The organism is Cutibacterium nasicola, from assembly GCF_052654715.2.
Genome location: NZ_CP199745.2, coordinates 631,639 through 746,981 on the forward strand (window position 1 = coordinate 631,639; position 115,343 = coordinate 746,981).

General features: G+C 62.8%; 94 protein-coding genes, 2 tRNA genes and 8 pseudogenes (2 of these 104 only partly in view). 59 read left to right on the plus strand and 45 right to left on the minus strand.

Features of this window, described 5'->3' with window-relative positions; all coding sequences use genetic code 11:
- A protein-coding gene (locus ACUCCZ_RS02905; RefSeq protein WP_435918148.1) for a single-stranded DNA-binding protein crosses the window boundary here: on the plus strand, window positions 1-261 show its 3' portion. Its footprint begins 213 nt before the window's first position; 261 of the gene's 474 nt are visible here — the last part of the coding sequence; its start codon lies beyond the left edge, outside the window; the stop codon is at window positions 259-261.
- Window positions 262-381: 120 nt separating this feature from the next.
- Window positions 382-2,067 (plus strand): energy-dependent translational throttle protein EttA, encoded by a 1,686-nt coding sequence (ettA, locus tag ACUCCZ_RS02910; protein WP_435918147.1) that lies wholly within the window; start codon window positions 382-384, stop codon window positions 2,065-2,067.
- A gap of 476 nt (window positions 2,068-2,543) precedes the next feature.
- Here ettA and ACUCCZ_RS02915 read toward each other — a convergent pair whose 3' ends face one another.
- Together ACUCCZ_RS02915 and ACUCCZ_RS02920 are read right to left on the minus strand one after the other, a co-directional pair.
- On the minus strand, window positions 2,544-5,447 hold the full coding sequence (locus ACUCCZ_RS02915; RefSeq protein ID WP_435918146.1) for an FAD-binding and (Fe-S)-binding domain-containing protein: 2,904 nt from the start codon (window positions 5,445-5,447) through the stop codon (window positions 2,544-2,546).
- A 4-nt stretch (window positions 5,448-5,451) separates the two neighbouring features.
- On the minus strand, window positions 5,452-6,009 hold the full coding sequence (locus ACUCCZ_RS02920) for a MarR family winged helix-turn-helix transcriptional regulator (protein ID WP_435918175.1): 558 nt from the start codon (window positions 6,007-6,009) through the stop codon (window positions 5,452-5,454).
- Window positions 6,010-6,151: 142 nt separating this feature from the next.
- Between ACUCCZ_RS02920 and ACUCCZ_RS02925 the strand changes: the two genes are divergently transcribed.
- Together ACUCCZ_RS02925 and ACUCCZ_RS02930 are read left to right on the plus strand one after the other, a co-directional pair.
- Window positions 6,152-8,059, plus strand: a complete 1,908-nt coding sequence (locus ACUCCZ_RS02925) for an AMP-dependent synthetase/ligase (protein WP_435918174.1) — start codon at window positions 6,152-6,154, stop codon at window positions 8,057-8,059.
- Entirely contained in the window at window positions 8,056-8,901 is an 846-nt protein-coding gene (locus tag ACUCCZ_RS02930; protein WP_435918145.1) for an acyl-CoA thioesterase, read from the plus strand. The genes ACUCCZ_RS02925 and ACUCCZ_RS02930 overlap by 4 nt, the downstream gene beginning before the upstream one ends.
- Window positions 8,902-8,908: 7 nt before the next feature.
- Here the strand turns inward: ACUCCZ_RS02930 and ACUCCZ_RS02935 are convergent, their stop codons facing one another.
- The 3 genes from ACUCCZ_RS02935 to ACUCCZ_RS02945 all read right to left on the minus strand — a co-directional run bounded on the left by ACUCCZ_RS02935 (window position 8,909) and on the right by ACUCCZ_RS02945 (window position 13,306).
- Window positions 8,909-10,582, minus strand: coding sequence for a glycoside hydrolase family 13 protein (locus tag ACUCCZ_RS02935; protein ID WP_435918144.1), 1,674 nt, complete (start codon window positions 10,580-10,582; stop codon window positions 8,909-8,911).
- Between the two features lie 90 nt (window positions 10,583-10,672).
- Window positions 10,673-12,121 carry an NADP-dependent phosphogluconate dehydrogenase gene (gene gndA, locus ACUCCZ_RS02940; protein WP_435918143.1) on the minus strand — a complete coding sequence of 483 codons (1,449 nt, stop codon included), beginning with the start codon at window positions 12,119-12,121 and terminating at the stop codon, window positions 10,673-10,675.
- Window positions 12,122-12,379: 258 nt separating this feature from the next.
- The gene (locus ACUCCZ_RS02945) at window positions 12,380-13,306 is read right to left on the minus strand and encodes a hypothetical protein (protein WP_435918173.1); all 927 of its coding nucleotides are present in this window, start codon (window positions 13,304-13,306) and stop codon (window positions 12,380-12,382) included.
- A gap of 368 nt (window positions 13,307-13,674) precedes the next feature.
- On the opposite strand from ACUCCZ_RS02945, the pseudogene ACUCCZ_RS02950 reads away from it, so the two are divergent.
- Window positions 13,675-13,876: pseudogene (locus ACUCCZ_RS02950) on the plus strand (hypothetical protein).
- A 68-nt stretch (window positions 13,877-13,944) separates the two neighbouring features.
- On the opposite strand, the gene pepN reads toward ACUCCZ_RS02950, so the two are convergent.
- Window positions 13,945-16,539: an aminopeptidase N gene (pepN, locus tag ACUCCZ_RS02955; RefSeq protein WP_435918172.1), complete on the minus strand. Its 2,595-nt coding sequence runs from the start codon at window positions 16,537-16,539 to the stop codon at window positions 13,945-13,947.
- 189 nt (window positions 16,540-16,728) lie between these two features.
- On the opposite strand from pepN, the gene ACUCCZ_RS02960 reads away from it, so the two are divergent.
- From ACUCCZ_RS02960 to ligA, 3 genes are all read left to right on the plus strand, one after another.
- A complete protein-coding gene (locus tag ACUCCZ_RS02960; protein WP_435918142.1) occupies window positions 16,729-17,331 on the plus strand; it encodes a mycothiol-dependent nitroreductase Rv2466c family protein in 603 nt (200 codons plus the stop codon).
- 126 nt (window positions 17,332-17,457) lie between these two features.
- Window positions 17,458-19,032 (plus strand): histidine-type phosphatase, encoded by a 1,575-nt coding sequence (locus ACUCCZ_RS02965; protein ID WP_435918141.1) that lies wholly within the window; start codon window positions 17,458-17,460, stop codon window positions 19,030-19,032.
- A gap of 116 nt (window positions 19,033-19,148) precedes the next feature.
- A complete protein-coding gene (ligA, locus tag ACUCCZ_RS02970; protein WP_435918140.1) occupies window positions 19,149-21,371 on the plus strand; it encodes an NAD-dependent DNA ligase LigA in 2,223 nt (740 codons plus the stop codon).
- Window positions 21,372-21,467: 96 nt separating this feature from the next.
- Here ligA and ACUCCZ_RS02975 read toward each other — a convergent pair whose 3' ends face one another.
- A complete protein-coding gene (locus ACUCCZ_RS02975) occupies window positions 21,468-22,757 on the minus strand; it encodes a GNAT family N-acetyltransferase (RefSeq protein WP_435918139.1) in 1,290 nt (429 codons plus the stop codon).
- A gap of 71 nt (window positions 22,758-22,828) precedes the next feature.
- On the opposite strand from ACUCCZ_RS02975, the gene ACUCCZ_RS02980 reads away from it, so the two are divergent.
- Window positions 22,829-23,302: a ribose-5-phosphate isomerase gene (locus tag ACUCCZ_RS02980; RefSeq protein ID WP_435918138.1), complete on the plus strand. Its 474-nt coding sequence runs from the start codon at window positions 22,829-22,831 to the stop codon at window positions 23,300-23,302.
- Here the strand turns inward: ACUCCZ_RS02980 and ACUCCZ_RS02985 are convergent.
- A complete protein-coding gene (locus tag ACUCCZ_RS02985; protein ID WP_435918137.1) occupies window positions 23,291-23,530 on the minus strand; it encodes a hypothetical protein in 240 nt (79 codons plus the stop codon). The genes ACUCCZ_RS02980 and ACUCCZ_RS02985 overlap by 12 nt on opposite strands.
- A gap of 88 nt (window positions 23,531-23,618) precedes the next feature.
- Between ACUCCZ_RS02985 and ACUCCZ_RS02990 the strand changes: the two genes are divergently transcribed.
- The 6 genes from ACUCCZ_RS02990 (at window position 23,619) to ACUCCZ_RS03015 (ending at window position 32,350) form a co-directional block, all read left to right on the plus strand.
- On the plus strand, window positions 23,619-24,437 hold the full coding sequence (locus ACUCCZ_RS02990) for an Fpg/Nei family DNA glycosylase (protein WP_435918136.1): 819 nt from the start codon (window positions 23,619-23,621) through the stop codon (window positions 24,435-24,437).
- 98 nt (window positions 24,438-24,535) lie between these two features.
- Complete coding sequence (locus tag ACUCCZ_RS02995; protein ID WP_435918171.1) at window positions 24,536-25,813, plus strand: hypothetical protein; 1,278 nt, start codon at window positions 24,536-24,538, stop codon at window positions 25,811-25,813.
- Window positions 25,814-26,074: 261 nt separating this feature from the next.
- The gene (gene lysX, locus ACUCCZ_RS03000) at window positions 26,075-29,320 is read left to right on the plus strand and encodes a bifunctional lysylphosphatidylglycerol synthetase/lysine--tRNA ligase LysX (RefSeq protein ID WP_462981546.1); all 3,246 of its coding nucleotides are present in this window, start codon (window positions 26,075-26,077) and stop codon (window positions 29,318-29,320) included.
- A gap of 36 nt (window positions 29,321-29,356) precedes the next feature.
- Window positions 29,357-30,298 (plus strand): alpha/beta fold hydrolase, encoded by a 942-nt coding sequence (locus tag ACUCCZ_RS03005; RefSeq protein WP_435918134.1) that lies wholly within the window; start codon window positions 29,357-29,359, stop codon window positions 30,296-30,298.
- A gap of 92 nt (window positions 30,299-30,390) precedes the next feature.
- A tRNA-Pro gene (locus ACUCCZ_RS03010) sits at window positions 30,391-30,463 on the plus strand.
- Window positions 30,464-30,916: 453 nt separating this feature from the next.
- The gene (locus ACUCCZ_RS03015; RefSeq protein WP_435918170.1) at window positions 30,917-32,350 is read left to right on the plus strand and encodes an HIRAN domain-containing protein; all 1,434 of its coding nucleotides are present in this window, start codon (window positions 30,917-30,919) and stop codon (window positions 32,348-32,350) included.
- A 159-nt stretch (window positions 32,351-32,509) separates the two neighbouring features.
- Here ACUCCZ_RS03015 and ACUCCZ_RS03020 read toward each other — a convergent pair.
- The 4 genes and pseudogenes from ACUCCZ_RS03020 to ACUCCZ_RS03035 all read right to left on the minus strand — a co-directional run.
- Window positions 32,510-34,654: pseudogene (locus ACUCCZ_RS03020) on the minus strand (UvrD-helicase domain-containing protein); the annotation flags it as partial.
- Window positions 34,647-35,209 (minus strand): annotated as a pseudogene (locus ACUCCZ_RS03025) (DEAD/DEAH box helicase); the annotation flags it as partial. The pseudogenes ACUCCZ_RS03025 and ACUCCZ_RS03020, both read right to left, overlap by 8 nt.
- Window positions 35,210-35,234: 25 nt before the next feature.
- Window positions 35,235-35,435: pseudogene (locus tag ACUCCZ_RS03030) on the minus strand (DEAD/DEAH box helicase); the annotation flags it as partial.
- A 179-nt stretch (window positions 35,436-35,614) separates the two neighbouring features.
- Entirely contained in the window at window positions 35,615-36,064 is a 450-nt protein-coding gene (locus tag ACUCCZ_RS03035) for a DUF2871 domain-containing protein (protein WP_221267629.1), read from the minus strand.
- Between the two features lie 159 nt (window positions 36,065-36,223).
- Here ACUCCZ_RS03035 and ACUCCZ_RS03040 point away from each other — a divergent pair.
- From ACUCCZ_RS03040 to clpX, 7 genes are all read left to right on the plus strand, one after another.
- Window positions 36,224-36,297, plus strand: a tRNA-Gly gene (locus ACUCCZ_RS03040).
- A gap of 89 nt (window positions 36,298-36,386) precedes the next feature.
- Window positions 36,387-36,902, plus strand: coding sequence for a ClbS/DfsB family four-helix bundle protein (locus ACUCCZ_RS03045; protein ID WP_252906169.1), 516 nt, complete (start codon window positions 36,387-36,389; stop codon window positions 36,900-36,902).
- A gap of 251 nt (window positions 36,903-37,153) precedes the next feature.
- Window positions 37,154-38,713, plus strand: a complete 1,560-nt coding sequence (gene tig / locus ACUCCZ_RS03050) for a trigger factor (protein WP_221267627.1) — start codon at window positions 37,154-37,156, stop codon at window positions 38,711-38,713.
- 191 nt (window positions 38,714-38,904) lie between these two features.
- Complete coding sequence (locus tag ACUCCZ_RS03055) at window positions 38,905-40,161, plus strand: AI-2E family transporter (protein WP_435918169.1); 1,257 nt, start codon at window positions 38,905-38,907, stop codon at window positions 40,159-40,161.
- 81 nt (window positions 40,162-40,242) lie between these two features.
- Window positions 40,243-40,848, plus strand: coding sequence for a ClpP family protease (locus ACUCCZ_RS03060; RefSeq protein WP_435918168.1), 606 nt, complete (start codon window positions 40,243-40,245; stop codon window positions 40,846-40,848).
- Window positions 40,811-41,545, plus strand: a complete 735-nt coding sequence (locus ACUCCZ_RS03065) for an ATP-dependent Clp protease proteolytic subunit (protein ID WP_435918167.1) — start codon at window positions 40,811-40,813, stop codon at window positions 41,543-41,545. The genes ACUCCZ_RS03060 and ACUCCZ_RS03065 overlap by 38 nt, the downstream gene beginning before the upstream one ends.
- A gap of 206 nt (window positions 41,546-41,751) precedes the next feature.
- Entirely contained in the window at window positions 41,752-43,044 is a 1,293-nt protein-coding gene (gene clpX, locus ACUCCZ_RS03070; RefSeq protein WP_435918133.1) for an ATP-dependent Clp protease ATP-binding subunit ClpX, read from the plus strand.
- 2 nt (window positions 43,045-43,046) lie between these two features.
- On the opposite strand, the gene ACUCCZ_RS03075 is transcribed toward clpX, so the two are convergent.
- Complete coding sequence (locus tag ACUCCZ_RS03075) at window positions 43,047-43,430, minus strand: hypothetical protein (RefSeq protein WP_435918132.1); 384 nt, start codon at window positions 43,428-43,430, stop codon at window positions 43,047-43,049.
- Window positions 43,431-43,479: 49 nt separating this feature from the next.
- On the opposite strand from ACUCCZ_RS03075, the gene ACUCCZ_RS03080 reads away from it, so the two are divergent.
- Complete coding sequence (locus ACUCCZ_RS03080; RefSeq protein ID WP_435918131.1) at window positions 43,480-46,743, plus strand: S41 family peptidase; 3,264 nt, start codon at window positions 43,480-43,482, stop codon at window positions 46,741-46,743.
- 93 nt (window positions 46,744-46,836) lie between these two features.
- Here the strand turns inward: ACUCCZ_RS03080 and valS are convergent, their stop codons facing one another.
- The 7 genes from valS to zwf all read right to left on the minus strand — a co-directional run bounded on the left by valS (window position 46,837) and on the right by zwf (window position 55,206).
- Window positions 46,837-49,449, minus strand: a complete 2,613-nt coding sequence (gene valS, locus ACUCCZ_RS03085) for a valine--tRNA ligase (RefSeq protein WP_435918130.1) — start codon at window positions 49,447-49,449, stop codon at window positions 46,837-46,839.
- Window positions 49,450-49,560: 111 nt separating this feature from the next.
- On the minus strand, window positions 49,561-50,355 hold the full coding sequence (locus ACUCCZ_RS03090) for a DsbA family protein (protein ID WP_435918166.1): 795 nt from the start codon (window positions 50,353-50,355) through the stop codon (window positions 49,561-49,563).
- A gap of 85 nt (window positions 50,356-50,440) precedes the next feature.
- Window positions 50,441-50,944 carry a DoxX family protein gene (locus ACUCCZ_RS03095; RefSeq protein WP_435918129.1) on the minus strand — a complete coding sequence of 168 codons (504 nt, stop codon included), beginning with the start codon at window positions 50,942-50,944 and terminating at the stop codon, window positions 50,441-50,443.
- A 99-nt stretch (window positions 50,945-51,043) separates the two neighbouring features.
- Entirely contained in the window at window positions 51,044-51,838 is a 795-nt protein-coding gene (locus ACUCCZ_RS03100; protein WP_435918128.1) for a DsbA family protein, read from the minus strand.
- A 122-nt stretch (window positions 51,839-51,960) separates the two neighbouring features.
- Window positions 51,961-52,695 (minus strand): 6-phosphogluconolactonase, encoded by a 735-nt coding sequence (gene pgl, locus ACUCCZ_RS03105; protein ID WP_435918127.1) that lies wholly within the window; start codon window positions 52,693-52,695, stop codon window positions 51,961-51,963.
- Between the two features lie 3 nt (window positions 52,696-52,698).
- Window positions 52,699-53,622: a glucose-6-phosphate dehydrogenase assembly protein OpcA gene (locus tag ACUCCZ_RS03110; protein WP_435918126.1), complete on the minus strand. Its 924-nt coding sequence runs from the start codon at window positions 53,620-53,622 to the stop codon at window positions 52,699-52,701.
- A 9-nt stretch (window positions 53,623-53,631) separates the two neighbouring features.
- Window positions 53,632-55,206 (minus strand): glucose-6-phosphate dehydrogenase, encoded by a 1,575-nt coding sequence (zwf, locus tag ACUCCZ_RS03115; RefSeq protein ID WP_435918125.1) that lies wholly within the window; start codon window positions 55,204-55,206, stop codon window positions 53,632-53,634.
- Between the two features lie 210 nt (window positions 55,207-55,416).
- On the opposite strand from zwf, the gene ACUCCZ_RS03120 reads away from it, so the two are divergent.
- Complete coding sequence (locus tag ACUCCZ_RS03120) at window positions 55,417-55,635, plus strand: hypothetical protein (RefSeq protein ID WP_435918124.1); 219 nt, start codon at window positions 55,417-55,419, stop codon at window positions 55,633-55,635.
- A gap of 175 nt (window positions 55,636-55,810) precedes the next feature.
- Here ACUCCZ_RS03120 and ACUCCZ_RS03125 read toward each other — a convergent pair whose 3' ends face one another.
- The 5 genes and pseudogenes from ACUCCZ_RS03125 to ACUCCZ_RS03145 all read right to left on the minus strand — a co-directional run bounded on the left by ACUCCZ_RS03125 (window position 55,811) and on the right by ACUCCZ_RS03145 (window position 59,960).
- Entirely contained in the window at window positions 55,811-56,689 is an 879-nt protein-coding gene (locus ACUCCZ_RS03125) for a COX15/CtaA family protein (RefSeq protein WP_435918123.1), read from the minus strand.
- Window positions 56,686-56,838: pseudogene (locus tag ACUCCZ_RS03130) on the minus strand (ABC transporter permease); the annotation flags it as partial. The pseudogene ACUCCZ_RS03130 and the gene ACUCCZ_RS03125, both read right to left, overlap by 4 nt.
- Window positions 56,830-57,030 (minus strand): annotated as a pseudogene (locus ACUCCZ_RS03135) (ABC transporter ATP-binding protein); the annotation flags it as partial. The pseudogenes ACUCCZ_RS03135 and ACUCCZ_RS03130, both read right to left, overlap by 9 nt.
- Before the next feature lie 28 nt (window positions 57,031-57,058).
- Window positions 57,059-59,548 carry a sodium-translocating pyrophosphatase gene (locus tag ACUCCZ_RS03140; RefSeq protein WP_435918165.1) on the minus strand — a complete coding sequence of 830 codons (2,490 nt, stop codon included), beginning with the start codon at window positions 59,546-59,548 and terminating at the stop codon, window positions 57,059-57,061.
- A 208-nt stretch (window positions 59,549-59,756) separates the two neighbouring features.
- A complete protein-coding gene (locus tag ACUCCZ_RS03145; protein ID WP_036975362.1) occupies window positions 59,757-59,960 on the minus strand; it encodes a hypothetical protein in 204 nt (67 codons plus the stop codon).
- Window positions 59,961-61,449: 1,489 nt separating this feature from the next.
- On the opposite strand from ACUCCZ_RS03145, the gene ACUCCZ_RS03150 reads away from it, so the two are divergent.
- Window positions 61,450-61,869, plus strand: coding sequence for a hypothetical protein (locus tag ACUCCZ_RS03150; RefSeq protein WP_435918122.1), 420 nt, complete (start codon window positions 61,450-61,452; stop codon window positions 61,867-61,869).
- A 105-nt stretch (window positions 61,870-61,974) separates the two neighbouring features.
- Here the strand turns inward: ACUCCZ_RS03150 and ACUCCZ_RS03155 are convergent, their stop codons facing one another.
- The 4 genes from ACUCCZ_RS03155 to ACUCCZ_RS03170 form a co-directional block, all read right to left on the minus strand.
- A complete protein-coding gene (locus ACUCCZ_RS03155; protein WP_435918121.1) occupies window positions 61,975-62,988 on the minus strand; it encodes a LacI family DNA-binding transcriptional regulator in 1,014 nt (337 codons plus the stop codon).
- Window positions 62,989-63,015: 27 nt separating this feature from the next.
- Window positions 63,016-63,921: a sugar ABC transporter permease gene (locus ACUCCZ_RS03160; protein ID WP_016665788.1), complete on the minus strand. Its 906-nt coding sequence runs from the start codon at window positions 63,919-63,921 to the stop codon at window positions 63,016-63,018.
- Window positions 63,921-65,525 carry an ABC transporter permease subunit gene (locus ACUCCZ_RS03165; RefSeq protein WP_435918120.1) on the minus strand — a complete coding sequence of 535 codons (1,605 nt, stop codon included), beginning with the start codon at window positions 65,523-65,525 and terminating at the stop codon, window positions 63,921-63,923. The genes ACUCCZ_RS03160 and ACUCCZ_RS03165 overlap by 1 nt, the downstream gene beginning before the upstream one ends.
- A gap of 105 nt (window positions 65,526-65,630) precedes the next feature.
- Window positions 65,631-66,737 (minus strand): sugar ABC transporter substrate-binding protein, encoded by a 1,107-nt coding sequence (locus ACUCCZ_RS03170; protein WP_065673448.1) that lies wholly within the window; start codon window positions 66,735-66,737, stop codon window positions 65,631-65,633.
- Here ACUCCZ_RS03170 and ACUCCZ_RS03175 point away from each other — a divergent pair.
- The 3 genes and pseudogenes from ACUCCZ_RS03175 to ACUCCZ_RS03185 all read left to right on the plus strand — a co-directional run.
- On the plus strand, window positions 66,721-67,023 hold the full coding sequence (locus ACUCCZ_RS03175; protein WP_417033807.1) for a hypothetical protein: 303 nt from the start codon (window positions 66,721-66,723) through the stop codon (window positions 67,021-67,023). The genes ACUCCZ_RS03170 and ACUCCZ_RS03175 overlap by 17 nt on opposite strands.
- A 362-nt stretch (window positions 67,024-67,385) precedes the next feature.
- A complete protein-coding gene (locus tag ACUCCZ_RS03180; RefSeq protein ID WP_435918119.1) occupies window positions 67,386-68,669 on the plus strand; it encodes a chymotrypsin family serine protease in 1,284 nt (427 codons plus the stop codon).
- A gap of 430 nt (window positions 68,670-69,099) precedes the next feature.
- Window positions 69,100-69,228: pseudogene (locus ACUCCZ_RS03185) on the plus strand (transcriptional regulator); the annotation flags it as partial.
- Here ACUCCZ_RS03185 and ACUCCZ_RS03190 read toward each other — a convergent pair.
- Entirely contained in the window at window positions 69,174-69,356 is a 183-nt protein-coding gene (locus tag ACUCCZ_RS03190) for a hypothetical protein (protein WP_334353375.1), read from the minus strand. The pseudogene ACUCCZ_RS03185 and the gene ACUCCZ_RS03190 sit on opposite strands and share 55 nt — an antisense overlap.
- 555 nt (window positions 69,357-69,911) lie before the next feature.
- Between ACUCCZ_RS03190 and ACUCCZ_RS03195 the strand changes: the two genes are divergently transcribed.
- The 9 genes from ACUCCZ_RS03195 (at window position 69,912) to ACUCCZ_RS03235 (ending at window position 77,159) form a co-directional block, all read left to right on the plus strand.
- Window positions 69,912-70,328 carry a hypothetical protein gene (locus tag ACUCCZ_RS03195; RefSeq protein WP_435918118.1) on the plus strand — a complete coding sequence of 139 codons (417 nt, stop codon included), beginning with the start codon at window positions 69,912-69,914 and terminating at the stop codon, window positions 70,326-70,328.
- Window positions 70,329-70,494: 166 nt separating this feature from the next.
- On the plus strand, window positions 70,495-71,259 hold the full coding sequence (locus ACUCCZ_RS03200; RefSeq protein ID WP_435918117.1) for a helix-turn-helix transcriptional regulator: 765 nt from the start codon (window positions 70,495-70,497) through the stop codon (window positions 71,257-71,259).
- Window positions 71,256-72,704, plus strand: a complete 1,449-nt coding sequence (gene sufB, locus ACUCCZ_RS03205) for a Fe-S cluster assembly protein SufB (RefSeq protein WP_435918116.1) — start codon at window positions 71,256-71,258, stop codon at window positions 72,702-72,704. Before ACUCCZ_RS03200 ends, sufB begins: the two co-directional genes overlap by 4 nt.
- A 160-nt stretch (window positions 72,705-72,864) precedes the next feature.
- A complete protein-coding gene (gene sufD, locus ACUCCZ_RS03210) occupies window positions 72,865-73,965 on the plus strand; it encodes a Fe-S cluster assembly protein SufD (RefSeq protein WP_435918164.1) in 1,101 nt (366 codons plus the stop codon).
- Window positions 73,965-74,288, plus strand: a complete 324-nt coding sequence (locus ACUCCZ_RS03215; protein ID WP_435918115.1) for a non-heme iron oxygenase ferredoxin subunit — start codon at window positions 73,965-73,967, stop codon at window positions 74,286-74,288. Before sufD ends, ACUCCZ_RS03215 begins: the two co-directional genes overlap by 1 nt.
- A gap of 6 nt (window positions 74,289-74,294) precedes the next feature.
- Window positions 74,295-75,062 carry a Fe-S cluster assembly ATPase SufC gene (gene sufC / locus ACUCCZ_RS03220; protein WP_435918114.1) on the plus strand — a complete coding sequence of 256 codons (768 nt, stop codon included), beginning with the start codon at window positions 74,295-74,297 and terminating at the stop codon, window positions 75,060-75,062.
- A 2-nt stretch (window positions 75,063-75,064) separates the two neighbouring features.
- The gene (locus ACUCCZ_RS03225) at window positions 75,065-76,306 is read left to right on the plus strand and encodes a SufS family cysteine desulfurase (protein WP_435918113.1); all 1,242 of its coding nucleotides are present in this window, start codon (window positions 75,065-75,067) and stop codon (window positions 76,304-76,306) included.
- Window positions 76,303-76,803: a Fe-S cluster assembly sulfur transfer protein SufU gene (gene sufU / locus ACUCCZ_RS03230; protein ID WP_435918112.1), complete on the plus strand. Its 501-nt coding sequence runs from the start codon at window positions 76,303-76,305 to the stop codon at window positions 76,801-76,803. The genes ACUCCZ_RS03225 and sufU overlap by 4 nt, the downstream gene beginning before the upstream one ends.
- The gene (locus ACUCCZ_RS03235) at window positions 76,803-77,159 is read left to right on the plus strand and encodes a metal-sulfur cluster assembly factor (protein ID WP_435918111.1); all 357 of its coding nucleotides are present in this window, start codon (window positions 76,803-76,805) and stop codon (window positions 77,157-77,159) included. The genes sufU and ACUCCZ_RS03235 overlap by 1 nt, the downstream gene beginning before the upstream one ends.
- 347 nt (window positions 77,160-77,506) lie before the next feature.
- Here the strand turns inward: ACUCCZ_RS03235 and ACUCCZ_RS03240 are convergent, their stop codons facing one another.
- Entirely contained in the window at window positions 77,507-77,863 is a 357-nt protein-coding gene (locus tag ACUCCZ_RS03240) for a hypothetical protein (protein WP_435918110.1), read from the minus strand.
- Between the two features lie 98 nt (window positions 77,864-77,961).
- On the opposite strand from ACUCCZ_RS03240, the pseudogene ACUCCZ_RS03245 reads away from it, so the two are divergent.
- The 3 genes and pseudogenes from ACUCCZ_RS03245 to ACUCCZ_RS03255 form a co-directional block, all read left to right on the plus strand.
- Window positions 77,962-78,102: pseudogene (locus ACUCCZ_RS03245) on the plus strand (GNAT family N-acetyltransferase); the annotation flags it as partial.
- Window positions 78,103-78,156: 54 nt separating this feature from the next.
- Complete coding sequence (locus tag ACUCCZ_RS03250) at window positions 78,157-79,755, plus strand: ABC-F family ATP-binding cassette domain-containing protein (protein ID WP_435918109.1); 1,599 nt, start codon at window positions 78,157-78,159, stop codon at window positions 79,753-79,755.
- Window positions 79,756-79,823: 68 nt separating this feature from the next.
- A complete protein-coding gene (locus ACUCCZ_RS03255; protein WP_435918108.1) occupies window positions 79,824-80,414 on the plus strand; it encodes a helix-turn-helix domain-containing protein in 591 nt (196 codons plus the stop codon).
- A 23-nt stretch (window positions 80,415-80,437) separates the two neighbouring features.
- Here the strand turns inward: ACUCCZ_RS03255 and ACUCCZ_RS03260 are convergent, their stop codons facing one another.
- Both ACUCCZ_RS03260 and ACUCCZ_RS03265 read right to left on the minus strand, forming a co-directional pair.
- Window positions 80,438-81,109: a methyltransferase domain-containing protein gene (locus ACUCCZ_RS03260; protein WP_435918163.1), complete on the minus strand. Its 672-nt coding sequence runs from the start codon at window positions 81,107-81,109 to the stop codon at window positions 80,438-80,440.
- Window positions 81,110-81,255: 146 nt separating this feature from the next.
- Window positions 81,256-81,447 carry a hypothetical protein gene (locus ACUCCZ_RS03265; protein WP_435918107.1) on the minus strand — a complete coding sequence of 64 codons (192 nt, stop codon included), beginning with the start codon at window positions 81,445-81,447 and terminating at the stop codon, window positions 81,256-81,258.
- Window positions 81,448-81,526: 79 nt separating this feature from the next.
- On the opposite strand from ACUCCZ_RS03265, the gene fabG reads away from it, so the two are divergent.
- The gene (fabG, locus tag ACUCCZ_RS03270; RefSeq protein ID WP_435918106.1) at window positions 81,527-82,246 is read left to right on the plus strand and encodes a 3-oxoacyl-ACP reductase FabG; all 720 of its coding nucleotides are present in this window, start codon (window positions 81,527-81,529) and stop codon (window positions 82,244-82,246) included.
- Window positions 82,247-82,290: 44 nt separating this feature from the next.
- Window positions 82,291-83,064: an enoyl-ACP reductase FabI gene (gene fabI / locus ACUCCZ_RS03275; RefSeq protein ID WP_435918105.1), complete on the plus strand. Its 774-nt coding sequence runs from the start codon at window positions 82,291-82,293 to the stop codon at window positions 83,062-83,064.
- Here fabI and ACUCCZ_RS03280 read toward each other — a convergent pair whose 3' ends face one another.
- Complete coding sequence (locus ACUCCZ_RS03280) at window positions 83,065-83,805, minus strand: hypothetical protein (protein WP_435918104.1); 741 nt, start codon at window positions 83,803-83,805, stop codon at window positions 83,065-83,067.
- 115 nt (window positions 83,806-83,920) lie between these two features.
- Here ACUCCZ_RS03280 and ACUCCZ_RS03285 point away from each other — a divergent pair, with 115 nt between their 5' ends.
- From ACUCCZ_RS03285 to ACUCCZ_RS03295, 3 genes are all read left to right on the plus strand, one after another.
- The gene (locus tag ACUCCZ_RS03285; RefSeq protein WP_435918103.1) at window positions 83,921-84,706 is read left to right on the plus strand and encodes an ABC transporter ATP-binding protein; all 786 of its coding nucleotides are present in this window, start codon (window positions 83,921-83,923) and stop codon (window positions 84,704-84,706) included.
- Between the two features lie 34 nt (window positions 84,707-84,740).
- Window positions 84,741-85,205 carry an NfeD family protein gene (locus ACUCCZ_RS03290; RefSeq protein ID WP_435918102.1) on the plus strand — a complete coding sequence of 155 codons (465 nt, stop codon included), beginning with the start codon at window positions 84,741-84,743 and terminating at the stop codon, window positions 85,203-85,205.
- Window positions 85,206-85,290: 85 nt separating this feature from the next.
- Window positions 85,291-86,481, plus strand: a complete 1,191-nt coding sequence (locus tag ACUCCZ_RS03295; RefSeq protein ID WP_435918101.1) for an SPFH domain-containing protein — start codon at window positions 85,291-85,293, stop codon at window positions 86,479-86,481.
- Between the two features lie 175 nt (window positions 86,482-86,656).
- Here the strand turns inward: ACUCCZ_RS03295 and ACUCCZ_RS03300 are convergent, their stop codons facing one another.
- The gene (locus tag ACUCCZ_RS03300) at window positions 86,657-87,649 is read right to left on the minus strand and encodes a bile acid:sodium symporter family protein (protein ID WP_435918100.1); all 993 of its coding nucleotides are present in this window, start codon (window positions 87,647-87,649) and stop codon (window positions 86,657-86,659) included.
- 32 nt (window positions 87,650-87,681) lie between these two features.
- Between ACUCCZ_RS03300 and ACUCCZ_RS03305 the strand changes: the two genes are divergently transcribed.
- On the plus strand, window positions 87,682-88,536 hold the full coding sequence (locus tag ACUCCZ_RS03305; protein ID WP_435918099.1) for a TrmH family RNA methyltransferase: 855 nt from the start codon (window positions 87,682-87,684) through the stop codon (window positions 88,534-88,536).
- Here ACUCCZ_RS03305 and def read toward each other — a convergent pair.
- The gene (gene def, locus ACUCCZ_RS03310) at window positions 88,520-89,122 is read right to left on the minus strand and encodes a peptide deformylase (RefSeq protein WP_435918098.1); all 603 of its coding nucleotides are present in this window, start codon (window positions 89,120-89,122) and stop codon (window positions 88,520-88,522) included. The two genes, ACUCCZ_RS03305 and def, sit on opposite strands and share 17 nt — an antisense overlap.
- Window positions 89,123-89,187: 65 nt before the next feature.
- A complete protein-coding gene (locus ACUCCZ_RS03315; protein WP_435918097.1) occupies window positions 89,188-90,270 on the minus strand; it encodes a lactonase family protein in 1,083 nt (360 codons plus the stop codon).
- Between the two features lie 411 nt (window positions 90,271-90,681).
- Between ACUCCZ_RS03315 and ACUCCZ_RS03320 the strand changes: the two genes are divergently transcribed.
- A complete protein-coding gene (locus ACUCCZ_RS03320; RefSeq protein WP_435918096.1) occupies window positions 90,682-91,149 on the plus strand; it encodes a M23 family metallopeptidase in 468 nt (155 codons plus the stop codon).
- On the opposite strand, the gene ACUCCZ_RS03325 is transcribed toward ACUCCZ_RS03320, so the two are convergent.
- Window positions 91,134-92,069: a tyrosine recombinase XerC gene (locus ACUCCZ_RS03325; protein WP_435918095.1), complete on the minus strand. Its 936-nt coding sequence runs from the start codon at window positions 92,067-92,069 to the stop codon at window positions 91,134-91,136. The two genes, ACUCCZ_RS03320 and ACUCCZ_RS03325, sit on opposite strands and share 16 nt — an antisense overlap.
- Before the next feature lie 316 nt (window positions 92,070-92,385).
- Between ACUCCZ_RS03325 and rpsB the strand changes: the two genes are divergently transcribed.
- The 7 genes from rpsB to gdhA all read left to right on the plus strand — a co-directional run bounded on the left by rpsB (window position 92,386) and on the right by gdhA (window position 99,230).
- Complete coding sequence (rpsB, locus tag ACUCCZ_RS03330) at window positions 92,386-93,228, plus strand: 30S ribosomal protein S2 (protein WP_435918162.1); 843 nt, start codon at window positions 92,386-92,388, stop codon at window positions 93,226-93,228.
- 35 nt (window positions 93,229-93,263) lie between these two features.
- Window positions 93,264-94,076, plus strand: coding sequence for a translation elongation factor Ts (tsf, locus tag ACUCCZ_RS03335; RefSeq protein ID WP_435918094.1), 813 nt, complete (start codon window positions 93,264-93,266; stop codon window positions 94,074-94,076).
- Window positions 94,077-94,312: 236 nt separating this feature from the next.
- A complete protein-coding gene (gene pyrH / locus ACUCCZ_RS03340) occupies window positions 94,313-95,029 on the plus strand; it encodes a UMP kinase (RefSeq protein ID WP_435918093.1) in 717 nt (238 codons plus the stop codon).
- Between the two features lie 33 nt (window positions 95,030-95,062).
- Window positions 95,063-95,617, plus strand: a complete 555-nt coding sequence (gene frr, locus ACUCCZ_RS03345; protein WP_435918092.1) for a ribosome recycling factor — start codon at window positions 95,063-95,065, stop codon at window positions 95,615-95,617.
- A gap of 11 nt (window positions 95,618-95,628) precedes the next feature.
- Entirely contained in the window at window positions 95,629-96,492 is an 864-nt protein-coding gene (locus tag ACUCCZ_RS03350) for a phosphatidate cytidylyltransferase (RefSeq protein WP_435918091.1), read from the plus strand.
- Between the two features lie 92 nt (window positions 96,493-96,584).
- Window positions 96,585-97,805 carry a dual-specificity RNA methyltransferase RlmN gene (rlmN, locus tag ACUCCZ_RS03355; protein WP_435918090.1) on the plus strand — a complete coding sequence of 407 codons (1,221 nt, stop codon included), beginning with the start codon at window positions 96,585-96,587 and terminating at the stop codon, window positions 97,803-97,805.
- A gap of 87 nt (window positions 97,806-97,892) precedes the next feature.
- Window positions 97,893-99,230, plus strand: a complete 1,338-nt coding sequence (gdhA, locus tag ACUCCZ_RS03360; protein ID WP_435918089.1) for an NADP-specific glutamate dehydrogenase — start codon at window positions 97,893-97,895, stop codon at window positions 99,228-99,230.
- Here gdhA and ACUCCZ_RS03365 read toward each other — a convergent pair.
- Entirely contained in the window at window positions 99,208-100,305 is a 1,098-nt protein-coding gene (locus ACUCCZ_RS03365) for an LOG family protein (protein WP_435918088.1), read from the minus strand. The genes gdhA and ACUCCZ_RS03365 overlap by 23 nt on opposite strands.
- A complete protein-coding gene (locus tag ACUCCZ_RS03370; RefSeq protein ID WP_435918087.1) occupies window positions 100,302-101,672 on the minus strand; it encodes a serine hydrolase domain-containing protein in 1,371 nt (456 codons plus the stop codon). The genes ACUCCZ_RS03365 and ACUCCZ_RS03370 overlap by 4 nt, the downstream gene beginning before the upstream one ends.
- A 98-nt stretch (window positions 101,673-101,770) precedes the next feature.
- On the opposite strand from ACUCCZ_RS03370, the gene dxr reads away from it, so the two are divergent.
- From dxr to ACUCCZ_RS03395, 5 genes are all read left to right on the plus strand, one after another.
- On the plus strand, window positions 101,771-102,994 hold the full coding sequence (gene dxr / locus ACUCCZ_RS03375) for a 1-deoxy-D-xylulose-5-phosphate reductoisomerase (RefSeq protein WP_435918086.1): 1,224 nt from the start codon (window positions 101,771-101,773) through the stop codon (window positions 102,992-102,994).
- Entirely contained in the window at window positions 102,991-104,271 is a 1,281-nt protein-coding gene (locus tag ACUCCZ_RS03380) for a M50 family metallopeptidase (protein WP_435918085.1), read from the plus strand. Before dxr ends, ACUCCZ_RS03380 begins: the two co-directional genes overlap by 4 nt.
- Window positions 104,272-104,427: 156 nt before the next feature.
- Window positions 104,428-106,971: an ExeM/NucH family extracellular endonuclease gene (locus ACUCCZ_RS03385; RefSeq protein ID WP_445439690.1), complete on the plus strand. Its 2,544-nt coding sequence runs from the start codon at window positions 104,428-104,430 to the stop codon at window positions 106,969-106,971.
- 86 nt (window positions 106,972-107,057) lie between these two features.
- Window positions 107,058-108,239 carry a flavodoxin-dependent (E)-4-hydroxy-3-methylbut-2-enyl-diphosphate synthase gene (gene ispG / locus ACUCCZ_RS03390; RefSeq protein WP_435918083.1) on the plus strand — a complete coding sequence of 394 codons (1,182 nt, stop codon included), beginning with the start codon at window positions 107,058-107,060 and terminating at the stop codon, window positions 108,237-108,239.
- Between the two features lies 1 nt (window position 108,240).
- Window positions 108,241-109,080 (plus strand): GNAT family N-acetyltransferase, encoded by an 840-nt coding sequence (locus tag ACUCCZ_RS03395; RefSeq protein WP_435918082.1) that lies wholly within the window; start codon window positions 108,241-108,243, stop codon window positions 109,078-109,080.
- A gap of 301 nt (window positions 109,081-109,381) precedes the next feature.
- Here ACUCCZ_RS03395 and ACUCCZ_RS03400 read toward each other — a convergent pair whose 3' ends face one another.
- The 5 genes in view from ACUCCZ_RS03400 to ACUCCZ_RS03420 are tightly spaced (at most 19 nt apart) and all read right to left on the minus strand, a layout consistent with a single transcriptional unit that may run on beyond the window.
- Window positions 109,382-110,239, minus strand: a complete 858-nt coding sequence (locus ACUCCZ_RS03400; protein WP_015582435.1) for an anchored repeat-type ABC transporter permease subunit — start codon at window positions 110,237-110,239, stop codon at window positions 109,382-109,384.
- 13 nt (window positions 110,240-110,252) lie between these two features.
- A complete protein-coding gene (locus ACUCCZ_RS03405) occupies window positions 110,253-111,026 on the minus strand; it encodes an anchored repeat-type ABC transporter ATP-binding subunit (RefSeq protein WP_435918081.1) in 774 nt (257 codons plus the stop codon).
- Window positions 111,019-112,098, minus strand: coding sequence for a choice-of-anchor M domain-containing protein (locus ACUCCZ_RS03410; RefSeq protein ID WP_435918080.1), 1,080 nt, complete (start codon window positions 112,096-112,098; stop codon window positions 111,019-111,021). Before ACUCCZ_RS03410 ends, ACUCCZ_RS03405 begins: the two co-directional genes overlap by 8 nt.
- Before the next feature lie 19 nt (window positions 112,099-112,117).
- Window positions 112,118-113,644: an anchored repeat ABC transporter, substrate-binding protein gene (locus ACUCCZ_RS03415; RefSeq protein ID WP_435918079.1), complete on the minus strand. Its 1,527-nt coding sequence runs from the start codon at window positions 113,642-113,644 to the stop codon at window positions 112,118-112,120.
- A protein-coding gene (locus tag ACUCCZ_RS03420) for a TIGR03773 family transporter-associated surface protein (RefSeq protein WP_435918078.1) crosses the window boundary here: on the minus strand, window positions 113,641-115,343 show its 3' end. The gene runs 2,257 nt beyond the window's last position; only the last 1,703 of its 3,960 coding nucleotides appear in the window; the start codon falls outside the window, past its right edge; the stop codon is at window positions 113,641-113,643. Before ACUCCZ_RS03420 ends, ACUCCZ_RS03415 begins: the two co-directional genes overlap by 4 nt.

Here is a 115,343-nt window from a genome sequence, read left to right on the forward strand (position 1 = left end):
GTCATGGTGACCGGACGACTGCGCACCCGTAACTGGATTGACGACGAGGGCTCCCACGAGCAACTCATCGTGGTCGCGAACAATGTCGGGCCGGATCTGTCTCGAGTGTCAGCGCTGTGCCGTCGTCCCGAGAAGCGGGCCGAGGCGCCGCTGGGAGACGATCGCGTGCTGCGCTACCAGGAATTCCACGATGTGGGTGGCGACGGTATTGATGAGGACACTGAGGTGGTTGACGACGACGTCGAATTGGTCGGGTCCTGAAGCTCGACGTGAGTCATCGGGAATGAGTTGGTGACGGGAGTCGTTACAACGGCTGGCATACTGTGCAGCGGTCGGTGAAGTGCCGGCCGCCCCGTTCCCGCAGATTCTGGAGGAGTGCCGATGGCCGAGTTCATCTACACCATGCACAACGTCCGAAAGGCGGTGGGTGACAAGGTCATTCTCGACAATGTCACGTTGTCGTTCTTCCCGGGCGCCAAGATTGGTGTTGTCGGACCGAACGGCGCTGGCAAGTCGACGATGCTCAAGCTGATGGCTGGGCTCGACAAGCCGAACAACGGTGACGCCAGCCTCGCCAAGGGAGCCACGGTCGGAATCCTGCTCCAGGAGCCTCCGCTCACCGAGGACAAGACGGTTCGCGAGAACGTCGAGGAGGCCGTCGGCGACATCAAGGCGAAGCTCGCGCGGTTCGAGGAGGTGTCGGCCGAGATGGCCAACCCCGACGCCGACTTCGACGCCCTCATGGCCGAGATGGGCGAGCTGCAGACCGAGCTCGACAACGCCAACGCCTGGGACATCGACACCCGCCTCGAGCAGGCGATGGACGCCCTGCAGTGTCCGCCTGGTGACACCCCGGTCGATGTGCTCTCCGGCGGGGAGCGTCGGCGCGTCGCCCTGTGCAAGCTCCTCATCGAGCAGCCTGACCTGCTGCTGCTCGATGAGCCCACCAACCACCTGGACGCGGAGTCCGTCAACTGGCTCGAGGGTCACCTCAAGTCCTACCCAGGAGCTGTCCTGGCCGTCACTCACGACCGCTACTTCCTCGACCACGTCGCCGAGTGGATCTGTGAGGTCGACCGCGGTCAGCTGCACCCGTACGAGGGCAACTACTCGACCTACCTGGACACCAAACGCAAACGTCTCCAGATCGAGGGCAAGAAGGACGTCAAGCGCGCCAAGATCCTCGAGAAGGAGCTGGAGTGGGTGCGCTCCTCGCCGAAGGCTCGCCAGGCCAAGAACAAGGCTCGTCTGGCCCGTTACGAGGAGCTGGCCACCGAGGCCGAGCGTAACCGCAAGATCGACACCGCCGAGATCAACATCCCGCCGGGCCCGCGTCTGGGCAATGTCGTGCTGGAGGCCAACCACCTCACCAAGGGATTCGACGATCGCGTCCTGATCAAGGATCTGTCCTTCACCCTGCCGCGGGCCGGCATCGTCGGCGTGATTGGTCCGAACGGTGTCGGCAAGACGACCCTGTTCAAGACCATCGTCGGACTGGAGAAGGCCGATTCCGGCTCCCTCAAGGTCGGCGAGACGGTCAGTTTCTCCTACGTCGACCAGAACCGAACTGGCATCGACCCGGAGAAGAACGTCTGGGAGGTCGTCTCCGACGGGCTGGACTACATCAAGGTCGCCAACTTCGAGGAGCCCTCCCGTGCTTATGTGGCGAGCTTCGGCTTCAAGGGACCGGACCAGCAGAAGAAGTCCGGCGTGCTCTCCGGCGGTGAGCGCAACCGTCTGAACCTGGCCCTGACCCTCAAGCAGGGCGGCAACGTTCTTCTGCTTGACGAGCCGACCAACGACCTGGACGTCGAGACCCTCTCGAGTCTCGAGGATGCGCTGCTGGCGTTTCCGGGATGCGCCGTGGTTGTCTCCCACGACCGTTGGTTCCTCGACCGCATTGCCACTCACATCCTGGCATGGGAGGGTGAAGACGAGGACGGTGTGCCGCGTTGGTTCTGGTTCGAGGGCAACTTCGCCGACTACGAGGCCAACAAGATCGAGCGCCTCGGACCAGAGGCTGCTCGTCCGCATGCCTCGAAGCATCGGCGACTCACTCGTGACTGAGTGGTGACGCACTGAGGAGGGGTCCGGACTCTTCCTGTTGATGCTGCTCACGGCGCCGGCCCATTGCTGTAACGCTGCTATGGGCCGGCGCCGCTTTGCTTCCACCATCGTCAGCCCATGGGAGCAAGGACACGGGATACATCTGTACATGGAAGCTCAAGGGATCGGTTGGTCCGGTGCCGGGGATCAAGATCACCCCGCAAGGAGCAGGGAGTCACCTTCCCCAGCGAGGCCGCCGTCAAGATAGCGACAGAATAACGTGTGTGAGGACTCATCGGCCAAGCCGCGCGGGGGCCTTCGACGGGTGACAGCAGCCAGATAAATCGGGTTTCCGTGAGGTCAGCCCGATTCAGATTCTCGAGCTGACCTCGATCATGAGCGAGATCAACGAATCCCAGCAGCGTCTTCTCGCGGCATGATCGACCAGTCCGCAGACTCGCAACATCCGACGTTGTGCTAAGAGTTGGGCCACACCGTCATTGTTTGCCGCGGGACGACAGGTGTGAGGCGAACAGCTCCGAGAAGGTGAGGGCTCGCTGTCCCGTCAGGTCAGAGGTCTGGCGTCGACAGGAGAACCCATCGGCCAGGATGATGGCCTGCGGTCCGGCCTCGTTGATGGCCGGAAGGAGGTTGTTTTGGGCAACCTTCACCGAGAAGTCGTAATGACCGTTCTCGACGCCGAAGTTCCCGGCGTATCCACAGCAGCCGCTGACCACTTTGACCTTCGCCCCCGCAGCTTCGAGCAGACGCCTGTCCGGGCCGAAACCGAGGATCGAGGCATGGTGACAGTGGGGCTGGGCGACGACGGTGTGGCCGGCCAGAGAAGGCGGGGTCCATTTCGCCGCCTCCAGCATCTCAGCGACGGTGTGCATGTTCCGGGCGACGCGGCCAACCCGTGGATCGTCCGGAAGAAGGCGCATGGCATCGTCCCGCCACACGGTCGTGCACGACGGTTCCAACCCGACGACCGGGACGTTCGCGTCGGCCAGGGGAGCCAGTACCGCCAGCCCTGCCCGCAGCCGACGACGGGCGCCTTCGAGCTGACCAGTGGTGATCCAGGTCAATCCGCAGCAGACGTCATCGGAAAGGACCCTGGGGTGGTAGCCGGCGTCGGCCAGTACCGCAACGACCGCGGAGAGGTCTGACCCCTCCAACATGTCGGAGAAGGAGTCCACCCATATGGCGACGTCACCCTTGTCCCCGCTACGGCGAGTCGGTGAGGTCGATCTCGTTGAGGGATTCTCGGTGGCAGGCGAGGTCGAAGTTCCCTGTTTTGCCACGATGGTCTGGGCTGAGGTTGCGTGCTCGCTGGCCAGCCTGGCCGAGGACTGGAACCGCGGAAGCGGACGGCGCTGGTCGACGCCAGCCGTCCATCGGGCCAAGTGGGCGAAGGCCGAGACCGACAACACCTTGTTGGCCAGGGCTAGCGCTCCCGGGATGCGATTGAGGAGACGTTCCCACAGTGGCAGTAGGCCCATGGTGACGTAGGAGCGGGGGCGAAGTCGGTGGCGGTATTTCTCGTTGAGGACCGTACTGCGGTAACTGGCCATGTCGATCCCGGTAGGACAGTCGCGAGCACACCCCTTGCAGGCCATGCAGAGGTCGAGAGCCCGTTCCACCTCGGGGGAGTCCCAGCCGTCAATGAGAGTGCCGTTGACCATCTCCTTGAGGATGCTGGCTCGGCCGCGGGTGGAGTCCACCTCGAGTCCGGAGGCCTGGTACGAGGGGCACATCACTGCGCTCGGAGCGGTGTGGGCGATGCACTTTCCGACTCCGGTGCAGCGATGGACGTTGGCGGCGAATTCGGGATGGGAAACGGTGATCGCGGAAAGAGCCGATTCGTGGGTTCGGATATTGGTCTCGAGCGGTGCGGGATCGACGAGAATCCCCGGGTTGAACACGTTGTCCGGGTCGAGGATCGCCTTGACCTTGCCGAAGAGGCTCAGGGCATCGGGGGAGTACATCGTGTCCAACAGGGCCGAGCGTGCCCTGCCGTCGCCATGCTCACCGGAGACTGACCCACCATGCCGTGCGACCAGTTGCGCCGCCTCGGTGACGAAGGAGCGGTAGCGCTGGGGTCCGTCGGACTGATCGAGGGGGAAGTCGATGCGACAGTGCAGGCATCCCTCGCCGAAGTGGCCGTAAGGCAGACCATGGAGGCTATGGTCTGCCAACAAGGACTCGAAGTCGCGGAGGTAGGGGCCGAGGTCGACTGCCGGAACGGCCGAATCCTCCCATCCGGCCCAGGCTGGCTTGTCGAGGCTGACTCCGGCCAGCCCTGCGCCGTCAGCCCGGATCCTCCAGAGGGCTGCGGCCTGATCTGGATCGCAGACCACCCAGCCATCGAGGCATTCGCTGGCAGCGACCATGTCTTTGGCGCGCGACGCCACCTCGGCCTCGTCGTCGCCGCGAAGCTCCACGAACATCCAGCCGTCGCCACGCGGGAGGTCGGGAACCGGTCGTCCTGCCCGAGAGACCACGTCGACAATCCGGCGCCCAAATCCTTCGCAAGCGACGGGGGAGAAGGGCAGCAAGGCCGTGACCGCATCGGCGGCCTCGGGCATCGATGGGTAGCCCAGCGCCACCGTCAGCCCACAGGGAGCCTCGCGGACAAGTCGGACCGTCGCCTTCGCGACGATACCCAGGGTGGCTTCCGTGCCCGCGATGAAGGCTGGAAGATTGCGGCCACGCTCGGGCAGCAGCCACTCCATTGAGTACCCGGAGACTTGACGGGAGAAAGTTGCGAATTCGGTCCGGATGGTCGCAAGATTCGCGTCTGCCACATCAGCCAGACGTTGCGCGAAAGGAACCGTGAGGTCACCGGGGCGGAGGGTCGTGACGTGACCATCAGCAGTGAGGAGGTCGAGGTCGACGATGTTGTCGCCGGTACGTCCGTACCCCAAAGCCCGCGGACCGCAGGCGTTGTTTCCGATCATCCCGCCGATGGTGCAGCGAGTCGATGTGGAGGGGTCCGGGCCAAACCGCAATTGATGGGGAGCCCCGGCATGCTGAAGCCAGTCCTGGACCACGCCGGGCTCGACAACGGCGGCAGCCGATTCGGGATCGAGGGAAAGGATGCGGTTGAGGTGCGCTGCGGTGTCGATGATGAGGCCGGTCCCGACGGCATTGCCAGCACAGGTCGTACCGGCGCCACGGGTTGTCACGGGTAGACCAACGTGGCTGGCTGCAGTGACTAGGGCACAGAGCTCATCAGTACTTCGTGGATGGGCAACTGCAGCGGGGACAACTCGGTAAATCGAGGCGTCGGAGGAGTACAAGGCGCGTGCCAGCCGGGAATCGTCCAGGATTTCCACGGCAGAGGCGTCCAGACCCCTCAGGGTTGAGTGAAAGTCCTGAAGAATGTCCGTGGTGGCCGTCATGGACTCAGTCTGACACGGAAAGGACAGCCTTCATGGCCCGTCCCAAGGCCGAGAAATCCTCTGGATTGATCGGGTCAACGAAAATATGCCGGACCGCGCGGACATGGTCGGGGGCGGTCTGCCGCAACAGGTCCATCCCGTCGGGAGTCAGCCTTGCGACCACTCCACGACGATCTCGCACGTCAGGCTCACGCACGACAAGGCCGCGGCCCTCGAGCCGCTCGATGGCGTGAGTGAGTCGTGACCTTGACTGATGTACCTCGCTGGCAAGGACAGACATCCGGACCGCGTGATCGGGAGCCTCCGAAAGACTGACGAGGATCTCGTACTCGCACAGCTCGAGGCCATGGCGCCGTAGATCCTCCGAAAGGTGCGCAGTGATACGAGCTGATCCGAGGAGCCAAGCTCGCCATACTCGTTGCTGTTCAATGCTCAGCCAGGGGGCTGCCGCTGACCGCTCCACCTTCGGCCCGACATCCTCAAAAGGCGTTGTCGATGGCGTATTCGAGGCATCGTCATCATGAATGCTGCGCCTGGAACCGCCCTGTGACATGATGAATATCGTACCCGTGGTGCGAGGAACGTACTCCTGCCCACTCCTGTGGACACCTACCTATGGGTGGCGCTGGGAATTGTGGGGATCGGCCAATGCGCCATGCAATAGCGTGGTGGGAGTCATTTTTGACCGAGAAGAGGGTGAGTTGATGAGGCGTACCAGTGACGAGGAGCCCCTTGCTCTGCAGCGCAAGCTCATTGCGTCCTCCGCCAAGAACTTCGCGACGATGCTCGATCGACAGGCGGATGCCCATCCCAATCGCATCGCCTTTCTTACTCCCTCCGGTGCTGACGATGAGGCCAACACCTGGCTCCCCATGACCTTTGCTGAATTCCGTCGTCAGGCCCACGAGGTGGCTGCTGGATTGATGGACTTGGGGCTTTCTCGGGAGGGACGCGTCGCCCTGCTCTCCGGAACGCGCACCGAGTGGATCATTGCCGACATGGCCATCTCCTGTGCTGGTGGCGCGACGACGACGATTTACCCGAATTCCGGGCCGGAAGAGGCCAGTTTCATCCTGGTGGACTCCGAGTCGTCCGTTCTTTTCGTCGATTCCACGGCCCAGGTCGCGAAGATCCAGGGCAGGCCCGAGGTCGATGCGGTTGTTCGGCACATCATCAGTTTTGCCGACGATTCGGCCGAGACCGGCGTCCGGGATGACCGACTCACCACCATGGCTGACATCATTGCGAATGGACGGCGACGCCTGGCCGCCGAGCCGGACCTCGTGCGGCGCATGATCGATTCCGTCGAACCCGACGACCTGTGTACCCTCATCTATACCTCTGGCACGACGGGCACGCCCAAGGGAGTCGAGCTGACTCACCGGGCATGGACGTACATGGGCCAGGCATGGAAGAGCCTCAACATGTTCCGTGGCGGGGACGTCCACATGTTGTGGTTGCCGTTGTCCCACGCCTTCGGGAAATGCCTCATCGCCATCTGTGTCGAGATTGGCATCACCCAGGCAGTCGAGCCGCGCATCCCACGGTTGGCCCGAAGTCTGGGCGAGGTCAAACCGCGCGTCATGTGCGGTGTGCCGCGTATCTTCGAGAAGATTCGTGCCGGCGTCATGACGGCATACCCCCAAGGACGTCTGGCAAGTCGTGTCTCGCGGTGGGCCTTCGCAACCGGACGCGATGCCCAGAGCTATCGCAACGCCGGCGATCGCGCACCCAGGATGCTTGAGGCCAAGCGGAAGATCGCCGATGCGCTGGTCTTCTCCACCCTGCGTCGCAAACTTGGCGGCATCGAGTTCATGATCTGCGGTGGTGCCAAGTTGTCGGAGCAGGTCCAGCAGTGGTTCTCCTCCGCCGGGATTCCCATCGTCGAGGGGTATGGGGCGACCGAGGTCGGGGCAGTCGCGTTCTTCAGCGGGCCCGATGCCATTCGCCCCGGCACCGTGGGACCGGCTGCCCCTGGCTGCCTCGCACAGATCGCCGAGGATGGCGAGATCCTGGTGTCGGGACCGATCGTTGCTCGTGGTTACCACAACCTCCCGGAGAAGACGGCAAAGGCGTTCACTAACGGCTGGTTCCACACAGGCGACATCGGCGAACTCGATGAGATGAACTATCTGCGCATCACCGACCGCAAACGTGACCTGTTCAAGACCTCTGGCGGAAAGTACGTCGCCCCACAGAAGGTCGAGGCCACCCTGATGGCCAATTGCCCGTACCTGTCCAACGCGGTTGTCCTGGGCGAGGGACACAAGTACGCAGTGGCCCTCCTCACCCTCGAGAAGAGCGCTCTCATGACGTGGGCACGTCGGCATGGGCGTCCTGGCGCCAGCTACGCCGAGCTCACAGCAGACCCGGACGTGCGTCGCAGCATTCAGCGGTATGTCGATCGCGCAAACTCCCGCCTCGAACGCTGGGAGACCGTCAAGAAGTTCGCAATCCTCGACCACGAGCTGACCGAGGACGCTCATTCGGTCACGACCAGCCTCAAGGTGCGTCGGGGGGTCGTGGTTGAGAAGTACTCCGACATCGTTGACGAGATGTTTGCCGACGAGAATGAGCAACTGGGTGCGGCCAAGGGAGGCGACGCACCGTGACGGGTGCCGTTGTCGTCGACATTCCGCTGCGATGGTCCGACATGGATGCGCAGGGACACGTCAACAACGTACGCATCAGCGAGTTGGTTCAGGAGTCTCGAAATCAGGCGTTCTACACCAACGGTGCCCAGGAGATGCTTGAGACGGGGATCGTCGTCGTCACTCAGGATGTCGAGTTCTTCGCCCCCTTCGTCGTGGATGGGAGCCCGCTACGGGTCGAGGTTGGTTGCTCCAAGGTCGGCGCGGCCCGAACCGTCCTGGATTACCGTGCCTGGCACCATGACCTTGAGGTCACTCGGGCACGCGGAATTATTTGCCCCTTCGACTTCGACGCAGGACGACCGCGTCGGCTCACCGACGGCGAGCGAGGCGCCTTTGAGGCCATGAAGATTGAGGAGACACCGTGGAAGCCGATCAAGATCGTTGACGTCTCCGAGGTCGGTGACATCGTCGAGGTCCCTATCCGGTGGTCTGACGTCGACCGGCAGGGCCACGTCAACAACGTCAGCATGGCTGGGTACCTCCAGGAGGCCAGGATCCTCGCGACGACGTCGTGGTCGCCAGGGATGAGACGAGCCGGCGACCACCTGTGGGTCGTTGTGCGTCAGGACATCCGTTATCGACGTCAAGTGCTGCCGTCGCAGCGGTCATGCAAGGTGCACACTGCGCTCACGCGGCTGGGAGCCTCGTCAATGACCCTTGCCGGGTCGATTGGCACGGAGGCGGGATCTGCCCTCGATGCCGCAACTGTGCTCGTCTGCGTCGACCCGGACACCGGAGCCTCGGTCCCGATCGACGACCGGACGAGGGAGGCGTTGGCAGCCCACCTCGTCACGGTCTGATCGACGTTCAGGCTCGCAGCCACACGGCTTGGTCACGGCCGACGGATGCGAGTTCGTCGTGGATCTCCAGTGAAGTTGAGCTGACGATGATCTTGTCTGTGTCCACGGTTACGGCCTCGTCACCGAAATTCACGACGCAACGGAAGTCAGGCTCACGGGAGAAGTCGAGGACATCGTCGGCCGACTCGTTCCATGTCATCGTCCCGGCTCCCAGGGCAGGGTTGTTCCGACGCTCAGCCAGGAGAGTGCGGTAAAGGGCCAGGAAGGATGACGGATCGTCTTGTTCGGCCTCGACCGTCCAATCAGCCCAGTCGTGCGGCATCGGAAGCCAACTGTCACTCGCTGATGACCACCCGTAGGGGGCCTCGGAACCGCTCCACGGGATCGGGACGCGGCAGCCGTCACGACCGCGGTCAGTGTGTTCAGAACGCTCCCAGGTGGGGTCCTGCAGGACGTCGTCGGGGAGGTCCTCCACCTCTGGCAGGCCGAGCTCCTCACCCTGGTAGACGTAGGCGCCGCCAGGAAGGGCAAGCTCGAGCATGACGGCCGCGCGGGCTCGACGGCGTCCTAGAGCGACATCGGTCGGTGTGCCGTGGAACTCGGCATGGGGGGCAGCTGGATCTGAGAAGTCCAGACCTGAAATCTTCTTGCCATAGCGGGAGACAGGGCGGAAGTTATCGTGGTTGCCCAGCACCCAGGTGGCACTTGCCCCCACTGACTCGTGGGCTGCCAAGGATTCGGTGATGGTGGTGCGAAGCGAACGGGCCGACCACGCCGAGATGAGGAACTCGAAGTTGAACGAGGTGTGTAGCCTGTCCGACTCGAGGTAGCGCACCAGACGGTCGTGGGGGAGATATGCCTCGGCGACGAACATTCGCGGACCCCCAGGGGTGTCGGCGTATTCGTTGGCGATGGCTCGCCAGCGACGTTGGATGGGCGCCAGTCCAGGCTGATCCCACATCGGGCTGTCCCCGACGAGCTCTCCGATCTCCTCGTTCTCGGGTAGGTCGGGGAGGCCGGATTCCTTGACCATCGAGTTGGCGACGTCAATGCGGAAACCATCGACGCCGCGGTCGAACCAGAATCTCAGAACACGGTCAAACTCCTTGAGGACATCCGGGTTCTCCCAGTTCCAGTCGGGCTGGGAGACGTCGAAGAAGTGCAGGTACCACTGCCCTGGGGTTCCGTCGGGCTCGGTGATGCGTTGCCATGCACCACCTCCGAACACCGATGGCCAATTGTTCGGAGGGAGTTCACCGTTCTCGCCGCGGCCATCTCGGAAGATGTAGCGGTCGCGTTCAGGCGAACCGGGGGCAGCTGCGAGGGCTTCCTTGAACCACGGATGCTCCTCGGAGGAGTGGTTGGGGACCAGGTCGATGATGACTCGTAGGCCCAATTTGTGGGCCCGTTCCACGAGCGCGTCAGCGTCATCGAGAGTCCCGAAGTCAGGGTTGATGTCGCAGTAGTCGCTGACGTCGTAGCCGCCATCGGCCAGTGGGGAGGGGTACCACGGTGAGATCCAAAGGGCATCGACACCCAGGGCGACGAGATGGTCAAGGTGTTCGGTGATGCCGCGGATGTCGCCGATGCCGTCGCCGTTCGAGTCGGCGAAACTGCGCGGGTACACCTGGTACACAACGGCGGACGTCCACCAGTCGTGGGTCGTGGAAATAGTGGTCATGGGAGTCCTTGAAAAGTTGCGGGGGTTGTCAGGAGCAGGGGTAGAGCCACGGCGACTTGCGGTGGCCGCTGCCGTGGAGTTGCTGGGAGGTCAGTTTACGCGGGCTTCGCGTCCATCGCCGGACCAGTTGACGTGCCAGGAACCCTCGTCGTCGACACGACGGTAAGTGTGCGCGCCGAAGAGGTCGCGCAGCCCCTGGGTGAGGGCGGCGTTGAGGCGTGGTGCGCGAACCTGGTCGTAATAGCCAAGGGCTGAGGAGAATCCCGGAACTGGGACTCCGGCCGCGACTGCTCGGGCGACGACGCGACGCCATGCCTGCTGGCAGCGAGCCAGTTCGGCCTTGACGGAGGGTGCCTCCAGGAGGGTGGTGAGGTCACCAGCGGCATACTCGTCCTTGATACGCTGAAGGAGACAGGCTCGGATGATGCAGCCGTCGCGCCAGATGGAGGCGACTTGGCCCATGTCGACTTCCCAGTTGTACTCGGTCGCAGCGGTGCGGATCTCGTCGAGCCCTTGGGCGTAGGCGACGACCTTCGCGGACCACAGGGCGTCACGAACGTCGTCAATGAACGCCTGACGATCATCGACGGAGATGGTGCGGTCCGGCCCCTCAAGGGTCTGCTGGCCCACCTTGCGCAGCGGAAGGGCGCTGGAGACCGAGCGAGCGAAGACGGCCTCACTGATGGTGGAGACGTCAACTCCGAGCTCGAGAGCTGTCTGGACGGTCCAGGTACCTGTTCCTTTCATCCCTGCCTCGTCGCGGATGACGTCAAGGAGGTCGGTGGCAGGATCGCGAGGATCCTTGGCGCGCAGTACCCGGGAGGTGATGTCGACGAGGTAGGAATCGAGATCGCCGTGGTTCCAGGACTCGAAGACGTCTGCGGCCTCGGCATTCGTCAGACCGGCAGCGCGCAAGAGGGCATGGGCCTCGCCGATGAACTGCATGTCGGCGTACTCAATGCCGTTGTGGACCATCTTGACGAAGTGCCCGGCGCCATCAGTGCCCATCCATGCGCAGCAGGGCTCACCGTCGACCTGTGCCGAGATTTTCTCCAGAACCGGGCCGATGGCTTCATACGACTCCTTGGAGCCCCCCGGCATGATTGACGGTCCCTCCAGCGCGCCGACCTCGCCACCGGAAATGCCGGTGCCGACGTAGTGGATACCGGTCGGGCGGATCTCTTCCTCCCGACGTCGAGTGTCGCCGAAGTAGGCGTTGCCGCCGTCGACGAGAACGTCGCCCGGCTGGAGCAGGGGAGTGATCTCCTTGATGACAGCATCTGTGCCACGACCGGCCTTGACCATCATGACGATGCGGCGCGGGCGCTCGAGGCTTGCGACGAAGTCAGCCAGATCATGGAATGGCAGAAAGGTCCCCTCGTGGCCGTGCTCGGCCATGACCTCGTCGGTGCGTGAAGCTGTGCGGTTGTACACGGCGACCCGGAAACCCTTGTGGGCCATGTTGCGGGCCAGGTTAGACCCCATCACGGCCATCCCGATGACGCCAACCTCGGCGGTCTGTGGCGCAGTGTCACTCATGCGATTCCTCCTAGATGTCTCACCTCCATCTTTCCAGGCATTTCCGTGCGGTGCAGCGCGGCTGGCTGGAGATGGCGTGAGACAGTGATGATGGTGGAGGTTGTGGTGACGGAATTCAGCGGTGTTACCGGGATCGCCACGCCGGGCATGACTGCACTCGGGCTGATGAGACATCTTGAACACAGATGCTGCGGTGTCAGGCGCAGTGGCGGCAGGTTTCTCCTCAAGGAGGTGCGATGAGGGCGGACATGGCAGCGGTTAAGCTGGAGCCAGACCAAGCATGATCCGCGAAAGGTCGCGGTCGGACATCATAAACTTCGGACGATGCCGCTTGTGGATCCGCTGTGCCAGCCACTCCAGCACGAATCGTGGCCGTTGCTTGAGCATTGTCGGAGTGATGTGAAGCATCCGCCAGCCATGTCGATCCAAACTCGCTGACCGCAGCATGGTCGCTTCGTAACCTTCAGGTGTGCCGTGTACGCAGCGACCGTCGACCTCAACCCCAACCCGTTCCGCGTCGAAGGCTTGGTCGAGGGTAAAGGCTCCTTCGGCCGTGTCCACCCGCTTGTTGGAGTGCCACCCGGTGAACCCGACTGCGCGGAGTGCCCGGGACAACCACAATTCCGGCACTGACCAAGGATTGAAGGAAATATCGGCCAGGGCTGCAGTGATGCGGTGACGGCTGACCTTCCACGACAGGCAGGAACGAGCTGATCGGCAGGAACGCGGGGTGACGAGTTTTTGTCTCAGCGCCTCACAGACCCATTCCCATTCTCCTCGAACGGCCATGAGGAGGACGGAGGCCTCAGGAATCGCCATGGACACGTCGCGGTATTGGGTGACGTACCGGCGCGGAATCCGCCATCGATGTACGAGGATTCCGTCTCGTTTGATGCCTCTCGTCCGTGAAAACGCCTCCACCTCGTGGACTGCGCTGAACTCTCGTGTCCGGCTGCCGGGTGGAATCATTCCTTGCGCAACGAGGGCGGCTTTACCAATGATGACCGTATCTGCATGCCACATGTGTATCGCTTGCATCTTCACTCGAGGATCGTCAGCTCGTCCGGCATCCGCAACGATTCCCGGGAGCATGCGTATCGCGCGTCCGGCTTTCACGGCGCGGTCAGCCTGCCCGCGTGTTCTGCTGAAACGATGTATCCGCACGACACCGCCGTTGTCCGCCATGGCTAGTTCAAGTTCGTTCACACCAACAGTTATCGGCAAGACATCAGGCGATCCGTCAGCCAATTCAAGATCTGTGGACAGCGTCGGGAGAGTCACGGAGAAGGTTGTGGACAGTCTCAAGGAATGAGGCCCGGGGATGCAAACGGAGAGGAATTCACAGCACAGCGATCAAGGAAGCCCACCATCTTCCATGACAATGAGAGATGTCAGGTTTCAGGTGGTCCCTGTCTGACGTGGTAACCCGGGGAAGACGGGCCTTCCATGACCGAGAAGAGTCCACGATGCGCCATGTGTCCGTGTTTGCCAACTCCCCATGGAGCCTCCAAGGTCGATCTGAAACCGGCGCGACGACGCTACGCGAGCTCACGATCGATGCGCTGGCCCCGGTGCCCATGAAAACTTCGCCTGGCTGGCCCGAGGTCGACTTCAGCTCCGTACGCCTGCTCATGCTGTGTGTCGTGTGGCCGATCTCCGCGGCCATCCCCTTCATCCCTCATTGGCTGGGGAGTCCATGTCGCCAAAAAGGACGCGGCAGCAAGAACGTTGACTGATTCTGGTCGCGCAGCGTGAGTGCTGATCACAAAGATGATAGTGGCCCCGAACCATAATGGTTCGGGGCCACATTCATGTGTCACAGATCAGTGACAGCTGGCCGCCTGGCAACGCAGGGTGCGGCGCGCATTGTCAGCGCGCTCGGCCAGAACGCGCCGCATGGTGCTGCCCGGGTTGTTCTCGGAAACCCAACGATCGAGCTTGTCGAGCCATGCCCCGTCGATGACCTCGGTACTTGGGAAGAGCCACATCAGGGCGTTCTGGACCTGGGCGTGACCGGCCTTGGCCCACTGGCCCTCGTGGGAGTCGATGGATTTGCACAGCTCCAGGTAAGGATTGACGTACTGCGAGAGCACCTTGGTCTGATCGGGCTGAATGAACTGGCTGACGAGCTGGCGGTAGGTCTCGTTGGGCACCGAGTCGTCGGTGGTAGCGCGGTGCCAAGCAGTCAGCTTGGCCTCAGCCGTTGGCATCGCAGCGCGAGCGCCAGCGGCCTGCTCCGATCCGGAGATGGTGTTGTCATGCTGCAATTCAGTAGTGATCTCCGGCTCGCCGACTCGGCCCATACTGGCCAGGGCGATGAGGAGACGCCAACGCATTCCCTGATCGATGTCGAGCCCCTCGGGCACCTCTTCGCCGTTCAGCCACCCCTTGAGCAGGTCGGCGGCATCCTTCGTGGCAGCAGCGGTCAGACCGTTGGCGTAGGCCACCTGATGGTCCGAACCGGGCTCGGCGTCACGTAGCCCCGTCGCCAAGATCGCAACGAGGCGATTGCGCACATCCTGACGAGCTCCAGGAATGGTGTAGGAGATCGCAGCGGTGGTGGCCTGGCGAATGAGGGAGGTGACGGCCGTCAAATCCGTCTCGCTGGGAAGCCCCTTGCCAACCAGGGCGACGTAGTCCTGAGCTTTCATCTCGGCGTCGCGGCACATGTCCCAGGCCGAACTCCAGCACACCGCCCGGGCCAGCGGATCAGACAGGGCGTCAATGTGCTCGATGAGGGTGGCCATCGAATGATCGTCCAGACGGACCTTCGCGTAAGTCAGGTCGCCGTCGTTCAACAGGACCAGATCACCACGGGAATGTCCGACGAGCGCGGCGATCGGGGTGCGCTCGTCATGGATGTCGACGTCGAGGCGTTCGGTCCGAACGAGCTTGCCGTCGGTCAGTGCGTAGATCCCAATGCCCAAGCGATGGGTTCGCAAGGTGGGGTACTTCTCGATGGCCGTCTGGACGATGTCGAAGCGGGTGAAGTTGCCGTTCTCGTCAACGTCGTAATCCGGACGGACGGTGTTGACCCCTGGGGTGCGCAGCCACTGCTCAGTGAAGGAGGACAGATCGCGTCCCGACGCCACCTGGAGCTGGTGGAGGAGATCCTTGAGTTCAGTGTTCGAGAAGGCGTTCTGGGCGAAATAGGTGCGCACGCCAGCCAGGAACTCGGCTTCTCCGACGAAGGTGACCAGTTGCTTCAGGGTCGAGGCACCCTTGGCGTAGGTGATGCCGTCAAAGTTCTGCTCGACGGTGTCGAGATCGATCATGTCAGCGGCGATCGAATGCGTAGTCGGCAGCTGATCCTGGGTGTATCCCCACGTCTTGCGCTGGTTCGCGAAGGAGACCCATGGGTCAATGCCGCCGTGCTGCTCGACGATCTTCTCCTGGCAGTGATGCGACGCCCATTCGGCGAAGGACTCGTTGAGCCAGAGATCGTCCCACCACGTCATGGTGACGAGGTCGCCGAACCACATGTGAGCCAGCTCGTGCAGGATGGTGTTGTCGCGGTTCTCGTAGGCGGCCGAGGTGACGCGGGACCGGAACAGCAGATCGTCACGGTGGGTGACGCAGGCAGCGTTCTCCATGGCTCCGGCGTTGAATTCCGGCACGAAGGACTGGGTGTACTTGCCGAAGGGGTACGGGTAACCGAATTCGGACTCGTAAACCTCAAATCCACGTTGTGTGGTGGTGCGGATTTGGTCGGCGTGGAGGTACTCTCTCATCGACTGACGGCACAGAATGTCAGCGTCCATTTCGCCAGACAATGCGTGAATGGTTCCGTGATCGACGTGGTATTCGCCGGCGACAAGGGCCGTCAGATACGTCGAAATCGGAAGGGTGGGCTCAAAACACCACCGTGACATCCCTTCCCAAGGGCCTTCCGTGGGTTCTGGGGTGGGGGAGTTTGAAACGACGGTCCAACCAGTCGGAGCGATGACCTGCAGCTCGAATGTCATCTTTTGATCGGGCTGCTCGAAATCGGCGTACATACGCCTGGCATCTGCAATCTCGAACTGGGTGTAGAGGTAAACCTTACCGTCAGCCGGGTCGACGAAACGGTGCAGGCCCTCACCCGAATGGGAGTAGCGGCACAGCGCCGTAATCGTGATTTCGTGAGTTCCCGCTTCCGTGGTGAACGGGAAACGATTATTCGAGAATGCGGCTGGATCCAGCGGGGTGCCATCGAGGTCTGCGGCGTAGACACCGTCAGCAATGAGGTCAAGATGGCTCTCGCCACCGGTTGACGAAAACTCGATGGTCGACGAGGAGACGAAGGTGTCGGTCGGCTCGGCGAGCGGATCGCCGTTGGGGTCACGCCCAGAAAGATCAACGAGCACCTTGGAGCTGTGCGCTGTGATGACCTGGGAGCGCTGCTGCGCTTCCTCACGCGTGATGTTGACCGAACTCATCATGCCTCCGTGGAACGTGCGTCAGTTGAGGGTGTACGAAAGCCCCAACCATTTCCGCAAAACTGTATCGGTCCTTGCCTTTCACTGTCTCGTTAAGTGAGAACTGTGTCTCGCGTCATTACTGCGCCTTACGCGAACAATGACAGGGTCGGGGTGTACGCGTGGGGGCGCGTGCGGTTGGCTGGAGCCATGACCACAACAGTTGACTTTTGGTTTGATCCGTCCTGCCCCTGGGCATGGATGACGTCACGCTGGATGCTCGAGGTGGAGAAGGTCCGTGACGTCCATACCGTCTTCCACGTCATGAGCCTGGCCGTCCTCAATGAGGGACGTGATCTGCCGGACGGCTATCGTGCCGAGATGGACAAGGCGTGGATCGGCGCTCAGGCTGCCACTGGCGTCGTCGAGGTGCACGGGCAGGAAGCTGTCCGCGACTTCTACACCGCCCTTGGAACCCGCTACCACCTTGGCAAGGAGGAGCGCAGCATCGAGACCGTCAAGGCAGCGTTGGTGGAGAGCGGCTACGACGAGTCCATCGCGGATCGTGCTGACAAGGGAGAGTTCGATGAGGCCATGCGTGCGTCACACCACGAAGGTATGGATCCGGTCGGACAGGACGTCGGTACTCCCGTTCTCCACATCAATGGCATGGCACTCTTCGGGCCGGTGATGTCCCCTGCTCCGAAGGGTGAGGAGGCTGGTGAGCTCTTTGACGGGTTCGAGAAAGTGACGGCCTACCCCGGGTTCTTCGAGCTGAAGCGGACCCGAACCGTGGGGCCGATCCTGGATTGATCCGCATCTGGGACTGTCACCGGGAGACCATTGAAGCGTTGATCGGGCGTCACCTGCCGTACATGGAGGTGACGCCCGAATCAGTGAGGGTATGGCCAAACTGATCGATCTTCTCGGGAGCACACCATGCCTTCCAGACCTTTCCGTGTTCTTGGCGCCATGGCTGTCGGGTGTCTGGCCATCACCTGTGCACCAATTGCTCATGCTGACACCGACGACTCGCTGTCGACGAAGACTCCGTATCGCTATTCCGGTGGCACCTTGCAGGCCCCGCCCGCCGGATTTCACCCCGTCAACACTCAGGTCGTTGCCCGCCACGGCTCTCGTGGCCTGTCGAGCTTCAAGTACGACGCCCTGACGATGGCGATCTGGGAAAAGGCCAATGAGTTGGGAGCTGTGACTCCCCTCGGCCAGGATGTTCACGCCCAGGCCATGAAACTTCATGAGGCCAATGAAAATCTCGGCAACGAGGACACCTGGGCCCACATGGAGGCCGACGGAGTTGAGCTCAGCAAGGGCAACAAGCTCGAGAGGGGGTACGGCAACCTCACCGAGGTGGGAGCTGATCAGCATCGTCAACTGGGTGAGCGTCTGGCCCACCGGATGCCCGAGATCTTCAACGGGGAAGACAACACGGTCGTCGTGGAGTCCTCGGGAGAACCGCGTGCTGCGGAGTCCGGATACGACTTTGTCACTGGATTGCTCCATGGTGCCCCGCAGATGAGCGGGCATATGTCACGCGCCATCAAGGCCGACACCAAGACGCTGTACTTCCACAAGGACAAGTCGAACCCGGACTACAAGGCTTACAAGGAGTACCAGGACAGCAAGGAACTCTCTGATTACGTCGATGCGGTGAATTCGCGTCCGGAGGTTCGCAAGGCCGCCCGTGAGGTTCTGGAAAAGATCTATACAAAGGACTTCGTCGACCGATTGGCAGCAGGGGAGTGGACCTTCGAGACCCCCGAGGGCAAGAAGGCCAAAAACGACGTCGACGCGGCCCTCAACCTGTACAACCTGTACATCATCGCTCCCTCGATGGCTGCTGAGACCAAGGTCGACTTCGCCAAGTACTTCACGAAGGACCAGGCCAATGTCTTCGCGATGTCCCTCGACGCTGAGGACTACGCCGAGAAGGGTCCCGGCTTCCAGGGATCGGACATCGCCCATCGCAATGCCCGCCCTCTTCTTAACGATTTCCTGGCCCAGATCGATCAGCAGACCAAGGACCATCCCAAGGGATCGGCGACCTTGCGGTTCGCCCACGCTGAGACCCTCGTTCCCTTCGAGGCGCTCATCGGCGCACCTGGATCTCGTACCCAGATCAGCCCGCAGGACACCAATTTCTGGCAGGCCACAGATTGGCGGGGTGCCAAGGTGGCTCCGCTGGCCTCCAACGTGCAGTGGGACGTCTTCGAGTCGGGGTCAGGGCAGAAGGTCGTCCGGATGCTCCTCAACGAGCAGCAGGCTACTTTCGGACGTGGCTGTCGTCCGATCTCGGTGAACTCATTCTTCTACACTCTCGACGAGCTCAAACATTGCCTGACTGGTGCTTCCATTGCTGATGGTGGTTGGTTGGTGAAGCCGTCTGGTGACGGGCCGTCGGCCCCGACCACGCCGGCTCCTTCCTCCACCGCTCCGACCGTGACGCCGAGCAGGCCAGGAGACTTCGCCGGGGCACTTCCGGCTACCGGAGTCTGAAAACCACTGTGGGGACCGGTGGCCGCGGAGCTTCCGCGGCCACCACACCTCGTTGTGGGAGGCAGGTCGACTGATACCCGAATGCACAGGTATGGGAACTGCGCAAGGATGGGACCATGGTTGACGATCCCACCCGAGGCGACGAGTTGGAGGCAAGTGAGTCCGAGTCCGAGGCGCGTCATCGCTGGACTGAGCTGACCGAACGCGTCCTGGACGCCCAGGACGCCTACTACGCCAACGACGCCCCGACGATTTCCGACGCCGAGTACGACCAACTCATGATTGAGCTGAAGAAGCTCGAGGACGATCGCCCTGAGTTGAGGACCCCGAACTCACCCACCCAGCGAGTTGGGGCTCCACAGCGGGTGACCGACTTTGCCCCGGTGGAGCATCTGGAGCGCCTGTTGAGTCTGGACAATGTCTTCACCCGTGACGAGCTCTCGGAGTGGATGAACAGGGTCGCCACGTCCGTCGGGGGAGTCCCGGACTTCCTGTGCGAGCTCAAGATCGATGGCCTTGCCGTCGATCTCGTGTATCGCGATGGTGAACTCGTCTCGGGGGCCACCCGTGGCGACGGTCGCATTGGTGAAGATGTCACCGCGAACGTGCGCACGATCAAGGCGATCCCGCAGAAACTGGCTGGCGACGACATCCCAAGCCTGCTCGAGGTACGAGGTGAGGTCTTCTTCCCGGTCGCCGACTTTGCCGACCTCAACGCCGGTCTCGTCGAGGCTGGCAAGAATCCCTTCGCCAATCCTCGTAACGCGGCCGCGGGATCGTTGCGACAGAAGGATTCGCGGGTGACGGCTTCACGTCCCCTGTCGATGATCGTTCACGGGTTTGGCGCCGTTGAAGGACATGAGTTTCCCAGCCAGGGACACGCGTACGACAAGCTCGCCGAATGGGGCTTGCCGGTGTCGCCGTACCTCAAGATCGTCGAGAACGCCGAGCAGGTGCATGAGTTCGTCACTTCCTGGGGAGAGTCGCGTGACGAGGCCTCCCACCAGATCGACGGTGTGGTGGTCAAGGTCGATGACGTCTCTCTGCAACGCAAGCTTGGTGCAACTTCTCGAGCTCCCCGATGGGCCATCGCGTACAAGTACCCGCCGGAAGAGGTAAACACTGAGCTCCTTGACATTCGTGTCAATGTCGGGAGAACGGGCCGCGTCACGCCGTACGGGGTCATGAGGCCGGTGACCGTTGCGGGATCGACTGTCGAGATGGCCACCCTCCACAACGCCTTCGAGGTCAAGCGCAAGGGAATCCTCATCGGAGACACCGTGGTATTGCGGAAGGCCGGCGACGTCATTCCCGAGATCTTGGGCCCGGTTGTCGAGTTGCGTAACGGTTCGGAGCGGGAGTTCGTTATGCCCGATCACTGCCCCAGCTGCGGCGCTGAGCTAGCGTACGAAAAGGACGGTGACAAGGATCTTCGCTGCCCGAACGCCAAGGAATGCCCTTCTCAGCTGCGAGAACGTGTTTTCGGGCTGGCGTCGCGCGGCGCCCTCGATGTCGAGGCGCTCGGATGGGAAGCCGCCATCGCTCTGGTCGACCCGGAGAATCAGCGACCGGATGAGGGTGAGGTTGCCGAGGGGCTTCCGGACCGGCAAGTCCCGGTGCTCAACTCAGAAGCAGGGCTCTTCGACCTACAGCCCGACGACCTGGCCGAGGTCAAGGTGTGGCGTCGTCGGAAGATGCGCGGGAAGGTGGGCCCCTGGCAGCTCGAGCCCTACTTCTTCACGAAGCCGACGGCGAAGAAGCCCTCCGTGCCAACTACCACGACCAGGAAGATGTTCGACGAGTTGGCCAAGGCCAAGGCCCAGCCACTGTGGCGGGTTCTGGTGGCGCTGTCGATCCGGCACGTCGGGCCGACGGCGGCCAGGGCACTCGCCACCCACTTCGGTTCGATCCCGGCCATCCGGGAAGCATCCTTGGAGGAGCTCGCCGGGGTCGCCGGGGTTGGCGAGATCATTGCGGAATCGGTGCAGCAGTGGTTCGAGGTCGACTGGCACCAAGACATCGTCAGCCGGTGGGCTACAGCTGGGGTACGAATGGCCGACGATCGCGACGAGGCACCCGAGCAGACCCTGGGAGGGCTGACTGTGGTCGTCACGGGAAGTCTGGAGGGATTGACCCGTGACGAGGCCAAGGAGGCCATTGTTTCCCGAGGGGGCAAGGCCGCCGGATCGGTGTCGAAGAAGACCGACTACGTCGTTGTGGGAGAGAACGCAGGGTCCAAGGAAACCAAGGCACGCGAACTAGGTCGTCCGATTCTCGACGAGGCGGGGTTCCGATACCTGCTCGAAAACGGCCCACAGGGAGTCACAACCGTTGCGTGATGGTCGATCTTCCCGGGCCGCCACGCGGGACACAGCTGGCAGGACACACATGTGGGCCGGGCACGAACGCCCGGCCCACAACGTCCTGATGAGAACTCAGAACTCTGAAATGTTGTGAGCCACGTCGACGGTGGAGAACATCCGGTCGACGGCCGCGATCTGCTCGTCAGTACCGGTGATGCGGTGGGCAGCGGCCAGCGAGAACCCGCGTCCCATGCCGAAGTACAGTGACCCGAGGGCAGCCACATCGAGGGTGGCGGCATCAGTGGAATCGTCGACCCGAGTTACCGTGGCTGGTGCTCCTGGGGCATCGACGTCGACACGCCACGTACCCTCGGCGTAGCCCATCGAGTCGGTGACGTGAAAGGTCACCGAGCCCTGGTGATCCCAGCCTCGCACTGCCATCGCCCGGTCGACGTCAAGGATGCGGAGCCACCCGAGATCAGTGTGACTGGTGAACTTGATCACCCTCGGATCCTCGACCGCCCACGGTAGCGGCGTAGCGGGATTGACCTGCCGTGCCTTGATCGTCTCGATAAGGTCGACGGAGGCCAGGAACTCCCACAAGGCGACCTCAGCATTCGGGGTGGTGGCCACCATGTCAACGACGGTGATCTGCGAGCCGAAGTCCTTGTCAATTTCGTAAGACACGACGCCATCAGGTTCTCCGTCGTCATCGTGGTGGACGATCGAACGGACCCGACGGTTCGGGCCATCCTTCTGGGGGTTCCAGCGTCCGGAGGCGAAATCGACATGCCAGGACTGACGGTTGTGGGAACCTCGATGGGCATGATGGAACTCGGAGAACACCTTGAGGCGCAGATCATCGATGGTCAGCGGATCGGCCATCGATACCGTTCCGCTCGGTTCGTGGTTGAGCTTGAACCGGCCATCCGCGACGATCTCGACGTTCTGAGCACGAGTGGAGATGCCGTAGCCAAAACGTCCGTAGATGCTTCCCTCGGTGGCCGTCAGCGCGGCAAAGGGCAGACCCTCCTCCTTGGACCGGCCAAGGGCATTCGTCATGAGGGTGCGAAGCAATCCACGACGGCGGTGACTGGCACGCACGGTCACGTCGGTGATGAAGGTGGCCGGTTCGAGATGACGATGTCCGGTGTTGATGGTGCTGGGGTACGCGGCCATCGTGGCGACCGGGAGTCCCGGGAACTCCGGATCTGGGTCAGGCTGCCGGATCGTCCACAACCGTTGACCCTCGACATAGGTGGCGTAGTGCTCGAGCTCGGCGTCGGATGGTTGTGCCTGGTGGAAGCCCAGTGCCACGGCACGCAGGACATTGTCGACCTCGTCGCTGCGAGAACCGTCGCTGGTGACAAGCTCCAAGCGATAGGGGTCAGGGGCCTGGACGGATGAGGTGCTTTCAGCCATACCCTTCACGCTAGCGGAGTTGATCCCTTGTAAAGGGCCAACCGGCTGGACATCGGTGCCATGATTGAACCATGACCTTCAAGCCTTCACACGTTCATATTGGTACCGATCACGCGGCCTTCGAGCTCAAGGAGTTCCTTGTCGACAGGCTGACCAGGGCTGGGTACCAGGTCGTCGACCACGGCGCGACGAGCTACGATTCCCTCGACGATTACCCGGACTACTGCATTCCGTGCGCTCAGGCCGTCGTAGCTGAGCCTGGTTCCCTGGGCATCGTTCTGGGCGGTTCGGGGAACGGCGAGCAGATCGCGGCCAACAAGGTCAAGGGAATTCGTGCTGCGCTTGCCTACACCGTCGAGACTGCCGAGTTGGCCCGTCTCCACAATGATGCCAACGTCGTGTCCCTTGGTGGCCGGATGCAGACTCACGAGGAAGCGTGGAGGATCGTCGAGACCTTCCTGACGACGGACTTCTCCCATGAGGACCGTCACCAGCGTCGTATTGACAAACTCACTCGCTGGCAGGACGAGGGCTCACTGGGTTGAGCCGTCCTCATCAGACTCTCTGACCGGGCTGGCGGTGGCTCGACGACGAAGATCCGCCAGCACGGTCGGCCACTCTCGGCCTGGCTCGGGCATCTGGGGCCCAGCGGCCGGCTCAGATTGCTCAGCAAATTCGCGCACCCTCAAGGCGCGGTCTCCACCGAGAATGGGTCCACGGCCGCGTCCGTGGTCGTGGGTGCGTCGGGTTTTGCCGTGGGCCGAGGCATTCATGTGACCATCCTGCCGCAAGTACACCTCGCCGTACTCATCAGTCCACGATTACCACGTCATCCCATCTACCTCGAGAGGACAACCGTCTGTGCCTGAAGGCCACGTCATCCATCGTCTTGCCACCGCCATTGGTAACGCCTTTGCCGGAGAACCGGTTGAGGTCACCTCGCCGCAAGGCCGTTTCACCGAGTCTGCAGCCATGCTCGACGGGACGGTACTGGCGTCTGCCGAGGCATGGGGCAAGCACCTTGTCGTTGATTTCGACAATCATCGTGACGATCACCTGCTTCACATCCACCTGGGGCTTGTCGGGAAGCTTGAGGTGGGGCCGTCAGCTCCGGTGGTCGGGCACGTCAGACTGCGCATCACCGACGGTGTCACGGCTGCGGATCTGCGTGGACCCCAGACTTGCGAACTCATCAACGACGATGGCTGGGCGGCGGTCGCGACAACGATCGGGCCAGACCCCATTCGTGACGGCGCAGACCCCGAGACTGCGTGGCGCAAGGTGCGACGGTCCACTCGCCGGATCAGTGACCTGTTGCTGGACCAGAAGATCGCAGCAGGGGTCGGCAACATTTATCGAGCTGAAGTCCTCTTCCGGCATCGGATCGATCCAGCGACCCCTGGCACGCAGATTTCCCACTCGACATGGCTGGCAATGTGGGATGATCTGGTCATGCTCATGCGCGCCGGGGTCGAGGCAGGCCGCATTGACACCGTCGGGCCGGAGCACACTCCGGAGGCGATGGGGCGACCACCTCGCGTTGATCGCCACGGTGGCGAGGTCTACGTCTACCGACGAGAGAATCAGCCATGTCTGGTGTGCAATACGCCGGTGAAGATGGTCGCACAGGGAGGGCGTCACCTGTTCTGGTGCCCACGTTGCCAACGTCGGCATCACTGACGGTTGAGTCGGGTCTGGAGGTCAGGATGAGTCACATCAGCGTCGGTCAGCCGTGGACCCTGGTGTCATGTCAGGAGTCCGCCGCCGACTGTTCGTGGATGTGGACCCACCCGTGCGGAGCGGTGCTGTCTGCCCGGCTACGCCAATCCGACGAGGCCGAGCTCGTCGCCGGAATCACCATGCCCCCCGGCGTCGACACGGCAAAAGTGACGGTTCCCGGTCCGATCTGGGTCCTTGACGATCCGCTCCCTGCTGCTGTGTGGGCGGCTGGGGCTCACGGTCTCGTCGTCACCAGAACTTGCCGCGACGGGCATCCGGTCCTCATGGTGTGGCGGCAACACATGGGTGATTCTTACGCGGTGGACGAGGGCGTCAGCCTGCTCGGAAGCGAACTTGCCTTGACTCCGGGCAATGCTCGGATGGCCTTGTGGCGTGGTCGGTTCGCGGATGACATCGGGGAGGCGCTGAGCTCCCTTCCTGCGTGGTTGCCAGCCGAGACCATCGTGGACCATCCCGAGGAAATGATGTGTCACACCCCCGATGCGGGCATTCTCGTCGATGGGATCGAACACACCAGCGAGACGATCGGCCCGCTGCCGGTCGGGGCGCACGATTTGGCAATTCATGAGTCCCGGGGAGCCACCCGAGTATTGATCGGCTGGTCTCCCGATCTTGCCACGGCTGTGGGCGCAAGGGGCGACGAGATTCTTTCCGGTTTTGATCCACGCACCGTCACCGGACCACAGACATGGCTCCTCATGAGCGCAGTGAGCCTGAGGGTCGCACCATTCTCCGCTCTGGACGTGGCCGTCGAGGGCCTCGAGAATGTCCTGTCGCGGCCGTTCAGCTCTGCCGAGGACCACGTTGCTCGGCTTCTCACCTGCTGTGCAGCGTTCCGGTTGGGTCATCGGATGAGTGATTCTGAACTGCGCGACGAGGGATTGCGGCGGTTGTGGGACTTGCCGTTGGACGAGCCAGGAACGTTCATGTCCCGCTGTATCGCCTCGGCCGAGCTGGCGGAGCTGGCTTCGGGACATGTGTGGGTCAATGTCGTCTCGGGCGAGGGGGAAGATCCACTGATACGTGCCGAGAGAGCCATGTGGACCGGAAGGTGCGCGAGCCGGGATGCCGACGAGGCCGTGTGGGAGCTGGGAGCTTTCCTTCCGACCGTTCCTGGCGGGCCTCTCTACGCGCAGGGTCACCGAGTTGCCAGACGCCGAGCGGCTCTTGCCTATGCCATGACGACGGTGTGGCCAGAGGGGCTGACGAGTTCGTTCGGCTCGACCCGGGTGGGGGAATTGCGTCAACGGACGTTGAGGCGGCTCCTCGTCAGTGAGCATCTGGATGACGAGGAGCTGGCTCTTCTGACATGGTGATGTCGCCGAAACGATGTTTGTCGGGATCATGAATAGGTTGAACAAGTCTCGTTGTGCCACGGTTGTGCCATTTTCAGTAGGTAAGAACGACTGTGCCGCGAGTGAGGTTCTGGTTGTGTCCGCGACACGTGGCACAGTTGGGGCGTGACTTCGTCCCTTTCCGTATCTGAGACGCGAGCAGCAACGACAGCCCGGACACGATCCGGTTCTCAGCCGACCCCCAATCCGAGGTCGACGCCGGTTGTCGTCATACCTCGATTGATGAACGTTGCCGTCCTCCTCATCGTGCTGCGCCTGGTATTCAGCCGCACGGCGTGGGTTGGAATCGCTAACAACCTGTTCTCGGTGTTCATCTTCCCAATCGATGGATTCGGTTGGGTAGGTGTCGTCGTTCTGTTGGTGCTGGCGGATGCGCTGTCGAGGCGCAAGAGATTCGCCTGGTGGGTGAGCATCGTCGTTTTCGGGCTGATGTGGCTTGTCGCGGCCACGGTTTTCGTCATCATTGTTGCCGAGGTCATAGTGGGGGGCCCGACGGACACCTTTGATGACCTCGATCTCGCGGGGTATCTGTTCAACGTCTTCTCAGTTGGCTGGATCCTCGTCGCCCTACTGACTCATCGAAAGGACTTTGCGGCACACACGGTTCGAGCCAATCTCGGCAAGGCCATCGTCGTCCTCAGTGGTGGCCTGTTGGCGACCGGGTTTATTGGCTGGCTGCTGGTCTCCCTGACCGGCGGCGTCGGGCGACCTCGCAACCGGTTGGTAGGCATTGTCGGTCGGATCATTCGCGGAAATGGGGCCGGAATGGCACCAGCACCCATGTCTCCGCACTGGGTGCAGGAGGTGATCTCCTTCCTCTTCGCCCTCGTGCTGGTGGCCGCGCTTGTCGTCATGCTGCGATCCCAGCGCAACATCGCCATGATGAGCGTGTCCGACGAACTGCGCCTGCGTCGGCTTCTGGAGGACAACCCGGCCGACTCCCTCGGCTATTTCGCGCTGCGCCGTGACAAGGCTGTGGTGTTCTCGCGAAACGGCCATGCGGCAGTGTGTTATCGAACGGAGGCGGGGGTCGCACTGGCCTCGGGCGATCCCGTCGGTCCGGTGGATCAGTGGCCAGGCGCCATTGAGGCATTCCTCGACGTGGCCCACACCTATGGTTGGGTTCCGGCCGTCATCGGCACTTCTGAGGAAGGTGCCACTGCATGGAATCAGGCCGGACTGAGGGCAATGCGTATCGGCGACGAGGCCATCATCTCTCCCGCCACGTTCAGCCTTGACGACCCCGACCTCAAGCCGGTGCGTCACACCGTCACCAAGTTGCGCGCAATGGGGTACATGACCCGAGTGCGTCGTCATGAGGACATCAACCCGCAGGAGCTTCAGGGACTTATCGACCTCACTGACAAGTGGCGTCAGAATGGTGAGGAACGAGGGTTCTCCATGGCTCTTTCTCGGTTGGGAGATCCGCTCGACGGTCGATGTGTCATGGTGGAGGCGCTCTACCCCGACGACGGCCCGCGTGCTGGCCGGACGGCGGGGATTCTCTCCTTCGCGCCTTGGGGTAATGACGGATTGTCCCTGGACGTCATGCGTCGTGACTTGAACGGAGCTGACAACGGCGTCACCGAGCTCATGGTCGCCGGCCTCATGGCTGCCGGGCCGGAGATTGGCATCAGGCGCGTATCAATGAACTTCGCGGTATTCCGCGAGGCGATTGAGGAAGGTGCTCGCGTGGGCGCCTCCCCGGTGCGTCGTCTCAATCGTTGGCTCGTGCTCGTTGCGTCGAAATGGTTCCAGATCGAGCAGCTTTACCGATCCAACGTCAAGTACAAGCCGAGCTGGCAGACCCGCTACCTCAACTTCACCGATACCTCTGACCTGGCGCAGGTTGGTCTGGCGATGGGTATTGCCGAGGGCCAGCTCGACATTCCGAACTGGCTCTACCCGATGGAGCCCCCGCCGCAGCCGATTTACTCGATCAGTGGCCACCCGGAGATCGCGGAGTTCCTGGCTGAGGAGCGCACCCCCGCCCTTCCGCAGCGGCGTCTCCCGGAGCAGGTTCGTACCCGGATGGCCACGCGGGAGCGGCTCATCGAGTCCGGGGTGGAGGCCTATCCCCCCGACTGCACGTCCGATCATTGTCCCGGCGACGTCATCGTCGAACTGACCGGTCAGAAGATGACGGTGTCCGGGCGGGTCGATGCCTGCCGCGATCACGGCGGCGTCATCTTCGTCGATCTGTTCGACTGGACCGGGTCGTGTCAGCTCGTGATGGAGCGTGATGTGCTGGGAGTCGATGCGCTTCGGGAGTTCCGCCATGCGGTGTCTCTGGGGGACCATCTCGTGGCATCCGGACCTGTGGGTAGTTCCCGCAATGGAACGCTGAGTTTGGGCACGACGTCGTGGCGGTTGGCTGCGAAGGCCCTACGGCCGTTGCCGTCGCGCCGATCGGGATTCAACGACCCAGAGGCCAAGGTTCGACAGCGCTACCTCGATCTCATCGTGAACCCGGGCGCTCGTGATCAGTTGAGGGCTCGGTCGAACGCCATCCGTGCGGTGCGAGAAACCCTGCTGAGTCACGATTACATCGAGGTCGAAACTCCAATCCTGCAGACGATCCACGGTGGTGCGAATGCGCGACCGTTCCGTACCCATGTCAACGCCTACGATCTGGACCTCTACCTGCGCATCGCCCCAGAGCTGTACCTCAAGAGGCTCATGGTGGGTGGAGCCGGCCGAGTCTTCGAGATCGGTAGGAACTTCCGTAATGAGGGTGCAGATGCCACCCACAACCCCGAGTTCACGATGCTGGAGGCCTACCAGGCCTATGGTGATTACGTGCAGATGCGTCATCTCACGCGCGAGATGATCCTGGCGGCGGCGCGCAACGCCATCGGTGACACCGTGGTCCGAGGACGCGACCGCAGGGGCGTTGAACACGAGATCGACTTGGCCAACGAGTGGCATGTCATCACCGTCAACGAGGGAATCTCGCGAGGACTGGGGGAGGAGGTCACCGCTGACACCCCCAAGGAGAAACTCCTCGAATACGCCGACAAGCTTGGTATTGCGACGATGCCGAAGTGGAGCCGCGGCGACGTGGTTCTCGAGCTGCACGAACACCTGAGCGAGCACGTCACCGTCGAGCCGACCTTCTTCTGTGACTTCCCGACTGACGTCTCCCCGCTGACTCGTCAGCATCGTGACGATCCGCGCCTGGCGGAGAAGTGGGACCTCATCATCTTCGGGTCCGAGGTGGGTACCGCCTACACCGAGCTCGTCGACCCGGTGATTCAGCGGGAGCGGTTCACCGCCCAGTCATTGCTGGCCGCTGGTGGTGACCCGGAGGCGATGGAGCTCGACGAGGACTTCCTGGAAGCTCTCGAATATGCCATGCCACCCTCGGGCGGAATGGGCATGGGCTTGGACCGTTTGGTGATGATGCTGACGAATGCGTCAATTCGCGAGACGATTGCCTTTCCGCTGGTGCGCCCGCGCACCTCGTGAGGCCCTGACGAGTGTGGTGTGAGGCAGGAGATTGCCATGAGTGAGGATGCTGAGGCGCGCTGTTCCAACGGGTGTGGTCACAAGGTGCTTGACTCCTCCCACGACGCCTTGACGTCAGTTCGGGAGCTGGGCGGACGACCACTACGCGTGGTGTACGACGATGGAGAAGGACCCGATGACAGCGTTGACGCCCCGGTCATCCTCCTCATGGCCGGCGCCGCGGCGTCGAGCGATTTCTGGACACCGGTCGTGGACCGTCTGCAGAATCTTGACGTCGTCAGCTATGACAGACCAGGGCTCGGCGGAACGGTCTGGCCAGGGAGCTATCCCGACCTGGACGAAGAGATCGCCAGTCTGAGAGATCTGGTTGAGCTCATCCAAGCACGTTGGGACACCAGGGAGCCACGGAAGGTCATTCTCGTCGCCCACTCCATGGCGGCCTTCCATGCCGAAGCCTTCGCTCGTATCCATCCTGACGCCGTCGCCGGAATCGTCTTCGTGGATCCGTCGGTGGAATGGCCGATCCATCCGCCGCGTCGTCGAAGCCTCGCCTTGCCGAACGCGGTGTACAGGGTTGTGGATTCAGCGGCGGGAACGTTGGGGCGTAGCGTTTTCGCCATCGGCGTCATGGCGCAAACCATGAGATCCGGGTCGGCGGTGTGGCGTCAATTCCAGGAACACCGGCTTCATCGGGTGTACGGGAGCCCTGACGCCATGGCAATGGCGGTAGCCGAGTGGATTGGGTATGACCAGCAGGCATGGGACCTCTTGGCCGTGCGTTCGGAGCATCCCTGGCCTGACCTGTCGACGGTGCTGTTGTCGGCGGTGTACTCAGGCCAGGAGCAGGAGTTGGATCGTCACGAACGTCTGGCCCCAATGCTCAGGGCCGACCTCGTCGTGGTGGAAAACTCCCACCACCTCATGATGCTGGACCGCCCGGACGTTGTCGCGGATGCAATCCAATCGGTGCTGAAGTGACGAGATCGCGATGTGGTGTGGTGTCCCATTGGCCGAACGACAGGGTGTTCCACTAAGCTGTTGATGTTCTTGTTGCGCTAGGCGCGATGAGACGGGGCGTAGCGTAGTGGCTAGCGCGCCTGCTTTGGGAGCAGGAGACCGCAGGTTCGAGTCCTGTCGCCCCGACCGCCTCGTGTTCAGTCGAAGTGCGGCTGTGCGCGGAATGTGATGCCACAACGGTGAGGAAAAATGAACAGCCTCGGACTGCATCCAGCGCGTCCTGAGTGATGCTCCTTCGTGTAAGCTTGTAGCTACGTCGTGTCTGCAAGGACACCTGATGCCATTGCAGTCAAAGGTCATGCTGGTACGCGGCAAGCCATTCCGGGTGTCTACCAGTATCAGCGTTGGTGGAGGGGGGGTAGGCGCCACGGGCAGGGATTGGGCACCTGGGTACTCCCACGGAGGTTCTCCGGCGAGTCGTGGTGATGGCATCCCATCTCCACAGCAGGCGTGGATCGTCCCGATCCGCTGTGTGCTTGCCACGACGATACGGGCGACAACAACATCCAAGACTGGTCGTTGCGCTCAACGGAACGGGGCAGGCAAGGTCAATCAGGCCAGTGGTCGATGGGTCGAAGTATGATCAAAGGTACGAACGTGGTGAGGGACTTCATGGCGCGCCACCCGTGGTGGTGTGCTCTCGTTGTCTCTGCCATGGTTCTCATACCGAGAGCGGGAATATGGTTAGCTGCTGGGTTTTGGCTCGCGATCATTGGTAATCGTATTGGGAGCAAGAATGTATTGCCTGCCGCAAGGGTGGCTGTCAAGGTAGATTCTTTGGGGCCTTCGACGAATTATTACGTCGGGGACAGAGTTACACGGTACGATGTTTTCGGAATGTGCTATTACACAGTTCCCCGGTCGATTGCTGGATTAACAACGTTATGCGTTGAGCGTGAACCTCGGAATAGTCACGACCACAACGCTCTCAAGGTAAGCATAAATGGTCATCAGATCGGTTACATGTCGGTATGGGCTGCCGCCGAAATAGCTCCAGAATGGGATGCCCTCGGTGTGACGTCAATGGAGGTTCACGGACGCGTCATGAGCACCCTCGGCGCTTATGTCGAGGTGCCGACGAATGATGCCCTCCGTGCGGCGCTGTCACGACAAGGTACGGACCAGGGCCGACGCCCCATCCTGCTGAGGGGTCACGCATTGTCATTACCGTCGGCATCGGTGATGGCTCGCACACAAGTGCCAGTTCACCCGTGGGGGCCATGTACCCGTAGCCGTAAGCTGGTGGTGACGAAGAAATCCAAAGCTGGCATTTCTCGAGTCTGTCAGTCTTATGGTCAGAACGGTAAGCATGACAAGGCTCGGCTGGATGATCTCGACGCCCACATAAGGCTGACCGTGAATCACAAACTTGCCGTTTTCATCGACGATGTCCAAGTTGGAATGGTCCCAGATGAAGTGAGGGAATCATATCTCAATGTGGTCGAGGCTCTTGACTCCTCGGATCGATGCTTGTCAGTTCCGGCATCGATCTGGATGACGTATCAGCGCGGTTTTCGAGCCGGAGCGAGCATCGCATTGCCGCTACCCGATGAGATTGCGACCCCCGTCGGAATGCCACAGGGGCCAGTCGCAGTCTTGCCGCGGGGTCGTAAGGTGCAGGTGACCCGAGAAGAGGACCACATGGAGGCACTGTTGGGCCTACTTGACGGCGAGCATTCCGTGCCAGTGGTGGCAGAACTTGAATCCTGCATAAAACAACTCAAGACGACTCAGAAAACAGTGGTTGGCGTCAAGGTGTGCGGTGAGATGGTGGGCTTGTTGTCAACCCAGACGAGTCAGCACTTTCTTCCGGTCGTCGAAGTGTGCGAGGACGCAGGAATTGCGTTGGTCTGTCACGGCAGGGTCACCGGTAACCAGCTGAAAGTCGATCTCGTCCTCGAGGCTGCCAAAGGCAGCGAATTACCTCCAGAGTGGGTCGACGACAACGTACATGGGCACGCCAACAAGCCCGTCGGAGAAGCGGGAGCTCCGGTGTCTTCGCCATACCGGTGAATCTATCCATCAGGTGAATTCATGCTGAGCGTCTCACCGGGACTCTGATCGGCCACGGCAGCTCATGGCAATGCGAGAATGTCTCGAGTTCACTGTTCGGAGCAGCCATTGACCGGTATTCCAAGGCTCGAGCGTTCTCAAGATGTGCTGGGTATCCCCAGCCGAAACGGAGGCGCTCAGCAACGGGCTGGGCTGATCATTCCAACTCACGACAAGCTCATCGCGGGCTCGCGACGCCGCCACGTACAGCAGCGACCGCTCCCGGAGCAGAGCCTGGTCTTTCTCATCCTGATCGAAGTCGTATGCCTTGATGCCCATGGGGATGGACCGCGAGGAGACCCCGAAGAGGTACACCTTGCTGAACTCGATGCCTTTGGCACGATGCATGGTCATGACGACCGGCGCCCCCGGCGGTATCGAACCGTGATCAACGGCTCGGGTCTGTACTCCCCGTTCATGCAGCGCATCTACTACTCGCTCGCGCTGTGACCGGTCCCTCACCAGCACCGCCGTGGTCTCGGGTTGGCGACCCTTCGCCCATTGCCCGACGATCTTGGCCAGGACGTCGAACTCTTCGGTGATCGTCCCGCATGGGTGAACGGTGACGTCGGGGCCGCGTCGAGCCGACCGGTACTGCGTTAGCTCGTCGTCGCCACCACCCAGGTCTACGTAGGACCCGCCCTCGAGCACCTTGGCCGACCAGCGAAGTATCTGCGCCGTGGTGCGGTAATTGAGGGTGAGCCGCCGCGAACGGCCTCTCGTCATGATGTCGTAGCGCGACAGCACCAACCGGTGCCCGTAAATGCGCTGGTGAGAGTCCTCAGCGATGAAGATGTCATTCGGCCCCTCGGGCACCAGTGATCGGATGAGCCTCCAGTGGGCCGGGGCGAGGTCCTGGCCCTCATCGACAAGGACATGATCGGCGACGTCACGATGGCTGGTGAGGTACTGCCCGGCAATAGCTGCCGCCTCGGCGAACGAGATGGTGCCATCCATACGAGATCTCTCGCGATACGCATTCACCAGCTGCCACACCTCATCACGATCGCGACGATTGAGTCGGAAGCCTCGCCCGGGGCGTCGCACCCGCAGATACTCTTCCTGCGTCGTGATGAGATTCGGCAAGACAATGTGCTCGTACTCGGTCTCGAGCAGTCGGTGGTGAGCCAGCCGCTCGGGTACGGTGCCGCGAGCCTGATCAACGACGTCGCGCCACAGCCGCGACGGCGTGCGCCCGGTCAGATCAGTGCGGGGGCTCCGAGGACGGCCCTGACTGCCCCAGCGCGGACGCTCGCGGCAGGGTCGGATCAAGTGACTTCAGGGTCTCCGACAGTTCATTGGCGAGGTTCGTCGTGAAAGTCGTGACGACGATGCGGGCATCGGGGTTCTCGCGAGCCAGCGATGCAGCCCGGTGAAGGATGACAACAGTCTTGCCGGTTCCGGCCCCGCCGCCCAACCGAAACGGCCCGCTCCACCGGCCGTTGACGAATCGATGCTGTGTCGGATGCAGGAACACTCGCCACGCCCTGAAGTCTCCGTCCTCGATGACCCGTCGCAGCTCGTCCTTACCCTCAATCATGGCGAATTCCATGGCCGCCGCAGGGCTGCGCAGACTATTGAGCAGCGCGGCGTCAGACTCGCGAGACACGTCCTTGTGGGGCGCCGGTTCCTGTTCTGCCTCGGACTCTTCCGGCGGCTCGAACAGCTCCTCGCGCACCTGGTCTGGCGTCTTGCCGGTGGCCAGATCGATGAGTGCGGCCCCCTGCCACCCACTCAGCGGCGCGGCCATGTCGAGTATGGCGTCTTCGCTGGTGAGAGTGAGTGCGGCATCGACGAGGTTGGCGTCGAGCCCGAGGGACAGCATGTCTGCCCGATCAGCGGTGATGACGGGAGAGGATCCTTGGACGGGGCTCGTCAGGGGGCGCTGACGTATGGCTTGCTGACACTCGTAGTGTCGGCGTCGCTGGACGGTTCAGCCTCTTTGATCTCAGGGATTCCGTTGAGAGGGTTGATGGCGAGTTCGACGCGCGAGGCCACGTTGTAGGCCTGGTCGTGGTTGTAAATGCCCTCGAGGACATAGTGGTTACGCCCCTCACCGGTGATCTTGAACAGCACGGCGCGGTACTGGTCGTCGACGCGGCCGGTCCGTACTCTGCTGTCGCGGCAGTTTTTCACCTTCTCGACATTCAGGCCGGGCATCGCGTCATCGGCGGCGAGTTTGGCCAGGAAGGTGTACGTCTTCGCCTTGAGGAATCCGTCGAGCTTGTTCGCCTGCTTCGACATGACGATCGTCGACTCAGCCATGGTGTCCTTCCCCCGACTCCACGTTTTCCAACGCCGCGGTGATGTCGTGTGCTGTTGCCTGCACAGTGTCCATCCGTCCTTGGCCAGTAGTTCCTCGTCGCCGGATTCCGGTTCGAAGATGACTGCTATACCCTCCTCGGGCCATGACAGGTCAAGCATGATGCCCTCGGAACCGATCTCCTCGCCGTCCACCGGTTCAGCTACCCCGTGCGCCGCGAGATCCTGCAACAGATCGGAATGCTCGGGTGAGGGGTCGAGGATCTCGAAGACGGCGGGCCAGGGGACGTGTGCAATGTCGATCGCCGGCGTGGTGACGGCCGTCTCCTGCCCACTCGGCTGCTGCGGTGTGGCACAGCCGAGGATGACCGTCTGGTCCGATGCATCGCGCAGCATGAGTGCGTTGCTCAGCGCAAACCACCGACGCCACGCGTCCAAGAAATCGGACTCGTTGGCGGCGTCGTCGTCGAGAACAACGCAGATGTCGCTGGCCGGTGGGAAGCTGACCGGTCGTAGTCGGGTCCGAATGCTCAAGAGGCTGTCCTCACTCCACCAGATGCGCGTATCCTCAGGCGTGTGTTGCGGCTACCGGGGTCGCTTCTCGTGGATCCAGCGGAATAATGGTGTCCAGGTGTTCGTAGAACGTCGCCGTGGTGCCACGGACGAGGTCTGACAAGCCCTGAACCGTCACGAGCTGTCCGTCGTCGGTCTGCTCAACAGTGCTGACGAGCCACTCCTCGTCACGCACTTGGACGACGGAACCTGGCGCGACGGTGATCGTCATGGTCAACTCCATCCTCGTGATTGCTACCGCCCGTCTCGGCGCCAATGACGACGCGTCCGTCGCCGATCGGGCGGACTCGACCACTCGTTGCGCTGGCAGACACCGTCGTGACGGTATCTGCATGCGAACGATATACGACGAGCGTTCACCCCTTGTCCAAGGGTCACTCCGCTGAGTGGTCACTGAGGGGTCGTGAGCTGATCCTGATTCTTGCCTGCGGGCAGTGACGTGAACAGGGCCACCATGAGGCCGATGAGACCGACGGACAGGCCGATGTGTCCAAGTCCTGCAATGCCGGAGATTGCGGGGGAGACGTCGGTATGTCCGTTGATCTGCATGATGCCGTGGACGACGAGCATGGTGATCGTCACCACCAGGCCAAGGTTGAATCCCCAGAAATACGTGGCGAAGGCGCCGCGGTGCTGCGACAGGGTGAACGCGCGTTCCAAGAGGAGCACGATGAGGGTGAGCATGAACCCCAGCGCAAGGCTGTGGGTGTGTACCACCTTGAGCTGGGTCCAGCCGGTGAAGTCGTGGGCCTTGGTGAACTCACGGTAGAACACTCCGCCGACCAGACCGATGACCAACCAGGTGGTCGCGCAGGTGGCAAGCTTCTTCAATGGTGTCATGAGGCCATCACATCATGGGAATGAGCTGTGGACATGGTCCGAAAGATTGATATGCGGGTGACGCGCGGACGAGTTCAGGCCGCTCTGACGCACCGTGTCACCACGGGTGTGACGTCGACGGGCAATCCATGTATGCTGTCGAAGTCCCCTCGGGGATGCGCGGATGTAGCTCAATGGTAGAGCCCCAGTCTTCCAAACTGGCTACGCGGGTTCGATTCCCGTCATCCGCTCCATGGTGGCATTGTCATCTCGACACGTACGATTCAATGAACGGATACGCTAACGGAGAATTCCTGAGGGGCGATTCGAAAGGGTGTTTGCGGTGAGGTCGTATGAATCCGGCGATGAGCTGGCTGCAGAGATTGCCAAGCGTGGCGATCTTTTTATAGGCGAGTTCGCAGATGTTCCTGACGATAGTTGGGATCAGCGTGTTGATGGCGTTGATCGCACACCCCGCCAAATGATTGCTTATCAGCTTGGCTGGATGGAGCTGTTGCTTGGCTGGGAACGTGACGAGCGAGCCGGCGAGGAGGTGGTGACTCCCGCTCCGGGATATAAGTGGAATCAGCTAGGCGATTTGTATCAGACGTTTTATCGGCGTTGGGAGACGCTCCCCGCCGAAGAGTTAATGGATCGATTCAAAATCTCGCTTGACGAGGTAGTCCACCTGGTTAAGGGTCTCACTGAAGAAGAGTTATTTGAGCCGGGGCAGCGGGCCTGGGCGTCATCGACACCATCAGCGTGGCCAGTGTGGAAGTGGGTGCATATCAACACAGTCGCACCTTTTACGACGTTTCGCAGCAAGATCAGAAAGTGGAAGAAACAAGCGGGGTGTTAGACCATGGGGCCTTGCCTTCATGAGCTTCTAGAGGGTATGGGTTCGCTAAGGCCTCACTCAGTCCCTGCACCAAGGCTCGCTGAAAGGGCCACAACACCACCAAAATCACTAGCCAAGATTGTGAAGTTAGGCGGGCCAGGTCATCTCGGGGAGCCGTCCACTGGCTAGGGGGCTACTGCATCGCTAGAATCAGATGGAATGTGTGTTCCCCTCAACGGGGACGACAGAATCGGAACCACAGGAGAAACTTCGTGCCCAGCACCCTTGAGAAGCTCAGCACCAACCGTGTGAAGCTCACGATCGAGATGCCCTTCGATGAACTGAAGCCCAGCCTTGACAAGGCCTACAAGGACATTGCTGCCCAGGTGAACGTCCCCGGCTTCCGCAAGGGGAAGGTGCCCGCTCCGATCATCGATCAGCGATTCGGCCGCGGAGCCGTCCTTCAGGAAGCCATCAACGACGCCCTCCCGTCTGCCTACGGCAAGGCCATTGAGGAGAACACGGTCGTTCCCCTCGGCCAGCCCGACATCGAGGTGACCAAGCTGGAGGATGGCGAGGTCGTCGAGTTCACCGCAGAGGTGGACGTCCGCCCCGACTTTGACCTGCCCGACGTTTCCGCCATCTCCGTCGAGGTGCCTGCCGTCGAGGTGCCCGACGACGACGTTGATGAGCGCATCGAAACCCTTCGCCAGCGTTTCGCCACCAACACCGAGGTTGAGCGTGGCGCAGCCAAGGATGACCTCGTCACCATCGACCTTGCGGGGACCCGCGACGGCGAAGCTCTCGAGGACGCCACCGCTTCCGACGTCACCTACAAGGTTGGCTCCGAGGGCATGTTGGAGGGCCTCGATGAGGCTGTCACTGGTCTGAAGGCTGGCGAGTCCGCTGAGTTCCACTCCACTCTCGTCGGTGGCCCGCTGCGCGGCCAGGATGCCGACATCAAGGTCACCGTCACCAAGGTGTGCGAGCAGGAGCTTCCGGCCGTTGACGATGAGTTCGCCCAGCTGGTGAGCCAGTTCGACACTCTCGACGAGATGCGCGCCGATTTGCGCAACGCTATGGAGAACATGGCCCGACTGGACCAGGCTGCGGACGCCCGTGACAAGGTCCTCGAGGAGGTCATCTCCAAGATCGACATTGAACTGCCGACGAAGCTCGTCGACGGTGAGCTCGAGGCTCGCCGTCAGCAGGTCAGCCAGCAACTGGCCCAGGCTGGTATGACCGTCGAGGAGTACCTCGAGGAGTCCGAGGAGGAGGCCGACAACGCCGACGACTTCTGGGCCGAGATCGAGAAGCGCTCCCTCGACGCCCTCAAGGCTCAGATCGTCCTCGACAAGCTGGCTGACGACGACGAGATCGGCGTCGAGCAGAATGAGCTGACCGAGCTGCTCTTCCGCAAGGCTCAGCAGAGCGGAACCTCCCCCGAGCAGGAGGCCCAGCACATGATGGAGCACAACCACCTGCCCGACTGGATGCAGGAGATCCGTCGCGGCAAGGCGCTGGCCTCGATGGTGGGTGCTGCCACCGTCAAGGACTCGAAGGGCGAGACCCTCGAGCTCGACCGCATCCAGCCTGACGGCACCATTGCTGACAAGCCTGAGGAGTCCGAGGAGTCCGTCGAGAAGGCTGAGGACAAGGGCGAGGCCCCTGCTGAGGAGGCCAAGGACGACAAGAAGTCGACTGCCAAGAAAGCCGCCGACAAGGGCAAGGCTGACAAGAAGCCTGCTGCGAAGAAGGCCTCGGCCAAGAAGACAGCCACCAAGAAGTCGACTGCCTCCAAGTCGGCGGCCAAGAAGGACAAGTCCGAGTGACGATGTGGGACAGCAGTCCCTTAGGATCGACACGATCCGTTGATGACCGGCGTCGTGCGGGTTTCCGCGCGGCGCCGGTTCCACGTCAATCCTGAGGATGTTCGATGAGCACACACCCCTCACGCACCCCACGGCCTCGACGCCGGATCTCCGTGGCCCCTGCCACCCGTCAGTTGCGCGATGTGCGCCAGATGGTGGCCGACGACATTGCGGTGGCCCGTGCTGTCGAGCGCGGCGAGGTCGAGATCGACGAAGTAACGCTCGAGGAGCAGCCGACCCATGGCGCGACGGGTGCCACGATGGCGGCTGAGTCGGGCCTTCAACCTCAGCCCACCGACGAGGAGAAGGTCAAACCTGCGTCCAGCAAGCACGGCTTGCCCAAGGTCACGATCGTCCTGCTCACCATGGCCGCGGCGTGGCTGGGGCTGAGTTTCCTCCACGAACTTTCCGGTGTCATTGCGCCGCTGTTCTTCGCCCTGAATCTGCTCATCACGGCCTACCCGATTCACACCTGGCTCGTGAAACACAAGTGCCCGAGGTGGATTTCCGCCACATCAGCGGGCACCGTCGTCATCATCGTCTTGGCGGCGGGATTGGCCGGAATGGCGTGGTCCGTCGCGGCCATGATCACCGAGCTGCAGAGTTACATCCCGCAGATGGAGAAGCTTTACACCCAGCTGTTGACGTGGTCGACACAGCTGGGATACTCCCAAGAGGTCATCACCGAAAAACTCAAGAAGATTGATCCTCAGCAGGTGATGTCGGTCGTGACATCCTTGGCCTCGGACACCACGAGCGTGGTGACGATGATCGTCGTCATCCTGACGGGCATGATCTTCATGGTCATGGACACTCCTCAGATGCATGATCGTTTGCGTATGGCTGGTGAGCGTAAGCCGGACGTCGTCATCGCCCTCGAGTCCTTTGCCAGCGGTATTCGAAAGTACTGGTTGGTGACGACGGTATTCGGTCTCATCGTCGCGCTCTTCGACTGGGCGGCCCTGCTCATCATCGGCGTTCCGCTCGCCGGGGTGTGGGCGTTGTTCAGCTTCCTGACGAACTACATTCCGAATATCGGCTTCATCATCGGCGTCATTCCGCCAGCACTACTGGCTCTTTTCCAGGACGGCTGGGTGGCTGCGGTGGCCGTCGTCGTTTCCTACTCGGTGCTGAACTTCGTCATCCAGTCGATCATTCAGCCGAAGTTTGCCGGTGATGCCGTCGGTCTCACGCCGACGATGTCGTTCGTGTCCCTGTTGCTGTGGGGCTGGGTGTTCGGTGCACTGGGAACCCTCATCGCCCTACCGTGCTCCTTGCTCGTCAAGGCCACCCTCATCGACCACGACCCGGGTGCCCGGTGGGTCAACGCCCTCATCTCCTCCCGTCCTTCCGAGAGCCTTGAGGACAATCCGGACGAGGAACATGCTGACGTCGTCGAGGACCGCTGAACGCGAAAGGTCCTGGAACTGTCGTCCCCACGAGGTAGGTTCAGAATCGTGAACCACAACACTTCGATCACTTCCCAGGGCATGCCCGCCATGGCCGGCCCCGAGACCGGCGGTGCCGGGATGACCGACAACGTCTACCAGTCGCTGCTGCGCAACCGCATCGTCTTCCTCGGGTCCGAGGTCAAGGACGAGAATGCCAACGCGTTGTGCGCTCAGATGCTGCTGCTCAACGCCGAGGATCCCGAGGCCGACATCTTCCTGTACATCAACTCCCCGGGCGGCTCGGTCACCGGTGGAATGGCGATCTACGACACCATGCAGTGGATCTCCAACGACGTCGCCACGGTGACGATGGGCATGGCTGCCTCGATGGGCCAGTTCCTGCTGACCGCCGGTACCCCTGGCAAGAGATACGCCCTGCCGCATGCCAAGATCCTCATGCATCAGCCGTTGGGTGGCGTCGGCGGTACCGCCACGGAGATCGCCATCAACGCCAAGATGCTCAAGGACACCAAGCGGGAGCTCTCCCAGCTCAATGCCGATCACTCCGGCCACACCCTGGAGCAGATCCTTGAGGACTCCGACCGTGACCACTGGTTCACCGCTCAGGAGGCTCTTGAGTACGGGCTCATCGACCACGTCTACAGCAATGCGTCGCAGCTTCGCGGCGACGCTCCCAATCAGTGAGGTGACCATGGGATTCAACTCCTTTGACAGGAATCGGTTGGCCGCCTTGAACGCCGAGCAGGCCGAGCAGGCTGCTCCCGGCGGGCTGGCCCCGGAAGGCCCGCGCAACGACTACTACATCCCGCAGTGGGAGGAGCGCACCTCTTACGGTGTGCGTCGTGTCGACCCCTACACCAAGTTGTTCGAGGATCGCATCATCTTCCTCGGCACCCCGGTGACCGACGACATCGCCAATGCCGTGATGGCTCAGCTGCTGTGCCTGCAGTCGATGGATGCCGATCGTCAGATCAGCATGTACATCAACTCGCCTGGTGGCTCCTTCACCGCGATGACGGCGATCTACGACACCATGAACTACGTGCGTCCTGATGTTCAGACGATCTGTCTGGGCATGGCGGCCTCGGCTGCGGCCGTGCTGCTGGCAGCCGGGGCGAAGGGGCAGCGTCTGTCCCTGCCGAACTCGACCATCCTCATCCACCAGCCGGCGATGGGCCAGGCCACCTATGGTCAGGCCACCGACATCGAGATTCTGGACGACGAGATTCAGCGCATCCGCAAGCTCATGGAAGGCATGTTGGCTGATGCGACCGGGCAGAGCGTTGAGCAGGTGTCCAAGGACATCGACCGTGACAAGTACTTGACTGCCCAGGGCGCCAAGGAATACGGACTGATCGACGACATTCTCACCTTTCTGTGAGGTTGTTGCTGGACGAGTCCTCGTCCGGCAGTGAGGGGTCTCGAGTCTCGAGGGCCACTGCAGGGTTGGGTGGCGTCACCCAACACGGGGCGGCGACAGCCACGGGGTGGGTGCCGTCCGCGGCTATGGTGGACGGCACCCACCTCGGGGGACGAACCTCCGGAGGGACGTAATGATGGTGGCCTGCCGACAAGGAGGAGAGCCGGATGGCGCGGATTGGTGAGAGCGGAGACCTCTTCAAGTGTTCGTTCTGCGGGAAGAGCCAGAAGCAGGTCAAGAAGCTCATCGCTGGCCCCGGGGTCTACATCTGTGACGAGTGCATCGATCTGTGCAACGAGATCATTGAGGAGGAGTTCTCCTCCTCGGAGGAGATCGGTGGCCTCGACGAGCTGCCCCGTCCTCGTGAACTGTGCGAATTCCTTGATGCGTGGGTGATCGGCCAGCAGGAGGCCAAGCGCACCCTCTCCGTGGCCGTCTACAACCACTACAAGCGCATCCAGTCCGAGGTTGACATGTCGCACGCCCGTCGCGCCGAGGACGATGGGGTGGAGCTCGGTAAGTCGAACATCCTCATGCTCGGGCCGACGGGTTGTGGCAAGACCTACCTGGCCCAGACAATGGCTCGTCAGCTCAACGTTCCTTTCGCGATGGCTGATGCCACGGCTCTGACCGAGGCTGGCTACGTCGGTGAGGACGTCGAGAACATCCTGCTCAAACTGCTCCAGGCCGCTGATTTCGACGTCAAGCGTGCTGAGCGGGGAATCGTCTACATCGACGAGATCGACAAGGTGGCTCGCAAGTCGGAGAACCCGTCGATCACTCGTGACGTGTCTGGTGAGGGAGTCCAACAGGCTCTGCTGAAGATCCTCGAGGGGACGGTTGCCTCGGTGCCTCCTCAGGGAGGACGCAAGCACCCCCAGCAGGACTTCATCCAGATTGACACCACCAACATCCTCTTCATCCTGGGCGGTGCCTTCGCCGGTCTGGAGGACATCATCACCAAGCGGATCGGCACCCGTCCTCTCGGGTTCAACAACGATCCCGGCGTTCATGACGCCATCGGAGGGCCGGAGGTCTTGAGCTTGGTTCGCCCGGAGGACCTTCATGAGTTCGGGCTCATCCCGGAGTTCATTGGTCGTCTGCCCATGGTCACGGCCGTTCATCCGCTGGATCGCCGCGCATTGGTACGTATCCTCACCGAACCGCGCAACGCCCTGACCCGTCAGTTCGAGAAACTCTTCGAGCTCGATGGCATTGAGCTGACCTTCACCAACAGTGCCCTGGAGGCCATTGCCGACAAGGCCGTGGCCCGGGGGACCGGTGCCCGTGGTCTGCGGGCCATCATCGAGGAGACCCTCATGGATGTCATGTTCGACGTCCCCTCCCGCGATGATGTCGCCCGTGTCGTCGTGACCCGCGAGGCCATCACCGGAGAAGGGAAGTGCCAGTACCTGTCCTCGCCGAGCTTGGCGCACGGTCGAGGACGGTTGTCGGCCTGACCTCAGCGTTCGTCGAGAACCTCGGCGAGCAGCCGGTCCGCCCGTTCCTGCAGGTCCGAGACGGACTTGCGACGCTCTTTGCCCCGTTGCACCTTGACCAGCGGAATGCGGGACGCAATGTCGTTGGCCTCGTCGCGCCATTCCTGGGCCTTGGAACTGGACGAGCGGTCGGCATACTCCAGCACGCGATCCACGGTGAGCTGAACCCGTCCCAGTGCCGTCTTCGAGGCCACCGACTTGCGAGCCTTGTCGTAGCCCGATTTCGCCCACGCCTCGACACGGCCATTCGTGTTGATGGAATCCCACAGGTCCTTGGCCAGTGGTGTTCCTGCGGCAATGGCTGTCTTGACGAGTTTCGACTTCGCGGACTTCCGGGTGTCTGCCATGGATTCACTCCTCCTGTTGCGTTCCTTACAAGACGGTACGCTGACACCCATGGCAACCGGATATCTGCGATACCCCGATGTCCACGGCGACCTCGTGGTTTTCACTGCTGACAACGACTTGTGGTTGGCCTCGGTCATGGGAGGACGGGCAAGTCGGCTCACCAGCGATCACGTCATGGTTCGCAATCCCCGTTTCAGCCCGAACGGCACGAAGATCGCGTGGACCTCTCACCTGGGTCAGCGGCCCGAGGTCTTTGTCATCGACCTGGCTACGGGTGACCAGCGTCGCCTGACGTGGCTGGGAGCTGCTCGCAACCTCGTGGTGGGATGGCAGGACGACGAACACGTGGTGTTCTCGTCTCCACATCAGACCAATGACGTCGGTTTGGCCTGGCTGTACACGGTCTGCCTGGATGGCCACGTCGAGCGCCTCGGGTACGGACCGGGAATGGACCTGGCCGTCAATTCGGACGGCGCCGTTGCCGTCGTCACCCCGAACTCCGCAGACTGCTCGCGCTGGAAGCGCTACCGCGGTGGCACTGCTGGCCAGATCTGGTTGCGTCCAGCCGGGGCCGACAGCTTCTTCCGCCTGCTGCGTGACGGCAACGACGATCACGGCGGTCGCTACGCCGCTGCTGGGCGTTACGGGGTCGGCTGGGTCGACGGTCGACTCTTCTTCAGCTCCGACATGAGTGACGATGACTGCCCGCGCGCCCAGGCTCAGATCTGGTCGGTCGACGGTCAGGGCCATGACCTTCGTCAACACACCCATCACGGTGAGGACCAGGGCTACGTCCGCGACCCCCGTACTGACTCAACGACAATCGTCTACCACGCTCACGGCGCACTCTGGACAATGACCGGCCTCGATGCCGAGCCTCACCGTCTCGAGATCGATCTTGGTGTCGGAGCGCCCCAGCGTGTGCCGGTGGACCCCACCGACCGTCTGGAGGCCGTCGTGTCCGACCACGGTGGTGACGGATCCCTGCTGGAGTGGCGGGGAGCTGCCTATTTCCTCACTCACCGTTCCGGTCCGGCTCGAGCGTTGTCGGCAGCTGATGGGGTCCGTATCCGTGAGCCGCGCGTCCTCGGCCAGACGGGTCAGGGAGTCTGGGCCAGCGACGTCGAGGGAGAGGATTGCCTCGAGATCGCCAACCTTGACGGCACCGGCGATGTGCGTCGGGTGGCTCAGGGGCAGATCGGCCGTGTGCTGAACATCGCACCAGCCCCCGACGGCACGAAGGTCGCCCTCGTCAGCCATGACGGCCGCATCCTCATCGTCACGATGGCCGACGGAGACGTCCGCCAGATTGCGAAGTCCCCGGAGGGTGAAGCCAGTGGTCTGGCATGGTCCCCGGATTCTCGTTACCTCGTGTGGCGTTCACCGGTCCCCCTCGGAGAGGCCATGATCGGCCAGATCCGTTGCTGGGACGAGCAGGGGATGGGAGAGTCCTTTGCCCTCACCCGTGGTGCATTCGACGACTCCTGCCCGGTCTTCACCGCCGACGGCAAGTACCTCGTCATGCTCTCGGCCCGCACCTTCGACCCGAACTACGACGGCCAGACCTTCGACCTGTCCTTCGGACACACCCAGCGTCCGTGGTTGGTTCCGCTGAGCGCCACCGAGGCATCCCCCTTCGGTCCATCCTCCCAAGGGTGGCGGATCAGCGAGGTCCAGGATGCCAAGGCCAAAGCCACCGCTGAGACCGGTAACGATGACGAGGACAACACTCCCGACGTCGTCTGCGACCTCACCGCTGATGGCTTCGAGGAGAGGATGGTGCCGTTCCCGGTGCCCTCGGGCTCCTACCGCGGGCTGGCGGCGGTCAAGGACGGCCTGGTCTGGATCGAGATTGCCGATCGTGGTGGCGAACTCGGCGCCACCCGCGCCGGTGTCGGCGGGGAGGCTCCTAGCGACGTGTTGTGGCATTACAACCTCGCCAACCGTCACCTCGACAAGCTCTGCGAGCACGTCGACTCCTACTCGGTTTCCGGCGACGGGGAGCGTCTGGTGGTGCGGTACAAGGATGACGTCATCGTCGTCCCCTCCTCCCACAAGGTGGATGACGACGATCCGGCGTGCATTCGGGTCGACCTGTCGAGGATGCGTCGCACCATCGATCCGCGTGCCGAGTGGCGTCAGATGTTCGACGAGAATGGCCGTCTGATGGCCAGCCACTACTGGCGCGAGGACATGAACGGGGTCAATTGGGACGGCGTGCTGACTCGTTACCGTCCGCTCGTTGATGTGTGCCACGTCGTCGACGACCTCCACGACATCCTGTGGGAGACCGTCGCGGAGCTCAACACATCGCACTCCTACGTCTCTGCCGCAAGTGCTGCTGGTGATCCCGACATGCGCGCCGGGCTGCTCGGTGCTGATGTCAGCAACGAGGTCGACGGGGCCAAGGTCATCCGTGTCGTGCCCGGCGAGTCCTCGGATCCGCGCGCCTGGTCCCCGCTGCGGGCGGCGGGAGTCGCCGTGTCTGACGGTGACGTGATCGTCGCGGTGGACGGTCGCAGGATCGGCGTCGACGGGACCCTCGGCGAGCTCCTGGAGGGATCAGCCGGGCGGGTCGTCGAGCTGATGGTGCGCCGGGGCGAGGACGTGCGTCAGGTTGCCGTCGTGCCGATGGCTGACGAGGCCTCGCTGCGCTACCACGACTGGGTGGCGTCTCGTCGCCGCTACGTCGAGGAGCACTCGGGCGGACGACTCGGGTACCTCCACGTGCCGGACATGGTCTCCGACGGCTGGGCCGAGCTGCACCGTCAGATCAACGAAGCCACCAGCCACGAGGGCGTCATCGCCGACGTGCGCTACAACCACGGTGGCCACATCTCGCAGTTGGTCGTCGAGAGGCTGGCCCGCAAGGTCATCGGTTGGGATTACAGCCGCTGGTACGCCAGCCCCACCACCTACCCCCAGAACGCTGTGCGCGGACCAATCGTCATGGTCACCAACCAGTGGGCAGGCTCCGACGGTGACATCGTCTCCGCCGTCACCCAGACGATGGGCTACGCCAAGGTCATCGGTGAGAGGTCGTGGGGAGGTGTCGTCGGAATCGACGGCCGCTTCGACCTCGTCGACGGTACCGGAGTGACCCAGCCCAGGTACGCCGGGTGGTACGGCAACTACGGCTGGGGGGTGGAGAACCACGGTGTCGACCCCGACATCGTCGTCACCGTCTCCCCGGAGGACTGGGAGTCTGGCAAAGACGTCCAGCTCGACGCCGCCATCGCCGAATGTCTGCGTCAGCTCGACGAGAAGCCGGCTGCGACGCCGCCGGAGTTCCCCGGACCGGTCTTCGGCTGATCATCTCAACGCATTTCGGCCCCCACACCTACTCAGGTGCGGGGGCCGAACCCTGCTCCGGGGACCAATGCGCCTCGTTGCAGGATCAGTGACTCACTTCTTGCGCTTGGCCGGGGGCTCACCCAGCTCGACCTCGAGGTCGAGCTCCTCGCCACCCTCGGTGAAGGTGAAGGACTCGGTCTTCGAGACCTTGGCCAGGTCGGACTCGACGCCCTTGAGGTTGGCAATGACCGAGGCGGGGGCGCTGATGCAGGCCGAGAGGATTGGGGTCCTCATGGGCACCTTGTGGGTCGACTTCACGCCGCGAAGCTCGACCAAGGCGGCCGAGACGTCGGTCATGAGATCGACGTCGCCGTCACCAGGAACCTCGTCGGTGGTCGGCCAGGAGGAGGTGTGTACGGATCCGTCCTTCCACCAGCTCCAGACCTCTTCAGTGACGAAGGGCAGGAAGGGGGCGAACAGACGCAGCATGACGTCAAGGGCCAGACGCAGGGCCGTCCGGGCGCTCAGCGCACCGGCCTCGTCAATGCCGTCGGAGTCGTAGGCGCGCTCCTTGACCAGTTCTAGGTAGTCGTCGCAGAAAGTCCAGAAGAACTGTTCGGAGACCTCGAGGGCTGCGGTGTAGTTGAACTTGTCGAAGGCCTCGGTGGCCTGGGTGACGAGCTGACGCAGTCCGGCGAGCATCGACAGATCGGCCAGGTTGGTGATGTCGCCGACCTGACCGCCCTCACCGAACCCGAGGACGAACTTCGAGGCATTGAGGATCTTCATCGCCAGACGGCGACCGACTTTCATCTGGGCCTTGTCGAAGGGGGAGTCCATGCCCGGGCGAGCCATGGCGGCACGCCAGCGCACGGCGTCGGCACCGAACTCCTCGATGATCGCGGTCGGGACGACGGTGTTGCCCTTCGACTTCGACATCTTCTTGCGGTCGGGGTCGGTGACGAACCCGGAGATTGCCGCACGCTTCCACGGCAGTACGCCGTTCTCCAGATGCGCACGCACCACACGGGAGAACACCCAGGTACGGATGATGTCGTGGGCCTCGGGGGCGAAATCCATCGGGAAGGTCTTGGCGAACAGGTCCGCGTCGCGCTCCCAACCGGTGACGATCTGAGGGGTCAGCGACGAGGTGGCCCAGGTGTCCATGACGTCCGGGTCGCTGATGAAGCCGCCGGCGACGCCGCGCTGGGACTCCTCGTAGCCTGCCGGGGCCTGCGAGGCCGGGTCGACCGGCAATGCGGATTCCTCGGGCAGCAGGGGATGGTCGTAGTCGGGCTCACCGTCGGAGTCCAGCGGGTACCACACCGGGAAGGGAACGCCGAAGAAGCGCTGACGGCTGATGAGCCAGTCGCCGTTGAGACCTTCGACCCAGTTCTCATAACGGTGACGCATGTGCTCGGGGACCCACTCGAGCTCCCGACCGCGTTCCAGCAGGGCGTCGCGCAGGTCCGCGTCGCGTCCCCCGTTGTGGATGTACCACTGGCGGGTGCCGATGATCTCCAGCGGTTTGTCGCCCTTCTCGTAGAAGTTCGCCTTGCGCTGGGTGGGCTTGGGCTCACCGTCCATCTCGCCTGATTCCACGAGGGCCTCAACAACGAGCTTTCGAGCGGTGAAGGTGGTCTTGCCTGCAATGGCCTCGTACTTGTCGGCGGAGTTGGCGTCGATGATCCACTGCGGGGTCTCACCGAGGATGCGTCCATCGCGACCGATGATGGTACGGGTCGGCAGCTGCAGCTCGCGCCACCAGGCGACGTCGGTGAGGTCGCCGAACGTACAGCACATGGCGATACCGGCGCCCTTGTCCATCTCGGCGGCGGGGTGGGCCAGCACCGGAACCTCGACCCCGTACAACGGGGTGGTGACGGTGGTGCCGAAGAGGTGCTGGTAGCGCTCGTCGTCCGGGTGGGCGATGAGGGCACAGCAGGCGGCCAGCAACTCCGGGCGAGTCGTCTCGATGAAGACATCCTCACCATGGGGACGGTGGAAGCCGAGACGGTGGTAGGCACCGGGGTAGTCGCGGGCCTCGAGCTCGGCCTGGGCCACGGCTGTGGAGAAGGTGACGTCCCACAGGGTCGGGGCGTCGGACAGGTAGGCCTCGCCGCGGGCATGGTTGCGTAGGAAGGCCAGCTGGGCGATCCGCTGGGACTCCGGGGAGATCGTCGTGTAGAGCTGGTTCCAGTCCACCGACAGACCGACCGAACGCCACAGGTCCTGGAAGGTCTTCTCGTCAACGGCAGTCAGCTCGACGCACAGCTCGACGAAGTTCCGACGGCTGATCGACACCTGGCGTTTCGGATCCGGCTTGGCTGGCGGAGTGAAATCCGGGTCGTAGGCAAGCGAGGGATCGCAGCGCACGCCATAGTGGTTCTGCACACGACGCTCGGTCGGCAGGCCGTTGTCGTCCCAACCCATCGGGTAGAAGACTTTCCTGCCGCGCATCCGCTGGTAGCGGGCGACGGTGTCGGTGTGGGTGTAGGAGAAGACGTGGCCCGGGTGAAGGTGGCCGGAGACGGTGGGGGGCGGGGTGTCGATCGAGAACACCTGATCGCGGGAGTCCACCGCGGTGGCGTCGAAGGCATAGAGCTGCTGGTCCTCCCAGATCTGCCCCCACTTGGCCTCGAGGCCCTCGAGGGCCGGCTTGTCGGGTACGACGCCGCGCATCGGGAACGTGGCGGATGTGGGCGCAGAGGTCTGTGAGGTCATGTTCCAAACTCTAGTGTTCTACTCGGACAGGTTGCCAGACGAGCGGTTTTCGCCACCCGCCTGGAGTGGGGTTGATGGGCAGGCTGTTGAGAACCACCAGGCTGGCAAGGATCAGTGGGCTTTCTTGACGGCCTTGAGGAGTTCGTCGGCAGAGGGAACGGCCTGGAAGTCTCCCCAGCCCTCCCACGGCTTGCCGTCGACGAGGAAGGTCGGGGTACCGGCACTGCTGAACTTCTGCAGCTCCTGAAGACCCTGGTCATTGCCGTTCTTGACGAACTGCTCGGTCTGTTTGTTGTCGTAGACCCGCTGGAAGGTCGTCAGGTCCTTGTCGGTGATCCCGGCCTCAGAGGCAAACTCCTTGCGCAGCTGCTCATCGGTGTAGCCGGTGCCCTCCTCCTTGGGCTGATGGGCGTAGACGACGTCGTGGTAGGCCTCGTACTTGCCGACGACATCGGCCGCAGCCGCCGCCATCGCGGCGCGGGACGAGGAGTCATTGCGCAGGTTGTGATCCAGGAAGGTCAAGGTATGGTACTCCAGCTTGATGTCTCCCTTGGCCGACAGGTCATTGAGGGGCTTGCCGAGCAGATCCTCGGCACCCTTGCAGGCCGGGCACTGGTAGTCCTGGAAGACCGTCACCGTCGGAACGCCGCCCTTCGCCTTGTCCTTGTTCAAGGTGTAGACGCCGTCCTTGGTGGCTGAGGGAGGAGTGATCTGGCCGGTGGTCGGCACGTCGTCGGACTTGCGGTTGAGCCCAACGACGACAGCGACGACGACGACCGCCGCAATGACGATTCCGGCAATGACGCCGATGATCCGACGACGCTTCTTCGCTGATTCCTGAGCCTCTTGCTGAGCGCGCAGGGCATCCCGCCTCGAGGTACTGGCGGTCGACTTCTTGTCAGCCATCGGTTGAGGTCCCCTCATGCAATCGATGATGTGTTGCCCATGATGGTAGCCGGTCGGCCCATCAGCCCCTCATCCTGCTCGCGCCTCAGCTGTTGATCCAGCGGTCCACGGACAGGGAAGTGCGGGGGCGTACGACCAGCCAGACGCCGCACAGCGCCAGTCCGAGATCACGCAGGATGTCCAGCGCATAGGTGCGCTGAGCGTGGGCCCAGCTGCGCTCGACGGGCCCACCGTTTCCGAAGCAACCGCAATCCAGGGAGATGTGGCGAGCCCACACCGACGAGATGCCGATGATGAAGATGACCATGGCCAGGGTCCCCAACAGGCCGGACCAGCGCGTCGCAATGGCGAACACGAGCATCAGACCGACGATGATCTCGAGAATTGGCATCGCCCGGCCGACGACAGGCGCGAAGTCCCAGGGGACGATCTGGTAGGCGCGTACGGACCATATGGTGGCGTCAATGTCGGCTGCCTTGATGATTCCTGCCACCAGGAGGGTGCCACCGAGGATGATCCGGGCCAGAAAGCCCACCCAGTCACGTACCTTGACGGATCGCGACGACGGCTGAGAATCCATGGCTGCCATTCTAATGGGGCCTCCTGACAGCGATCTGTGCGCCATCGGTCCTGCCGTCAGCGAGTTGTCGGTGCTGTGGGGCGAGCCGCTGTCGACATGGTCCACATGTCACTTGGCCGCATCAATGGCCTTGAGCAGCTCGTCAGGAGTGGTGTCGTCGCCGAGCTGGGTCCATCCTTCCCACACCTTGTCGTTGACCGTGAGGGCCGGGGTGCCATCAGCATCGAGATCTTGCATCTTGCGAAGACCGTTGTCGTTGGCCTCGGTGACGAACTGCTCGGTCTGACGGGTGTCGTAGATGTGCTGGAACTTGGTGAGGTTCTCCCCTGTAATTCCGGCTTCGGCGGCGAACTTCGTGCGCAACTGGTCGTCGGTGTAGCCGGTGCCTTCCTCCTTGGGTTGATGGGCGAAGACGACGTCGTGGTAGGCCTCGTACTTGCCGACGATGTCAGCTGCGGCAGCCGCCATCGCAGCGCGGTGGGAGTTTTCACCGTCGTACTTCTGGTCGAGGAAGGTCATGGTGTGGTACCGGAGCTTGATCTGTCCCCGGGCAGACAGTTCGTTGAACTGCCTGCCCAACGCGTCCTCAACGGCCTTGCATCCGGGGCACTGGTAGTCCTGATAGACCGTGACGGTGGGAGCGCCCTTCTTCCCCCTGTCGGGGTTGAGGGTGTACACGCCATCCTTGGTGATCGAGGGTGGGGTGATCTGAGTTGACGAGGCGCCGCCATCGGACTTGCGGTTCATACCGAGGACGATGGCGAGAATGATGGCGGCTACGACGACGACCCCGATGATGACGGCGACAACCCGGCGACGTTTCTGCGCGGCCGCCTGAGCTTCCTGCTGAGCTCTCAACGCGGCGCGTCTCGACGTGGTTGTCGCCGTCTTCTTGTTCGGCATCGGTTCGGGGTCCTCTCATGGCCAGCTGACGCCCTCCATCGTAACCAGGCCTCCCAGCGGCTCCCACCGGGGTGTTTGTCGGGGTCGTCCCGGGTACAGGGCCAGCCAGAGAAGTGCCGGTGTCATAGCGAGCAGTTGTAACGCGGCAACCCGATCGAGGCGTCGTGGTTGACCATCCAACTCGTCTCGATCGTGCCGTTGGCCCAGGTGGCTGGCAGGGAGGCATCCCCGGCGAAGACCTTCTGGACGGCGTCTGCCTTCTCCGACCCGCTGACGAGGAACCACACCCGCTTCGAACGATTGATGACCGGCATCGTCACCGAGAGGCGATCCGGCGGGGGCTTGGGAGCATCCGTGACGCCGACGGCCAGCGCTGTCGTCGTGGGACTGAAGGAAGGATGGCCCGGGAAGAGTGATGCGACGTGGCCGTCCGGGCCCATTCCGAGCAGACAAATGTCGAAGACCACGTCGCCGAGTTCCTGAGCGTAGGAGTAGGCGGCCTCGTCAGGATCGGCCTTGCCGTCGGCGGCGGGCATGACATGGGTCTTCGAGGGATCCAGTCGGATGGCTGACGACAGCAGTGGCAGGGCCTGCAGGGAGTTGCGGTCCGGGTGGCCGGTGGGAACGAACCGGTCATCACCCCACCACACGTGTAATTGGTCCGGGCGGATCTGGGCGCACTCGGGAACATCGCCCATCGCGGCGTAGACGGCATTGGCGATCCGTCCGCCGGTCAGGCACAGGTCGATGCGTTCCTGGTCGGCCTGCACCTTGACGATGGTCTGGACGAGGCGATGGGCAACACCCTCAGCCAGTCCCTGGGCGGACTGGTACCGCATGAGTCGTCGGCTCGTCATCACTCACTCCTCATCACTCGTCGACGACCTACGTCCGGCACCGTCGCGGATCTCTGCCATGACAGCGGAGAAGACCTTGTCAGGATCAAGTCGGCGAAGCTCTTCGCCGATGAGCATCTGAAGCTCCCGTCGGTCCAGGGCCACACCGCGAGCAGGTTCCCCGGGAATCCGGTAGACGGCGTATCGACCGCTGCGGCGTCGAATCTCGATGTCCCCACCGGAGGTCGACATGACGATGGCCGAGATTCCGGGAGCATCCGTCGTCACCCTCTCCACCGGAACACCGAGACGAAGTCTCAACCAGGCTACCAACAACATGGCTGGCGCGTTGTCGGCAGCAGACTCCACCCGAGCGGCATGGACAGTGGCCGGGTGCTGGTCCAGGGCTGCGGCGGCCAGCGCCCGCCATCCGGTTGTGCGGGCCCAGCAGAGGTCGCAATCACCTTCTGACAGGTGCGCGGCGCGACGTGTGAGTGCCTTGCAAGGGTCCTTGTCGGTGGCCGAATCGGTGATGCGACGGTCGGCCAGGGCGCCGATGGGATCGGCTGCGAGGTCATCGGGGCCCGAGAACGGCCACCAGGCGATGACGGGGGAGTCGGGCAGCAGCGGAAGGATGACCGAGGCCGGTCGCCGGGCCATGGCTCCGGAGAGCCGCAGCACGATGACCTCACCGGGAGTTCCCTCCCCAGCGTGCACCTCGGCGTCGAGCTTGTCCTTGCGGGAGCGAGTCATGACGACCATGAGGAGCCGTGACGGGTGCTGACGAGCAGCGTCTCGGGCGGCCTCGAACGCGGCGTCGAAGTGGGAGGAGTCGCAGACACAGATGAGGGTGTGCACCAATCCTGATCCGGACCCGACGGTGCGACGGGCCTCCACGATGGCGGCGCCGATCTTTGACGCGGTGGTGTCGGTGAGTGTGACGATCATGTCTTCTCCTCAGGGCCTACGCCAGACGAAGCCGTCCCGGGCGATCATTTCGTCAGCCTCGGACGGACCCCAGGAGCCGGCTGGATAGTCGTACGGGGCAGTGTCGGATCCTGCCCAGAAGTCGAGCATCGGGTCGAGGATCTTCCACGCCAACTCGACCTCCTCGTGCCGGGGGAACAGCGGCGGGTCGCCGAGCAGGACGTCGAGGATGAGCCGCTCGTACGCCTCCGGACTGGCTTCGGTGAAGGAAGATCCGTAGGCGAAGTCCATCGTGACGTCTCGGATCTCCATCTGGGTGCCCGGCACCTTGGCACCGAAGCGCAGGGTGACTCCTTCATCGGGCTGAATACGCAGCACGACGGCGTTGGTGCCAAGGGCCGCGGTGTCGGAGAACGGTAGGTGTGGGGCTCGTTGCAGGTTGAGGGCCACCTCGGTGACCCGTCGCGGCACCCGCTTGGCGGTGCGCAGGTAGAACGGCACCCCTGCCCACCGACGGTTGTCGATGGTCAACCGGACGGCTGCGTAGGTCTCGGTGCGGGAGTGCGGATCGACGCCGTCCTCCTCGAGGTAGCCGCGCACCCGTTCCCCTCCTTGACGACCGGCAACGTACTGCCCCCGGCAGGTCTGGGTCGCCATGTCGTCAGGGGGCTGGATGGCGGCCAGGACCTTGGTCTTCTCAGCGCGCAGCTGGTCGGCGTCGAAGCTCGTCGGTTCCTCCATGGCAGTCAGGGCCATGAGCTGCAACAGGTGGTTCTGGATGACGTCACGGGCAGCTCCGATGCCGTCGTAGTACCCCGCTCGCCCCGCAATGCCGATGTCTTCGGCCATGGTGATCTGGACATGGGAGACGTAGTGATTGTTCCAAATGGGCTCGAAAATCTGGTTGGCGAACCGGAACGCCATGATGTTCTGGACGGTTTCCTTGCCCAGGTAGTGGTCGATACGGAAGACCGACTCCGGGCTGAACGCGCTCCCGACGATCTCGTCGAGGTCTCGCGCGCTTTCCAGGTCATGGCCGAAGGGCTTCTCGATGACGACCCTGCTCCAGTGGGAGGAGTCGTGGTCGGTCAAGCCGTGGCGTTTGAGCTGGCTCACCACGGATTCGAAGGAGTGCGGCGGGATCGACAGGTAGAAGGCATGGTTGCCGCCCGTTCCGCGTTCCTCGTCAAGCTCGCGAATCGTGTCAGCCAGCCGTTCGAAGGCCTCGTTGTCGTCGAATTCGCCGCGGACGAACCGAATCCCTTCAAGCAGCTGTTCCCAGACCTCCTCGCGGAAGGGGGTACGGGCGTGCTCGGCCACTGCGTCATGAACGACCTTGGCGAAGTCCTCGTCCTCCCAGTCGCGCCGGGCGAATCCCACCAGTCCGAACCCTGGCGGCAGCAGGCCGCGGTTGGCCAGGTCGTACACGGCCGGCATGAGTTTCTTGCGCGAGAGGTCGCCGGTGACGCCAAACATCACCAGGACGCACGGGCCCGCCACACGGGGCAGTCGACGGTCGGCTGGATCTCGTAATGGATTGACGCGATCGCCGCGCCACCCACTGGTCGCCCTGATGGTGCTTCCTGAAGCGTCTCGACCTGCCACCTCACCCGTCCTTCCGAAACCGGTAGTCATGATGCGGAACTGAGGTTCCACCAGCCCAACGGTAGTCGGTCAAGCTGCCCGGTCCGTGAGCGTGCTCAGCGACAGGCGGACGGATATGTCCCGTTGCCGCGCTCGACGAGGAGGACACCCAGTTGGTGTGCCGTGCCAACACCGGTCCGCGTGACGCCGCTCGTTTCCGGAGGCTGCACGGTGGCCTATCCCCAGACGGTGGCCGGACGTGGCATGGTATTCCTGGCCAATGACCTCGTGGATCCCATCAACAATGGCCAGATCATTCGTGCTTTCCCGAATGTCCACGCGGGGTCCCAGAACGCTCGCGTCCTGCTGTTCATGAATGCCCGTCAGACGGGCGCCACCATCCCGGTCTTGCGATGGCGGCTGGCACACTCATCAGCTCAAGATGTCTGACGAAGAGGGATACATGACTGTTGTCGTCCAGGCCGACGAGGCGCGCAGTGGTGGCCGCGTGCAGAGAGCACGCGTGGTCATTCGGTGAGCACAGACACGTCGCCGTACAGACGACATGACGGGTGAGTTGGGGAATGATTCTCTGGCCCGCCCGTCATCGTCATGGGGGATCTCGTCAGGACGGCCTGAATACTGGGGAAGGGGTCGGACGCACGCTGCACCACAGGGCTCCAACTGCTGCTGCCGACAGCGCGACGCCCACCGTGTGCCAGATGACCAGCCACGGGTTGAGGTGGGTGAGGTACTGGGAGTATCCAATGATGGCCTGGTAGATCTCGACAGCCATCAAGCCAATGCTCCAGCGACGCATCATGGCAAGGTGGCGGGTGGTGGCGATGGCCAGGCAGGCGGTGGTCAGGGCTACAGTGATCCACACTGATATGCCATGCAGTCGTGCCACAGTCTCAATGTTGAACCCGGTTCGTACTGAGTCGGAGTCTCCGGCGTGGGGGCCAGATCCGGTCACCACTGTTCCCAGCCACATCACGACACACATCATCGCGACGGTGGATCGCACCAACCCCATCGCCAGTCCATCGACGGCCTCGCTCGAATGAGGTCCACTCAACCAGATCATCTTGACGTCAACGAGGATGATCGCCACCGACACCATCAGGCGCAAGGCCACGATGAACGGGTTGAGCGCGAGGTGTACCGAGATCGCGCCAATGACAACCTGCACAGTGATGGACACCAGGTTGATCCATGCCAAGGCCGTGAGCTGGGACGTGACACGGACTCGGTAGCAGCGGACGAGCAGGCTGATCGCCACCGCGACGAGGATGAAGGTGAGCAGCCTGTTGCCGACCTCGACGTAGGGGTGAATCCCCATCGCCTCATGTGGGGTGTACTTCCCGGCGGTGCAACGGGGCCAGGTATCGCATCCCAGTCCTGAACCGGTCAGGCGCACCACTGCACCGGTGACGATGATGCCCATGTTGGTGACCAGGGCAGCGATGCACCAACCGTGCAAACGGCGATCTCGGGAGGTCATGAGATCCACTTTCGTGCCAGCATTCTGAGCAGAATTGCCCAGATCAGCAGGCTTGCCAGTGGCCGCAGGACGGCACCGGCAACCAGACTGACGATGTAGGCCAGATTGGCCAGCCCGAGGGTGACCTCGGCCATGAGGGAACCAGCCACGTAGTGCAGTAGCTCGTCGGCTCGGATGCCCCTGCAGGCCCTGGCATCGTGAGACATGAGTCCGGTGGCGGCGGTCAGACGTAACCCATCAAGAGCAGTGACACGGCCAAAAGGGGCCCTCACGTCCTCAAGAAGCAGAGCTTCCGTCGGAGCGTGAGGGTCACCACTCGGGGGCAAGGGGATTCCTGGCACGACGGTCAGTGTAGAACCCTTACGCCACTCACAGCCCGCTACCAGCCTCCCTGGCAACGATGTCGAGCCCGGGATCCTTCGTCGAGTCAATTCGCATGCCATAGAAGGAGCGGTAGACGAAGAAGCAGGCGATGAGGAAGAACACCGCAGCGAGGATGTGGGTGAGCGGACCTGCGCCGATCGACACTGCCAATTCGACGGCTAGCAGTCCGAAGAGGGTCGTGAACTTGATGACCGGGTTGAGGGCCACTGACGAGGTGTCCTTGAACGGGTCGCCGACGGTGTCGCCCACCACGGAGGCGTCGTGCAGCTCGGTGCCCTTGGCATCAAGGTCGACCTCAACGATCTTCTTCGCGTTGTCCCAGGCTCCACCAGCGTTGGCCATGAAGATGGCTTGGTAGAGGCCGAAGACCGCGATCGAGATGAGGTACCCGATGAAGAAGTAAGGATCGACGAAAGCGAACCCGAGAGCCGCGAAGAACACACCCAGGAAAATGTTGAGCATGCCTTTCTGAGCGTATTCGGTGCAGATCTGAACGACCTTCTTGGAATCCTCGGCGGAGGCCTTGGTCGCGTTCTCGTCAAGTTGCATGTTGTTCTTGATGAACTCGACGGCACGGTAGGCGCCGGTCGTGACGGCCTGCATCGAGGCTCCGGAGAACCAGTAGATGATGGCACCGCCAGCGATGAGACCGAGCAGGAACGGGGCGTGGGTGAGGCCGAGCTTGTTGACCTCAGCGGCGTTTGACAGACCTTCGGTGAGCATCATGACGATCGAGAAGATCATGGTGGTTGCACCGACGACAGCAGTGCCGATGAGCACAGGCTTGGCAGTGGCCTTGAAGGTGTTACCGGCACCGTCCTGAGCTTCCAAGATGTGCTTGGCGACGTCCCACCGGGGGGCGAATCCATAATGCTTCTCGATCTCGTCAGAGACGTGTGGGATGTCCTCGATTGTCGACAACTCATAGACGCTTTGGGCGTTGTCGGTGACCGGACCGTAGGAGTCGACAGCGATCGTCACCGCTCCCATACCGAGGAAACCGAAGGCGACGAGGCCGAAGGCGAAGACGGCCCACTTGACCTCACTCATCGCTCCCATGTCGCCCAGGCCGGAACCGGTGCCGGAGACGAGGAAGGAGGCACCCATGAGGGCGACGATGACGATTCCCAGCCAGAATCCGGAGAAGTTACCGGCAACCAGACCAGACAGGATGTCCAGGGAGGCGCCGCCCTCGCGGGCACTGGTGACGACTTCACGGACGTGACGGGAATTCGTCGAGGTGAAGGCCTTGACGAGCTCCGGGATGAGGGCACCGGCCAGGGTGCCGCAGGAGATGATGATGGACAGCTTCCACCACATCGTCCCGTCGCCCATCGAGCCGAGCATCCACCAGGTGGTCAGGACGGTCAACAGGATCGACATCACCGAGGTGATCCAGACCAACGAGCTCAACGGCTTCTCGAAATCCATCTCGGTGACCTTGCCGTAGCGGGCCTTGGTGACAGCGTTGTTGATGAGGTATGAGACGAAGGAGGCAATCAGCATGACGACACGGACCACGAAGATCCACACCAGCAGCTGAACCTGCTCGGTCTGGTCCGGAACAGCTCCCAGCACGAAGGTGATGAGGGCGACGCCGGTGACGCCGTAGGTCTCGAAGCCGTCAGCGGAGGGGCCAACCGAGTCACCCGCGTTGTCACCGGTGCAGTCAGCGATGACGCCCGGGTTACGGGCGTCATCCTCCTTGATGTGGAAGGCGATCTTCATGAGGTCGGCGCCGACGTCAGCAATCTTGGTAAAGATGCCGCCGGCAATACGCAGGCAGGCTGCGCCAAGGGACTCACCAATGGCGAACCCGATGAAACATGGGCCAGCGAGGTCGCCGGGCAGTACCAGCATGATGAACAGCATGAGGGTCAACTCGACGCTGATGAGAACCATTCCGATGCTCATGCCGGAACGCATGGGGATGTCGAAGGTTTCCCATGGAGACCCGCGGAGCGACGCATGGGCGGTACGAGAATTTGCGAAGGTGTTGACGCGGATGCCGTACCAGGCGACGCCGAACGATCCCGCCATACCGACAAGGCTGAATAGCAGGATGATGAGCACCTTGGCGCCCATGTGTTCCAGGAACAGGAAGTACACGACGATCACCACAGCGATGAAGGCCCACAGCAGCATGAGGAACTTGGCCTGCTGTTTGAGGTAGGTCTTGCAGGTTTCGTAGATCAGCTCGGAAACCTCGTGCATCGCCTCGTGAACGGGCAGCTTCTGCAGCTTGGAGTACGTCACCAGACCGAACACCAGGCCGAACAGGCAGATCACCAGTCCGATCCACAGCAGCGTGGTTCCGGAGATGTTTCCGACCTGCTCATTGAGGGGAGGCAGTTTCAGATTGGCCTCACCGCCGCCTCCTCCTCCCCCCCTCGGTTCCCCGCCGCTTGAGCCACATCCGGCCAGGGCGAGGGTGGTGAGAAGTACGGGCAGTGTGCAGCCTAGTAGGCGCTTCATGGGGGAGACCCCCTTGTCAATCGTGTTCACGATCCTGTCTCTTCCCTGAGAATTCTCGTGCACCTGCGTGAGTGCAGGCCTTGCTTCCAACCGTATGACGTGGTGGTCGTATTGTCAGCAGTTGGCGTCGAGATGTGCAGAATGTCACCGTGTCGGGCCGGTATCGCTCATGGGTTCAGCGCGTCTCGGCATGTCCCGGAATGGGTGCTCAGAACCTGTCGTTGAACGTGCAGGTCACGATGCGATGTTGGCAGGTCCGACGGTGGTTGGTCAGCAGCTGGACGGTGCCGTCATCCGGGTCGCAGTTATTCGGAATCTCCATGAAGGCAAGGATCGGGTTTTCGTGCATCCACTTGACCTCGTCGTCGAGGGGGAACTCGCGAGGGGGAGTGCCGTTGCCGTCCTCTTGCAAGTACGTGTAGTTCCTGTAAAGACGTGAGCAATAGCAAGAGAGGCCGGCGAGTGTGGCAGTGGAAGGAATCTGGTGATGTGAGTCTCGTCGGGTTGTGCGCCCGGGTGGGTAAACTTGCGTGTGCGACGTGGGGGAGGCAGTGAGGCTACCCCACGTCGCACACGGTTACGCCAACTGTATACATGACACTGTATACATGACATTGTGAGCGGTGGGAAGGTGATGGACGTGAAAAGAATTCGTTGTTGGCCTTGGCTCTAGGTGGAGTTCTCTGCTGTGGGGCACTTCAGGCAGAGGTATCCCAAGCATTACCGGAGCGGGGAGAATCGCCTCGTGCCATATGTGAGAGTCCTCGGTCTGCGGATGGGGATGCTTCCTGGGATGGTTCATCCTCCAAGGAAGCCAATCACGCTGATGAGGAATTGGCGAGTATTTTTAGTCAGCATCGCGATGTGTGAGGTGGGGTTGAGTTTTGTCGTGACTATTCTGGTTTGAGGGTCTACGTCAAGAATTCTTCGAGTATTTCATTGGCTGATCCGGTTAAACAAAAGCACCCTACTATTCCTATTTATTTCGTTGAGGTTCCGTTCTCGTCGTTAGATCTGGAATCAGCTCAAGATGAGGTTATGCGGAAGGATTTGTCGCCGACCCTGTCTACTGAGCCTGATCCTGAAAGGGGAAGGGTTCTCGTCGAGACGGGCGCGCCGACGGGTGATTTGAAACAGGCGCGTATTCCATCTGATCGAGCGGTAGGCTCACATGCCGTCGTCCCTGTGGTATATATTGGAAACAATATCGAGAGTGGAGATGCGTCCACTCGTGGAAATGACGCATCTCCTTTTATATCTGGGGCAGATATCAGGGCTTAGGGCTTCATGTGTTCGTTGGGGCCCAGGGTTTATTATAATGGCCGCTATGTGATGCTCACTGCAGGGCACTGTCTCGGTGGAACTCACTATACCCCACAGGGGAAAAGTGTGGGCAATAAGTATACCACGTCCTACCCAGGAAATGCCAGTATATATGGTGATTGGAAGATGTTATCGGGGAAATCGTATTCTGCCGACGTCTATGATTCTGGATCATCGTCCTCATCTCGACACCACGGGGCTGGGGCGAACTTCGGTGCTTTGTCGGGTGGCCACCAGTTATGTACTTCTGGGAGGACGACAGGCCAGATTTGCGGGTTTGTAGTTCAGTCAACTTTCGCGAGGGTAAAAATTGGTAACGTATCGACTGGGCATATTACGAAACTCGCGAAAAAAGAAGGTCGGATCAATACGCATGGCTGTAACGGTTTCCGAGGAGGAGATTCTGGGGGTCCGGCATATTACAACAATGGGTCTGGGAAGATGATTTATACTGGAATCGTCACGGGCCACTCGAGGGCTAAGCGCGGAACGCAGTATCGTTGCACTTATTATGTAACCCAACTGAGCGGTGTTCGTGCGTGGAAGGGGTCGGTGAAGTGGTGAGAAGAGTAGCCTTGATGTCAGCCTTGGCGGTTGGGGTCGTCGGCTTATCAGGGTGTGGCGGTCAGCAGGGCGAGACCTCGCCTTCTCCGGAGGTCAAGGTGACCTCGTCGGCAGCGGCTCGCTCTGCATGTCGAGACTCTTCTATGACCTCTCGGGCAGAGAAGCTCACCACCTCGAATGTTGATTCCCTCAAGGGGCACAAGGCGTGGGGCTGTGCAGTTGGTGGAGATGATGACGGCGAGGTTATGCAGTTTGAGACCATCACTCAGGCTGACGTCGACTCAATGAAGAAAGACCCCATTATGGCTGACGTCCCCGTCCCGACGGGATCCAGCTGTGACGTCCCTCACGGTGCCGTGTATCTATTATTCCTTGAGGATGGCCGTATTTTCCAGCATCGGTTGGTCGAGTGTTCGTATCACGACGAGAAGTGATCTGGCCGTTCGCTGTGGTTGTGGCCCGGCTCCGCGTCAACGGAGCTGGGCCCCGTATCGTGTGAGACTCACTCTCGCGCCGTTACTTCAGGGTTTTCAGGATGCTCATGCGCCTCGGGCGGGCCCCGTCGTAGCGCGTATGACCAGTTCCGGGCGCACCAGTCTCTCTCTGAGGAAAACCGCGTCACCGCGCACCAGACCGATGAGAGATTGCACCGCCATCGTCGAGATGAGCCCGACGTCCTGATGCAGACTCGTGAGCGGGGGATCGGTGTACCGCATCAGGGCTGAGTCATCGCTACCGATGACGGAGACGTCACGGGGGACCGACAGGCCCTGTGCGCGGACGGCCCGGATTGCTCCCAAAGCCATGAGGTCGGAGCCACAGATGATGGCGCTGACCCCCTGACCGAGGAGGTCGACAGCCGCATGAGCTCCGCCGTCGACGGAGAACACGGTGTTGCTGACGGCGACCCTGCCATGCCCGCCGAGTCGACGATCCATGGCCGCGCGTACACCTTGTTCCTTGCGCTGTGCCGGGACGTATCTGCGAGGACCCACCGCGAGGCCGATGTGCTCGTGCCCAAGGCTGACGAGATGGGCGATAGCCTGATCCATGGCGGACACGTCGTCGTCACTGATCTGCGGCGTCGCAATGGTGGGCGAATACCCGTTGACAAGCACCAACGGTAACCCGACGTCAACGAGGTGGTGGTAAGTGGACATGTCCGCAGTGGTGTCGGCATGCGACCCTGACATGACGATGATTCCCGAGACCTGACGTGATCGCAGCACCCGGATGTAGTCGTCCTCGCGCATGCCGCCGGGGGCCTGGGTACATACGGCGGTGGCGTACCCCTTCCGCGAAAGCAGGGTCTCAATAGCTTGGGCGTAGCTTGCGAAGGCGGGATTGGTGAGCTCGGGAACGATGAGTCCGACGAGCCCCGTCGTGACGGGCTTGAGGTGGGTGGGGCGCTGATACCCCAGGACGTCGAGGGCGGTGAGCACACACTGCCGGGTGGAGTCTGAGACCCCGGGCTTGTCATTGAGGACCCGGGAGACGGTGGCCTGGCTGACACCTGCCTGGTCGGCGATCTCGGCAAGGGTTGGTCCGCTCATCTCTTCTCCTCCCGGCAGTGTGTCACGTCACTTCACCGCCCCACCGGTCAGCCCGGAGACGATGTACTTCTGCAGCCAGAGGAACAGCACCATTGGGGGAAGGGCGGCGAGCACGGCGCCGGCCGCGAAGACTCCCCAGTTGGAGCTGGTCTCAGTGGAGACGTACTGGTACAAACCGATGGCCAGGGTCGAGGTATGTGGGTCGGCACCAAGAATGACCGAGGCCACCACGTATTCGGTGAAGGAGCCGATGAAGCTCAGCAGACCGACGACCGCCAGAATCGGGGCCACCAGCGGCAGGATGAGGGTGAAGAAGATGCGGGCATGGCCTGCACCGTCCATCCGGGCAGCCTCGTCGAGGGACTGCGGCACGGTGTTGAAGAAGCCGTACATGAGGTAGGTGTTCGCTCCCAGGGCTCCGCCCAGGTACACCATGATGAGCGCCAGCCGGGACCCGATGCCCAGCACCGGGTAGACGTCACCGAGCCATGTCAGTAGCAGGAAGATGGCCACCACCGTCAGAAGCTGGGGGAACATCTGCACCAGCATGAGAGCCAACAGACCACCGCGACGCGCCTTGAAGCGCATCCGGGAGAAGCTGTAGGCAGCCAGAGCTCCCAGGAAGACGGTGAAGATCGCGGTGACCGCGGCGATAATGACGGTGTTGAGGTACCACCGACCGTACGGACGCACAGGGTCGCTCATGAGTTTGGAATAGTTCGAGAAGTCGATCTTCGAGAACAGCTGGTTGGAGCCGGTCAGGGTGCCGCCTGGCGACAGGGACGCCGAGAGCACGTAGACCAGTGGGAAGGCCGCGAAGACAACAGCGATGATGCCGAGCAGATGACGCCACCACTGCGACTTGAGTCGCTTGGAGAACGGCGTGCGGCAGTTGGCGTCCTTGATGGCAGAGGACACTGTTGCGGTGCTCATCAGTTGACCTCCTCAAGGTCCTTGGTCTGGCGGAATCCGAGCCAGGAGATCACGCCGACGATGATGAAGATGATGACGGAGAAGGCGCTGGCCAGGCCGTAGTCACGACTGGCACCGGAGAAGGCGACCTTGTACACCATCGAGATGAGGATGTCGGTGGCGCCGACATCGAGGCTGGTGTCGGTGAATCGGGGGCCACCGAGGGTCAGCATGTAGATGAGGACGAAGTTGTTGAAGTTGAAGGCGAAGGAACTGATGAGCAGCGGTGCCAGCGGCACCATGAGCAGTGGCAGCTTGATCTTCGTGAAGGTGCGCCAGGCGCTCGCGCCGTCGATCCGAGAGGCTTCCAGGATGTCTCCCGGGATGGACTGCAGAGCGCCCGTCGAGACGATGAACATGTAGGGGAAACCCAGCCACAGGTTGACGATGAGGACCGCTGCCTTGGCGATCCAGGGATCTGTCAACCAGGGAATGGATGCTCCACCCAGCAACACCTGGTTGATGAAGCCGAACTCCTGGTTGAACATCCCCGACCACACCAGGGCTGACAGGAACCCTGGGAAGGCATAGGGCAGGAGCATGAGGATGCGGTAGAACTTCTGTCCCTTCATGGAGGTGTCGTTGAACAACAGGGCCAGGGCCAGACCGAGGGCGAAGGTCGTCAACACCGATAGCACGGCAAAGGCGAAGGTCCACGCGGTCACCCTCAGGAACGGTCCGCGGACATCATGGTCGGTGAGAGCCTTCTTGAAGTTCTCGAACCCGACGGTGACCTTCCAACCGGGCTCCAATGCCTTGCCGGAGGCTGAGACGAAGTTGCCGTGACCGTTGTCCTTGTAGACGGTGCCGTTCGTGTCAGTCATCGTCGCGGTCTTCTCGTCGTAGGTCATCGTCGAGGTGAATTCGAAGGCCTGTGAGCCAGTCGTGGTGCGGATGAATCCGGCTGATGCGCCCTTGGAGACGGGAACCTGCAACTGAGAGATCTCATCGCTGCGTTGGGACACCTCAGAGAACGGGAGAACGCGGTAGCCCGGAAGATCTTTGATCCTTCCCAGAGAGTTGAGCTGTGCCCCATCGACGGGTTCCAGGGGCTGATCGGACGTGCCAGCTCGTACCTTCTTGGTACTGGGATCGATGATGATCAGGGCCAGCTTGCCATCCTTCTCGGCGACGCTCGAGTCATAGACCGGAGCGTTGGGGACACGTTGCTGGTTGTCTCGTTGGATGGCTGCGACGGCGTCGTCATGACTGCCGTTGTGCCCATCGCCGTAATTTGTGAAGCCCACGTAGATCGTGTAGGCCATCACGCCCACCGAGAAGACGAGCATGAAGACGATGCCGGGAGCCAGGTACTTGGCCGGCAGCATCCGGTTGGGTGGCAGGTAGATGAGGGTGATGATGACGGCGATGACGCCGATGCCGATGGCCATTGCAGTGGATCCATGGGCGATGGCAGTCATGACGCCGTAGACGGCGATCGCGTCGAGGACGCCGAGAAGTGCGATCTTGAGGATCCAGGCCCACAGTGACCCGGAGTACTTGCCGCTGGCTGCGGCGACACGCTTTTCCCGTGACTCGTGGTCGACGGTTGATGATGACGACATGATGTGGGGTTCTCCGGTTCAGCGGGGCATGTGAGGAAACGCCGGCACTGGCGTTGCGGGAGGTGGGGGCGCGCGACGTCGTGCGCCCCCACCTGGAGGCTGAGATCAGCCCTTCTTGATCTTGTCGTTGATGGACGTCACGGCCTTGTCCCAGGTGGCCTTGGGGTTGGAGACCTTGCCGCTGATGATCTGAGCCTCGGCGACGCCCCAGTCAGCCCACACCGATCCCATGGCGGGGATGTTCGGCATCGGGACGGCCTTCTGGCCGACGGCGCCGAATGCAGCGACGTCCTTGTCCGCCTTGGCCTTCTCGAAGGCCTGCTTGTTGGCCGGTGGACGATTGCCGACCTTGAACAGCTCGGCCTGAACGTCCGGGTTGCCGACGTACTCGACGAGGAACTTCTGGGTGGCGACGGCGTTCTTGGTCTTGGCGCTCATCCAGAATCCCTGGACGCCGACGAACGGGGTGGCGGGCTGGCCACCGGCAGAAGGGATTTCGCTGATCTCGTAGCTGATGCCAGCCTTCTTGAAGCCGTCGAGGTTCCACGGTCCGGTGAGGATGAAGGCAGCCTCGCCCTTGCCGAACAGATCCTTGGAGATGTCCTGGGAGATGTTGAGGTTGAGGTTCTTGGCCTTCCCCTGCTCGGCCAGCCATGCGGCGAACTTCTCGCCATTGGAACCGCCCATGGCGACCTTGGCGGCGTCGAAGCCATTGTCCTTGAACTCGAAAACCGGGGCGCCGAAGGAGGCCTGGAATGGGTACAGGTGGTACGGATCGGACTCCTTGGGGTCAAGCCCCACGAGGAAGGGGTACTTCGCGCCGGACCTCCTGCCCATCTCGATCATCTCGTCGAAGGTCTTCGGGGCGTCGGTGACGAGCTTGGTGTTGCGAACCAGAGCAATGTTCTCGGTGGCATAAGGAACGCCGTAGATCTTGCCGTTGACGGTGAAGGCCTGGATGGCGACGCCCTGGTAGGCGGAGGTGTCGTCGAGCTCCAGTGGGGCGACGACACCGTTCTCGACCATGCGACCGGTGCCGTCGTGGGCAGCGATGGCGGCGTCAGGGCCCTTACCGGTCGGGACCTGGGTGATGAAGTCGTCGGGGATCTTGGCGAAGTCCTTGACGGCCAGCTTGACGGTGACCCCGGTGTCGGACTTGAACTGCTCGGCGACCTTCCGAAGGACGGGTTCACGGTTGGAGTCAGTCCACACCAGGATTGAGCCGGCAGCTCCGGCGGCCGAGGACGCAGCACCGGATGCTGACGAGGTGGATGACGAGGGGGAGTCATTGCCGCCGCATGCGGACAGGACGCCGACGGCAGCAACACCGAGACCTCCAAAAAGCATTGAGCGACGCGTGATGTCAGGCATGTGGGTACACCTTTCGAGGCAGCTCGACGCTCATCGTCGAGCACGTAGTTGTGCATCAGGCCGACGTATCGTTGTCGGTCGTTTGCAGCGTGGTGTCAGTGTTGCAAAGTGTTACACGGTTGTCTAGTCCAAGCGAGGTGAGATTTATCACTATCTAGCAGCTACGAGTCCCGGGCGGCGTTCTAATGGGTTCTGACGACGAGGACCGCGCCTGATGAAAGTGTTGCGGTCTTGGTCTGCATCGTGGCGCTTCGTCGCCACGATGGGCTCCAGTCGGGGCTTCGTCATCCACTGCCACTACGTCACCAAGCAGAACACATCCGGCCCCGAGGCAATATGCGGGTTCGGCGACCCGTGCGGGTCTTGTCGTGGGTTTGTGGTGATGCTTATGTTTGTGGTGGATGGCATCTACTTGGGTCTCGGTGTGAGTTCACACCACATCGTTCGGTCATCGGTGACTGGATATCAGCGACTGATGGGAGAAGTATCGTGAAACTGCGAAAAACCATGGGAGTGTGTCTGGCATCTGCTCTCGTTGTGGGCGCGATAGCCGGGACAGGGCCGAGTGCATCAGCTGAACCTCCTCTCAAGGAATCGAAGCCTGCCTGCGAAAGCGCCCAGACTGAACCGGGATCCTATGAGTTTATCGGCTCTCCTGGCCGTGACGCATTGGCGGCCAGTGAAGAACTGTCGAACTATTTCTCTGAGCATCGTGACAGTTGGGCTGGGGTGCATTTCTGTCGCGATTACAGCGGTCTTGCAGTCTACATCGCCTATCAGGATGATGCGTCCAAGAGGGTTATCGGAGATGTATCGGCTCATTATCCCAAGGTGGGAATCCATGTCTATAAATCCCGGTTCTCGTCCCTTGAATTTGAGGCCGCGGAGCAGGCTGCGCTTGATCGCGATCCATCTCCGGTCATGTCGGCCAACTCGGATCCTGAAAACGGTCGGGTGGTCGTTGAGTCGTCGGGGGTGACGTCGAGTCGATCGGCTAAGCAAGCCTCGGTACGGATCATGTCCTCGGATCCTCGCATGGCTCGGAGGGTCAATGGTCCGGTCGAAGTTCCTATTGTCTATATTCGTACTGGCATCGAAGGGAAGAATGCTGCGACACGTGGGAATGATGCGCCGCCATTTTCTGCTGGTGCCGATATTCAGGCAGAAGGACTGATGTGTTCACTTGGCCCCCGTGTTCGTCTAGGGGGTAAGTATATGATGCTCACGGCAGGTCATTGTCCTGGTGGTACTCACTACACCCCGGCGAAAAGGCCGGTTGGAAATCAATACACTACCGCATATCCGGGGAATGCGAAAGTCTATGGTGACTGGAAGTTGATTGCGGGAAAATCGTACTCGCCAAACGTGTATAACGCAGGGAATTCCTCGTCATCACGCCATCCTGGCGCTGGGCTCTATTTTGGTGGTCTCTCTATTGGCCGTCAGCTGTGCAGCTCAGGTAGAACTTCGGGGCAGATCTGCGGATATATCGTGCAGGATAATTTTGGTAGCATCAAGCTTGATGGTGTTACGGCTGGTCATCAAATAAAGCTTGCCAAGCAAGAGGGTAGATGGAATTCCCATGGTTGTAATGGTACTAGAGGGGGAGATTCAGGCGGCCCAGTGTATTATAATAATGGATCCGGAAAGATGGTCTATGCCGGCCTGGTTAGAGGTTACTCGTGGTGGAAGCCGGGGACACAAAAACGATGCACCTACTACGCCACGCAATTGAGTGGAGTTCGCGCATGGAAAAGCTCAGTCGGATGGTAAAGAGAAGCTCGGCATGGTGGGGTGCTATCGTCGTGATCGTAGGGATGGCTACGGCGTGCACCTCGACCCCGAAGCCCGACGACCCGGCCTCATCACCGGTCGCGACGACATCATCAGCGGCACTGGCTATGTGCCGAGACCGGGGTCAGCTTGACCGCGCTCAAGAGCTGACTACATCCAATCTTGCCCACATCAAGGGACACAAGGCCTGGGTGTGCTGGGTAAAACCGTCAGGTCAAGCGGAGGGGGTCGTGCCTCAAGGCCCTTACAGTGACGCCGATATGCGTGAGATCCGCAAGTCCGGAATCCTGGGCGACACACCCGTTCCCACTGACGCGGACTGCCATGTCGCGCCAGGCAAGGTGTACATACTGACTGACGATGGACAGGTGTGGTGGCATCGGATCGTGGAGTGCGGGGAGAACTTGAGCTGACGACCGAGAGCCACCTGACAGTCGCGGGTCGCGATGTCGTCGGCGGGCACCAGCAGGCCAGTGATGACAGCTACACGAGGGATCGCGTGAGGTCGTCCATCCTGCACAACGGCCCGTCGACGGCACGGGCCTTCAACTGCTGTCTGGCATGGTCACGGTTCCAGCTGGTCACCTCCACGACCTGATCCAAGATCCGGCCCTTGTCCTTCTCCGAAGCGGCCTGGTAGGCCCGGGCATACTTCTTGGTGCTCACACCCCATCGTGGCCGACACTCACTTCGCGGGGAAAAATGTGTGGGGTACGGACCCTTGCTACGCGGGGACTTTATGTGAGTGTCGTCGCAGGCTTGACGGAGTGGGTGTTCTGGTGTTGCGGCATTTAATTTCGGGAAAAGGGTAACGACGCCCTTTGGTCATCGATGACACCTGTGTCTGCTAGTGCTGTTACCTCGTTCAACGGTGAGAATGGTGATGGTTATGAACGAGAATTCATGATTGGCTTTGGTTCTTGTGGGGATTCTCTGCTGTGGTGTACTTCAGGCAGGGGTGTCCCAAGCGTCACCGGAAGAGGGGGGCCGGTCCGTGCGATCTGTGAGAGTCCTCGGTCTGCTGATGGGGATTATTCCTTTGATGGCTCTCGTTTCAGGGAAGTCAATGACGCCAGTGATGAATTGGCGAGCGTTTTCGATCGGTATCGTGACGTATGGGGTGGGGGCGAGTTTTGTCGTGATTATTCTGGCTTGAGGGTTTACGTCAAGGACCCTTCGAGCGTGGAAGAAGTCGGTGACGTGGTGAGAAAGCTGGCTGTGATGCCAGTTCTGATGGTTGGTCTCGTCGGCCTGTCGGGATGTGGCGACTCTCGGGGTGAGGTCTCTCCTTCTCCGAGCATCAAGGTGACCTCGTCTGCAGATGTCCGCTCCGCATGTCAGGACACCAGAGTGATGTCTCGGGCGGAGAAACTCACCACGTCGAATGTGGATTCCCTCAAAGGACACAAGGCATGGGGCTGTGTGATTGGTGGGGAGGATGACGGCGAGGTTCTGCAGTTTGAGTCCTTCACCCAGTCTGACGTCGACTCGATGAGAAAAGCCCCGATCATGGCTGATGTCCCGCTTTCCAAGGGATCCAACTGTGAGGTCACCAACGAGGTGACGGTCCTCTTCCTCGGCGATGGCCGTGTCTTCCAGCATCGAGTGGTCGAGTGCACCTATGCCGACGAGAAGTGATCCTCTTGGTGTTGCGCAGGTGGTCTGACTTCGCATCAGTGAACACGAGCCACACATGGTCCAGGCCTGACCCGGCCTTCTGTTGCTCAGGGTGCCCGCCGGCGGGTCGGCATCGACATAGGGTTGCCTAATTTGCATTGGAGTCGGTTTAAGTAACAATGGGGTTGTGAAAAATTCGACCGACACCGATGTGCCCGTTGCAGGTCGCGACGTCGTCGGCGAGCACGAGCAGAGGAGTGCGGACAGCTCCACGAGAGATCGTGTGATGTCGTCCATCCTTCACAATGGCCCGTCAACGGCCAGTGAGCTGGCCGATCGTCTCGGTCTGACAGCAGCGGCGGTACGTCGTCATCTCAGTTCCCTCGTCCAGGAGGGTCTCGTCGACTCCCGTGAGAAGAAGGTCTTCGGGGCGCGCGGTCGAGGTCGTCCTTCCCGTGTCTTCTTCCTGACTGATCAAGGCAGGGCCGATTACTACACTGCCTATGACGACCTGGCGATCTCGGCCCTTCGCCAACTTGCTGATGCTGCAGGGCCATCGGCCCTCGACGCGGTGGCCAAGGCACGGGTTGACGACATCGAGTCGCGGTACCGCTGCCTTCGGGAGGAACGTCCCGATGAGGTCCCGGCCCAGTTGCTGGCCGAGGCCCTGTCCGAGGACGGGTACGTGGCGACCATCCGGCCGGCGGGTGCTGGACAGCAAATCTGCCAGCACAACTGCCCGGTGGCTGAGGTGGCCAAGGTTTTCCCGCAGTTGTGCGAGGTCGAGACCCAGTTGTTCTCCGAACTCCTCGGGTCACACGTCCAGCGGTTGGCAACGATTGCCCACGGCGACGGGGTGTGCACCACTCATGTTCCCGTCGACGTCGAGATCACCCGTCGGACCTTCTCCGAGCCGTCCAAGCGTCCATCCATCCGAAAGGATCCTTCATGACCCAGGTTGACACCCCCGCGAGCCTCCCGGGCACCGGCGCCAGCCAGGACGAACACCTGGCTGCGCTCAGCGGCTACAAATACGGCTGGCACGATTCCGATGCCTACGCAGCGGCCTCCCAGCGCGGACTGTCCGAAGAGGTGGTGCGTGGCATCTCGGCCATGAAGCACGAACCGCAGTGGATGCTGGACATGCGCCTCAAGGCTCTCAAGCTCTTCGAGCGCAAGCCGATGCCGACATGGGGTGTCGACATCAGCACGATCGACTTCGACCAGATCAAGTACTTCGTGCGCGCCCAGGAGCGTCAGGCCCAGTCCTGGGAGGACCTGCCAACCGACATCAAGAACACCTATGACCGTCTGGGCATTCCGGAGGCCGAGAAGGATCGTCTGGTCGCCGGTGTGGCCGCCCAGTACGAGTCCGAGGTCGTCTACCACAAGATCAACGAGGAGCTCGGCAAGCAGGGAGTCATCTTCCTCGACACCGACACCGCCCTCAAGGAAGAGCCCGAGCTCTTCCGCGAACACTTCGCCAGCGCAGTCCCGCTCGGTGACAACAAGTTCTCCGCGCTGAACTCCGCCGTGTGGTCCGGTGGCTCCTTCATCTACGTTCCCAAGGGTGTCCACTGCACCATCCCGCTGCAGGCATACTTCCGCATGAACACCGAGAACCTCGGTCAGTTCGAGCGGACCCTGATCGTCGTCGACGAGGGTGCCTACGTGCACTACGTCGAGGGTTGCACCGCTCCGATCTACAAATCGGACTCGTTGCACGCGGCCGTCGTCGAGATCATCGTCAAGAAGAACGCCCGTTGTCGCTACACGACCATTCAGAACTGGTCGAACAACGTGTACAACCTCGTCACCCAACGTGCTTACGTCGAGGAGGGCGGCACGATGGAGTGGATCGACGGCAACATCGGCTCCAAGGCCAACATGAAGTACCCGGCCTGCTACCTCATGGGTCCGTACGCCAAGGGCGAGGCTCTTTCGGTTGCCTTCGCCGCTGAAGGTCAGCACCAGGACACCGGCGCCAAGATGGTCCACAACGCCCCGTACACCTCCTCGACGATCGTCTCCAAGTCGATCTCCCAGGGTGGCGGACGCTCCGCCTACCGCGGCCTCGTCGCCGTCGGCAAGGACGCTCACCACTCCTCCTCGGCAGTGCGCTGTGACGCCCTGCTGGTGGACGACATCTCGCGTTCGGACACCTACCCCTACAACGACATCCGTACTGACGAGGTGTCCATGGCCCACGAGGCCACCGTCTCCAAGGTCAGCGAGGATCAACTGTTCTACCTCATGCAGCGCGGTCTGACCGAGGAGGAGGCCATGGCCATGATCGTGCGCGGATTCATCGAGCCGATCGCCAAGGAGCTCCCGATGGAGTACGCCCTGGAGCTCAACCGGCTCATCGAGCTGCAGATGGAGGGTGCGGTCGGCTGATCCGACCCTGCCCCGACGAACCCGACCCCATCCTGGAAAGAGAGACACCGCGTTGAGCGCACCAGCCGCCGCGCCCGAGAAGGGCCACAACGTCGCCATCGAGAACGACGTCGAATCCCATCTGCACCCCACCCCGTCGTGGGAGGTTGCCGATCACCCCATGCCCACCGGGCGTGAGGAAGTCTGGCGGTTCACCCCGATCAAGACTTTCACCCCGATCCTCTGTGAGCTCGCCCTTGAGCCGAGCCAGGAAGCCGACGTCATCGACGTCGACGTCAAGGGGACTGACGGGATCACCGTGACGACCCTGGCCACCAGCGAGCTGAACGGCCTGGCCGAGACCCCGCAGGATCGTCTGTCGGCCCTCGCCGCTACCGACCCGCACGCCATCAATCGTCGTCTGGTGATCCCGTCCGAGGCCGAGCTCAAGGCTCCGGTCGAGATCACCATCAACGGTCACAACGACGAGATCGCCTGCCACCACAACGTGGTCGTCGAGATCGGCAACCACGCTCAGGCCACCGTCATCGTGCGTCACCGTGGGGTGGCCCATCTCGGCGAGAACTGGACCTTCCGTGTCGATGACGGCGCCCAGGTGACCGTCCTCTTCGTCCAGGAGTGGGACGGCACGGCCATCCATGGTGCTCAGGTCTCCTTCGAGATCGGTCGTGACGCCACCGTCCGTACCGCCCAGGCCAGCTTCGGCGGCAAGGCCGTGCGCATCTGCCAGACGGCCTCCTACAACGGCCCCGGCGGCAACCTGACCCAGCTCGGTACCTACTTCGCCGATGCCGGCCAGCACATCGAGCACCGCCTGTTCGTCGACCACAATGCCCCCAGCACCGAGTCCCACGTGGACTTCCGTGGTTGCCTGCAGGGCGAGGACGCTCACTCGGTGTGGATCGGTGACGTCCTCATCCGCCCGGTGGCCGAGGACATCGAGACCTACGAGTCCAACAAGAACCTCGTCCTCACCGAGGGCTGCCGTGCCGACGCCGTGCCGAACCTGGAGATCCAGACCGGCAACATCCGTGGTGCGGGGCATTCCGCCTCCACCGGACGCTTCGACGCCGAGCAGCTGTTCTACCTGCAGTCACGTGGTGTCGAGGAGGCCGAGGCCCGTCGTCTCGTGGTGCACGGTTTCTTCACCGACATCGTCCGCAAGATCGGCGTGCCCGAGATCTCCGAGGAACTCGTCGACCGCATCGAAGCCGAGCTCGTCGAGAGCCTCGGCGCCGCCGCCACGATGGAGGAGGTGTGATGCCGGCCGTCACCAGCCTCTCGGCCCTCAAGGAGAATTCCCCGCAGGAGTTCGAGGTCGACGGCACCGAAATCGTCCTCGTCCGCACCGAGGGTGAGGTCCACGCCGTCGGAGCCATCTGCACCCACGCCCACGTGCCGATGGCTGACGGTGACGTCGAGGACTGTGGCCTCGAGTGCTACATGCACGGGTCGATCTTCGACCTGCGCACCGGCACACCGCGCAATCTTCCGGCTACCGAGCCGCTTCCCGTCTATCCCGTGACCATCGACGGCGACGACGTCCTCGTCGACGTCGCCAAGCCCATCACCAAGGAGTCCTGAACCACCATGGCAACCCTGCAGATCAATGACCTTCATGTCGACGTCGAGACCGAGGCTGGTCCCAAGCAGATCCTCAAGGGAGTCGACCTGACCATCAACTCCGGGGAGGTCCACGCCATCATGGGCCCCAATGGTTCCGGCAAGTCGACCCTGGCCTACACCCTGGCCGGTCACCCCAAGTACACCGTCACCGGCGGTTCCGTCACCCTCGATGGTGAGGACCTGCTGGCCATGACCGTCGACGAGCGTGCCCGCGCAGGTCTGTTCCTGTCGATGCAGTACCCGGTCGAGGTGCCCGGCGTCTCCGTCGCCAACTTCCTGCGTACCGCCCGTACCGCCATCGACGGTCAGGCTCCGAAGCTGCGCACTTGGGTCAAGGAGGTCAACGACGCCCTGACCCGGCAGGAGCTCGACCTCGACTTCGCCGAGCGCTCTGTCAACGAGGGATTCTCCGGTGGGGAGAAGAAGCGTTCCGAGATGGCCCAGCTCGAGCTGCTCCGCCCGAAGTTCGCCATCCTTGACGAGACCGATTCCGGCCTGGACATTGACGCCCTCAAGATCGTCGCGAACACCGTCAACCGGTACATGACCGACCCGGAGCACGGGCTCATGTTGATCACCCACTACACCCGAATCCTGCGCTACGTGAAGCCCACCCAGGTTCACGTCTACGTCGACGGTCGGGTGGCCGCCACCGGTGGTCCGGAGTTGGGCGAGGAGCTCGAGGCCGAGGGCTACGAGAAGTACCTGTCCGCCGCCAAGGCCAACGCCTGATCATGAGCTATGACGTCGAGAAGATCAGGAAGGACTTCCCCATCCTGTCGACCAAGGTGGGGAAGTACCCGCTGACGTACCTCGACTCGGCCAACACCTCCCAGAAACCGCAGGTCGTCATTGACACCCTGAGTGAGCACTACGCCCGTCACAACGCAAACGTTGCCCGGGCCATGCACCAGCTCGGTTTGGAGGCCACCCAGGCATACGAGGGCGGGCGCGAACGCATCGCGCGGTTCATCGGGGCGTCTCGTCCCGAGGAAGTGGTGGCCTTGTCGAATGCCTCGGAGGCTCTCAACCTGTGTGCTCACACCCTGGGTGAGCGTCTCGGGCCCGGCGACGAGGTCGTCATCTCAGTAATGGAGCATCACTCCAACCTGGTGCCATGGCAGCTCGTGTGTCAGCGCACCGGAGCCACCCTGCGGTGGTTCGACATCACCGACGACGGGCGTCTCGACCTTGAGAAGGCCGAGGCGGATGAGCTCATCAATGAGCACACCAAGGTCGTCTCCCTGACCTTGGCCTCCAACGTGCTGGGGACGATCAACCCCATCGGAAGGATCGCCGAACAGGCTCATGCCGTCGGTGCCGTCATGGTTGTCGATGCATCCCAGGCCGTGCCACAGATGCCCGTGAATGTGACGACCTCGGGCGCCGACCTGGTGGCCTTCACCGGCCACAAGATGTGTGGCCCGACGGGTATTGGCATCCTGTGGGGCCGCCACGATCTGCTCGCTGAACTGCCACCCTTCCTCGGTGGTGGCGAGATGATCGAGGTTGTGCGTATGGAGGGATCGACCTACGCCGAGCCTCCGCACCGATTCGAGGCTGGCACTCCTCCGATCGCGCAGCTTGCCGCCCTCGGAGCAGCTGCCGGTTACCTCGACGGCATCGGAATGGAGGCTATTGCCGAGCACGAGCATCACCTGGCTGCTCGGATGCTCAAGGAGCTTCAGACCGTCAAGGGAGTGCGTATCCTCGGGCCAACCGACACCACAGCCCGTACCGGAACGGTGTCCTTCACCGTCGCGGGTGTGCATCCGCATGATGCCATGAGCATCATGGATGGTCACGGCGTCGCAGTGCGAGGCGGGCACCATTGCGCCAGGCCGCTACACGAGAGACTGGGCGTACAGTCCTCCCTTCGTGCGTCGGCATACCTGTATTCGACCATGGACGAGGTGGATCGCCTCGTCGAGTCGGTCGAGTACGCTCGAAACTTCTTCGCCGGAGGCGTGGCATGAACGTCGAAGAGATGTACCAGCAGATCATCCTGGATCACTACCGGGAGAAGCACCACAGTGGTCTGCGCGAGGACTACGACGCCGAGGTGACCCAGGTCAACCCGTCATGTGGGGACGAGTTGTTGTTGCGCGTGCACCTCGATGGGGACGTCATCAGTGATGTGTCATACGACGCTGTCGGCTGCTCGATCTCGCAGGCGTCGACCTCGGTCATGACAGACCTGGTCATCGGTAAGACCGTTGATGAGGCCCAGGAACTCTACCGCGGGTTCCGAGAAATGATGCGCTCTCGAGGCACCGTCGAACTCGACGAGGACACCTACGAGGACGCCATTGCCTTCGAGGGAGTCGCCAAGCTCATGGCCCGGGTCAAGTGCGCGATGCTCGGCTGGTCGGCACTGGAGGACGGCCTGCTCAAGGCGATCGAGGACTCCCCGGAGAAGCCCCGAGCCACTGCCGACACCGCGGATAAGAATGACACGAAGGAGGAGGGCTGATGAGCGACGACAACGCCGTGCCCGACCAGGAAGTGACGCTGACGGCCATGCCGAGCGTCGACGACGTCATTGAGGCGATGAAGGACGTCATCGACCCCGAGCTCATGGTCAACGTCGTTGACCTTGGCCTTGTCTACGGGGTCAACATCGACGACGAGGGCAATGTCACCATCGACATGACGCTGACCAGCCCCACCTGCCCGCTGACGGATCGTCTGGAGTACGACACCCAGACGGTGCTCGAGGGGATCGTCAAGTCCGCTACGATCAATTGGGTGTGGCTGCCGCCGTGGGGTCTGGAGCGCATCACCGACGATGGTCGGGCGCAGCTCCAGGCGATCGGCTTCAACGTCTGAGTCTGTCGTCACGTTCCTGCGCAGGCAGGAGTGACACGAGAGTCCGGATGGTCAGGATTTCCTGATCCCCGGGCCCTTCCGGCTGTCCGTCCACTCTGTCAGACACAACTGGCACGGCTAGGAAGAAAAGGGCCCGAGGGTCCCAGCCCCTCACCGGCCACATTCAGACACTGCTGGCCACCTCGTAGGCGTCCCAGATTGCGTACATGACGTTGGCGGGCAGTTCCTCCTCATGACCGTTGACCTCGACCATGAGTCCCCTCGGCGTGGTGTGCAGGGCCTCGGCGTGACCACACCCGGACCGGACCGACCCGCTGAACGGGGTCGTCCTGGCCTTGCAATCCTTCTCAGACGGCGAACCAGAAGATGACGCCAGCGACGACCAGCACTGCCGGAACGACGATGGCCACCAGGTGCCACCACCGTTTCTCCAACCAGATCTGTGTCAGGACGCCAATGATGAGGCCCAGAACGCCCAGGGCGACCACGGAACACCAGTAGGTGACGGGTTCACCGCGCTGGCACACCCCGCCGGCCTGGTCACAGAGGGACCACCACGCGAGATATCCGAAAATGCCCAATCCAAGCACCGCGACGACAACACCGCAGATGACGAGAATCAGGTATCGGCGCCATGAACGGGCGGCCTGTTCAAGGTCGTCGTCTTCTGGTGCTGCTCGGCGTGGGGTACTCATGTCTGACATTCTGTCAAGACGTGGGGATGATGTCTCCTTTCACGCGCGGAACTGAACCCGGCTCCCTCCAGGAAGACTCTGGACAAGGCATTGTCACCTTTGAACTCACGCCAGCCGACGGCAGACAGGTCACTGTGCACGCCCAGTCCCACCTGGAGAATTGGTACGGCAATGTCGGTTTCGTCGCCACTGGGCCGCACTTCGACGAGGCAGGCATCGATCACGTCCCCATGACCTTGAGGCGCTGATTCCTCCGAGGTCTCCATTTGGTCCAAGGCGTCAGGACGGGGGAAGATGGGCCGGTGCTGCAGGTCAAGGATGTGGAGGTGCGGGTCGGAGCCAGGCTCCTGCTCAACCCGGTGAGTTTCCAGGTCGCCGCTGGGGACAAGATCGGTTTGGTGGGTCGAAATGGTGCCGGCAAGACGACCCTGACACGCATCCTCGCTGGTGAGGGACTTCCCGCGGCAGGTTTGGTGAGGCGTGCTGGGGAACTCGGCTATCTTCCTCAGGATCCCCGCGATCCTGACATGGAGACCATCGCCCGAGCACGAATCCTCTCGGCTCGTGGTCTGGACCACATGATCGAGCGGATGCGCACCCTTGAGGACCAGATGGCCAACGGCTCCGACGAGGAGCGGGCCGTCGCGATGGACAAGTACTCCAAGGCCGAGGACCGTCTTGTCGCTGCCGGCGGTTACGGAGCCTCTGCCGAGGCCGCCCGAATCGCGTCGAACCTGGGCCTAGACGATCGCGTGCTGTCCCAGCCGCTCAAGAATCTCTCCGGCGGTCAGCGCCGCCGGGTCGAACTGGCGCGCATCCTCTTCTCCGGGGCGGACACCCTTCTCCTCGACGAGCCGACCAACCACCTGGACGCCGACTCCATCGTCTGGCTGCGCAGCTTCCTGCAGTCCTACTCAGGTGGGGTTCTCATGATCTCCCACGACACCGGGCTGGTGGAGGCAACCGTCAACAAGGTCTTCCACCTGGACGCCAACCGCGCCACCCTCGACATCTACTCCATGGGCTGGAAGCTCTACCTCGAGCAGCGGGCTGCTGACGAGAAGCGTCGTCACAAGGAGAGGATCAACGCCGAACGCAAGGCTGCTGCCCTGCAGGCCCAGGCTGACAAGCTTCATGCCAAGGCGACGAAGGCCGTTGCCGCCCAACAGATGGCCCGACGCGCCGAGAAACTGCTCGCCGAGGTCGAGGGGGAGAGGGCCGTCGACAAGGTGGCTGCCATCCGCTTCCCAAATCCGGCCCCCTGTGGCAAGACGCCGCTCATGGCCCGCAACCTCACGAAGACCTACGGGTCCCTGGAGGTCTTCACCGGAGTGGACCTGGCCATCGACCGGGGATCCCAGGTCGTCGTCCTGGGGCTCAATGGCGCTGGCAAGACGACACTGCTGCGGATCCTGGCAGGCAACGAGACCCCCGACACCGGTGAGGTCATTGCCGGGCATGGCCTCAAACTGGGGTACTTCGCCCAGGAGCACGACCTGCTGGACATGGATCGCACCGTGTTGGAGAACATGGCCAGCGCAGCAGCTGATCTCAACGAGACCGAGATACGCAAGGTCTTGGGGTCGTTCCTCTTCACCGGTGACGACGTGTACAAGCTGGCCGGGGTGCTCTCCGGTGGTGAGAAGACCCGTCTTGCTCTGGCCACCCTCGTCGTGTCCTCGGCCAATGTGTTGTTGCTCGATGAGCCGACCAACAACCTCGACCCAGCCAGTCGGGAGCAGGTTCTCGATGCCATCGGTCACTTCGGCGGAGCGATCGTTCTGGTCACCCACGATGAGGGAGCCGTTCATGCCCTCGACCCAGATCGGGTACTCGTGCTGCCCGACGGCACCGAGGACATGTGGAGCGCTGACTACGCCGAGCTCATCAGTCTGGCCTGATGTTGCACTTCTGGCGGCTGTGACATGCCGTAACATGAAGGCGCACAGGACGTCGTCAAGGAGAGCTGATGGTCACACGTGCGCCCAGACTGGTCGGTGAGGCCAGGCAGGCGATGGCCGAGGAATTGGCGGGTCGCTACAACGCAGGTGCGTCCATCCGGTCCTTGGCACGCGAGTCCGGACGATCGTACGGGCTGGTGCAGAAGCTTCTGCGGGAAGCCGGGGTGAAGTTCCGTCCACGCGGTGGTGCTGACCCGGCGTCTCCTGAGACCAAGGCCGCGCGCCAGACCGTGCAGCAGGAATCACCCGCTGACTCGGCACAGGAGCTGCCAGCCTCCGAACAGAAGCAGACGACGTCGCAGGACGAACCCGCCGCGTCGACGAAGGATCAGGTTGACGAGCAGCCCGACCTCAAGGCCCTCCGACTGGCCGTAGAGGCGGCCGTGGCCCGGGCCGAGAAGGCCGACCGCAAGGCACGCAAGGCCGAGAAGGCGCTGAAGAAGCTGCGTCGCAAGGGAGCCGGGAAGTCCCGCCGCAAGAAGGCCAGGGCGACCCTCAACAAGCACCGTGCCAAGGCTGAGAAGGCCGACCGCAAGTTGCGCAAGGCCCGTCGTCGACTTGACGAGGCCGAGCACGCCGCTGAGCCTCGCCAGTTCTGAGAGGTTGTTCGTGTCGACCGCGATCAGCGCGGGGCCAGGGTGGTGATCTCCACCGCTGAGGTGACCTCCACCGCATCCACATGAACGTCCTGGACGTGGTGGGCGCTGGGTCCCATTGCGATGACGTCCGAGGCTGTCGGCCCATCGAGGCCTACGGTGGTGCGGACCTCCTCGTGTCCGGCAACCGCGAACCGTGATTCCAGACCTGCCACGAGTTCGTCATGCTTGTGGGGTTGGATACCGATCATCCCGGTCGCCTCGCGTAGCTGATGCAGATGCTCGGGTAGCGGAGTGACGACGACGAGGAGGCCGTCGGGACGCAGGATGCGTGCGAATTCATCGCGGTTGCGCGGCGCGAACGCGCACAGCACAGCGTCCATGCACCCGGTGCGGATCGGTAGACCGACCCAGGTGTCGGCGACGACGGCTGCCATCCGAGGATGGGCCCTGGCCGCCTTGCGAATGGCGGCTGGCGAGACATCAGTGGCCAGACCGAGGGTACGTGTGTGAGCTTCGAGAACCTGTGCCAGGTGATGTCCCGTTCCGGCCCCGACCTCGACGATGTTCCCGCCATCGGCAAGGATCTCGGTGAGACGACCGTCGAGGTCGCGGAAGAGACCGGCATCGAGTACCCGCTGACGTGACGCGACCATCGCGGGGGTGTCAGCATTCGCCCCGGAAGGGGAGGTCGTCATCGTCACATGGCCTTGCCTGGCGATGTCGAGACAATGGCCTTCGCCGCAGCGCAGGGAATGCCCATCGAGGTTCAGGGATCTTTCATGGCCGCGGCGTTGGCAGGTCGGACACACCAACCACGGCAGGGCCAGGGACAAGGTCGGCATCACGTGGTGACCGTCCTCGTCTCGGTTGTCCCGGACTCTTCGGGGGTCGCGCCGTTGTCCTCTCCGTCGATGGTAGCGGAGGACCGGTTGACCTTGCCGATGGTGTCGGAGTAGATGAGCCGGACCATGGCCAGGCTCAGCACCGTGACCAGGAAGGTCAGAGCCACCCACCGAGCCCGCAGCGTCCTCACGCTCTCCAGCCTAGGTCCACGACGCCACTCAGGTCGAACCTTTCCAGTTCTCGGTGGTGACGTGCGATAGGTTCATTCCATGAGTCCAGACACCCCGGGCCGCGTGGCCCTCGTCACAGGTGGATCGCGCGGTATCGGGGCCGCGATCGCCGCAGATCTGCACGCACAGGGATACCGAGTGGCTGCCACAAGTCGCTCGGCCACCGCACCTGAGGGGGTGCTGCCGGTTGCCTGCGATGTCACCGACGCAGACTCCGTGGACGCAGCATTCAGCCAGGTGGAACAGGAGCTCGGCCCGGTCGAGGTGCTCGTCGCCAACGCTGGCATCACTCGGGACGGGCTCCTCGCCCGTATGAAGGAGGAGGACTTCACCGACGTCGTCGACACCAACCTCATTGGTGCCTACCGTGTCATTCGTCGCGCTGCCAGAGCGATGACCCGCGCCCGGTTCGGACGCATCGTCCTGACCTCCTCGGTGGTCGGCCTGCTCGGCTCGCCTGGCCAGGTCAACTACGCTGCGTCGAAGGCCGGCATGGTCGGTATCGCCCGGTCCCTCACCCGCGAGCTCGGTGCCCGTGGCATCACCTGCAACCTCGTCGCTCCCGGTTTCATCTCCACCGACATGACTGACGAACTGCCTGAGAAAGTCGTCGAGAGCTATCTGGAGCGCATCCCGGCCAAGCGACTGGGAACGGTTGACGACGTCGTCGCCGCCGTCCGCTTCCTCGTCAGCGACTCCGCCGGCTACATCTCCGGTGCCGTGATCCCCGTTGACGGCGGACTCGGCATGGGCCACTGAAACCACGTACATCCATCCTCCCCATCGACCGTAAGGACATCACCATGGGACTTCTCGAAGGACGCACCATTCTCGTCACCGGCGTGACGATGCACACCTCCATCGCTTTCAAGGTGGCTCAGATCGCCCAGGAGCAGGGGGCACGGGTCATCGTCGCCAACCTGCCGCGGGCCGTCGGGGTCACCCGTCGTGCGGTGCGCAAGCTCGACCCGGTGCCGGAGGTGCTGGAGCTCGACGTCACCGACGCCGACCAACTCGCTGCTCTGCCACAGCAGCTGCGTGACCTCGCGGTGGAGAAGCTGGACGGCGTCGTCCACGCCATCGCCTTCGCCAACCCGAAGACTGCCCTGGGCGGCAAGTTCCTCGAGACCGAGTGGGACGACGTCTCAGTGGCGGTCCACACCTCCACCTACTCCTACGTCTCCCTCATCACCGCGCTCGACGGGATGCTCGCCGAGCATGCTTCGGTCGTCGGTCTGACTTTCGATGCCACCGTCTCGTGGCCCTTCTATGACTGGATGGGAGTTGCCAAGGCCGGCCTGGAGTCGGCCAACCGTTACCTGGCCCGTTACATGGGTCCCAAGGGAGTGCGCTGCAACCTCGTCTCGGCTGGCCCGCTGGACACCATGGCCAAGACGGCCATTCCCGGCGCTGACGCCTTCAACGACTTGTGGGGTGAGCGTGCCCCGCTCGGCTGGGACACCAAGGACACCACTGCGGCCGCCAAGGGAATTGTTGCCCTGTTGTCTGATTGGTTCCCCGCCACCACCGGCGAGATGATCCACGTCGACGGAGGCATGGGTTCAACCGGAGCCTGATCATGTCTGCGGCCACGAGGTGGCTGCTGTGATCGCTTGGGAGGCGGCATTGCGCAACCGGCGCAGCGCCGCTTCTCTCGTGTGCGCGCCGTGGGCCGTGATCATCTGGGGGGTGGACGCCATCCCGGCGTCACAGGCGGTCAATACGGTCCAGGCCGAGTCGAACAGCCGTTGGTCAGCAGGACGGTGACCAGTCAGATGCGGGGCAATGGTGTCGGGGCGTTCCCCGGCGGCCATGCCCAGATCGTTGAGCTGGGATGCCGTGGCCGTCATCGCCGAGCGGAGCAGGGCCGTCGCCTCAGCCGGGGTTGGTGGGGACAGCGGAGACGCTCCTCGGACAATCGTCCACTGCATGGCGGGGCCGACAGGCTGAGGAATCCACGAGGTACCGGCGGGAATGGACGAGCAGCCCTGGTGGCAGATGATGACGGCCCCGGCATCGATGGCGGCGTGGTTGAACGGTGCCGGACCTCGCAGTCCGGTGAGATGGCCGGGGGCGGGCAGCAGGAGGCCCCAGAACACCGGGGAGTCGTGGGGGACGTGGGAGATCCGGGACAGAGCCATCCGAATCGGGACCGACACCAGGGGATCGTGCTCGGACAGGCCGAGGACCTCCTCGGGGTCATGAACATGGTGGGCTGCCGCCATTTCCAGGAGTTCGGCCTCAGCGTGCGCAGCTGTGGTGCGACCGGCACACAGGTCGTTGAGGAGGCAGGTGAGACGGCAGCAGATCTCGAGCACTTGCCCAGACTAGAACGCACTCACACGGCACCGACGGTCACAGCTGACAACGCCACCATGTCGATCTCGTCGCGCCAGACCGTCAATGTCGCCGGTACACGGTAGGTTCATTCCCATGAATGCAGTGGCGCAGTTGGCAGGCGTGGGAGTCCGACGCGGGGATCGATGGATCCTCGACAACGTCGACCTCGACGTCGAAGACGGCCAGCGCTGGGTGTTGATCGGTCCCAATGGAGCGGGAAAGACGACCCTTCTGCAGGTGCTGGGAGTTCAGCTTCACCCCACCGTGGGACTGGTCGAGATCCTTGACGAGATCCTCGGCGCCGTTGACGTCTTCGAGCTGCGTCCTCGCATCGGCATGGCCTCCTCGGCCCTGGCGCATCGTATCCCGGCCCAGGAGAAGGTCGGCAACATCGTGGTCTCGGCTGCCTGGGGTGTCGTCGGACGCTGGCGTGAGGCCTACGGCGAGCAGGACGTCGACCGCGCGGAAGAACTGCTGGAGCGCATGGGCCTGGTCGGAATGGCCGATCGCACCTGGGGCTCCCTCAGCGAGGGGGAGCGCAAACGGGTCGAGATTGCCCGTGCGCTCATGACCGATCCTGAGCTGCTGCTCATGGACGAGCCCGCCGCGGGCCTCGACCTCGCAGGTCGTGAGCAGTTGGTTGACGTGCTCTCGTCCATCTTCACCGATCCTGATGCCCCTGCCTCGATGCTCGTCACCCATCACCTGGAGGAGATCCCGGCTGGCGTCACCCATGCCTTGGTGATGGCCGACGGGCACATCGTGGCTGCCGGGCCGGTCGAGACGACCCTGACCTCCGAGGTTCTCTCGGGTGCTTTCGGGACACCGCTGACCGTCAGTCACGTTGATGGCCGATGGAATGCCCGCGCTGCCCACTGAATGTAGGACCACCTGACGACGGGAGAGTACCGTGATGGATCACGTGAAGGACTGGCCGTGGCTGGTCTGGCTGGTTGGCTCGGCAGTGCTGGCCTGTACCGAGATGCTCACCGGCGATTTCACCTTGCTGATGTTGGCCGGTGGGGCGGCTGCTGGTGCCATCACGGCTTTCTTCCTGCCGGGGATGGTCTTGGTCCAGGCGATCGTGGCCGTGACTGTCGCCGTCCTCATGCTGGCTGTGCTGCGTCCCACCCTGTTACGACGAGTCCGGGAAGCTCCCGGATACCGGTCCTCCCTCGACAAGCTGGTCGGCTCGAGCGGGGTCGCCACCACGCAGATCACGGATGGCCACGGGCAGGTCAAGGTCGAGGGCGAGGAGTGGTCGGCACGAGCCTTCGAGCCGGGCATGGCGATTGCTTCCGGTGAGAAGGTCGAGGTCTTCGAGGTGGACGGGACAACTCTCGTTGTATATCCAGTTTGCAGGAGCCTCGGTCCGTGATCTGAAAATTTTTCCCTGATCTGGGATGATGAACACGGTGCCATGGCGTGACCGGCACCGTCCACGACCCTTTGCAGGAGTTTCCATGCCCCAGTTCATCACGGTTCTGGTGATCCTTGCGCTGCTCGTCGCCGTCTTGGCCTCGAGCATCAAGATCGTCCACCAGCAGAAGATCGGCTTGGTCGAGCGACTCGGTAAGTTCAACCGACGTCTCACCCCTGGCCCCCACCTGGTCATCCCCATCATCGATCGCGTGCAGTACAACCTCGACATGCGTGAACAGGTCGTCCCCTTCCCGCCGCAGGGAGTCATCACCGAGGACAACCTGATGGTCAACATCGACTCGGTCATCTACTTCCAGATCGTTGACCCCGAGCGTGCCGCCTACGAGGCCCAGTCCTACAAGACGGCGATCGAGCAGCTCACCATGACGACGCTGCGAAACATCATCGGTGGCATGGACATGGAGGCCGCTCTCACCAGCCGTGAGGAGATCAACCAGAAGCTGCGCGCGGTTCTCGACGAGGCCACTGGCAAGTGGGGTATCAAGGTCAACCGAGTTGAGCTGCGTGCCATTGAACCGCCGCCCACCATCCGTGACGCGATGGAGAAGGGTGCCCGTGCCGAGCGCGACAAGCGAGCTGCGATTCTGCTGGCAGAGGGCCAGCGGCAGTCCCAGATCTTGTCGGCCGGTGGCGACCGGGAGTCGGCAATTCTGCGTGCCCAGGGCGATCGTGAGGCCGCAGTGCTGCATGCCCAGGCTGACCGTCAGGCTCAGATGCTGCGAGCCGAGGGCGAGGCCCAAGCCATCACGACGGTGTTCAACGCCATCCACGCCGGACAGCCTGACCAAGGCCTGCTGGCCTACCAGTACATGCAGATGCTGCCGACCCTGGCCCACGGCGACTCCAACAAGGTGTGGGTCGTGCCTTCCGAGCTCAACGACGCCCTCAAGGGCCTAGGGTCGATGGCCGGCGGTGCACCTCAAGGATCCGACAAGGACGGATTCTCGGTCGCCGATCCGAGCCGGTTCACCGCGCCTGAGAAGGTTGACGTCTTCGCCGAGATCGAGGCTCAGAAGGTTGAGGAGAAAGAAGCGTCCGAGGCCACCGTCCAGCAGGCCATTCAGGAAGCTGCCAAGCTCGAGAACCCGGGGCTGTCCGGCAAGCGTCACAAGGACCGCGGCCAGGTGACCGGCACCCAGATTCCGGCTCCAGCCCCGGTCGAGGCCCAGGCCGAGGATGAGTCGGCCGGAACAACCACCAGCCAGGAATAGTGGGAGGCCCCAGGCCGACGACCTCGTCGACCGACCCACCTGAATCAGCGGTATGGGGCCAGCAATTCGGTGGGTAGTGGCCTTCCCAGACCCAATGATCTGATGGGGGGCGGGATCACTGTGATCCCGCCCCGTGTTCGTGCGCGCAGAGGTTCCCGTCGTCAGAGGGTCTGCGTCATGACGGCTGGGCTTCCTCCCACTGGCGGGCATAGCGACCGGCCAGAACGCCGCAGGCGATGAGCTGGGTGAGGTGGAAGATCATGAGGGGCAGGACGATGAGGGCAACCGGCTGAGCAGCGAAGAGCACTGTCGCCATCGGCAGACCGGTGGCCAGGGACTTCTTGGTGCCGCAGAACTGAGTTGCAATGCGGTCTTCACGGTTGAATCCGAGCCATCCCGAGCCCACCCAGGTGAGCCAGAGCATGAAGATCAACAAGGCCAGGCAGATGATCGTCAGGACGGCCATGGAGGCTGGGGACACCAGGGACCACATGTGTTCACGCATGCCCTCGGAGAAGGCCGAGTAGACGACGAGGATGATCGAGCCCTGGTCGACGTACTTCAGCGGCTTGCGGTGCTTCTGCACGAAGTCGGCTGTCCAGCGTCGTGAAAGCTGGCCGAGCACGAAGGGGAGCAGCAACTGTAGGATGACGTCCAGGAAGCTGGACGGTTGGATCTTGAGACCACCGGTGGTCGACATCAACAGCAGTGCGAGTACCGGGGTGAGGAAGGTACCCAGCAGATTCGATATCGTGGCCGCCACGATCGCCCCCGCGACATTGCCATGGGCGATCGAGGTGAAGTTGATCGATGACTGCACCGTCGAGGGCACCAGGCAGATCCACAACATGCCGACGTACAGGGTCGCCGGCAGGGCCCACGGTACGAGGGCCTTCATTGCCAGCCCGATGAGCGGGAAGATGATGAAGGTGGAGGCCAGGATCGCGCCCTGCAATCTCCAGTTCTTCAGGCCGTCCAGCGTCTCTCGCGGCTCCAGACGGGCACCGTAGAGGAAGAACAAGATGAAGATGAGGACGGTCACCCCGTGTGTGACGATGGGGACAGCCGATCCTGAGGCGGGAAGGATCGACCCAATGATGGCTGTCACGACGATGGCGATGACGAATCCGTCAACGGGCAGCGTGCGGCGTGGCTTGGCAGAACTCACCTGTCCACGATAGCCACCGGTAGATTGGAGCGATGGCAACGTTCACAGACATCGATGATCCGGCTGATACCCGCCTGGCCGACTACGTCAGCTTGCGCGACGTCAACCTTCGCAAGTCCTTGGAGGCTGAGCAGGGGCTCTTCATCGCGGAGGGGGCGAAGGTCATCCGGCGCGCCTGTGAAGCGGGGTACCCGCCCAGGTCATTCCTGTTGGCTCCGCGCTGGATCGACGGTCTGCGCGATCTCTTCGACGACCTCGACGTCGAGGTCTACGTCGTCTCCGAGGCCCTGGCCGAGCAGGTGACCGGGTTCCACGTCCACCGTGGTGCTCTGGCGTCGATGTGTCGGCAGACGCGCTGGAGCACTGCCGATCTCATGAATGCTCGACGGCTGGTGGTGTGCGAGGACATCGTGGACCACACCAATGTCGGAGCGATCATCCGGTGCGCCGCAGGCATTGGGTGGGATGGTGTCCTGTTGGCCCCCCGCGCGGCTGACCCGCTCTACCGGCGAGCCATCAAGACGTCGATGGGAACCGTCTTCCAGTTGCCCTGGGCCAGGCTCGAGGACTGGTCGGGTGGTCTCGACGAGCTGCGTAACCACGGCTTCACGGTGGCGGCCATGGCCCTGAATGACGACTCAGTCACCCTGGACGAGTTCTCCGCGGACCTGCGAGCCAGTCCACGCAGGGTTGCCCTGCTCATGGGCACCGAGGGGGCGGGCCTGTCGGCCCACTGGATCAGTCAGGCTGACGTCGTGGTACGCATCCCGATGGTCGCAGGAGTTGATTCCCTCAACGTCGCCGCAGCCGCAGCAGTGGCCTGTTACGAATTGAGGGACGTCATGGCCTCGCCGATCAACTCTTCGCAGATCAGCCCTTCGGGGTGAGCGGCCAGTCGTCGGGGTACAGATGGGCCACCCTGTCGTGCCGCTCGTCGAGCTTGCGACGCGAACGTTTGGAGAGCCGGTCTCCGAAGACGACTCCGTTGCAGTGGTCGGTCTCGTGCTGCAGGCAGCGGGCGAAGAAACCGGTTCCGGTGACGGTGGTGTCGTTGCCCCACGGGTCTTGGCCGGTGCAAGTGGCCAGGTCGGGGCGGGCCAGGGACTGGAATCCGCCGGGCCACGAGAGGCAGCCCTCGTCAGCAGCCTCGAGGCGACGCTCGCGTCCCTCCGGCAAGGTGACGACCGGGTTGCAGAAGGCACCGTGGTGGATGATGTTGTCGGCGTCCGGGCAGATGTAGACGAACAACGACAGGTCAACACCGACCTGGGTGGCGGCAAGACCCACACCGTCGGCGGCGTCCATGGTGGTGAACATGTCACGAATGAGGGTCGTCAGATCCTCGTCGAACTCGGTGACCGGGCGGGTCTGAGCGTGGAGAACAGGCTCCCCCCACCGGGTGACCCGGCGCAGGGACCCACCTTTGAACAGATCCTCCCAACGGGGGTCGTCATTGGGGGTGTGCTTGCGCATGACTGATCTCCTGAGGTTGATGAGTGTCCAAGGTGATTGTCTCACGAGTGGGCAGGTGCCGGTGATCACCCGATGGTGGGGCCGACGAGCACCCGCATGACCCCGGGTTGGTCGATGGTCGTCTCGACCTGCCACGTGCCGGTGTGGTCGTCGCGCCGATGAACTGCGATGTGGCCCTCGTCCGGCAGCGCAGCCCAGACTCGGGTGCCGTTCTGGGTGGTGACGGTGATGTCGCGCGGATTGGCCCCGGTGGTGTCGAACTCGTCGACCAGCTCGAGTCGTCCGAACCGGCCTTCCAGCACCCCGATACTTCCCACCAGACGGTTGGCGACGAAGTGTTGGCCATTCGGGGAGGACACGATTGCAGATGGCTGGGCAGCGGCTTGGCAGGGATGACCTCTCCGGGAAGGGACCTTTGACCAGCGCGACGACGGTGTCTCGGTGACAAATCGCCACCCCCGGGCCCACATGTCGTGTCCGGTGGGCCGGGACCACGTGCTGACCGTCGCGGACAATTCTCCCGCGACGGTGAGGATCTGTTTTCGGCCGTCCTCGGTGAGGGTGAGGTGACGAGGGCCCACACCGGCAGGGGTCGTGAGAGAATCAATGACCTCAGGGGCAGCCTCGCTCCAACGCAGGACATGGATGCGGTCTGCTCCCAGGTCGGTGACGGCGAGGTGGGCACGATCCAACCAGGTCACCTGGTGGGGGTGAGGCCCTTCCTGACGGTCTGGCAGCGAGCCGGGGAAAGTGCAGTCCTTGCCCAGATCCAGTACGTGGCGCACCTTTGGCCGGGCCAGGTCCGACAGATCCACGAACTCAACCTGGCCAGAGGCGTAATCGGTGATCGCCATGAGCCGACCGGTGGGATCGACGGCTCCGTGGCAGGGCCATTGACCTTCCAACTCAATGGTTCCGACGACCTGGAAGTGGCGGCCGGGATGGACGATCCACAGGGTATTGTCACGTTCGCAGAGCACCGCGACCACGTTGTTCAGTGGTGTCACCCAGGACGCGTCTCCGAGGTGGCAGGTGCCGCCGACCTCGGTGTGGAGCCCATCGGACTCATCCGCCAACTGCCATGCGGTAATGCCTCCGGCTGAGGTATCGGTGGTGCGATGACAGGCAAGAACTGGGGTGACAGCCATGGCTGGAAGCCTACTCACGATGAGCGATCCACAAGGTCAGACAATGCAGGACGCGGGACTGTCCACAACCGGTGACGTCCAATGTCACGAGGTTGTCCACAGCGCGGAAAAAGATGGCGGATTTCGCGGCGTCGGACGACAACTGAAGATGTGAGGAGATCTGTTTGTGTCAGTGTGTTGATCATCGTCATCGGGACATGTCTGTTGGTTCTTCCTGCCCCTACCCACAGTGTTGCGGCCCCGCCCGCAGAAGCTCTGGCGTGGCGAGCACGGCCCACGAGCGATCTTGGTGTGCCGGTGCGGAGACGTCCGCCCGTGCCCGGTTCCGTGACCAAGGGGTTCGATCCTCCGGCCAAGCCGTGGTTGCCTGGTAGCCGTGGGGTCGAGTTCGCGGCATCACCTGGAGAACCCGTGAGGACAGTCACCGCCGGGGTCGTCGTCTTCGCCGGGCAGGTCGCCGGCGCCGGGGTGGTCAGCATCATGTTGCCCGACGGGCGGCGGACCACTCACATGCCGGTGGTTCCCGTCGTGGAGGTGGGGGAGGTCGTCATTCCTGGTCAGGTCATTGGGCTGGTGGGTGTGGGGCCGCCATGTGCCCGCACTTGTCTGCACTGGGGACTCAAGAAAGGAACCGAATATCAGAACCCGATGACCCTGTTGGACATTGAGGTACGTCTCCTGCCGACGCAGGGGCGAGCGCGGATGGCATCAGGTAGACAAGGCCTGCGACATCCCAGGGAGCTACCCGGTGTGAAGACTCCGACGGTGTCCACCGGCACGTTGATGCCGCCATGGCTGGGAGCCGGTCGTGACGGGGAGTCACTCATCGACGAGCATGTGACTCGGGCGGTGGCCCGAGGGGGTCACGCCCGGGGATGAGCTTGATGGAATGCCGTCCGCAGTCTCTCGGCGGACACGTGGGTGTAGATCTGAGTGGTGGACAGCGATTCATGCCCCAGCATCTCCTGGACGGTGCGTAGATCAGCTCCGCCTTCCAGAAGGTGCGTCGCCATGGCGTGACGCAGTCCGTGGGGTCCCAGGTCGGGGGAGTCCGGTTCGGCTCGCAGATGGGTGTGGACGATGCGTCTCACCACTCGTTGATCGATCCGTCCTCCGCGGGTGCCCAGGAAGAGCGCTGCCCCCGACGTGGGACAGACCCACTCCTGGCGACGCGTCAGCCATTCGTCGACTGCGCGTAGCGCGGGCTCTCCCATCGGCACGGTGCGTTGCTTGTTCCCCTTGCCGGTCACGCGCACCGTTCGACGAGACCGGTCGACGTCACCCAGGTCCAGGCCGCACAGCTCACCGACGCGAAGGCCGCCGCCATAGAGTACTTCCAGGATGGCGGCATCACGGGCTCCCTGGGGGGACTCATCGTTGCGAGCCTCGGCAATCGCATCGTCGAGGATGTGACGGGCCTGCTCGACGCCGAGGGTGGCCGGCAGACGTTTCGGAACCTTGGCCGAGGACAGGTCGGCTGTCGGGTTCCCGTCGATGAGTCCCTCGTTGGATGCCCACCGGAAGAAGACCCGGGCCGCTGACCAACGGCGTTGCATGGTGGCCGCTGTTGCGCCGGCCAGCCGGGTGTCGGCCAGCCAGGTGCGCACGCCAGTGGTGTCGATGCCTCCGATGGAGTCGACGCCGTGGTCGTGTACGTGCTCCATGAGGTCAGTGAGATCAGCCCGGTAACCACGAATGGTGTGGGGGGAGCGATGCAGAGTTGTCAGGTGATCGCAGAAGTCCTCGATGGGCACCGAGAGCGCACTCGGAAGGCGCGGGGAGTCAGGGCGAGAATTCACCACACCTACTGTGGTCTGTCAGCGTCGGGATGACGGGGTGGACACGCGGAGAGGATCGGTGATCCGGGAGACGAGCAGTGATCCGAGCAGGCCCATCACGATTGGCTTGATCGCCACTTCATGTCGTACGCTGGCCGGGCAGTCCGGAATGTTTCGGACTGACTTCGCATGCATCGACGTCATCAACGACCGGACGCCCACGGTCTTGCCACGGCAGGCGGGCGGACGGTGATGCATCAGGAGGTGACGCAATCCCGCGCCGCCGCACAACCGTTTGGCACACCCGTGGTGTGCCCTGATGAGGAAGGACACGGTCATGGCCGTCGTCACCACTCGCCAGCTCCTCGAGAGCGGCGTCCACTTCGGACACCAGACCCGTCGCTGGAACCCGAAGATGAAGCGTTTCATCTTCACCGAGCGCAACGGTATCTACATCATCGACCTGCACCAGTCGCTGACCTACATCGACAAGGCTTACGCCTTCGTCAAGGAGACCGTGGCCAAGGGGGGCCAGGTTCTCTTCGTCGGTACCAAGAAGCAGGCTCAGGAGTCCATCGCCGAGCAGGCGAGCCGTGTTGGCATGCCCTACGTCAACCAGCGTTGGCTCGGCGGAATGCTCACCAACTTCCAGACCATCTCGAAGCGCATCGCCCGACTCAAGGAGCTCGAGGCCATGGACTTCGACAAGGCCTCCGGCTCCGGTCTCACGAAGAAGGAGCTGCTCATGCTCTCCCGTGAGAAGGACAAGCTGGCCAAGGACCTCGGCGGTATCCGCGACATGCCGAAGGTTCCCCAGGCCGTCTGGGTTGTCGACACCAAGAAGGAGCACCTCGCCATCGACGAGGCTCGCAAGCTCAAGATTCCGGTTGTCGCCATCCTCGACACCAACTGTGACCCCGACGAGGTCGACTACCCGATCCCGGGCAATGACGACGCCATCCGTTCGGTGTCCCTGCTGACCCGTATCATCGCCGACGCCGTCGCCGAGGGCCTCATGGCTCGCTCCGCTGGTAAGTCCGGTGATCAGGCTGCTGAGGCTGAGCCCATGCCTGACTGGGAGCGCGAGCTCCTCCAGGGGGGCGACGCCAAGGCTGAGAACAAGGCTGAGGAGCCCAAGGCCGACGCCCCCGAGGCCGCCAAGGCTGAGAAGTCCAACTGAAGTTCGCCCACGTATAGACAGGACTGAGATTATCCATGGCTATCACTGCTGCTGAGGTCAAGAAGCTGCGCGACGCCACCGGCGCCGGCATGATGGACGCCAAGAAGGCCCTCACCGAGGCCGACGGCGACTTCGACAAAGCCGTTGACATCCTGCGCGTCTCCGGCGCTGCCAAGGCCGCCACGCGTTCCGACCGTGAGGCCAGCAACGGCCTGGTCGCCGCTGCTGGCACCTCCCTGGTACACATCGGCTCCGAGACCGACTTCGTCGCCAAGAATGAGGAGTTCATCGCCGCTGCCGAGGAAATCGCCAAGGCCGTCGAGAAGGCCGGGGCCGACTCCAAGGATGCCGCCAACGCCGCCGCCCTGGCCGACGGCACCACCGTTGGAGGCAAGCTCGGCGAGCTTGCCGCCAAGATCGGCGAGAAGATCGAGCTCGCCAGCGTCGCCCACTTCGACGGCAACGCCCATGTTTACCTGCACCGTCGTTCCCAGGACCTGCCCCCGCAGGTCGGCGTGATGGTTGAGTACGAGGGTGATGACAAGGAGGCCGTGCACGGGGCTTGCTTGCAGATCGCCGCCATGAGCCCGCGCTGGCTGTCCCGCGACGAGGTTCCCGCTGACGTCGTCGAGCACGAGCGCGGCGTCGCCGCTGACATCGCTCGCGAGGAGGGCAAGCCCGAGAAGATCATCGACCGCATCGTCGAGGGTCGCCTCAACGGCTTCTACAAGGAGAGCTGTCTGCTCGACCAGCCTGCCATCTCCGACGACAAGAAGTCCGTCGCCCAGACCCTTGAGGCCGCTGGCGTCACCATCAAGCGCTTCGTGCGTTTCTCCGCTGGAGAGTGACTCCTTCCCGGTGCGAACCGGGGGGATGACTGACCACGAACGGCCCCACCGCTTGGTGGGGCCGTTCGTCGTTCTCGGATACGGATGTTCGCTGGAAGCCAGAACTCCCGGGCCAACTCGTGGCGGGAGTTCCTGGTGGTGAATGCTGGTCGAGACGACGGTGAACTGCGGTGGTGGCCGTCCTCGGGCTAAGCTGGGGTGACGCATCCCGCGTCAATGTTCGCCGACCAGGAGAGATGATGCCAGAGCGCTACAACCGAGTTCTTCTCAAGTTGTCCGGAGAGGTTTTCGGAGGGGGAGGGATCGGTGTTGACGCCGATGTCGTTGCCGCCAAAGCCCGCGAGATCGCTGATATCGCCAACACCGGTGTTCAGGTGGCCGTCGTCGTCGGTGGAGGGAACTTCTTCCGTGGGGCTGAGCTTCAGCAACGCGGCATGCAGCGTGATCGCGCTGATTACATGGGCATGCTCGGAACCGTCATGAACTGCCTCGCCCTGCAGGACTTCTGCGAGAAGGCCGGAGTCGACACCCGCGTCCAGACCGCCATCACCATGGGCCAGGTTGCCGAGCCGTACATTCCCCGCAAGGCCGAGCGTCACATGGAGAAGGGACGAGTCGTCATCTTCGGCGCTGGGTCCGGCATGCCGTACTTCTCCACCGACACCGTCGCCGCGCAGCGTGCCCTCGAGATCGGCGCGGATGCCCTGCTCATGGGTAAGCAGGGGGTGGACGGCGTCTATGACAGCGACCCCAAGACCAACCCGAACGCCCACAAGTTCGACGAACTGACCTACGATGAGTTCCTGTCACGTGACCTCAAGGTCGCTGACGCCACTGCCGTCGCCATGGCCAGGGACAACGCCCTGACGATGATCTTCTTCAACCTTGAGACCCCTGGCAACATCGCTCGCGTCATCAATGGTGAGGGCATCGGCACCACCGTCCATCGCTGAACCATCGAAGACACACCAAGGAAGGACAACACAGTGAGCGACATCATCAAAGACGCCGGGAAGAAGATGGGGTCAGCGGTCGACCATGCCCGCGAGGAGTTCGCGGCCATTCGTACCGGGCGCGCCAACCCCGCCATGTTCAACAAGATCATGGTCGAGTACTACGGCACCCCCACCCCGCTGCAGCAGCTCGCCAGCTTCCAGGTTCCGGAGGCTCGCACCGTCCTCATCGCCCCGTTCGACAAGAGCTGTGTCAACGAGGTCGAGAAGGCTGTCCGTGACTCCGATCTGGGCGTCAACCCCTCCAACGACGGCAACGTCGTGCGCTGCGTCCTGCCGGCCCTCACCGAGGAGCGCCGTAAGGAGTACATCAAGATGGCCAAGGCCAAGGCGGAGGAAGGTCGCATCGCCGTGCGCAACGTCCGTCGTGCCAGCAACGACATGATCAAGAAGCAGGAGAAGGACAAGGAGATCTCCGAGGACGAGCTGACTCGCCTGGAGAAGGAACTCGACCAGGTCACCCGCACGTACGTCGAGCAGATCGACGAGCTCCTGAAGTCCAAGGAGAGCGAGCTCCTCGAGATCTGATCGGAATCGGGATGGACAACTCTCAGCAGAAGGCCACAGTCACACGTACCTCACGTGCTGGCCGTGACCTTCCTGCTGCCATCACCACAGGTGTGGTGTTGTGCGGGGCCGTCATCGGCACCGTCGGGTGGTGGCACTGGGGGTTCGTCCTGCTGATGGCCCTGGCCCTGGTGGCTGGAGCCATCGAACTCCATCGAGCGATGGTTCGACTGGGCATGGACTCTGCGATCGTGCCGATCTGCGTCGGTACCGTCGTGATGGTCATCGGGGCATACGCGGCCTCGACGATGGACCTCCGCATCCTGCCGAACACGTTCCTCGTTGCCGCTCTCGGCGCGACGACGGTCGCGGCGATGGCGTGGCGCCTGCCGCGTGGTTCTGACGGATTCGTCAAGGACGTCGCGGCAAGCCTGTTGACCATCGCCTACCTGCCGTTGCTGGGCTGCTTCGTCCCACTCATGATGGGAGACGACGGCGGCAGTCGGCGCATCGCCACCTGGATTCTCAGCGTCGTCGCCTCCGACACCGGCGGGTATGCCGTCGGTGTGCTTTTCGGCAAGCACAAGATGGCCCCGAGGATCAGCCCCAGGAAGAGCTGGGAGGGTTTCGCCGGATCCGTCAGCATGGCGGCCCTCGTCGGATGGGCCTGCCTGAGCGGACTGCTCGATGCCCCGGTGTGGGCCGGTTTGCTCCTGGGCGTGATTCTCGCGTTCACGGGAACTGCGGGAGATCTCGTCGAGTCAATGATCAAACGCGATGCCGGCATCAAGGACATGTCGAACTTCCTGCCCGGCCACGGCGGAGTGATGGATCGGCTGGACTCGGTGCTGTTCTCGGCACCCTTCGCCTGGCTCGTCATGTCCCTGGTGCTGTGACCGAGCTCGTGCCCGTCATCCATCGCACCTGAGAACCGTGCAGCCACCGTCGACGGATCCATGGTGGCTGACCTCAAGTTGAGAGGAGTCTCGTGACCGATACTGAATCCGACCGCCCGAGCCTGTCGCCGTCGGGACTCGTACTGCCCATCACACCGCTGACCGACAAGGAGATCCCGGTTGTGGTGCGCACCCCGAGGCGCACCAAGCCTCCTCGGCACTGGATTGACCTGAGCGTTGAGGAGAGAGTACAGGCCGTCAAGGACCTCAGCCTGCCGGCCTTCCGCGCTCGTCAGATCTCCGCCCACGTCTTCGACCGCTGGGAGGTTGACCCCATGGGGTGGACCGACCTACCCAAGTCAGCTCGTCAAGAGATCGCCGATGCCTGGTTCCCGACACTGTTGACAGAGGTTTCCCGGCAGTCCTGCGACCATGGCATGACCGTGAAGACCTTGTGGCGGCTGCACGGCGGGGCACTGGTGGAGTCGGTTCTCATGCACTACCCGGCCACCCGTCATTCCGCGGCTCGCACCACCTTGTGCATCTCCTCCCAGGCCGGCTGTGGCATGGCGTGTCCGTTCTGTGCGACTGGTCAGGGCGGTATCCAGCGCAACATGTCCACCGCTGAGATCGTCAGCCAGGTGTTGGCGGCCAACCGCCTCATCGAGGCTGATGAGGTTCCCGGAGCCAACGGCCGTGTTCACAACATCGTCTTCATGGGAATGGGTGAGCCGATGGCCAATTACCGCTCGGTGCTCACCGCCATGCGCACTCTGACCGCTGAAGGCCCCGACGGAGTGGGCATGAGTGCCCGTGCCCTGACGGTTTCCACCGTTGGTCTCGTCCCGCGTGTCAAGGCGCTGACCGAGGAGGGGATCCCCGTCACCCTGGCCATCTCCCTGCACGCCCCCGACGACGAGCTGCGTGACGAGCTCATCCCGGTCAACCGGCGGTGGAAGGTCGACGAACTCCTTGACGCCGCCTGGCAGTACGCCGAGAGGACCAAGCGTCGGGTCTCGATCGAGTACGCCCTCATGAAGGACATCAACGACCAGGCCGACCGCGCCGCCATGCTGGCTCGCCAGATTCGTCGTCGGGGAGACTGGACCTGGGCCCACGTCAACCTCATTCCTCTCAACCCGACGCCAGGTTCGCGCTGGACAGCGTCTCGTCGGGAGGATCAGGACGCCTTCGTCGAGACCCTGGAGCGCTGGAAGATCCCGGTCACGGTGCGCGAGACCAGAGGCTCTGAGATTGATGGCGCATGTGGTCAGTTGGCTGCCGCGGGACGCTCGGAGGGATTGGGCAACTGAGTCCACAGGGCGACCCAGTGGGGTGAGTTGGGCTGATGTGGTGCAAAAATCATCCGAGTAACGCCAACACATGAAGGAGGTCGCCTGATGGACAGTCAGCTCGAGGACGCCTACGAGGCGGTGCTGAAGCGCAATGCGGGGGAGGCCGAGTTTCATCAGGCCGTGCGGGAGATCTTTGAGTCCCTCGGCCCGGTGCTCGAGAAGAATCCGCAGTACGTTGAGGCAGCAGTTCTGTCGCGTATCTGCGAACCGGAGCGTCAGATCATCTTCCGAGTCCCGTGGATCGACGACAAGGGCAAGGTGCGCATCAACCGTGGCTTCCGTGTCGAGTACTCGTCGGTACTTGGGCCGTACAAGGGCGGACTGCGATTCCACCCCTCGGTGTACCTCGGAACCATCAAGTTCCTCGGTTTCGAGCAGATCTTCAAGAATGCGTTGACCGGTATGCCGATCGGCGGCGCCAAGGGCGGCTCGGACTTCGACCCGCACGAGGCCTCCGAAGGCGAGGTCATGAGGTTCTGTCAGTCGTTCATGACCGAGCTCTACCGTCATCTCGGTGAGCACACCGACGTCCCCGCCGGTGACATCGGCGTCGGCGGACGTGAGATCGGATTCCTCTTCGGCCAGTACAAGCGGATCACCAACCGTCACGAGTCCGGGGTCCTCACCGGGAAGGGGCTCACCTGGGGTGGTTCCCTGGTGCGCACCGAGGCCACCGGTTACGGTACGGTCTTCTTCGTCCAGCGCATGTTGGCGACCAACGGAAAGTCGCTGGACGGCCTGCGAGTCACCGTCTCCGGGTCGGGCAATGTCGCCGTTTACGCCATCGAGAAGGCCCAGGACCTCGGTGCGACCGTTGTCGCGTGCTCGGACTCCAGCGGATACGTCGTGGACGAGAAGGGGATCGACGTCGCCCTGCTCAAGCAGGTCAAGGAGGTCGAGCGAGCCCGCATCAGCGAGTACGCCGCCCGCCGCGACTCGGCCACCTTCCACACCGACGAGTCCATCTGGGACACTCCGGTTGACGTTGCCCTGCCCTGCGCGACCCAGAACGAGCTCAACGGTGACGAGGCGAAGACCCTCATCCGCAATGGTGTCGTCGCAGTGGCCGAAGGTGCCAACATGCCGTGTACCCCCGAGGCTGTGCACTCCTTCCACGACGCTGGTGTTCTCTTCGCTCCCGGCAAGGCCTCCAACGCCGGCGGCGTGGCGACCTCGGCCCTGGAGATGCAGCAGAACGCCGCCCGCGACTCCTGGGACTTCGACGCCACCGAGGCCCGACTGCAGCAGATCATGGCCGACATCCACGACCGCTGCATCGAGACTGCTGACGCCTACGGTCACCCAGGCGACTACGTCATGGGCGCCAACATCGCCGGCTTCACCAAGGTGGCCGACGCCGTCATCGCGATGGGTGTCGTCTGAGCGCTTCCACCGCCTCCTCGATGGTGTCGACGAGGCGAATGTGACCAGCGACGAGGTGATCCCGCGACATCGTGTGGAGCAGCGGCCAGGCTGGCAAGGTCTGGCTCCAGTAATGGCTGCCGAGCATGATGAGCGGGGTCACCTCGTTCTCATTGGTGGCGTAGTAGTTGCCCGTCATCGCCTGGAAGAGTTCCTGGACGGTTCCCGCCTGACCGGGTAGGTAGATGATCCCGCCACGACATCGATTGAGCAGGATGTCCTCGCGCAGCGCGTTCGAGAAGTATTTGATGATGCTGGTGGCAAAGACGTTTGGCGGTTCGTGTCCGTAGAACCAGGTCGGGATGCCGATGGTGCGGTGAGCCGGACCATCGGGCCATGAGGCGACGACGTCCAGACCCGCCTGCACCCAGGCGGTGACGTCGGCGGTCCCGACGATCTCGCGCAGCCGGTCGATTGAGTGGTCAAGCAGATCGGGTGGGCAGGCTGCTCCCAGGTTGGTGGCCTCCATCGCGCCCGGTCCGCCACCGGTGACGACGAGGTGGCCGGCATCAGCAAGGGTGGCTCCCAGGTCGGCTGCCATGCGGTACCCATCAGAATCCCTGGTGACGGTGTGGCCACCCATGACGCCGACCGTCATGGTCGGATCGGTGCCAGTGAGCAGATCATCCATGGCGTCCGTCATGGAGTCGTCATGGAGGGCGGTGGCGAGGGTGTCGTGCAATCCCGGAGGTGTGGACAGCCCGCGACGCCAGCGATCCACCGCCGCGTCAAGGGTGGCGGGGTATCCTTGGTCGATGTCGTCGTACAACTCCTGGGCGGTGTAGGCCCCCGGGTGATAGGGGTCGAACGGAACTCCCGGGATGCTCGGGAAGATGAGGGCACCCCGGGCCCTCAGCCACTCCGTCACAAGGACGGGGCCGGTGCATCCCAGGAAGATGGTCGTGGAGACATCGCAGGTGCGCAGCACAGTGGCGCAGTCGGCCAGATTGACCCCTTGCACCACGCGTCCGGACAGATCCGGTGCCGCTTCCGCCAGCTGCTCGACCGTCTCGATCTCGATGGGGGAAGGACTCATCGATGCGACTCCGGGTGGGCCAGGCCGAACAGACCCCGGGGATCGAGGGGATCACAATCCCACTGGATTGTCGTGGAGCCCGGGGACATCCGCACGGTGAGGCCGTGGGGGCTGGAAATGACGTCAAGTTTCGCGACGAAATCCTCTGCCTGCCAGCCACCGCTCGCCGCGATGTCGATGGTGCCCTCGCCGACACAGCAGTGAGAGATCAGCCATTCGTCATGACCGACGGTGACGTCAAGGGCTGCGTTGACGATGCCGACCTGGGGTCGGGTGCAGTGCCAGGACATCGCCCAGCTGTCTCCGTCACCGCGAGGGGAGACGACGATGTGAGAACCATCGACGACGCCCTGCACCGATCGCGTCGGGTCGAACTCGCCGAGGGCCGTCGGCTGGCTGCGCACGCCCTCGTCGGGTTCGGGATCCATGCCCTTCCTCAGTGCGGGTAGGAGGTGGTCCCAGACGATCTGCAGAATCGCCTGCGTGTTTCCGGGGCCCTCGCCTGCCTCATTGGTCATGACGATGACGGCGTCGACCTCGGGGAGGACGAGTGCGAACTGGCCGAAGGCACCGTCGAGACGGTAACCATGGCTGGAGATCCAGGTCTGCCAGCCGTAACCCAGCCCCCACTCAGGGCCGGTGAGGCCATCGGACTCGACATGTTTGACGCGGTGCTGCTCGATCCATTCCTGGGGGAGTAGACGTGTGCCGTCATGGATGCCGTCGTCGAGGAGGAGCTGGGCGAACCGACCCATGTCCTCGGCGTCGATGTGCAGGCCACTGAACCCCAACGGGATGCCGTCCATGTCGACGGCCCAGCTGTGCGGCCCGCATCCCAGCGGTTCCAGGACCTCTCGGGTGATGATGGCGTCGACGTCCACCCCGGTATGTCGACGCACGATTCGAGAGAGCATCCAGGTGCCAAGGTTGTTGTAGGCGAAGTCGATCCCGGGACGTCCGGCTGGTTCGGTCGCCAACCACGCCTTGGCGGTCTCGACGCTGGGAATTTGCGGCACGCCTAAGGCAGGCTCGATGAGTTGTTCGGGGTAATGACCACTCGCCATCGCCAGCACGTCACGGACCCTGATGGATCTGGCCACCGGTCCGGTCTCATCGGTGCAGAAAGCGGGCAACAGGTCTGCCAGGGTGTCGTCGTACCCGAAAGCGCCACGGTCCACCGCAATGCCGACCGCAGCAGAGGTGAAGGTCTTCGAGCAGGAATAGACGAGGCTGGGAACGTCGGGGCTCCAGGGTGCCCAGCGGCGTCGCCCGACGACCTGTCCGTGCTGACGGACGATGAGTCGATGCGGGTGGACTCCGGCCTCTTCGAGGGCATCGGCGGTGATGTCGAGGACACTGTCGGTCATGAATCCACTGTAGGGCCGCTGGCCAGGACCTCGGGGAGATGAATGAACGGGTTGTCCCTCGAATCGGTCCCCTGAAACGGTCGTGACACACTGGCAGGGTGAAGAAGGTCATCATTCTCGGCTCCACTGGATCGATCGGAACACAGACCTTGGAGGTCATCGCGTCGCGCCGTGACCAATTTGAGGTCGCCGGCATATCGGCAGGTGGCTCAGATGTTGGCCTGCTGGCCCAGCAGGTGCTCGACTTCTCCGTCCCCGTCGTTGCGATCGCACGGGAGAACGCTGCAGAGGAACTCATGAGGGCACTCGCTGCCCAGGCAGGGTCCCGCGATGTTCCGGTGCCCAGTCCTCAGATCTTGGCCGGGCCGGAGGCCTCGACCCAACTGGCCGGGATGCCCGCTGACGTCGTGTGCAATGCCATTACCGGAGCTGCCGGTCTGCGTCCGACCTTGGCAACCCTTGCCGCCGGGACGACACTGGCCCTGGCCAACAAGGAATCCCTGGTCATCGGGGGCAGGCTCGTCACCCAGGCGGCTGCCCCCGGACAGATCGTTGCTGTGGATTCTGAGCATTCCGCCTTCGCCCAGTGTCTGCGAGGAGGCGGGCGTCATGAGGTGCGACGCCTCGTCCTGACGGCATCTGGGGGGCCGTTCCGTGGCCGCGACCGCGCCTCACTGGTGGACGTCAGTGCTGCCGACGCCATGAAGCATCCCACGTGGGACATGGGTCGGGTCATTACCATCAATTCGTCAACGATGGTCAACAAGGGACTGGAATTACTCGAGGCAGCCCTGCTCTATGACGTTGACCTCAACGACATCACCGTTGTCGTGCATCCGCAATCTGTCGTGCACTCGATGGTGGAGTTCTGGGATGGTGCCACGATTGCGCAGGCGTCGCCTCCTGACATGAAATTGCCGATCGCCCTGGGATTGTCCTGGCCCGACCGCATCCCTGATGCGGCTGCTGGTTGCGACTGGTCGACGGCCACCCAGTGGACCTTCGAACCTCTGGACAACGAGACCTTTGGTGCGGTCGAACTGGCACGACGAGCTGGACTCGCCGCAGGTACTGCACCAGCCATATTCAATGCCGCCAACGAGTCCTGTGTCGACGCCTTTTGTGATGGACGTATTGGTTTCCTCGAGATAACTGAAACCATTGCCGCGGTCCTTGACGAACACTTGTCTGATGATGCCAACGATGACCCCGGCTCTCGACATGTTGGTGACGACGCTCTCACCCTTGACGCCGTGTTGGCCGCCGACGCCTGGGGCCGTCGACGCGCTGCAGAGATGTGTGCCCAGGGGATTCGCCGGTGACAACCGTCATCGAGGTGCTGGCCGGGATCGTCTTCTTCGGCCTCATCATCCTTTCGGTGCTGCTCCACGAGTGCGGTCACTTCATCCCGGCCAAGATTTTTGGGGTCAAGGTCACCGAGTTCTTCGCCGGATTCGGGCCCAAGATCTGGTCCTTCACCCGTGGTGAGACCGAGTACGGGTTCAAGTGGCTCCCACTGGGCGGATACGTGCGCCTGGTCGGCATGTATCCCACCGAGGTGCATCACCGTCATGCCAACAAGCTGACGAAGCTGGCCGACCAGGCGAGGGCGGCCGAGGCGGAGGAGATCACCGATGCGGACCGCGGACGTCTCTTCAGCGACAAACCGGTGTGGCAGCGGCTCATCATCATGAGCGGCGGGATCCTTACCAACCTGGTATTGGCTTTCCTGCTGTTTTGGGCAGTATTCGGCATTCATGGGCGCCCCGCCGAGACGACGACGGTGGCCGCGGTCACTCCGTGCGTCCAATCCACCCAGACCACTGGTCCGTGCCCCAAGGGAGACCGTCCAGCACCGGCTGCTGGGGCCGGCTTGCATGCGGGGGATCGCATCGTCTCTTTCAACGGTCGACGGGTGGGATCCTGGTCGCAATTGCAGGAGTTCATCCGTGCCAACGGTGATGGGGAGGTTCGCCTTGTCGTGGAGCGCGATGGCGACTCCGTGAATCTTTCGCCAACGCACACTCTCGTCACTCAGGTCCCAGACCTCAACAATCCAGGTCGCACCATCGAAGCAGGGTATCTGGGCGTCAGCCCGACGATGGTCGTCGTTCACTCGGGGCCGGGCGACACCATGTCTCAGATGTGGACGATGTCAAAGCAGTCACTGAGCGCATTGGCCAGACTCCCACAACTGACCTGGAGTGTCGCCTCCGACATGATCACCGGGAGGACCAGGGACGTCAACAGTCCGATGAGTGTTGTGGGGGCATCCCGAATTGCCGGCGACGTCGCGGGCAACAGCCAACTGACTTTCGGGGACAAGGTCGCCACCGGTGCAAGTCTGCTCGGCGGACTCAACCTCTTCCTCTTCTGGTTCAACGTGGTGCCCCTGCCACCCATGGATGGCGGGCACATCGCCGGAGCAGTCTACGAGGCGTGCAAGAGGGGGATTTTCCGGGTGCTGGGCAAGCCTGATCCGGGCTCGGCCGACACCGCGATGATGCTGCCGGTGGCGTGGGTCATCGGCGTCCTCATGCTTGTCATGGGGCTGATCCTCGTCGTCGCTGACGTCGTCTCCCCAGTCAAGATCTTCTGAGCTCCCTGGCACTCCTGTGAATCAGCCGTGAGACGTCGTGTTGTTACGCAATGATGGAAAAAGCTCGGTGAATTGTCGGTGACAACCGTTTCTGTCGTCGTATCTACCGTGGCAAGGTGACGCGCGAACGTTGCCTACCACGAGATGGGAATTCTCATGACCACAATGTCCAGACGTGTCCTGGCAGGCCTCTGTGCTCTGTCGTGCGGCGTCGCCATGATCGTCGCGGTCCAGCCAGCCCATGCTGATCCGGTGGCAGCCGGCCACGTCGTCGTCAATGAGGTTTATGGAGGTGGCGGTAACTCCGGTGCCACCTGGACCCATGACTTCGTCGAATTGCTCAACCCCACCTCTGCGGACGTCTCCGTCGAGGGGTGGAAGCTGGAATACCTCACTGCCAAGGGCAAGGTGGCCAACACCTGTAGCCTGGTCGGTACCGTCAAGGCCGGTGGTCACTTCCTGGTCCAGGAGGCCAGGGGAGACGGCGGTAGCAAGCCCCTCCCGACTCCCGACGCCGAGTGCTCGGCATTCATGAGTGCCATCACGGGGTCGGTACGTATCACTGACGCATCTGGTGCTGTCGTTGACCTGGTTGGCTACGGTGCTGCATCGGTGGCCGAGACGAAGGCGGCCCCCGCCCCGTCGAACACCACCTCGATCGAGCGTCGCAACGGCGTCGACACCGACGACAACTCGGCGGACTTCGAGGTCGTAGATCCCACCCCGACGAATTCCGGTTCGGTCCCAGCAGCCACCCCGACTCCGATCCCCACCCCGGACCCGACTGAGACCCCGATTTCCAAGATCCAGGGCAATGGTCCGGTCAGCCCACTGGTCGACAAGGCCGTCACCACGGTGGGCGTCGTCACCGCTGCCTATCCGACCGGCGGATTCAATGGCATCTACATCCAGACCCCAGGATCTGGTGGCACTCCGAAGAGGGCGACGGATGCCTCTGACGGCGTCTTCGTGTACTCGAAGTGGGCTGCCGTCAACATCAAGGTCGGCGACTGCGTGACCGTCAGGGGCACCGTCACGGAGGCCCATGACCTCACCGAGATCGGCGGTAGCACCCGAGTCGATCGCAGGTTCGGTTGCGCCCCGGTCAAGGCCACCGAGCTGACCTCGCTGCCGGCCACCGACGCCGAGCGGGAGGCCTACGAGGGCATGCTCGTCAAGCCCACCAGCGGCTACACCATCACCAACAATTACGGCCTCAACCAGTACGGTCAGATCGGCCTGGCCGACGGCGACAAGCCCCTTTACCAGGGCACCGAGGTTGCCCTTCCGGGAAAGGACGCCGAGGCTGTCGAGGTGGCGAACAAGGCCAGGTACATCACCCTTGATGACGGGGCTTCGTGGAACTTCATGACCAACGCCGACGCCAAGAACTCGCCGCTGCCGTACCTGTCCCAGGACACCCCGATGCGCACCGGCACTCACGTCGACTTCACCTCGCCGGTCATCATGGACCAGCGGTTCGGCTGGAACTTCCAGCCCACCGGTCAGGTCGTCGGTGCGGCCTCCACACTGTCGCCGATCAAGGTCGGTAACAACCGCCCGGCCAGCCCACCGGCCGTGGCTGGCAGCGTCAAGCTGGCCAGCTTCAACGTGCTGAGCTACTTCACCGATCTGGGCCAGGACGAGCCGAACTGCAAGGCCTATCTCGACCGTGACGGCAACCCGGTCTCGGCCAACTACTGCCTGGTCCGTGGCGCCTACACGCCGAAGGCCCTTGCCGACCAGCAGGCCAAGATCGTCACAGCGATCAACGGTCTGGGTGCCGACGTCGTCTCTCTCGAGGAGGTCGAGAACTCCGCCCAGATCACCTGGCATTCGAGCCAGCCCCGTGACGCTTCCTTGGCCACTCTTGTTGACGCCCTCAACAAGGCCACCGGCAAGAAGGTGTGGGCCTACGTTCCCAGCCCGAGTGTCGTTCCCCCGAACGAGGACGTCATTCGCTCGGCCTTCATCTACAAGGTCGGCAAGGTCGCCCCGGTGGGTGCCTCGCAGATCTTGGCCGACCCGGCCTTCGCCAATGCCCGCCAGCCGCTTGCCCAGCGCTTCCAGCCGGAGGGTTCCAAGCGCACCTTCGTGGCGGTCGTCAATCACTTCAAGTCCAAGGGTTCTGGTGAGGATGACCGCACCGGGCAGGGCAAGTCGAACCCCAGCCGCGTCTCCCAGGCCAAGGCCCTGACGGGTTGGGTGAACACGACTTTCAGGGACGACCCGGTCTTCATGCTCGGTGATTTCAATGCCTACGCCATGGAGGACCCGATCCGCGCCATCAAGGACGCCGGATTCAGTGAGGTTGTCGAGGAGCGCGACCCCGGTGCCGCCAGTTATCAGTACTCGGGTCGCGTGGGCTCCCTGGACCACATCTTCGCCAATGCCAAGGCCCACGAGTTGGTCTCTGGAGCCGGAATCTGGGACATCAATGGATCTGAGTCGGTGGCCATGCAGTACTCGCGTCGCAACTACAACGTGACCGACTTCTACACCACCAGCCAGTTCGGTGCCTCGGACCACTCCCCGGCACTCGTCGGCTTCTCGATGCAGGTTCCGGCCCCGGCGCCGACCGTGGCGCCGACTCCGTCGGCCAGCACCCCGACCCCGGCCACTGCTTCTAGCACGACGGTCGCTCCTGCCCCCGGACACGTGCCGGGAACCCGTCCCGGTCTGCCTCGCACCGGAGTCTGACGAATCCTCGCGGCACCCGCCCCGTCACCACGACAGGGCGGGTGCTCGCTGTCAGCGTCACCACACTGAGGAAAGTAGGTGACACAATGGGAATGACAATCCGCGATTTCAGGAGTGACACGTCAATGACCGTGAACCTGGGCATGCCCACCCCTCCCGTCCCGACCCTGGCGCCGCGCCGTAAGACGCGCCAGATCACGGTGGGAGATGTGCTTGTCGGTGGTGACGCACCCATTTCGGTGCAGTCCATGACCACGACAAAGACTCATGACGTCGGTGCCACCTTGCAGCAGATCGCGGCGCTGACCGCTGCTGGCTGTGACATCGTGCGGGTCGCATGTCCCACTGACAAGGACGCGGACGCTCTGCCGATCATCGCTCAACAGTCACACGTCCCGGTGATCGCTGATATTCACTTCCAGCCGAAGTACGTCTTTCAGGCAATCGAGGCCGGCTGTGGTGCAGTGCGAGTCAATCCCGGCAATATCCGCAAGTTTGACGACCAGATTGAGTCGATCTGCAAGGCTGCCACCGAGCACGGTACGAGTATCCGCATCGGTGTCAACGCCGGCTCTCTCGACAAGCGTCTGCTCGAGAAGTACGGTGCACCGACTGCTGAGGCTATGGTGGAATCAGCGCTGTGGGAGGCGAGTCTCTTTGAGCAGTACGGATTCCGGGATTTCAAGATTTCGGTGAAGCACCACGACCCGGTTGTCATGATCCAGGCCTATGAACAGCTCGCGGCGCAGTGCGACTACCCGCTCCATCTCGGTGTGACTGAGGCCGGCCCGGCTTTCCAAGGCACCATCAAGTCGTCGGTGGCCTTCGGACACCTCCTCGCTGAGGGCATCGGCGACACCATTCGCGTCTCCCTGTCGGCTGATCCGGTCGAGGAGGTCAAGGTCGGCATCAAGATCTTGGAGTCGCTGAATCTGCGTCCCCGCGGTCTGGAAATCGTCTCCTGCCCCTCATGTGGGCGGTGCCAGGTGGATGTTCTCTCACTGGCCAACGATGTGACCGATGCTCTGGAGGGGATTGACGCCCCGCTACGTGTGGCAGTCATGGGCTGCGTGGTCAACGGCCTTGGGGAAGGCCGTGAAGCTGACCTGGGTGTGGCTGCCGGTAATGGCAAGGGAAAGATCTTCAAGCACGGCGAGGTCGTTCGTACTGTTGCCGAGAATGAGGTCGTTGCCACCCTCGTTGACGAGGCGAATCGGATGGCTGACAACATGAATGAGACCGGGGAACCGGAAGTCGCGGTTTCCTGACGTGTTCACCAGGGTCAGGGTCCTTGACGACACCGACGTGGCCCAGGTCACCGAATTTCTCCAACAGGACCCAGTGGGAAATCTGTTTCTGCTGTCACGAATCCAGGCCAATGGCCTGGACCGCGGCAGGCTCGGATGCCCCGTCGTCGGTGTCGTCCGGTCCCGTGAATTGCACGGGGTGCTTCATCTTGGTGCCAACGTCGTACCGGTGGCATCAGACGACGTAACGATCGAGGCATTGGCCTCCAAGGTCGGGCCGTGGCGCGCGTCGTCGTCAATGATGGGACGGGCAGAACCAGTCCTGGCGTTGCACCACATTCTGTCTGAGCGGTATCCGCGGGCATGGGGAAGTCCTCGTGAGTTACGAGCGCACCAGCCGTTGTTGGAGTTGCAGGAACCGTCACGTGTCGCTCCGGATCCCCGTGTCACGGCTGCGACGATGGAGCATTTCCAGGCCTATTTTCAAGCCGCGGTGGCGATGTACACCGAGGAAGTTGGTGTCAGTCCCATCGAGCCGTCTGGTGGTTATATGCGCCACATGCGCATCCTCGTGCAGCGGAGCCATTGCTTCGCCATCATTGACGAGGACGGAACAGTGCGATGGAAATCCGACATTGGCGTCGTGTGGGATCGCTACTGCCAAGTTCAGGGGGTCTGGATGGATCCAGCATGGCGCGGTCAAGGATTGGCCGATGCTGCGATGACGGCCGTGGCAGATCTGTGCCAGCGACGCTACGAGTCGGTGTCCCTCTACGTCAATGACTTCAACACCCGAGCTCTGGCGATGTACGACACCGTTGGGTTCCGTCAGGTGGGAGAAATGGCCACCGTGCTCTACTGACGGCCCGCTGCGACCAGGGCGTAAAGGCGGATGAACAGGGTCAGCGCTCATGTCGGTGACCTTGCCCCGCGTCGCAGACACCAAGTGAACGCTCTCAACAGCGGGGCCTTCGACCCAGTGATGCCCCAGATCTTGAATTGTCGACAGTGATGTGTTTTCCGAAGACCGTCGGCTCTGATTCCGTGGAACTCCACGGTGCTCCAACAGACCAATCGGAGGTGCCCCTGCCCGCGGAGTGATCGGCATCCACATGGTGAGCGGTGTACGGCAGGGAATGGGATGGGGTGGGAGCAGGGGCGCCTCAGGCGACCCGGCGCCGCATCCCCCCAAGCAGCCCGCGCGGCGCGAGGACCCAGCACAGGAGGAACACCGCCGTCGCAACAAGGACGATCGTCCCGCCGGCCGGAAGGTCAATCGACCACGACAGGTACAGGCCTACCAGAGCGCTGAGGCCGCCGATCACCGGCGCCAGGACCATCATTCGCCCCAGCCGATCGGTGAACAGGCGGGCGGTGGCGGCCGGGGTCACCAGCAGGGCCAGGACGAGGACGTTACCGATGACCTGCACCGAAATGACGACGGTCATCGTCACCAGCACGTAGAGCAGCAGGTCGAGGGCGAAGACCGGAAGGTTGGAGGCCCGCGCAGTCTCCCGATCCAGACCGACGGTCACCAGCTCCTTGTGGACGGCGCGTTCCAGGAGCAGCACAATGGCCCCGGCCACGCACACGACGACGATGTCGTCGTTGGTGATACCCGTGATGGATCCGAAGAGGAACTGTTGCAGGGAACCCGAGTACCCAGGAGCTCTGGAGATGATGACGATTCCCAACGCGAAGGCCCCCGCAAAGAGGATTCCGATGACGGAGTCCTCCTTGAGGCGTCGGTTCTGGGAGACGATGGCCACCAGGACGGCAGTGACGAGACCGGCCACAGCACCACCGACGAGCAGCGACCCCTGGAGCAGGAAGGCCACCGCCAAACCGGGGAAGACCGAGTGGGCCACTGCGTCGCCGATGAATGCCATGCCTCTCAGCACGACATGGGAACCGATGACGCCGGCAACCATCGAGCAGACCACGGCAACGAGCAAGGCCTTCGGCAGGAAGACCAGCAGGGGATTGGTGAGATCAGTGAAGAACTCCCATGGAGTGAGCATTGATGGTTCCTTGTCAGACGGGGGTGTGGACGGGTTCAGCAGCCCCGACCATGGTCAGCAGCGGGGAGTTCGCGGTGACCCCGAAGGCCTTCATCCACATCGCCGGATCACGCAGTTCCTCCGGGGTGGAGTCGGCGATGACGGTGCGGTTGATGAGGCACACCCGGTCAGCGGTGGCCATGGCCTGGGCGAGGTCGTGGGTCGTCATGACCAGTGTGGTGCCGTCGGCCGCCAAGCGGCAGAACAGCTCGGTGAGCATCTCCTGAGTCGGCATGTCGACCCCGGTGAACGGCTCGTCCAGAAGCAGCACGGAGGGACGCGTGGCCAGGGCTCGGGCAATGAGAACACGCTGACGCTGACCGCCGGAGAGTTCTCCCACGGTGCGATCTGCCAAGTCCGCCATGTCGGCGATCCGCAGGGCGTCGCGCACCGCGATGTGGTCATCCTTGCCAGGACGACGTAGCCACCCGATGTGGCGGGTTCGTCCGCTCATGACGACGTCGGCGACGCTGATGGGGAAGTCCCAGGCGAATTCGTGACGCTGGGGGACGTAACCGATGTGACGCCATCCCTTGCCGGGAGCGGACCCAGCGACCTCAACACTGCCCTTGGCTGGTTTCACCAAGCCGAGCATGCTGCGCAGAATGGTCGTCTTGCCGGCGCCGTTGGGGCCCAGGAGTGCCAGCAGGTCACCCCTGCTGGCTGACAGGTTGACGTCGTGGAGCACGCGGAGGCCGCCCAGGTTGACGGCCATGTCAGTGATCTTGATGGATCCGAGGTCACTCATGCGAACTCGTTCCACTGTCGGAGGTCTTGGCCGATGTTGCGTCGGTGCCCTCGTCCTTCCACACCTCGTCATGCATCTTCCTGGACTTCGAGCGTCCCACCAGAGCAGCGATGATGGGGGCGATGATGACGACTCCGGCGATGATCGCGATGATCATTCCCCACGGGGTGTCATGGTCGGAATCATCAGTGGAGTTGGTGGCAGCTGTTGGCGGGGAGGCCTTCGCAGGGGCCGAGGCAGCGGCGGAGCTGCTCGTCGAGGCCATGCCGGACGCCGAGGAATCCGATGCCGCGGAAGCCGGGGAGGACGCCGAGGCAGAGGCACCCATGGTTCGAGCCTCGTCGGCCGAACCCTTGTCACCGACGACGAACCTCAGCTTGGTCGAGTAGGAGTGCTTGGCGCCCTTGGCGTCGGTGCCGCGGACATCGACGGAGATGGTCTGCGCTCCCGGATCGGAGAACACCCAGTTGGCGTGCACATGGGTGTTGGTCTCCATGTGCACCAACTGCTCTCCGGACTTGGTGGAGTCATACAGCGGTGTCGGGGCGTCGAAACCGTTCTCGATGAACATGTGGGCCTGACCTGGGCCCTCGTGCCCGGTGAAGACGAGTTCGGCGCCACGAGGGAAGTTCTTGACGATCTCCGGGGCCTGGGTGTTCCAACCGAGCCACACGATCTTCTGGTCCTGGGTCTGCGGAATGACATATGCCTTCTTGCCACGCATGTCGCCGAGGAAGGAGTAGGCCTCGTCGTTCGGCACGTCGATACGGGACGCATCGACCACGCGTAGCACGGCGTCATCGGTGTTGCGCCACACCGGCGGGTTGGCGGTGTCGTCGCGGGCCATGAGGGTGAACTTGCCGTCAACGATGCGAGGGCCGACATCGACGTGTCCTCGCCTGATCTCGGCGGGTTCCTTGGCCACCTTCTCGTTGTCTGTCACCGTCTGCTTGAGGGCAGGATCTGGTGGCGGGGTAGGGGAGGCATGGGCTGGCTGCGAGAGTGCGAAACCAGTACTGAGCGCGATGAACATGGCAGACAGGGATGCCAACCGACGGTGTTTCGTAATCATGGATTCCTCCGCAGGAGCCTCATCCCAGGCACTTGGCCAGGGAGTCGGCGTCGAATTTCATGAGGTCGATGTAGTTCGTGACTCGGTCGTCGAAGGTGTCGCCGTAAATGGGGCACACCTGGACACCGTTCTCGGCGGCAATGGCCGCGAGCACTGAGGAGCCACGCAGCACATTGGGTTCCAGGAACACGGCCGGCACCTTGAGGTCGGCGATGGTCTGGTTGAGTTTGCGGCGTTGTGCCATGGACGGCTCGACACCGGGATTGGCGGTCACGAATCCGGCCACGTGCATGCCGTGGGCTTGGGCGAGGTAGCCGTAGGCATCGTGGCTCGTGATGAGCTGACGCCGTCCCTTGGGAATGTTGGCGATCTTGCGATCGACGTAGTGCGAGGTCTCTTCCAGCCTCGCCAGGTATGTCTTGGCGTTCTCTCGGTAGGGCTGGGCGCCGTCGGGGTCGGCCTTGATGAGAGCGTCACGGATGACCTGCACGTAGGCCTTGGTGTTCTTGATGCTCATCCACAGATGGGGGTCGATCTCACCATGAACGTGCGCGCCGAGAACGGCCTGGGGCAGCTGGTGGATCGAGTCGCCAGGGTGGCCCAGGAATCGGAACGCCGGAGTCGGTGGGATTTCGGTGAGTGCCTTCGGGGGCACCCACACCACAGACTTGTCGGGGCTGAGACGCTTCTGGGTGCGGACGCCACCGCCAGTTGGATCGGACAGGATGATCATCTTGCCCTCGTCGATGTCAGCGGAGAGGTCCGCGTGGCCCTTGTCGACGACCGTCCGATTGGCGAGTTCGGGGATCGTGCGTGGATCAGCTCCGACGGCAATCGTCAGGGTCTGGGTGCCGATGGGGGTGTCTCCCTTGGCCGTGGACAGGGTGGCCGCGAAGGTCGCCTTGTAGATGCCAGGCTTGCTGAACGCCCACGACATGTGGGTGTGGGCGTCAGCGGGAAGCTCGACGTCATCACGCTCGTCGACGCCGTCAGTCGTCGAGTAGTAGATCTGCGGACGACCAAAGGTGCCGGTGATGTAGGCGGTGAGATCGCCAGGACCGTCGACGGATTTCAATTGGAGATGGACCGAGGACGAACGGTCGGCCCCTCGAGCAGTGCCCTTGCCGATGACCCGCAGGCCCAGCCAGACGGTGTCCAGGTTGGCATTCTCGACGAGCGGGATGACCTCAGCGCCATACTTCTGTGCCTCCTCAGCCAGAGAGACATTGATCGATCCGGCAGGCAGGGAGGCGTCGATGGTCTTGATGACCGAATGGGGCTCGAGCATGAGGTAGTTCGACAGCGCGACCTTCGAGTACACGACGGTCCGGACATCACGCAGCGACGGCTCGTAGGTGTGGGGGTCGGCGCCGGAGGGCACCATCGAGGTGACGGTGGCACGATCGCCGGCGACGTTGCGCGTCAGGTCAGCGAGGATGGGCGTGGTCGTCACCACGGAAAGCTTGTCGTTCTGGGAAGCGGGCGCGTGGCCGCACCCAGCCAGAAGGCTGAGTGCAGCCACGACGCACACCAGGCGTTTTCTCACCCGCGTCGTCTCCTCGCCACGAGGAGAGCGCCGGTCAGACCGATAACCGCGAGGGCTCCGGCCACCAGACCCTGGTTGGTCTGGGAGGCGATACCGGAATCGCCGAAGGTGCCGTTCTCACCGGAGCGTGGCAGCCCGTTGAGATCGCAGGGCTTGCCATCGGGGGTGCGGCCCACGATGGTGTAAGCCGGCTCGGTGTTCTGGTCGGCGCCGGTGGAGGCCGACACCTTGCCGATGGAGGCGGCGACCGACTTGGCATCGATACCCACTGCGAAGTGGAGGGTGCCGGTGGCGCTGACCTTCTTGCCGGCCTTGGTGGTGGCCGTCTGAGTGACGGTCACGGCGTAGTGGCCGGGGGCGGTGAACACCCAGTTCGGGTGAGCATGGGTGTTGGCCGGGACGGTGTAGCTGGTGGGTCCGCCGACGTTGTCGAAGACCCGCTGGCCCACTCCACCACCGAAGGTGCCGGACATGAACACGGCCATCTTGCCGGGGCCGCTGACCTTGTCCAGGTGCATCTGGACCGGGCCGGTGGTGCCGCTGACGATTGACTCGTGCATGGTGTTGACGCCGAGCCACGGCACGCCGGGAACCTGGGTCGCACCGATGAGCCACACCTTGCTGCCGCCCTTGGCGATGAACTCCATGCCGGCCGGAGCCGTGGTGTTGGCCTTGTCACCGACAGCCATCACGATGCTCGACGGCACAACCCACTTCGCCGGGGCGGAGCGGTCGTCCTTGAGAGCGGAGATGAACTTGCCGGACTGCAGCTGGACGCCCCAGTCGAAGTGACCCTCGGTGGCGATGGACGCAGGATGGGTGGCAGACTGAGCCGTCTTCTTCACGGCAGCGGCAGCCTTGGTGGGGATCTTCACCGGACGGCAGATCTCCTTCCGGGCGGAGGGGCCGCTGGTGGTAGTTCCCTCGGTCGATCCGTTCGGGTCGGAGTTTCCGCCAACCTCGTTGGTCGGCGTGTTGCCGACAACACCGAGATCATCGAAGGGCTTGTCGGAACCGCCCTTGGTGCTGTTCTTGCCGGGAACCGGGGTGCCGCCCTTGCCGCCGTCACTGGTGGGGCAGGTGCTGGCGGCGGCGATGGCCTTGGAACCGACCACCCAGGTGTAGGTGTGGGTTCCGGTGCTGACGGTCTTGCCATTGCGAACAGCGGTGGCGTCGACCGTCATCTCGTAGCGGCCTGGCTTGGTGAACACCCAGTTGGCGTGCACATGCGAGGGCTCCTTGACGGTGATGGTGCCCGGCAGGGTGGTGGAGCCGCCGTCGAGCAGGGTCTTGGTGCCCGCGAACGAGTTTTGCGTGAACAGATGCACCTTGCCCGGGCCCTTGACGTCACGGACGTTGATCTTCACCTCGCTGAAGCCATTGCGCTTGACGTCGAAGGTCTCCCATCCCGGCCACAGCAGATCCTGGTTCTGTGTGATGGGCAACAGGTAGCCCTTGGGGGCGCCTGGGTATCCGCTCGGGATGGTGGTCAGGGCAGAGTCCTTGACGGCCAACAGGACATTCTTCGGGGTGTGAAGCACACCTTCGCCGGTCACGTCCTCCTTGACCTGCAGGTCGAGACCGTTCTTGGCAGCCGAGCCGACGCGGAAGACGTCGGAGTGACCGTGGTCAAGAACGAGCTTCTGGTGGCAGGGCTTCTTGCCATTGCTCGGCTTGGAAGCTGGCTTGCGGGCCGGCT

Coding starts and splice junctions, on each gene's coding strand:
- ACUCCZ_RS02935 (WP_435918144.1), bottom strand. CDS start 10,582: ATGACCACTATTTCCACGACCCACGACTGGTGGACGTCCGCCGTTGTG.
- sufB (WP_435918116.1), top strand. CDS start 71,256: ATGACCCAGGTTGACACCCCCGCGAGCCTCCCGGGCACCGGCGCCAGC.
- ACUCCZ_RS02960 (WP_435918142.1), top strand. CDS start 16,729: ATGACCACAACAGTTGACTTTTGGTTTGATCCGTCCTGCCCCTGGGCA.
- ACUCCZ_RS03315 (WP_435918097.1), bottom strand. CDS start 90,270: ATGGCTGTCACCCCAGTTCTTGCCTGTCATCGCACCACCGATACCTCA.
- ACUCCZ_RS03095 (WP_435918129.1), bottom strand. CDS start 50,944: ATGGCAGCCATGGATTCTCAGCCGTCGTCGCGATCCGTCAAGGTACGT.
- ACUCCZ_RS03155 (WP_435918121.1), bottom strand. CDS start 62,988: ATGAGCGGACCAACCCTTGCCGAGATCGCCGACCAGGCAGGTGTCAGC.
- ACUCCZ_RS03100 (WP_435918128.1), bottom strand. CDS start 51,838: ATGCCGAACAAGAAGACGGCGACAACCACGTCGAGACGCGCCGCGTTG.
- ACUCCZ_RS03215 (WP_435918115.1), top strand. CDS start 73,965: ATGCCGGCCGTCACCAGCCTCTCGGCCCTCAAGGAGAATTCCCCGCAG.
- clpX (WP_435918133.1), top strand. CDS start 41,752: ATGGCGCGGATTGGTGAGAGCGGAGACCTCTTCAAGTGTTCGTTCTGC.
- valS (WP_435918130.1), bottom strand. CDS start 49,449: ATGACCTCACAGACCTCTGCGCCCACATCCGCCACGTTCCCGATGCGC.
- ACUCCZ_RS03005 (WP_435918134.1), top strand. CDS start 29,357: ATGAGTGAGGATGCTGAGGCGCGCTGTTCCAACGGGTGTGGTCACAAG.
- pyrH (WP_435918093.1), top strand. CDS start 94,313: ATGATGCCAGAGCGCTACAACCGAGTTCTTCTCAAGTTGTCCGGAGAG.
- ACUCCZ_RS03035 (WP_221267629.1), bottom strand. CDS start 36,064: ATGACACCATTGAAGAAGCTTGCCACCTGCGCGACCACCTGGTTGGTC.
- gndA (WP_435918143.1), bottom strand. CDS start 12,121: ATGAGTGACACTGCGCCACAGACCGCCGAGGTTGGCGTCATCGGGATG.
- fabG (WP_435918106.1), top strand. CDS start 81,527: ATGAGTCCAGACACCCCGGGCCGCGTGGCCCTCGTCACAGGTGGATCG.
- ACUCCZ_RS03125 (WP_435918123.1), bottom strand. CDS start 56,689: ATGACCTCCCGAGATCGCCGTTTGCACGGTTGGTGCATCGCTGCCCTG.
- ACUCCZ_RS03160 (WP_016665788.1), bottom strand. CDS start 63,921: ATGAGCACCGCAACAGTGTCCTCTGCCATCAAGGACGCCAACTGCCGC.
- ACUCCZ_RS03065 (WP_435918167.1), top strand. CDS start 40,811: ATGCGTCGCAGCTTCGCGGCGACGCTCCCAATCAGTGAGGTGACCATG.
- sufU (WP_435918112.1), top strand. CDS start 76,303: ATGAACGTCGAAGAGATGTACCAGCAGATCATCCTGGATCACTACCGG.
- ligA (WP_435918140.1), top strand. CDS start 19,149: ATGGTTGACGATCCCACCCGAGGCGACGAGTTGGAGGCAAGTGAGTCC.
- ACUCCZ_RS03385 (WP_445439690.1), top strand. CDS start 104,428: ATGACCACAATGTCCAGACGTGTCCTGGCAGGCCTCTGTGCTCTGTCG.
- ACUCCZ_RS03075 (WP_435918132.1), bottom strand. CDS start 43,430: ATGGCAGACACCCGGAAGTCCGCGAAGTCGAAACTCGTCAAGACAGCC.
- ACUCCZ_RS03090 (WP_435918166.1), bottom strand. CDS start 50,355: ATGGCTGACAAGAAGTCGACCGCCAGTACCTCGAGGCGGGATGCCCTG.
- ACUCCZ_RS03290 (WP_435918102.1), top strand. CDS start 84,741: ATGGATCACGTGAAGGACTGGCCGTGGCTGGTCTGGCTGGTTGGCTCG.
- ACUCCZ_RS03015 (WP_435918170.1), top strand. CDS start 30,917: ATGATCAAAGGTACGAACGTGGTGAGGGACTTCATGGCGCGCCACCCG.
- pepN (WP_435918172.1), bottom strand. CDS start 16,539: ATGAGTTCGGTCAACATCACGCGTGAGGAAGCGCAGCAGCGCTCCCAG.
- ACUCCZ_RS03055 (WP_435918169.1), top strand. CDS start 38,905: ATGGTGGCCGACGACATTGCGGTGGCCCGTGCTGTCGAGCGCGGCGAG.
- ACUCCZ_RS02945 (WP_435918173.1), bottom strand. CDS start 13,306: ATGGCGGACAACGGCGGTGTCGTGCGGATACATCGTTTCAGCAGAACA.
- gdhA (WP_435918089.1), top strand. CDS start 97,893: ATGGACAGTCAGCTCGAGGACGCCTACGAGGCGGTGCTGAAGCGCAAT.
- ACUCCZ_RS03295 (WP_435918101.1), top strand. CDS start 85,291: ATGCCCCAGTTCATCACGGTTCTGGTGATCCTTGCGCTGCTCGTCGCC.
- ACUCCZ_RS03400 (WP_015582435.1), bottom strand. CDS start 110,239: ATGCTCACTCCATGGGAGTTCTTCACTGATCTCACCAATCCCCTGCTG.
- rpsB (WP_435918162.1), top strand. CDS start 92,386: ATGGCCGTCGTCACCACTCGCCAGCTCCTCGAGAGCGGCGTCCACTTC.
- ACUCCZ_RS02980 (WP_435918138.1), top strand. CDS start 22,829: ATGACCTTCAAGCCTTCACACGTTCATATTGGTACCGATCACGCGGCC.
- ispG (WP_435918083.1), top strand. CDS start 107,058: ATGGGAATGACAATCCGCGATTTCAGGAGTGACACGTCAATGACCGTG.
- ACUCCZ_RS03060 (WP_435918168.1), top strand. CDS start 40,243: ATGCCCGCCATGGCCGGCCCCGAGACCGGCGGTGCCGGGATGACCGAC.
- ACUCCZ_RS02915 (WP_435918146.1), bottom strand. CDS start 5,447: ATGACGGCCACCACGGACATTCTTCAGGACTTTCACTCAACCCTGAGG.
- ACUCCZ_RS03350 (WP_435918091.1), top strand. CDS start 95,629: ATGGACAACTCTCAGCAGAAGGCCACAGTCACACGTACCTCACGTGCT.
- ACUCCZ_RS03260 (WP_435918163.1), bottom strand. CDS start 81,109: ATGACGACCTCCCCTTCCGGGGCGAATGCTGACACCCCCGCGATGGTC.
- ACUCCZ_RS02985 (WP_435918137.1), bottom strand. CDS start 23,530: ATGAATGCCTCGGCCCACGGCAAAACCCGACGCACCCACGACCACGGA.
- ACUCCZ_RS02965 (WP_435918141.1), top strand. CDS start 17,458: ATGCCTTCCAGACCTTTCCGTGTTCTTGGCGCCATGGCTGTCGGGTGT.
- ACUCCZ_RS03140 (WP_435918165.1), bottom strand. CDS start 59,548: ATGAAGCGCCTACTAGGCTGCACACTGCCCGTACTTCTCACCACCCTC.
- ACUCCZ_RS03235 (WP_435918111.1), top strand. CDS start 76,803: ATGAGCGACGACAACGCCGTGCCCGACCAGGAAGTGACGCTGACGGCC.
- ACUCCZ_RS03195 (WP_435918118.1), top strand. CDS start 69,912: ATGCCAGTTCTGATGGTTGGTCTCGTCGGCCTGTCGGGATGTGGCGAC.
- def (WP_435918098.1), bottom strand. CDS start 89,122: ATGCGCAAGCACACCCCCAATGACGACCCCCGTTGGGAGGATCTGTTC.
- ACUCCZ_RS03405 (WP_435918081.1), bottom strand. CDS start 111,026: ATGAGTGACCTCGGATCCATCAAGATCACTGACATGGCCGTCAACCTG.
- ACUCCZ_RS03285 (WP_435918103.1), top strand. CDS start 83,921: ATGAATGCAGTGGCGCAGTTGGCAGGCGTGGGAGTCCGACGCGGGGAT.
- ACUCCZ_RS03410 (WP_435918080.1), bottom strand. CDS start 112,098: ATGATTACGAAACACCGTCGGTTGGCATCCCTGTCTGCCATGTTCATC.
- pgl (WP_435918127.1), bottom strand. CDS start 52,695: ATGACGAGCCGACGACTCATGCGGTACCAGTCCGCCCAGGGACTGGCT.
- ACUCCZ_RS03110 (WP_435918126.1), bottom strand. CDS start 53,622: ATGATCGTCACACTCACCGACACCACCGCGTCAAAGATCGGCGCCGCC.
- ettA (WP_435918147.1), top strand. CDS start 382: ATGGCCGAGTTCATCTACACCATGCACAACGTCCGAAAGGCGGTGGGT.
- ACUCCZ_RS03240 (WP_435918110.1), bottom strand. CDS start 77,863: ATGTCAGACATGAGTACCCCACGCCGAGCAGCACCAGAAGACGACGAC.
- ACUCCZ_RS03255 (WP_435918108.1), top strand. CDS start 79,824: ATGGTCACACGTGCGCCCAGACTGGTCGGTGAGGCCAGGCAGGCGATG.
- ACUCCZ_RS03225 (WP_435918113.1), top strand. CDS start 75,065: ATGAGCTATGACGTCGAGAAGATCAGGAAGGACTTCCCCATCCTGTCG.
- lysX (WP_462981546.1), top strand. CDS start 26,075: ATGAACGTTGCCGTCCTCCTCATCGTGCTGCGCCTGGTATTCAGCCGC.
- ACUCCZ_RS02925 (WP_435918174.1), top strand. CDS start 6,152: ATGAGGCGTACCAGTGACGAGGAGCCCCTTGCTCTGCAGCGCAAGCTC.
- ACUCCZ_RS03150 (WP_435918122.1), top strand. CDS start 61,450: ATGTCAGCCTTGGCGGTTGGGGTCGTCGGCTTATCAGGGTGTGGCGGT.
- sufC (WP_435918114.1), top strand. CDS start 74,295: ATGGCAACCCTGCAGATCAATGACCTTCATGTCGACGTCGAGACCGAG.
- ACUCCZ_RS03305 (WP_435918099.1), top strand. CDS start 87,682: ATGGCAACGTTCACAGACATCGATGATCCGGCTGATACCCGCCTGGCC.
- ACUCCZ_RS03080 (WP_435918131.1), top strand. CDS start 43,480: ATGGCAACCGGATATCTGCGATACCCCGATGTCCACGGCGACCTCGTG.
- fabI (WP_435918105.1), top strand. CDS start 82,291: ATGGGACTTCTCGAAGGACGCACCATTCTCGTCACCGGCGTGACGATG.
- ACUCCZ_RS02995 (WP_435918171.1), top strand. CDS start 24,536: ATGTGGACCCACCCGTGCGGAGCGGTGCTGTCTGCCCGGCTACGCCAA.
- ACUCCZ_RS03365 (WP_435918088.1), bottom strand. CDS start 100,305: ATGAGTCCTTCCCCCATCGAGATCGAGACGGTCGAGCAGCTGGCGGAA.
- tsf (WP_435918094.1), top strand. CDS start 93,264: ATGGCTATCACTGCTGCTGAGGTCAAGAAGCTGCGCGACGCCACCGGC.
- ACUCCZ_RS02975 (WP_435918139.1), bottom strand. CDS start 22,757: ATGGCTGAAAGCACCTCATCCGTCCAGGCCCCTGACCCCTATCGCTTG.
- ACUCCZ_RS03165 (WP_435918120.1), bottom strand. CDS start 65,525: ATGTCGTCATCATCAACCGTCGACCACGAGTCACGGGAAAAGCGTGTC.
- sufD (WP_435918164.1), top strand. CDS start 72,865: ATGCCCACCGGGCGTGAGGAAGTCTGGCGGTTCACCCCGATCAAGACT.
- ACUCCZ_RS03370 (WP_435918087.1), bottom strand. CDS start 101,672: ATGACCGACAGTGTCCTCGACATCACCGCCGATGCCCTCGAAGAGGCC.